The sequence below is a fragment of the Micromonospora sp. NPDC049497 genome (assembly GCF_044465805.1).
In the GTDB taxonomy this organism is placed as follows: Bacteria; Actinomycetota; Actinomycetes; order Mycobacteriales; family Micromonosporaceae; genus Micromonospora.
In genome coordinates, this window is the sequence record NZ_JBITMC010000022.1 from 1 (window position 1) to 90,732 (window position 90,732).

The 90,732-nt window shown below is 70.3% G+C and carries 82 protein-coding genes and 1 pseudogene; 44 read left to right on the top strand and 39 right to left on the bottom strand.

The window, feature by feature from the left end; genetic code table 11:
• Nucleotides 1-137: 137 nt before the first annotated feature.
• Nucleotides 138-2,411: a WD40/YVTN/BNR-like repeat-containing protein gene (locus tag ACIBR0_RS24520; protein ID WP_396719403.1), complete on the bottom strand. Its 2,274-nt coding sequence runs from the start codon at nt 2,409-2,411 to the stop codon at nt 138-140.
• Nucleotides 2,412-2,606: 195 nt separating this feature from the next.
• Here ACIBR0_RS24520 and ACIBR0_RS24525 point away from each other — a divergent pair, with 195 nt between their 5' ends.
• Nucleotides 2,607-2,891, top strand: a complete 285-nt coding sequence (locus tag ACIBR0_RS24525; protein WP_396719405.1) for a putative quinol monooxygenase — start codon at nt 2,607-2,609, stop codon at nt 2,889-2,891.
• A 17-nt stretch (nt 2,892-2,908) separates the two neighbouring features.
• On the opposite strand, the gene ACIBR0_RS24530 is transcribed toward ACIBR0_RS24525, so the two are convergent.
• Nucleotides 2,909-4,456 (bottom strand): gluconokinase, encoded by a 1,548-nt coding sequence (locus ACIBR0_RS24530; protein WP_396719407.1) that lies wholly within the window; start codon nt 4,454-4,456, stop codon nt 2,909-2,911.
• 255 nt (nt 4,457-4,711) lie between these two features.
• Here ACIBR0_RS24530 and ACIBR0_RS24535 point away from each other — a divergent pair, with 255 nt between their 5' ends.
• From ACIBR0_RS24535 to ACIBR0_RS24560, 6 genes are all read left to right on the top strand, one after another.
• Entirely contained in the window at nt 4,712-5,836 is a 1,125-nt protein-coding gene (locus ACIBR0_RS24535) for a hypothetical protein (protein ID WP_396719409.1), read from the top strand.
• Nucleotides 5,837-5,924: 88 nt separating this feature from the next.
• Nucleotides 5,925-6,371 carry a deaminase gene (locus ACIBR0_RS24540; protein WP_396719411.1) on the top strand — a complete coding sequence of 149 codons (447 nt, stop codon included), beginning with the start codon at nt 5,925-5,927 and terminating at the stop codon, nt 6,369-6,371.
• Between the two features lie 60 nt (nt 6,372-6,431).
• Nucleotides 6,432-7,706 (top strand): RNA polymerase sigma factor, encoded by a 1,275-nt coding sequence (locus tag ACIBR0_RS24545; RefSeq protein WP_396719413.1) that lies wholly within the window; start codon nt 6,432-6,434, stop codon nt 7,704-7,706.
• Between the two features lie 110 nt (nt 7,707-7,816).
• Nucleotides 7,817-8,494 (top strand): DUF998 domain-containing protein, encoded by a 678-nt coding sequence (locus tag ACIBR0_RS24550; protein WP_396719415.1) that lies wholly within the window; start codon nt 7,817-7,819, stop codon nt 8,492-8,494.
• Between the two features lie 25 nt (nt 8,495-8,519).
• Nucleotides 8,520-8,903: a YciI family protein gene (locus ACIBR0_RS24555; RefSeq protein ID WP_357038202.1), complete on the top strand. Its 384-nt coding sequence runs from the start codon at nt 8,520-8,522 to the stop codon at nt 8,901-8,903.
• Between the two features lie 380 nt (nt 8,904-9,283).
• Nucleotides 9,284-11,431, top strand: coding sequence for an MMPL family transporter (locus ACIBR0_RS24560; RefSeq protein ID WP_396719417.1), 2,148 nt, complete (start codon nt 9,284-9,286; stop codon nt 11,429-11,431).
• A 211-nt stretch (nt 11,432-11,642) separates the two neighbouring features.
• Here ACIBR0_RS24560 and ACIBR0_RS24565 read toward each other — a convergent pair whose 3' ends face one another.
• Together ACIBR0_RS24565 and ACIBR0_RS24570 are read right to left on the bottom strand one after the other, a co-directional pair.
• Nucleotides 11,643-12,263: a hypothetical protein gene (locus ACIBR0_RS24565; protein ID WP_396719419.1), complete on the bottom strand. Its 621-nt coding sequence runs from the start codon at nt 12,261-12,263 to the stop codon at nt 11,643-11,645.
• A gap of 265 nt (nt 12,264-12,528) precedes the next feature.
• Complete coding sequence (locus ACIBR0_RS24570) at nt 12,529-13,245, bottom strand: DivIVA domain-containing protein (RefSeq protein ID WP_396719421.1); 717 nt, start codon at nt 13,243-13,245, stop codon at nt 12,529-12,531.
• Nucleotides 13,246-13,429: 184 nt separating this feature from the next.
• Here ACIBR0_RS24570 and ACIBR0_RS24575 point away from each other — a divergent pair, with 184 nt between their 5' ends.
• The 3 genes from ACIBR0_RS24575 to ACIBR0_RS24585 all read left to right on the top strand — a co-directional run bounded on the left by ACIBR0_RS24575 (nt 13,430) and on the right by ACIBR0_RS24585 (nt 17,835).
• Nucleotides 13,430-14,785 (top strand): hypothetical protein, encoded by a 1,356-nt coding sequence (locus ACIBR0_RS24575; protein WP_396719422.1) that lies wholly within the window; start codon nt 13,430-13,432, stop codon nt 14,783-14,785.
• 99 nt (nt 14,786-14,884) lie between these two features.
• Nucleotides 14,885-15,388, top strand: coding sequence for a hypothetical protein (locus ACIBR0_RS24580; protein WP_396719424.1), 504 nt, complete (start codon nt 14,885-14,887; stop codon nt 15,386-15,388).
• 107 nt (nt 15,389-15,495) lie between these two features.
• Nucleotides 15,496-17,835 carry an acylase gene (locus ACIBR0_RS24585; RefSeq protein ID WP_396719426.1) on the top strand — a complete coding sequence of 780 codons (2,340 nt, stop codon included), beginning with the start codon at nt 15,496-15,498 and terminating at the stop codon, nt 17,833-17,835.
• A 49-nt stretch (nt 17,836-17,884) separates the two neighbouring features.
• On the opposite strand, the gene ACIBR0_RS24590 is transcribed toward ACIBR0_RS24585, so the two are convergent.
• The gene (locus ACIBR0_RS24590; protein ID WP_396719428.1) at nt 17,885-18,316 is read right to left on the bottom strand and encodes a VOC family protein; all 432 of its coding nucleotides are present in this window, start codon (nt 18,314-18,316) and stop codon (nt 17,885-17,887) included.
• 4 nt (nt 18,317-18,320) lie between these two features.
• Entirely contained in the window at nt 18,321-18,689 is a 369-nt protein-coding gene (locus tag ACIBR0_RS24595; protein WP_396719430.1) for a VOC family protein, read from the bottom strand.
• A 164-nt stretch (nt 18,690-18,853) separates the two neighbouring features.
• Between ACIBR0_RS24595 and ACIBR0_RS24600 the strand changes: the two genes are divergently transcribed.
• Nucleotides 18,854-19,225, top strand: a complete 372-nt coding sequence (locus ACIBR0_RS24600) for a YciI family protein (RefSeq protein ID WP_396719432.1) — start codon at nt 18,854-18,856, stop codon at nt 19,223-19,225.
• A 132-nt stretch (nt 19,226-19,357) separates the two neighbouring features.
• Nucleotides 19,358-20,716 (top strand): hypothetical protein, encoded by a 1,359-nt coding sequence (locus ACIBR0_RS24605; protein WP_396719434.1) that lies wholly within the window; start codon nt 19,358-19,360, stop codon nt 20,714-20,716.
• A 21-nt stretch (nt 20,717-20,737) separates the two neighbouring features.
• On the opposite strand, the gene ACIBR0_RS24610 is transcribed toward ACIBR0_RS24605, so the two are convergent.
• Together ACIBR0_RS24610 and ACIBR0_RS24615 are read right to left on the bottom strand one after the other, a co-directional pair.
• Complete coding sequence (locus tag ACIBR0_RS24610; RefSeq protein ID WP_357041800.1) at nt 20,738-21,040, bottom strand: GYD domain-containing protein; 303 nt, start codon at nt 21,038-21,040, stop codon at nt 20,738-20,740.
• A gap of 68 nt (nt 21,041-21,108) precedes the next feature.
• Entirely contained in the window at nt 21,109-21,429 is a 321-nt protein-coding gene (locus ACIBR0_RS24615) for a GYD domain-containing protein (RefSeq protein ID WP_396719435.1), read from the bottom strand.
• 107 nt (nt 21,430-21,536) lie between these two features.
• Here ACIBR0_RS24615 and ACIBR0_RS24620 point away from each other — a divergent pair, with 107 nt between their 5' ends.
• Nucleotides 21,537-22,862 (top strand): AAA domain-containing protein, encoded by a 1,326-nt coding sequence (locus ACIBR0_RS24620; RefSeq protein ID WP_396719546.1) that lies wholly within the window; start codon nt 21,537-21,539, stop codon nt 22,860-22,862.
• A 90-nt stretch (nt 22,863-22,952) separates the two neighbouring features.
• On the opposite strand, the gene ACIBR0_RS24625 is transcribed toward ACIBR0_RS24620, so the two are convergent.
• Nucleotides 22,953-24,401 carry a hypothetical protein gene (locus ACIBR0_RS24625; RefSeq protein ID WP_396719437.1) on the bottom strand — a complete coding sequence of 483 codons (1,449 nt, stop codon included), beginning with the start codon at nt 24,399-24,401 and terminating at the stop codon, nt 22,953-22,955.
• 575 nt (nt 24,402-24,976) lie between these two features.
• Here ACIBR0_RS24625 and ACIBR0_RS24630 point away from each other — a divergent pair.
• From ACIBR0_RS24630 to ACIBR0_RS24675, 10 genes and pseudogenes are all read left to right on the top strand, one after another.
• Nucleotides 24,977-25,208 (top strand): annotated as a pseudogene (locus tag ACIBR0_RS24630) (helicase); the annotation flags it as partial.
• Between the two features lie 231 nt (nt 25,209-25,439).
• Nucleotides 25,440-28,688 carry a protein DpdE gene (dpdE, locus tag ACIBR0_RS24635; RefSeq protein ID WP_396719548.1) on the top strand — a complete coding sequence of 1,083 codons (3,249 nt, stop codon included), beginning with the start codon at nt 25,440-25,442 and terminating at the stop codon, nt 28,686-28,688.
• The gene (gene dpdF, locus ACIBR0_RS24640) at nt 28,678-31,263 is read left to right on the top strand and encodes a protein DpdF (RefSeq protein WP_396719439.1); all 2,586 of its coding nucleotides are present in this window, start codon (nt 28,678-28,680) and stop codon (nt 31,261-31,263) included. The genes dpdE and dpdF overlap by 11 nt, the downstream gene beginning before the upstream one ends.
• A 1-nt stretch (nt 31,264) precedes the next feature.
• Entirely contained in the window at nt 31,265-32,164 is a 900-nt protein-coding gene (gene dpdG / locus ACIBR0_RS24645) for a protein DpdG (RefSeq protein ID WP_396719441.1), read from the top strand.
• Entirely contained in the window at nt 32,157-35,189 is a 3,033-nt protein-coding gene (gene dpdH / locus ACIBR0_RS24650; RefSeq protein WP_396719443.1) for a protein DpdH, read from the top strand. The genes dpdG and dpdH overlap by 8 nt, the downstream gene beginning before the upstream one ends.
• A gap of 11 nt (nt 35,190-35,200) precedes the next feature.
• A complete protein-coding gene (locus tag ACIBR0_RS24655; RefSeq protein WP_396719445.1) occupies nt 35,201-35,860 on the top strand; it encodes a hypothetical protein in 660 nt (219 codons plus the stop codon).
• Nucleotides 35,857-40,323, top strand: a complete 4,467-nt coding sequence (dpdJ, locus tag ACIBR0_RS24660; RefSeq protein WP_396719447.1) for a protein DpdJ — start codon at nt 35,857-35,859, stop codon at nt 40,321-40,323. The genes ACIBR0_RS24655 and dpdJ overlap by 4 nt, the downstream gene beginning before the upstream one ends.
• Entirely contained in the window at nt 40,320-40,838 is a 519-nt protein-coding gene (gene dpdK, locus ACIBR0_RS24665; RefSeq protein ID WP_396719449.1) for a phospholipase D-like domain-containing protein DpdK, read from the top strand. Before dpdJ ends, dpdK begins: the two co-directional genes overlap by 4 nt.
• Nucleotides 40,835-42,835, top strand: coding sequence for a protein DpdD (dpdD, locus tag ACIBR0_RS24670; RefSeq protein WP_396719451.1), 2,001 nt, complete (start codon nt 40,835-40,837; stop codon nt 42,833-42,835). The genes dpdK and dpdD overlap by 4 nt, the downstream gene beginning before the upstream one ends.
• Nucleotides 42,828-45,713: an NACHT domain-containing protein gene (locus ACIBR0_RS24675; RefSeq protein ID WP_396719453.1), complete on the top strand. Its 2,886-nt coding sequence runs from the start codon at nt 42,828-42,830 to the stop codon at nt 45,711-45,713. The genes dpdD and ACIBR0_RS24675 overlap by 8 nt, the downstream gene beginning before the upstream one ends.
• Before the next feature lie 152 nt (nt 45,714-45,865).
• On the opposite strand, the gene dbpB (ACIBR0_RS24680) is transcribed toward ACIBR0_RS24675, so the two are convergent.
• The 9 genes from dbpB (ACIBR0_RS24680) to ACIBR0_RS24720 all read right to left on the bottom strand — a co-directional run bounded on the left by dbpB (ACIBR0_RS24680) (nt 45,866) and on the right by ACIBR0_RS24720 (nt 54,117).
• Nucleotides 45,866-47,062, bottom strand: a complete 1,197-nt coding sequence (gene dbpB, locus ACIBR0_RS24680) for a DGQHR domain-containing protein DpdB (protein ID WP_396719455.1) — start codon at nt 47,060-47,062, stop codon at nt 45,866-45,868.
• The gene (dpdA, locus tag ACIBR0_RS24685; protein ID WP_396719457.1) at nt 47,055-48,296 is read right to left on the bottom strand and encodes a tRNA-guanine transglycosylase DpdA; all 1,242 of its coding nucleotides are present in this window, start codon (nt 48,294-48,296) and stop codon (nt 47,055-47,057) included. The genes dbpB (ACIBR0_RS24680) and dpdA overlap by 8 nt, the downstream gene beginning before the upstream one ends.
• Nucleotides 48,293-49,435 carry a DGQHR domain-containing protein DpdB gene (dbpB, locus tag ACIBR0_RS24690; protein ID WP_396719459.1) on the bottom strand — a complete coding sequence of 381 codons (1,143 nt, stop codon included), beginning with the start codon at nt 49,433-49,435 and terminating at the stop codon, nt 48,293-48,295. Before dbpB (ACIBR0_RS24690) ends, dpdA begins: the two co-directional genes overlap by 4 nt.
• Nucleotides 49,435-50,319, bottom strand: a complete 885-nt coding sequence (locus ACIBR0_RS24695; RefSeq protein WP_396719461.1) for a hypothetical protein — start codon at nt 50,317-50,319, stop codon at nt 49,435-49,437. The genes dbpB (ACIBR0_RS24690) and ACIBR0_RS24695 overlap by 1 nt, the downstream gene beginning before the upstream one ends.
• Before the next feature lie 113 nt (nt 50,320-50,432).
• Entirely contained in the window at nt 50,433-50,792 is a 360-nt protein-coding gene (gene queD, locus ACIBR0_RS24700; RefSeq protein WP_396719463.1) for a 6-carboxytetrahydropterin synthase QueD, read from the bottom strand.
• The gene (gene queE / locus ACIBR0_RS24705) at nt 50,792-51,439 is read right to left on the bottom strand and encodes a 7-carboxy-7-deazaguanine synthase (protein WP_396719465.1); all 648 of its coding nucleotides are present in this window, start codon (nt 51,437-51,439) and stop codon (nt 50,792-50,794) included. Before queE ends, queD begins: the two co-directional genes overlap by 1 nt.
• Nucleotides 51,436-52,137: a 7-cyano-7-deazaguanine synthase QueC gene (gene queC, locus ACIBR0_RS24710; protein ID WP_396719467.1), complete on the bottom strand. Its 702-nt coding sequence runs from the start codon at nt 52,135-52,137 to the stop codon at nt 51,436-51,438. The genes queE and queC overlap by 4 nt, the downstream gene beginning before the upstream one ends.
• 241 nt (nt 52,138-52,378) lie before the next feature.
• Nucleotides 52,379-52,858, bottom strand: coding sequence for a flavoprotein (locus ACIBR0_RS24715; protein WP_396719469.1), 480 nt, complete (start codon nt 52,856-52,858; stop codon nt 52,379-52,381).
• Between the two features lie 11 nt (nt 52,859-52,869).
• Nucleotides 52,870-54,117: a helix-turn-helix transcriptional regulator gene (locus tag ACIBR0_RS24720; RefSeq protein WP_396719471.1), complete on the bottom strand. Its 1,248-nt coding sequence runs from the start codon at nt 54,115-54,117 to the stop codon at nt 52,870-52,872.
• A gap of 291 nt (nt 54,118-54,408) precedes the next feature.
• Here ACIBR0_RS24720 and ACIBR0_RS24725 point away from each other — a divergent pair, with 291 nt between their 5' ends.
• From ACIBR0_RS24725 to ACIBR0_RS24740, 4 genes are read left to right on the top strand one after another with little or no spacing between them, the layout of a single operon-like run.
• Nucleotides 54,409-54,636: a hypothetical protein gene (locus ACIBR0_RS24725; protein ID WP_396719473.1), complete on the top strand. Its 228-nt coding sequence runs from the start codon at nt 54,409-54,411 to the stop codon at nt 54,634-54,636.
• Nucleotides 54,633-54,926 carry a hypothetical protein gene (locus ACIBR0_RS24730; protein WP_396719475.1) on the top strand — a complete coding sequence of 98 codons (294 nt, stop codon included), beginning with the start codon at nt 54,633-54,635 and terminating at the stop codon, nt 54,924-54,926. Before ACIBR0_RS24725 ends, ACIBR0_RS24730 begins: the two co-directional genes overlap by 4 nt.
• Nucleotides 54,923-55,990: an FAD-binding oxidoreductase gene (locus ACIBR0_RS24735; protein ID WP_396719477.1), complete on the top strand. Its 1,068-nt coding sequence runs from the start codon at nt 54,923-54,925 to the stop codon at nt 55,988-55,990. Before ACIBR0_RS24730 ends, ACIBR0_RS24735 begins: the two co-directional genes overlap by 4 nt.
• The gene (locus tag ACIBR0_RS24740; RefSeq protein ID WP_396719479.1) at nt 55,990-56,256 is read left to right on the top strand and encodes a DivIVA domain-containing protein; all 267 of its coding nucleotides are present in this window, start codon (nt 55,990-55,992) and stop codon (nt 56,254-56,256) included. The genes ACIBR0_RS24735 and ACIBR0_RS24740 overlap by 1 nt, the downstream gene beginning before the upstream one ends.
• 5 nt (nt 56,257-56,261) lie before the next feature.
• On the opposite strand, the gene ACIBR0_RS24745 is transcribed toward ACIBR0_RS24740, so the two are convergent.
• A complete protein-coding gene (locus ACIBR0_RS24745) occupies nt 56,262-57,167 on the bottom strand; it encodes a fibronectin type III domain-containing protein (protein ID WP_396719481.1) in 906 nt (301 codons plus the stop codon).
• A 177-nt stretch (nt 57,168-57,344) separates the two neighbouring features.
• On the opposite strand from ACIBR0_RS24745, the gene ACIBR0_RS24750 reads away from it, so the two are divergent.
• Nucleotides 57,345-58,064 (top strand): hypothetical protein, encoded by a 720-nt coding sequence (locus tag ACIBR0_RS24750; RefSeq protein WP_396719483.1) that lies wholly within the window; start codon nt 57,345-57,347, stop codon nt 58,062-58,064.
• A gap of 105 nt (nt 58,065-58,169) precedes the next feature.
• On the opposite strand, the gene ACIBR0_RS24755 is transcribed toward ACIBR0_RS24750, so the two are convergent.
• Genes ACIBR0_RS24755 through ACIBR0_RS24770 form a run of 4 tightly spaced genes read right to left on the bottom strand, consistent with a single transcriptional unit; the run spans nt 58,170 to nt 60,093 of the window.
• Nucleotides 58,170-58,388, bottom strand: a complete 219-nt coding sequence (locus ACIBR0_RS24755; protein WP_396719484.1) for a hypothetical protein — start codon at nt 58,386-58,388, stop codon at nt 58,170-58,172.
• A gap of 42 nt (nt 58,389-58,430) precedes the next feature.
• The gene (locus ACIBR0_RS24760; RefSeq protein ID WP_396719486.1) at nt 58,431-58,799 is read right to left on the bottom strand and encodes a DUF4180 domain-containing protein; all 369 of its coding nucleotides are present in this window, start codon (nt 58,797-58,799) and stop codon (nt 58,431-58,433) included.
• Nucleotides 58,792-59,226 (bottom strand): helix-turn-helix domain-containing protein, encoded by a 435-nt coding sequence (locus tag ACIBR0_RS24765; RefSeq protein WP_396719488.1) that lies wholly within the window; start codon nt 59,224-59,226, stop codon nt 58,792-58,794. The genes ACIBR0_RS24760 and ACIBR0_RS24765 overlap by 8 nt, the downstream gene beginning before the upstream one ends.
• Before the next feature lie 6 nt (nt 59,227-59,232).
• Nucleotides 59,233-60,093: a sigma-70 family RNA polymerase sigma factor gene (locus ACIBR0_RS24770; protein ID WP_396719490.1), complete on the bottom strand. Its 861-nt coding sequence runs from the start codon at nt 60,091-60,093 to the stop codon at nt 59,233-59,235.
• Nucleotides 60,094-60,169: 76 nt separating this feature from the next.
• Here ACIBR0_RS24770 and ACIBR0_RS24775 point away from each other — a divergent pair, with 76 nt between their 5' ends.
• Both ACIBR0_RS24775 and ACIBR0_RS24780 read left to right on the top strand, forming a co-directional pair.
• Nucleotides 60,170-60,502: a VOC family protein gene (locus ACIBR0_RS24775; protein WP_396719492.1), complete on the top strand. Its 333-nt coding sequence runs from the start codon at nt 60,170-60,172 to the stop codon at nt 60,500-60,502.
• Nucleotides 60,503-60,619: 117 nt separating this feature from the next.
• Entirely contained in the window at nt 60,620-63,814 is a 3,195-nt protein-coding gene (locus ACIBR0_RS24780; RefSeq protein WP_396719494.1) for an ATP-binding protein, read from the top strand.
• A gap of 40 nt (nt 63,815-63,854) precedes the next feature.
• Here ACIBR0_RS24780 and ACIBR0_RS24785 read toward each other — a convergent pair whose 3' ends face one another.
• Together ACIBR0_RS24785 and ACIBR0_RS24790 are read right to left on the bottom strand one after the other, a co-directional pair.
• A complete protein-coding gene (locus ACIBR0_RS24785) occupies nt 63,855-64,709 on the bottom strand; it encodes an ABC transporter permease (protein WP_396719495.1) in 855 nt (284 codons plus the stop codon).
• Nucleotides 64,706-65,722 (bottom strand): ATP-binding cassette domain-containing protein, encoded by a 1,017-nt coding sequence (locus ACIBR0_RS24790; protein WP_396719497.1) that lies wholly within the window; start codon nt 65,720-65,722, stop codon nt 64,706-64,708. Before ACIBR0_RS24790 ends, ACIBR0_RS24785 begins: the two co-directional genes overlap by 4 nt.
• 186 nt (nt 65,723-65,908) lie before the next feature.
• Between ACIBR0_RS24790 and ACIBR0_RS24795 the strand changes: the two genes are divergently transcribed.
• The gene (locus ACIBR0_RS24795; protein ID WP_396719499.1) at nt 65,909-66,415 is read left to right on the top strand and encodes a GNAT family N-acetyltransferase; all 507 of its coding nucleotides are present in this window, start codon (nt 65,909-65,911) and stop codon (nt 66,413-66,415) included.
• A 6-nt stretch (nt 66,416-66,421) separates the two neighbouring features.
• On the opposite strand, the gene ACIBR0_RS24800 is transcribed toward ACIBR0_RS24795, so the two are convergent.
• The 6 genes from ACIBR0_RS24800 to ACIBR0_RS24825 all read right to left on the bottom strand — a co-directional run bounded on the left by ACIBR0_RS24800 (nt 66,422) and on the right by ACIBR0_RS24825 (nt 72,209).
• A complete protein-coding gene (locus ACIBR0_RS24800; RefSeq protein WP_396719501.1) occupies nt 66,422-67,408 on the bottom strand; it encodes an aldo/keto reductase in 987 nt (328 codons plus the stop codon).
• Between the two features lie 115 nt (nt 67,409-67,523).
• Complete coding sequence (locus tag ACIBR0_RS24805) at nt 67,524-68,375, bottom strand: aldo/keto reductase (RefSeq protein ID WP_396719503.1); 852 nt, start codon at nt 68,373-68,375, stop codon at nt 67,524-67,526.
• A 136-nt stretch (nt 68,376-68,511) separates the two neighbouring features.
• A complete protein-coding gene (locus tag ACIBR0_RS24810; RefSeq protein ID WP_396719505.1) occupies nt 68,512-69,378 on the bottom strand; it encodes a hypothetical protein in 867 nt (288 codons plus the stop codon).
• An 83-nt stretch (nt 69,379-69,461) separates the two neighbouring features.
• On the bottom strand, nt 69,462-70,001 hold the full coding sequence (locus ACIBR0_RS24815) for a DUF1697 domain-containing protein (protein WP_396719507.1): 540 nt from the start codon (nt 69,999-70,001) through the stop codon (nt 69,462-69,464).
• A gap of 144 nt (nt 70,002-70,145) precedes the next feature.
• Nucleotides 70,146-71,618 carry an amino acid permease gene (locus tag ACIBR0_RS24820; RefSeq protein WP_396719509.1) on the bottom strand — a complete coding sequence of 491 codons (1,473 nt, stop codon included), beginning with the start codon at nt 71,616-71,618 and terminating at the stop codon, nt 70,146-70,148.
• A gap of 30 nt (nt 71,619-71,648) precedes the next feature.
• A complete protein-coding gene (locus ACIBR0_RS24825) occupies nt 71,649-72,209 on the bottom strand; it encodes an SOUL family heme-binding protein (protein WP_396719511.1) in 561 nt (186 codons plus the stop codon).
• A 150-nt stretch (nt 72,210-72,359) separates the two neighbouring features.
• Here ACIBR0_RS24825 and ACIBR0_RS24830 point away from each other — a divergent pair, with 150 nt between their 5' ends.
• Together ACIBR0_RS24830 and ACIBR0_RS24835 are read left to right on the top strand one after the other, a co-directional pair.
• A complete protein-coding gene (locus ACIBR0_RS24830; protein ID WP_396719513.1) occupies nt 72,360-73,784 on the top strand; it encodes an ATP-binding protein in 1,425 nt (474 codons plus the stop codon).
• 88 nt (nt 73,785-73,872) lie between these two features.
• A complete protein-coding gene (locus tag ACIBR0_RS24835) occupies nt 73,873-74,352 on the top strand; it encodes a hypothetical protein (RefSeq protein WP_396719515.1) in 480 nt (159 codons plus the stop codon).
• Nucleotides 74,353-74,453: 101 nt separating this feature from the next.
• On the opposite strand, the gene ACIBR0_RS24840 is transcribed toward ACIBR0_RS24835, so the two are convergent.
• Nucleotides 74,454-75,230, bottom strand: coding sequence for a D-Ala-D-Ala carboxypeptidase family metallohydrolase (locus ACIBR0_RS24840; RefSeq protein ID WP_396719517.1), 777 nt, complete (start codon nt 75,228-75,230; stop codon nt 74,454-74,456).
• Between the two features lie 303 nt (nt 75,231-75,533).
• Here ACIBR0_RS24840 and ACIBR0_RS24845 point away from each other — a divergent pair, with 303 nt between their 5' ends.
• Nucleotides 75,534-76,175: a DUF6642 family protein gene (locus tag ACIBR0_RS24845; protein WP_357030735.1), complete on the top strand. Its 642-nt coding sequence runs from the start codon at nt 75,534-75,536 to the stop codon at nt 76,173-76,175.
• Between the two features lie 111 nt (nt 76,176-76,286).
• Here the strand turns inward: ACIBR0_RS24845 and ACIBR0_RS24850 are convergent, their stop codons facing one another.
• Both ACIBR0_RS24850 and ACIBR0_RS24855 read right to left on the bottom strand, forming a co-directional pair.
• Nucleotides 76,287-76,928 carry an NAD(P)-dependent oxidoreductase gene (locus ACIBR0_RS24850; RefSeq protein WP_396719519.1) on the bottom strand — a complete coding sequence of 214 codons (642 nt, stop codon included), beginning with the start codon at nt 76,926-76,928 and terminating at the stop codon, nt 76,287-76,289.
• A 60-nt stretch (nt 76,929-76,988) separates the two neighbouring features.
• A complete protein-coding gene (locus ACIBR0_RS24855) occupies nt 76,989-78,221 on the bottom strand; it encodes a serine hydrolase domain-containing protein (RefSeq protein ID WP_396719521.1) in 1,233 nt (410 codons plus the stop codon).
• Nucleotides 78,222-78,293: 72 nt separating this feature from the next.
• On the opposite strand from ACIBR0_RS24855, the gene ACIBR0_RS24860 reads away from it, so the two are divergent.
• The 3 genes from ACIBR0_RS24860 to ACIBR0_RS24870 all read left to right on the top strand — a co-directional run bounded on the left by ACIBR0_RS24860 (nt 78,294) and on the right by ACIBR0_RS24870 (nt 80,531).
• Entirely contained in the window at nt 78,294-78,887 is a 594-nt protein-coding gene (locus ACIBR0_RS24860) for a pentapeptide repeat-containing protein (RefSeq protein ID WP_396719523.1), read from the top strand.
• 142 nt (nt 78,888-79,029) lie between these two features.
• Nucleotides 79,030-79,989, top strand: a complete 960-nt coding sequence (locus ACIBR0_RS24865) for a hypothetical protein (protein ID WP_396719525.1) — start codon at nt 79,030-79,032, stop codon at nt 79,987-79,989.
• Between the two features lie 104 nt (nt 79,990-80,093).
• Nucleotides 80,094-80,531, top strand: a complete 438-nt coding sequence (locus tag ACIBR0_RS24870) for a nitroreductase family deazaflavin-dependent oxidoreductase (RefSeq protein ID WP_357030716.1) — start codon at nt 80,094-80,096, stop codon at nt 80,529-80,531.
• A gap of 51 nt (nt 80,532-80,582) precedes the next feature.
• Here ACIBR0_RS24870 and ACIBR0_RS24875 read toward each other — a convergent pair whose 3' ends face one another.
• Complete coding sequence (locus tag ACIBR0_RS24875) at nt 80,583-80,735, bottom strand: hypothetical protein (RefSeq protein ID WP_396719527.1); 153 nt, start codon at nt 80,733-80,735, stop codon at nt 80,583-80,585.
• A gap of 297 nt (nt 80,736-81,032) precedes the next feature.
• Between ACIBR0_RS24875 and ACIBR0_RS24880 the strand changes: the two genes are divergently transcribed.
• Complete coding sequence (locus ACIBR0_RS24880) at nt 81,033-81,314, top strand: adhesin (RefSeq protein ID WP_396719529.1); 282 nt, start codon at nt 81,033-81,035, stop codon at nt 81,312-81,314.
• Nucleotides 81,315-81,321: 7 nt separating this feature from the next.
• Here the strand turns inward: ACIBR0_RS24880 and ACIBR0_RS24885 are convergent, their stop codons facing one another.
• Nucleotides 81,322-82,416: a hypothetical protein gene (locus ACIBR0_RS24885; RefSeq protein WP_396719531.1), complete on the bottom strand. Its 1,095-nt coding sequence runs from the start codon at nt 82,414-82,416 to the stop codon at nt 81,322-81,324.
• A 248-nt stretch (nt 82,417-82,664) separates the two neighbouring features.
• Here ACIBR0_RS24885 and ACIBR0_RS24890 point away from each other — a divergent pair, with 248 nt between their 5' ends.
• The 3 genes from ACIBR0_RS24890 to ACIBR0_RS24900 all read left to right on the top strand — a co-directional run bounded on the left by ACIBR0_RS24890 (nt 82,665) and on the right by ACIBR0_RS24900 (nt 85,600).
• A complete protein-coding gene (locus ACIBR0_RS24890) occupies nt 82,665-83,072 on the top strand; it encodes a hypothetical protein (RefSeq protein WP_357030703.1) in 408 nt (135 codons plus the stop codon).
• A gap of 253 nt (nt 83,073-83,325) precedes the next feature.
• Nucleotides 83,326-83,718 (top strand): cupin domain-containing protein, encoded by a 393-nt coding sequence (locus tag ACIBR0_RS24895; RefSeq protein WP_396719533.1) that lies wholly within the window; start codon nt 83,326-83,328, stop codon nt 83,716-83,718.
• An 85-nt stretch (nt 83,719-83,803) separates the two neighbouring features.
• The gene (locus tag ACIBR0_RS24900; RefSeq protein WP_396719535.1) at nt 83,804-85,600 is read left to right on the top strand and encodes a glycoside hydrolase family 15 protein; all 1,797 of its coding nucleotides are present in this window, start codon (nt 83,804-83,806) and stop codon (nt 85,598-85,600) included.
• Nucleotides 85,601-85,604: 4 nt separating this feature from the next.
• Here ACIBR0_RS24900 and ACIBR0_RS24905 read toward each other — a convergent pair whose 3' ends face one another.
• Together ACIBR0_RS24905 and ACIBR0_RS24910 are read right to left on the bottom strand one after the other, a co-directional pair.
• On the bottom strand, nt 85,605-86,798 hold the full coding sequence (locus ACIBR0_RS24905) for a threonine synthase (protein WP_396719537.1): 1,194 nt from the start codon (nt 86,796-86,798) through the stop codon (nt 85,605-85,607).
• Between the two features lie 32 nt (nt 86,799-86,830).
• Entirely contained in the window at nt 86,831-87,874 is a 1,044-nt protein-coding gene (locus ACIBR0_RS24910) for a DNA polymerase ligase N-terminal domain-containing protein (RefSeq protein ID WP_357030691.1), read from the bottom strand.
• Between the two features lie 49 nt (nt 87,875-87,923).
• Between ACIBR0_RS24910 and ACIBR0_RS24915 the strand changes: the two genes are divergently transcribed.
• Complete coding sequence (locus tag ACIBR0_RS24915) at nt 87,924-88,712, top strand: aldo/keto reductase (RefSeq protein ID WP_396719540.1); 789 nt, start codon at nt 87,924-87,926, stop codon at nt 88,710-88,712.
• Nucleotides 88,713-88,716: 4 nt separating this feature from the next.
• Here the strand turns inward: ACIBR0_RS24915 and ACIBR0_RS24920 are convergent, their stop codons facing one another.
• Complete coding sequence (locus ACIBR0_RS24920; protein WP_396719542.1) at nt 88,717-89,238, bottom strand: GNAT family N-acetyltransferase; 522 nt, start codon at nt 89,236-89,238, stop codon at nt 88,717-88,719.
• Between the two features lie 240 nt (nt 89,239-89,478).
• On the opposite strand from ACIBR0_RS24920, the gene ACIBR0_RS24925 reads away from it, so the two are divergent.
• Together ACIBR0_RS24925 and ACIBR0_RS24930 are read left to right on the top strand one after the other, a co-directional pair.
• The gene (locus tag ACIBR0_RS24925; RefSeq protein ID WP_357030681.1) at nt 89,479-89,631 is read left to right on the top strand and encodes a hypothetical protein; all 153 of its coding nucleotides are present in this window, start codon (nt 89,479-89,481) and stop codon (nt 89,629-89,631) included.
• Nucleotides 89,631-90,596: an N-acetylmuramoyl-L-alanine amidase gene (locus tag ACIBR0_RS24930; RefSeq protein WP_396719544.1), complete on the top strand. Its 966-nt coding sequence runs from the start codon at nt 89,631-89,633 to the stop codon at nt 90,594-90,596. The genes ACIBR0_RS24925 and ACIBR0_RS24930 overlap by 1 nt, the downstream gene beginning before the upstream one ends.
• Nucleotides 90,597-90,732: the final 136 nt, after the last annotated feature.

Genomic DNA, 90,732 nt, shown 5'->3' on the forward strand with positions numbered 1-90,732 from the left:
TCCCCCGCAACCAACTATACGCGCCGCCGGGGCTGGCCCGCGCCCAGCCCGTGGCCATCCCCCCCCACCCCTACCCCCGGCGCCCCGGGGGGGGGGCCCCCCGGCGCCCCCCCCCCGGGCCCCACGACGCGTGCGGGTCAGTCGACGATCGTGGCGTGCAGGATGCCCCGCCCGAACGTCGCCGCGAACAGCGTGCTCGTCGCCGCGTGGAAGTGCACGTCCATGACCGGTACGGCCGGGAAGCTCGCCCCCACCTTCAGCCAGGTGCGGCCCAGGTTGGGGCTGAAGAAGACGCCCATGTCCGTGCCGATGTAGAGCCAGCCCTGCTTCTTCGGGTGGCGGATCACGTCGTTGACCGGGGACTGCGGCAGGTTGCCGGAGATGTCCGTCCAGGTCGCCCCGCCGTCATTGGTCATCAGCACGTGCGGCTGCGTCTCGCTCTCCCAACGGAACCCGGAGTACGTCGCCCAGGCCATGTCGGGGTTCTGCGGGTCCACCGTGACGCGGGTGATCCACCGGTCCGGCAGGTCCGGGTCGGTGGCCTTCGTCCAGGTCGCGCCGCCGTCCCGGGTCACCGACAGGTGGCCGTCGTCGGTGCCCACGTACACGGTGTCCTCGTCGGTCGGGGCGATGCCGATGGTCGTGATCGTCGCGTACGACGTGGCGTTGCGCGGCGTGGGTCCGCCGGTGAGGTCCGGGCTGACCGCCCGCCAGGTCCGGCCCCGGTCGTCGGAGCGGTTGAGCACGTTGGACCCGAAGTAGACGGTGTCCGGAGCGCCCGGAGCGATCTCCAGCGGTGACACCCAGTTGAACCGGGTGCCCGCGAACCGCGCCCGGATCGACGTCATCGAGTCGCCGCCGTTGTCGGAGCGGGCACACCCGCCGTTCTGCGAGCAGGCGAACACGTTCAACTGGTCGACCGGGTTGATGCGGTTCATCATCCCGTCGCCGCCCCGGTACAGGTTCCAGTCGCTGCCGCCCCAGGACCGCAGCGACCCGTTGTCCTGCGTGCCACCGGAGACGCGGGAGCGGTCGGTCGTGCTGACGTCCATCGCGTAGAACTGCATGTACGGCTGCACGGACGCCGCCGCCCAGGTGCCGATGACGTTGCCGCCCTGGTCGTTCCAGTAGAGGCCGCCGTCGTTGCCGATGTACACCCGGCCGGGGTTGTGCGGGTCCCAGGCCATGGCGTGCTGGTCGGCGTGGATGCCGCGGCCGGTCACCCACGTGCGGCCACCGTCGTGCGACTCCATCATCGGTACGCCGGCGGAGAAGACGTGGTCGGCGTCGGCCGGGTCGACCCAGAGCCGGCCGAACCACCAGGCGAACCCACCGTCGGCGGCGTCCAGCGCGGGCTCCCCGGTCAGCGGGCGGGTCCAGGTGGCGCCCGCGTCGTCGGAGACGAAGAAGCCGGTCAGGTTGCCGATCCTGTCGTTGGTGATCGCGTACGCCCGGCTGGGGTCGCTCGCCGCGAACGCCACGCCGATGCGGCCGGGCTCGGTGTCCGGAGCCGCCAGCGGCGCGCCAATCCGTGTCCACGTCGCGCCGCCGTCGGTGGAGCGGTGGAGGCCGGAGCCGGGACCGCCGTACTCGCGGCCGTCGGGGTAGCGCAGCTTGTCCCACATGGCCGCCAGGAGGACGTCCGGGTCGGCGGGGTTGATCGCCACGTCGATCGCGCCGGTGGAGTCGTTCAGCCCGTCGAGCACCTGCTTCCAGGTCTCGCCGCCGTCGGTCGACAGGTAGACGCCCCGGTCGCCGCCGGTGTCAAACAGCCGGCCCTGGGCGGCGACGACGATCCGGCGCGGGTCGGTCGGGTCGATCCGGATCCGGCCGATCGCCCCGGTCTCGGTCAGGCCGATGCTCTCCCAGGTCGCCCCGCCGTCGGTCGAGCGGTAGACGCCGGTGCCGTAGTAGGAGCCACCGCCGCCGTGGTCCGGTTCGCCGGTGCCCGCGTACAGGGTGCCGTCGGGGGTGATCGCCAGCGCACCCATCGACTGCGGCAGGTCGTCGGACCAGGTGCTGGTCATCGTCGCGCCGCCGTCGGTGCTCTTCCACACGCCACCGGTGCCGGCCGCCACGTAGAGCGTGCCGGGCGTGTCCGGGTCGATCACCACGTCGATGAGCCGGCCGCCGACGTTGGTCGGGCCGAGCTGCTGCCACCGCACATCGGTCAGCTGGGGCGCGCCCCGACGGGTCGCACCCTCCAGCGCCCGGGTCTGCGCGAGGGCCTCCTCGTACGCGGTCGCCGGGATCGACCCGTCGGCGTTGGCCCGCTGCGCCCACATCCACTCGGAGGGCTCCGCCGGGTTCTCCTTCTCCTCCACCGCGACCGGCACCGGCGGGTTGCCCGCCAGATGCACCAGCGTGGTCGCGGCGGTCAGGGCGGCGACCGCCGTGACCGCACCGACCAACCGGAACCGTGTCCGTCTCGACAGCTTCGACCGCACAGGTCACCCCCGGCCCCGGCGGCATCGCCGCCGCTCGATTTCGGGTCAGCGTACGCAACAATCGACCGGCGTGGAAGCCGGTGACCGGCGAAAACAAGCCTCCCGAATGTCGCACCGTCGGGAGAGGATGACGGACAGCCGTCACACTGGAGGTCCACTGTGCTCATCGTCGCCGGAAGTCTGCACGTCGACCCGGAGGGTCGGGACGACTACCTCGCCGGGTGCGTCGAGGTCGTCCGGGCGGCCCGGTCCACGCCGGGCTGCCTCGACTTCGCCCTCAGCGTCGACCTGGTGGAGCCGGGCCGGATCAACGTCTACGAGCGGTGGGACTCCGAGGAGCAGCTGCTCGACTTCCGGGGCTCCGGGCCGAGCGGGGAGCAGGTGGTGGCGATCCGGGGCGCCGAGGTGCACCGCTACCTGATCTCCGGCGTCCAGGCCCCCTGACGCGGTCATCGCCGTCCTCAGGACGGTGGCGGGGTCGGCGGGGGCTCCGGCGGCAGGCCGGGGGCGAGGCGGCGCAGCGAGGTGAACGCCGGCACCAGCGCGTCGTACAGCTCGGCGTACACCGGCAGCAGGGACGCGTACGTGGCGGCGGCGGCCGGCTCGGGGCGTGCGGTCTCGGTGATCTCCACCAGGTCGGCGGCCACGTCGATGGAGGCGACCAGCCCGAGCGCCTGCATGCCGAGCAGGGCCGCACCGTAACTGGACCCCTCGTGCCCGGCGGGGAAGCGCACCGGCATGCCCAGCACGTCGGCGAGCATCTGCCGCCACAGCGGGCTGCGGGCGAACCCGCCGCTGGCCCGGATCTCCCGCACCTCGTTGCCGGCCGCCCGTACCGAGGCCATGACCAGCGCCAACTGCTGGCAGACCCCCTCCAGGGCGGCCCGCACGAGGTGGGTGCGGCGGTGCCCGTGGGTCAACCCCACGTACGCCCCGCGCGGCAGCGCACTCCAGTGCGGGGCGCGCTCGCTGAGCAGGTACGGCAGCATGATCAGCCCGCCGGAACCGACCGGGGCCTTCGCGGCCTCCGCGAGCAGTTCCGCCTCGGCGTGCTCGCCCAGCTCGGGAGCGAGCGCGTCGCCGGCCCAGCCGAGCACGAGGCCGCCGTTGTTGATCGCACCGCCGACCACCCACCGGTTCTCGGTCAGGGCGTAGCAGAAGACACCGCCGAGCGGGTCGACACCGGGGTGCTCCACCATCACCCGCATCGCGCCGCTGGTGCCGATCGAGCAGGCCATCACGCCCGGGGCGACCGCGCCGAGCCCGAGGTTGGCGAGCGGGCCGTCACCGGCGCCGACCACGACCCTCGTGTCCGGCGGCAGCCCGGTCGCGGCGGCGGCCTCGGCGGTCACGCCCCGCAGCACCCTGGTGGTGGGGACCAGCTCGGGCAGCTGCTCCTCGGTGATGCCGGCGATCCCCAGGGCCTCCTCGTCCCAGGTGAGCTGGTGGATGTCCATCAACCCGGTGGCCGAGGCGATCGAGTGGTCCGTCATCAGGGCGTCGCAGAACCGCAGCAGGACCCAGTCCTTGATGCCCACCCAGTACGCGACCCTGCCGAACGTCGTCGGCTCCTGCTCGGCGTACCAGAGCAGCTTGGGCAGCGGTGCCATCGGGTGGACGGGGGTGCCGGTGCGGCGGTGCAGGGCCAGCCCGGAGGGGACCGCCCGCAGTCGTTCGGCCTGCCGGGCGGCCCGGGAGTCGGCCCAGGTGACCGACGGGGTGAGGGGGTTGCCGTTCGGGTCCAGCCCGATCAGGCTGTGCATCACGCTGCTGAACGCCAGGCCGGCGATCGGCCGGCCCACCTCCGCCACCACCGTGCGGATTGACTCGATGGCGGCGGCGTAGATGGCGTGCGGGTCCTGTTCGGCGTACCCGGGTTGCGGTTCGTCCAGCGGGTAGCCGACCGAGTGGTGTGCCAGCTGGTCGCCGTTGACGTCGAACGCGACGGCCTTGGTGCTGGTGGTCCCGAGATCGACGCCGATCACGATGCCGGGGGTGGTGTCGCCCACCGACTCACCCCCTCGCCGTACCTGCCGGGACGCTGCGCCTGACGCTACCGACGCCTCCGCCGGGCCGTACGGCGAACGGGACAGCCGGCGCGCGACACGCCCGAACGGGGTGAATCGACGCAGCGAAACCGCCCTATCGTCCGGGTTGCTCCACCGATCGGGCAATTTGCACATAGCAGCCCGTCCCCGTTGACGTCCACCGGAGTTAATCCGAATGACACCCCGGTTGGTGGCCTGCGCGGCGGAGGAGTCGGCATGGCAAGGACTGATTCGACGGGTTCGACCTGGCGGTACCGGTGGGCACACCGGCAGAACGATCGGCGGCAGCGGGTCTTCCGCAGCGCCGACGAGGCATGGCGAAGGCGGGACGAGGAACTGCGGCGCCTGCGTACGCTCGCCGGGACCTTCACGGGCTCGGCCGCCGCGGGCGCCGGGCTTCCGCTGGAGCTGGGCCCCGACGAGGTGGTGTTCTGGGCGCTGCCGGCCGCGCAGCTGGTCGAGGTACGGCACACGGCGGTGCTCCCGGCACCGGACCTGACGGTCGCCCCGCAGGCCACGCCGATCCGGTCCCGCCGTCCGGACGGGATCCGGGTCGCCGACGCCGGAATGGCGGTCATCACCAGCCGGCGGCTGGTGCTGCTCGGCGGTCGCGGCCGGCGCGACTGGGCGTACGGGAAGATGACCGGCCTGTCCCACGACCCGGCGGCGCCGGTCACCCTGATCCAGGTACTCGACCGGCGGCGGGCCTCCGGGGTGCTGCTCCCCGCCGACGTGGCGGCCGACTTCCGGTTCAAGCTGACGCTGGCGTTCGCCGACGCGATCGAGCAGCGGCACGCGGTGATCGCCCAACTCGACGAGGCGATCGCCGAGCACGCGCAGCTCAAGCCGTTCCGGCCGACGATCGCCACCCCGGCGCAGGCCCGGTTGAGCGGCTTCGTGCCCGGCGGCCGGCGCACGGTGGCGGTCGCCGCCGGCATCGCCCTGCTGGTACCCGCCGTGCTCCTGGAGTCCGACCCGTCCGACCCGACGTCGGAGGTGGCGATCGCCGCGACACCCGCGCCGGGTCCGTCGGTGACCCCGTCGCTCCCGGCCGCGCCGGCCGTCGCGGCTCCCCGACCGAAGCGCGCCGCGCCGTCTCCGTCGCCGGCCCGGGACCGGTTCTGCGGCGCGCCGGAGAACCCGCTGGGGTACGGCTTCTGCGACGGCACGCGGATCCGCAGGCCCGCCGCCGAGGTGTGCGACCACTTCGACTGCGTGCCGGAGTTCTGGTCCGGCCGGGGGTACCTGGTGGAGTGCGGCGACGGCTCGGTCAGCCTGGCCGGGGGCAGTCCCCGTGCGTGCGGCGAACACGGCGGCGTCCGCCACACGTTCCGGAGTTGACGCTCCTCCGGCCGGTCGCCGGGCACGGGGCAGCCGGCCGTCCTCGAAGGATGTGATGCTGACCGGCGTCGGCGGTCCGAGGAGGCGTATGCGCGGCGACGACCATCGCTGGCTCCGCGAGGCCGTGGAGCTGGCCAGACGCTGCCCGCCGACCGTCACCGCGTACGCGGTCGGGGCGATCGTGGTCGCGGCCGACGGCACGGAACTGGCCCGTGGCCACTCCCGGGAGACCGACCCGCGCGTCCACGCGGAGGAGGTGGCCCTGGCCCGGCTCGCCGGCCGGTCGCTCGACCTCGGCGCCGCGACCCTCTACTCGTCGCTGGAACCGTGCAGCAGCCGGCGCTCCCGACCCCGCACCTGCACCGAACTCGTCATCTCCGCCGGGATCGGTCGGGTCGTCTTCGCCCTCCGGGAACCGCCGCTGCTCGCCCACTGCGAGGGTGCCGAGCTGTTGCGCGACGCCGGGATCGAGGTCGTCGAGATCCCCGCCCTGGGCCCGGGAGTCCGGGAGGCCAACCACCACCTCACCGGGTGAGCCGGACCCGCGCGGCCCGGACGTTGCCTGACCGGGCCTGGCCTGCTGTGATGGGCGGTCATGGGGGTCGCGGAGGTGCACCGCACGGTCGAGGCGGTCTGGCGGATCGAGTCCGGGCGGGTGGTCGCCGCGCTGGCGGGCATGGTGCGGGACGTCGGGTGGGCCGAGGAGCTGGCGCAGGACGCCCTGGTCAGCGCGTTGGAGAGCTGGCCGCGCGACGGCGTGCCGACCAACCCGGGGGCGTGGCTCACGGCGGTCGGGAAGCGGAAGGCGATCGACGGGTTGCGCCGCCGCGCACTGCTCGACCGCAAGGTCACCGAGCTCGGCCACGAGCTGGGCGACGACGCGTTCACCCCGGACTTCGACGCCGCGCTGGACGAGCCGATCACCGACGACCTGCTGCGGCTGGTCTTCACCGCCTGCCACCCGGTGCTGACCCCACCGGCGCGGGCCGCCCTGACCCTGCGGGTGATCGGCGGGTTGAAGGTCGAGGAGATCGCCCGCGCCTTCCTGGTGCCGGAGACCACGATCGGGCAGCGGATCACCCGGGCGAAGAAGACCCTCGCCGACGCGAAGGTGCCGTTCGAGGTGCCCGGCCCGACCGAGCGCGCCGAGCGGCTCGGCAGCGTGCTGGAGGTCGTCTACCTGATCTTCAACGAGGGGTACTCGGCCACCCGGGGCGACGACTGGATGCGCCCGCAACTCTGCGCGGACGCGCTGCGACTGGCCCGCATCCTCCAGGGCCTCATGCCGGACGAGCCCGAGGTGCACGGCCTGGCCGCGCTGCTGGAGATCCAGGCGTCCCGGACCGCCGCCCGCACCGACGCCCACGGCGAGCCGGTCCTCCTGCTGGAGCAGGACCGCAGCCGCTGGGACCGCCTGCTCATCCGGCGGGGCCTGACCGCGCTGGACCGGGCCCGCGCCCGCACCGACCAACCCGGCCCGTACGTCCTCCAGGCGGAGATCGCGGCGTGCCACGCGCGGGCGCGTACGCCGGCCGAGACGGACTGGGCGCGGATCGCCGCCGGCTACGCGGAACTGGCCCGCGTCGCCCCGTCGCCGGTCGTGGAGCTGAACCGGGCCGTCGCGGTGTCCTTCGCCGACGGCCCGGCCGCCGGTTTGTCGGTGGCGCGGGCGCTGGTGGACGAGCCGGCCCTGGCCGGGTATCACCTGCTGCCCAGCGTGATCGGCGACCTGCTGGCGAAGCTGGGGCGCTACGACGAGGCGCGCGCCGAGTTCGAGCGGGCGGCCACGATGACCGGCAACGAGCGGGAGATCGCCCTGCTGCGCGACCGGGCCGCCGACTGCGCGCGGGGGGTCGCGCCGACCCGCTGAAAAACCTCGGCGGCGGTGTCGGATCCGCGTCCGGTCGTTCGACGCGTCAGTGAGAGCCGGACCTGCCGGCACCGCGACCGGCGACCGGCCGGACAGACGAGGAGATCCCCATGACGACGACGGCGAACGCGATCCCCGCCCGGTCCGCGGTGGCGGGCGTTGCCTCCGACCGTACGACCAACCGGGCCCTGCTGGCCGCCGGAGCGGCCGCCGGACCGGTGTTCACCCTGGTGGCCAGCGCGCAGGTCCTGCTCCGCGACGGCTTCGACCTGGGCCGCCAGCCGCTCAGCCTGCTCGCGCTCGGCGACCTCGGCTGGATCCAGATCGCCGCCTTCGTCGGCGCCGGGCTGCTCGCCCTGGCCGGCGCGGTCGGCATGCGACGCACGCTGCCCGGCGGACCCGCCCGCAGGTGGGGAGCGGCGCTGGTCGCCGCCTACGGCACGGGCCTGATCGTCGCCGGCGTGCTGGTGGCCGATCCGAGCATGGGCTGGCCGGCCGGGGCGCCCGAGGGACCGGCGGCGACGATGAGCTGGCACGGGATCGGCCACGGCGTCGGCGCGATGCTCGCCTTCGGGTCGGTCACGCTCGCCTGTCTGGTGTTCGCCCGGCACGACGCCCGGTCCGGGCGGCGGGCCTGGGCCGTGTTCTCGCTGGCCTGCGCCCTCACCTTCGCCCTGCTGCTGGCCTGGCCGGACCAGGACAGCATCAGCGTCCGGATGGCGCTGGGCTCGACCGTCGTCTTCGCCTGGCTCACCGCCGTCTGCGTCGACCTGCTCCCCTCCCGCTGACCCTGTTACGGAAAGGACCTGACCGATGCGCTTCATGATCATGCACAAGCTGGACCAGGACATCCCCGGCGCGTACTCGCCGGACGCCGCCTTCGTCGCCACGATGGGCGCGTTCGTCCAGGAGATGGTCGACGCCGGGGTGCTGCTGGCCGGCGACGGCCTGCGGCCCACCAGCAAGGACGACGCCGCCCGCATCACCGTCACCAACGGGAGGTCCACCCTGACCGACGGGCCGTTCGCCGAGACGAAGGAGCTGATCGCCGGGTTCCTGATGGTCGAGGTGCGGGACAAGGCCGAGGCCGTGGAGTGGGCCAAGCGCTACGCCGACCTCTTCGCCCGGAGCATCGGCGAGGTCGAGATCGACATCCGGCGGGTGACCGAGATGGCGGATCTCGAGGCGCTCACCTGATCTTCGGCCGGCCGTGCGGTGGGCCTGGCCATGGGTGCCGGCTGGTTGCGGACGGCCCTGTCGAGCTGAGTCACTGGTGACATCACGGGTCGCGGGCGAAGTTGTTTCGTCTCACGACAGGGTGCCGCGCGCCCGTGAGTCGTTCGCGACATCAGTTCGACAGGGCCGCCGCGCCAATACCCCGGCACGACGGCCCAGATCTCGTGCCGGCCTGCACCTGCCCGGCTTCGTGCGGGCGCTGAACGGCCGCGACGTCCGAAATGGATTGCCTCACACGGGTAGGCTGCCCGAGGGTGGCCGGGGCCGCCCGCAGAGTGACGGGTGGGGGCGCCGGGGCGCTCAGGTCACACACCGTCGGTTGAATCGCACACGGGGGAACCATGTTCGAGCGGCTGGGCAGATTCGTCGTCAACCGGGCCTGGTGGGTGATCGCCGGATGGGTGGTCGCGGCGGCCGCCATCATCGCCACCACACCGTCGCTGGGCGACATCACCTCCGCCGACCAGGAGAGCTTCCTGCCCGGCTCCTACGAGTCGGTGCAGGCCACCGAGCTGGGGCAGAAAGCGTTCCCGCAGGCGGCCACCGCGACGGCGATCATCGTGGTCAAACGCGCCGACGGGCAGCCGCTCACGCCGGCCGACCAGGCGAAGGTGGGTCAGCTCGCCCAGTCGCTACAGGCCGAGAACATCCCGCGGACGTCCGGCTATGTCACCGGTCCGCAGGCGGTCGCGCCGGACAGGTCGGTGCAGGTGGTGAACGTCGGGCTCGACGCTCCGACCCCGGACGATCCGGCGCTGCTCGACGCCGTACGCGACATGCGGGCGGCCATCGGCCCGGAGCTCGCGGGCAGCGGGCTGACCGCTGGCGTGGCCGGCGACGTGGCGAGCTTCGTCGACAACGAGGACACCTTCAATGACGCCTTCTCCGTGGTTGGCATCGCGACGATCATCCTGATCATCGGACTGATTCTGCTCATCTTCCGCAGCCCCATCGCGGCGCTCCTTCCCATCGTGGTCATCAGCGTCGTCATGAGCGTCACGACAGGGCTGGTCGCCGCCGCGGGTAAGGCCTTCGGCCTCAGCGTCAGCCAGGATCTGCAGACGATCCTGCTGATCGTGCTGTTCGGCATCGGCACCGACTACATCCTGTTCCTGCTCTTCCGCTACCGCGAGCGGCTGCGTGCCGGCGACGACAAGCGCACGGCGATGGTCGTCTCCGTCCAGCGGGTCGGCGAGGTCATCACGTCGGCCGCGGGAGCGGTCATCGTCGCGTTCCTCGTGCTGCTCCTCGCCTCTCTGGGCTTCTTCGGCTCACTCGGCCCGGCGCTCGCGATCGCCGTCGGCGTCATGCTGGTCACCTCGCTCACACTCATCCCGGCGGTCGTCTCGTTGCTGGGCCGGTACGTCTTCTGGCCGTCCAAGGCGTGGCAGCGCGCACCCAAGGCGACCGTGTCGCACCGGCTCGGGACCGTCATCGGGCGCCGGCCGGCGCTCGTCGCGGCGGCATCCGGCGTCCTGCTGGTCGCGCTCGCCGCGGGCGTGCTCGGCTACAAGGCCGACTACGACTTCAGCGCCGGATTCCCGCAGGACACCGAGTCGGCGAGGGCCGCGACGGACCTGCAGCGCGGGTTCGCCGCCGGCGCACTGGCCCCCACCGAGGTCTACCTGACGACCGGCGACGGGACGCCGCTCACCGACCAGCAGGTCACCGACTTCGCGGCGGCCGCAGCGAGAGCCCCGGGTGTGGGTCAGGCACAGCCGCCGGAGCGCGGCAGCGACCCGAGCGTGGCCCGGATCAACCTGCTGCTCAACGAGAACCCGGTCTCCAACGAGGCGATCACGCTCGTCCGTGACGACCTGCGGGACGTCCTGCACGCGGCCGCTCCGCCCGGCACCCGGGCGCTGGTCGGCGGGACCACGGCGATCTTCGCGGACATCAACTCGGCCAACAACCGGGACCTGTCGGTGATCCTGCCGGTGGCGGCCGGCCTGATCGCGCTCATCCTCGCGTTGCTGCTGCGCAGCCTCGTCGCGCCGATCTACCTGGTGATCGCGGTGCTGCTCAACTTCGCCGCCACGCTGGGCGCCACGGTCTACGTCTTCCAGGGGCTGCAGGGCCAGCCCGGCGTCACCTTCCAGCTGCCGATCATCCTCTACCTCTTCGTGGTGGCGATCGGGACGGACTACAACATCCTCATGATCGCCCGACTGCGGGAGGAGGCCCGGGAGGGTAACGATCCGCGCCGCGCCGCCGCCATCGGCGTGGAGCACGCCGGTCCCACCGTCGCCGCGGCGGGGCTGATCCTGGCCGGCACGTTCGCGGTGCTGATGCTCGCGCCGATCTCGTTCCTACAGCAGATGGGTTTTGCGGTGGCGATCGGCATCGTGCTGTCGGCGTTCGTCATGTCGATGTTCTTCGTGCCGGCGCTGACCGCGCTGATCGGGCACAGGGCGTGGTGGCCGGGGCATGGGGACGAGCGGCCGGCGCCGCGCACCTCGTCGGAGCCGGCGAATGTGACGCACGGGTAACGGCCGGCGTAGTCATCGGGGATGACGGCCGCCGGACCGGGATGCCAGCGCCTAGCGGCCGACCGCGCGGCAGACCGGCGGCGTCGCGGCACCATCCGGCGAGGTCGAGATCGACATCCGGCGGGTCACCGAGATGGCTGCTGGGGCCGGAGTTGTCTCCGGCCCCAGCAGCGATCTTCACGATCAGGTCAGCCGCTCACCGCGGATCAGCTCAGCCACGAGCCTCGCCGTCCCGGCGCCGGTGGAGGACGACCAGCATGCTCCCGAGCAGGAGCAGGCCACCGCCGAGCGCGACCGGGATGACGAACGACGGACCGCTGAGCGAGTCACCGGTGATCGGCAGCTTCGACTTCGTGGGCGTCACGGTCGGCGTCACGGTGGGCGTCACCGTGGGCGTCGCGGTCGGTGTTCCCGTGGGCTGCGTCTCGAAGCCGCACACGAACCAGAAGCTGATGCCGAACGGCTGGTTGTTCTCGGGGTTGATCGGCGCCGTCATGTCCTCCACTTCGATCGGTCCGACGAATGGACCGTCGTACACATTGGCGTTCGGGCCGCCCTTGACCACGATGCCGGTGGCGACGAAGTTGTCGTTGATCGTGACGTCCAGTTCCAGGCCGGTGACGGTCCCGGTGCCGGCCTCGTCGCTGTCGTTGGCCGGCGAGTTCGGGCTACCGAGGATGATCTCGCCGGCCAGGCCGGCACCCTCGCAGGTCGTGACGTTGCCCTGGACCAGTCGCGGCTCGGGTGCCTCGATCGCACCAGCCGCGCGACCCCCGGCGAAGGTCTCTTGTGTTTGGGCCAGTGCCGGTGTGGCGACCGACAGGCCGATCATGGACGCCAGGAGCGCCCTCCGGCGAAACGAGCAAGCGAATGCAGCCGCAATGGAACCACCTTGGTCTGTAGGACGTTAGCCGGGCAGGAGCCGGAACGGACATACCTGCATTGCTAACACCTATAGGCTTAAGCGGACCTATACCCGCACAAGCGTCGCACTAACCCCGAAAGAGTGACATCCCGCACTCTGTGGCCGCGCGCCCGTGAGTCGTTCGCGACATCAGCTCGACAGGGCCGCCGCGCCGGTCTCGCGGCACGTCGGCCTATTCGGGCTCGGTGTCCTCGTGAGGCCACCGAGCCAGCTCGGCGGAGAGCTCTTCCAGGAAGTCGTCGACCTGTCCCGTGGAGTATCCGCGCATGGCGATGGGCAGTGCCTCGCGGGCGGCGTCGAGTTCGGCCCGAGTCCCCTGGCGCTGCAACGCGTTGCCCGAAACCAGCGCGTCCTGGGCCTGCCGGATCAGGTCATCCACCCGGGCCGGCTCGTATCCGCGCAACCCGACGGCGAAGTCCGGCGACGAGAACCGCCCCCCGCGGAGCTGCCGCATGTTCGTGAAACGACCTCCGGCGAAGCGGGTCAGGGCTTCTGCCACCTCATCCACCGATTCCCGGATGTGGACGAGCTCGAGGAGGACCAGACCCGGCCGGCCATCGAGAGGGCTCTTCCCGTCGAGTGGACGGTCGATGGTCGAACCGGCCGGTACCAGCAACAACGTCGGGGACACCGTCCTGTTGTCGACGGTCGGCACCGGCTCGTCGAGGACGATCGCGTCGATCTCGGCCCAGGACACCAGCCGGTTGAGCCCGGCGGCCCGCAGGGTCAGCCCGTCCCCTCCGATGTGGAACCGGAATGGCTTGAACTCACTAACGACGAACGCACCAGCCATCACCAGCCCGAGGCCGCCGACGATCCACGCTCCGACGGAACCGCCGCCGCACAGCACCACGAGCACGCTGACTACCGCGATCAGGATGCCGATCACCAGGAAACGCCGGCTTCTGTGCAGCTCCACGCGCGTACCTCGATCCTCTTTGGGGTGCCGAGGAGAGAATCGCACGCTGTGGCAAGGAGTCCGGTGCCCGGTGAGGTGCAGCGCCAGCAGCGGTCCCGGTACTAGGATCTCGCCTGGCCGTCGGTTCTGCGGCCGGCCGACACGGGGAGGTGTCATGCGGCGTCGTCAACTGCTGGTGTCTGGGATGACGGCGGCGATCGGGCTCAGCGCCGGCGAGCTGTTGAGGGCAGCGCCGGCCGCCGCCGCGACAGCCCCGCTGAAGAGCGTCGGCGTGCAGCTGCCGGTGGAAGACCTGCGGGCGATCGAGCTCGACGAGGCGCGCGGCCGCCTGTACATCGCCCAGGGGGTCGGTGGCGGGCTGCCGCTGGTGGTGACCGACCTCGACGGCCGGCTGTTGTCTCGCCTCACCGCCGTTGCTGACATCTCCGACCTCGTCCTCAGCGACGACGGGCGCATCCTGTACGCGGCCCAGGGCTTCAACCGGATCATCGCGTTGGACGCTGCCACGCTCGCCGTCGTCGCCAGCTACCCCGCACCCGTCGGCGCCCACGTGTACACGGTCGAACCCACCGGTGCGAAGGTCGTCGGCGGCTTCATCGACGCGGGTATCGGCTCCGGCGGTCTGCTGATCTGGTCCGCGCCCGGAATCCCGCCGGTGGTCTACACCGGGGGCCCCAACTACCACCCGATCATCGACGCCAGCCCCGGCGCGCCCGGTCTCCTCGTCGCCGGCGACACCGGGTATTCGCCCGTCACCACGTACGTCGTCGACGTCTCCGGCGATAGCCCGACGATCGTCGCGCGGCGGGACAACACCGGCAGCAACCTCATCGACTACGCCGTGAGCCCGGACGGCACCGAGGTGGTGGAGACGGTCGGCCACCCGTACGAGCACCACTCGTACCGGCTGCCGGATCTCGCCGCCGCCACCGTCTATCCGAGCGGCGTCTACCCGCAGGACGCCGCCTGGTCCGGGGACGGCTCCACCGTCGCCATCGGCCGCGCCTCGACCTCCACCGGTGACGCCGACGTCTACCTCTACGGCAAGGGCAGCACTGTCCCGACGTACGCCGTCGACTTCCGCAGCGGCGACAGCCTCTGGGAGGGCACGCTGCTCGTCAACCGGGACGGCACCCGGGCCTGGGCAGTCACCTCGACCGACCCGTACCAGGAGACTCAGCTACTGCACTCCTTCGGGCCGGCGCACCCGCCGAGGCCGCCGGTCACCGACCTGGCCGTCACCGCCCAGGTCGGGGCCGGCAAGGACAAGCAGACCGCGCAGCTCACCGTGACCTGGAGCTCGCCGATCGGCGACGACAACTACTGGTGGATCACCGCGTCGACCAACGGCGGGGCCGAGCGGGAGTTCTGGCGCGGCAAGATGGACGCCAGCGGCAGGTACACGCTCACGTACTCGCTGCCCCGCGGCACCACCACCTTCACGGTCCGGTACCGCGACTACTACGAGTTCTACCCGGACGGCTACGCGACAGCGACGCTGCAGCGATGAGCGCCTCGGTGCGGCTGTCCCCGGCGGAGGTCGCACCGGCGTAGGGTCGGTGCCATGGAAGGGGCAGGCCGTCGATACCGGTACGTCGGCCCGGCGGACGTGCGGGCGTCGGTCGCCGATGCTTCCGAGGGCTGGCCCATCCGGTCACCGGCCGATCTCGACACCTACCTGGCGGCCGCAGATCCACGCGACCGTGACGAACCGTTCACCTACGTCATCGACACCGGCGGTACGTTGCGGCTCGCGCAGAGACGCAGCGAGCACGTCGCCTGCGCCGGCGGTGGAGAGGTCCTCGGCGCCGGAGAGATCGCCTTCGCCGGCGACCGGGACGGCTGGGTCGTGACCGAGGTGACCAACCAGTCCACCGGCTACTGCCCCGATCCCAGGTCATGGGTGGCGGTGGCGGGCGCCCTCGACCGCGCAGGTATCGACCGCCCGGAAGGCTTCACCGTGCTTGTCATCTTCCGGCGCTGCCTTGACTGCGGCGAGCGTAACGTCGTCCGCGACGACGACTACATCTGCGCGCTCTGTGGCGCTGAGCTGCCGGAGGATGTGGAACCTCGGCTGACGGCCAGGCCGTCGACCAGCGACCGTCTCCGCTGACAACCGGCCGATGGATGACGTGAGCAACTTTCACCGCTAGCGTCGGTCCGACCTGGACAGTCAACCCGGGGAGGACCTGCCATGAGCCACCACCACAGAGCCGCCCGATGAAACCCCGCCCACTCGCCGCCGCAGCCACCACCGTCGCGCTCGTCGCCGCCGGCCTCACCGTCACCACCGGCACCGCCGTCGCCCACGGCCACGGCTACTCCGCCCTGATCCAGCGCGCCTCGTACGGCGTCCCGCACATCACCGCCCGCGACTTCGCGAGCCTCGGCTACGGCGTCGGCTACGCGCAGGCCGAGGACAACATCTGCCTGATCGCCGAGCAGATGGTCACCGTCAACGCCCAGCGGTCGCGCTGGTTCGGCGCGGACGCCCGCAACGTCAGCAGCGACCTCTTCCATCAGAAGGCCATCGACGACCGGTCCGCCGAGCGCTGGCTCGTCGGCCGCCGCGACGGCGTCCGCGCCCCCTCCGACGAGGTACGCGACCAGGTCCGCGGCTTCGCCGCCGGCTACAACGCGTACCTGCGCCGCGCCGGCAATGAGATCACCGACCCGGCCTGCGCCGGGAAGGAGTGGGTACGCCCGATCACCGAGCTGGACATGTGGCGGGCGAACTGGGCCCGGATGGTCCGCGCCAGCTCCGGCGCGCTCGCCGACGGCATCGTCGCCGCCGCCCCGCCCACCGCCGGTGGGACCAGCGCGCCGGCGAGCGCCCCGCAGGCCGAGGCCGTGGTCGCCGCCGCTGACGGCGCGCCGGCCGGGGTGGGCAGCAACGCGTACGGTCTGGGGCGCGACGCCACCGCCAGCGGCGCCGGCATGCTCCTCGCGAACCCGCACTTCCCGTGGGACGGCGGCGAGCGCTTCTACCGGATGCACCTCACCGTGCCCGGCCGGTACGACGTGGAGGGCGCGGCCCTGGTCGGCGACCCGATCGTCGAGATCGGCCACAACGGCCGGGTTGCCTGGTCGCACACCGTCTCGACCGCCCGCCGCTTCGTCTGGCACCGGCTGGCGCTGGTGCCCGGGGACCCGACGAGCTACCTCTACGACGGCCAGCCCCGGAAGATGACCTCCCGCACGGTCACCGTGCAGACCTCGGCCGGGCCGGTCAGCCGTACCCTCTTCGACACCCACTTCGGTCCGGTCGTCGTGGTGCCGGGCACGTTCGACTGGACGGCGCAGGCCGCGTACGCGATCACCGACGCCAACGCCGCCAACAACCGCGCGCTCGACGGCTGGCTCGCCATGGGGCGCGCCACGTCGGTGGGTGAGCTGCGGGCGGTGCTGGACCGGCGGCAGTTCCTGCCCTGGGTCAACGTCGTCGCCGCCGACCGCGACGGCAGGGCCCTCTACGCCGACCACTCGGTCGTGCCCCGGGTCACCGGCCCGCTCGCGGCCGCGTGCATCCCGGCCCCCTTCCAGCCCCTGTACGCCAGCAGCGGCCAGGCCGTCCTCGACGGCTCCCGCTCCTCGTGCGAGCTGGGTCGGGACCCGGACGCCGCCGTTCCCGGCATCCTCGGGCCGGCGAACCTGCCCGCGCTGGTCCGCACGGACTACGTGACGAACTCCAACGACAGCTACTGGCTGGCCAACCCGGCCCGTCCGCTGGAGGGCTACCCGCGCATCATCGGCGACGAGCGGACCCAACGGAGCCTGCGCACCCGGCTCGGCGTGCTGCAGGTGCAGCAACGCCTCGCCGGCACCGACGGGCTGCGCGGCACGCGGTTCACCACCGGCAAACTGTGGGACGTGACGCTCGGCAACCGGGCGTACGGCGGCGAGCTGGTCCGCGATGACCTGGTCCGCGTCTGCGAAGCCCAGCCGGCGGCCACGGCCTCCGACGGCACCACCGTGGACCTGGCCGCCGCCTGCCCCGCCCTGCGCGGGTGGGATCTGAAGGTGGACCTGGACAGCCGGGGGGCGCACCTGTTCACCGAATTCGCCCTGGCCGGCGGGCTGCGCTTCGCCGACGCGTACGACCCGGCGGCCCCGCTCACCACGCCGAGCCGGCTCGCCGTGGAGGACCCGAGGGTCCGCACCGCCCTCGCCGACGCCGTCCGCAAGCTGGCCGGGATCCCGCTCGACGCCCGCCTCGGCGACGTCCAGACGGAGCCGCGCGGCACCGCGCGCATCCCGATCCACGGCGGGCGCGCCGAGGCCGGTGTTTTCAACATGATCATCGGCGTGTTCCAACCCGGCGTCGGCTACCCGAAGATCCGGCACGGCACGTCGTTCCTGATGGCCGTCGAGCTGGGCCGCGACGGGCCGTCGGGCCGGCAGATCCTCACGTACTCGCAGTCGGCCAACCCGAACTCACCCTGGTACGCCGACCAGACCCGGCTGTACTCGGCCAAGAGCTGGGACACCGTCAAGTTCACCCAGAAGCAGCTGCGGGCCGACCCGAACCTGGTCACGTACCGGGTGGGGGAGCGCCGCTGACCGACAGGGGGCCCGGTGGTCAGCCCACCGGGCCCTCCGGCTCGTCCCGTCAGGGCGTGCCGAAGTCGGGGAGGGTGAGTGTGCCGTCGTCGGCGAGGGGGAAGCCCGGGTTCCAGGCGATCTCCCAGACGTGGCCGTCGGGGTCGGTGAAGCAGCCCGCGTAGCCGCCGTAGAAGGTCGCCCGCGCGGGCCGGGTCACCTCCGCACCGGCGTCCGCCGCGACCGCGAGCACCTCGTCGACCTCGGCCTGGGAGCGGACGTTCTGGGCCAGGGCGACGCCGCCGAAACCACCGCCGCCATCCGCCACGCCCGCGTCCTCGGCCAGCTTGTCGCGCCCCCACAGCACCAGTGCCAGACCGCCGGCCTGGAAGAAGACGGTCTCCTCGACCTCCTGGCCGCGCCAGCCGAGCCGCTCGTAGAAGGCCCGCGCCCGGGACACGTCGGCCACCCCGAGGGTGACCAGGCTGATCCGCTGCTCCATCAGGTCACTCCGGGGCGTGGCAGACGGCCTCGACGTTGTTGCCGTCCGGGTCGCGGACGAACGCGCCGAAGTAGGTCGGGTGGTACTCCGGCCAGACTTTCGGCGCGTGCAGCACCTCCGCACCGGCGGCCACGGCCGCGTCGTGGAACGCCCGCACCGCCGCCCGGTCCGGGGCGGCGAACGCGATGTGCGCCTCCTGGCCCGCGCCTTCGCCCGGGACGGCACTGATCCAGAAGTCGGGCTTCGTCGCGCCGTAGCCGATGTGCTCGCCGTAGTCGAGCATCCGCTTGGCGCCGACCGTGGCCAGCACGGTGTCGTAGAAGGCGGTGCTGGCGGCCAGGTCACGGACCTGTATGCCGAGATGGTCGATCATGTGGGCCCTCCGGGCGTCCGGCGTCGAGTCGTGGTCAACGTAACCGCACCCTCCGACAGTGACGCGCGAAAATTCCTGGGCGACCATGTCGTATCCGCGTCGGCCCGTTCGACGCGTCAGTGAGAGCCCCACCGAGCGGGCCACAGCCGAAGGGAACCACCGCGATGCGCTACATGGTCATGCACAAGCTGGACGAGAACCAGCCCGGCGCCTTCGACCCGAACCCGGAGTTCATCGAGCGGATGGGCGCCTACATCGAGGAGGCCGCCAAGGCCGGCGTCCTGCTCGTGGGTGAGGGGCTGGAGAAGAGCAGCACGGAGTCCGGGCGCATCACCGCCACCAAGGGCACCACCACCATCACCGACGGCCCGTTCGCCGAGACGAAGGAACTCATTGCCGGGTTCGCCATCCTCGACGTCCGGTCGAAGGGCGAGGCGATGGAGTGGGCGAAGCGGTTCGTGGACCTGTTCGTCCAGAGCGGGGTCGACGTGGAGGTCGACGTACGCCGGGTCTTCGAAGTGCCCGAGGGCGCCTGAGCGGAGCCCGGCACTGCGGGGCAGGCTCCCCGACGATCTGGGCGTCGTCCGTGTCCTCCGCCGGTCTGAGCGGTTGTACCCCACACGATGTCGAATCATCTTCGGGGGAGGGCTCCGGTGACGGAGCGGAGCATGGCCGGGTCACGATGGCGGGGCCGCTGGGCGAGACGCGAGAACATCCGGCGGCGGCGTGCCTACGAGGACACGCTGGCCTCCTGGTACGTGTGGGGAATCCGGCTGCTCCGCCTGCGGGCCGCGGCCGAGGACGTCCCGGTCGGGCCGGCGCGGGACCTGCCGGTGCGGCTGGCCGACGGCGAGGTCGTCGTCGCCGTACAGCCCCGAGCGGAACTCGTGCGGGTGGAGGCCCACCGGCACGCCGACCTTCCCGCAACGGAACTCGCCGTCGTCCCGGTCCGAGGACGCAAGCGGGCACGCCGGTTGCCGCACGGCCTCCGGCCGGTCGACGCCGGCGCCGCCGTGATCACCGACCGGCGGGTGGTCCTGCTCGGCCGGAAGGCCGACCACGAGTGGACGTTTCCACTGCTGGGCGGCCTGGCGCACTATCCGACGGCACCGATCACGCTGCTGCACACCGTGGACGGCCGGCGGCCGGCGGGCATCCGGGTACCCCTGGACGACGCGGCCCACTTCCGGCTCCGGCTGACCCTGGCGTACGCCGATGCCGTCGGCCAGCGCCGCCTGGTGCTCGCCCGGCTCGACGAGGCGGTGGCCGCCACCCGGCGGTCCCGGCCGCCGCTGCCGCCGGTGGCGACCGCCGACCAGGCACCGGCGATGGCCCGCCTCGCCCGCCCGGCGGCCGTCGCGGCCGCCGTCGCGGTCCTGGCCCTGCCGGCGTACGCCATGATGGCCGGCCCGTTCGCGCCGGACCGACCGCCGCGCACCGTCGGCGGCGCGCCGCCCGGCACGCCGCCCGTCCCCACCGCCCTTCCGGAGGCGCCGTCGTCGCCCGGCAGCGACCCCGGCACCGCTTCGGCGTCGCCCGCAACGACGACTCCCGGCCGCCCGGCGGGCGCGACGATCGCGCCGGCCCGGGCCGTCGGCGTGCCGAGCAGTGGTTCCGCCGGGGCGGTCGCCGCCCGACGGTCCACGCCCCGGCCGCGCCCGGTGCCCCAGGTGACGCCACCGCCGGCGGCCCGCCCGGGCCCGGTTCGTCCGTCCCCGGTCCGGCCGACCGTCTCCCCGGTCCGCCCGACCGTGTCGCCGAGCCGGCCGCCGGTGCTGCCGCAGGACCAGTGCGGGGCACCGGTGAACCCGTTCGGCTACACCTACTGCGGTGGGGCCCTCATCCACGCCCCGGATGTCGGCGTGTGCCGCTGGTTCGTCTGCGTCGACGACTTCTGGATGGGTGCCGGGTACCTCGCCAAGTGCGAGGACGGCTCGATCGGCATGGTGGGCGGCCCGGCCGGCCGGTGCCCGGAGCGGGCGGGCCGGAAGGAGCCGGTGTACGTGTACCGGCCCGCCAGCAAATGACCGCCCACTGCGGGGTTCCTCTCACCTGCCCGGCGGCTCGTACGCGACGTTGATCTGCGTGGTGTCGTCCACCTCGGCCGGAGTCAGCACCGGAACGACCCGCGTGTCCAGTCCACCGGCCGCCCGGATGGCGATCGCCAGGGCGGCGGCGGTCTTGTGGTCCGGCAGCTCGCACAGCACGTACGTGTCGTCCTCGCCGAACCCGAAGTGCAGCGACTCCATCCGCCCGCCGGCATTCTCGACCAACGCCCGAACGACGTCGGCGCGCTTGGTCCCGCCGTCCGCGCTCAGCCCTTTGAGCCCTTCGACGGTGTAGGTCGACATGAGCAGGAACTTCGCCACGCCCGGATCACCTCCGCATGGTTGCTGGATGGGCGGTGTCGCCCGGCCGGTCAGCGGCCCGGCGGCTGGTACGCCACCTGGACTCCGGCCGCCGCGTCGATCTCCGCCGGTGTCAGCAGCGAAACCACGCTCGCCTCCACCCCGCCCGCCGCCCGGACCTGGAGGCCGAGGGCGGCGGCGGACACCGGATCGGGAAGCTCGCAGACGATGTACAGGTCGTGTTCGCCGAACGCGAAGTACAGCGCCTCCACACGTCCGCCGGCGTTCTCGATCAACGCCTGGACGACCTCGGCGCGCGTCGTCCCGCCGTCCTTGCCCAGCCCTTTGATCCCCTCGGCGGTGTAGGTCGCTGTGAACAGGTACCTGGCCATCCGACATCGCCTCCCCGTTGGTCCCGCCGCGGGTACCCACTGCCGGCCCGGCTACTCGTCCGCCCGGTAGGGTCCGGAAGCGCCGGGAAGGGAAGGTGACACGGATGATGCTCGCGGGGCTGACGCTGCCGCCCTCCGTCGAGGCGGAGCGGGTCATCACGGCCGTGCTCGCCGATTTGCGCTCCGGCGACCACCGCGGCGTCGTCGTCGACTCGCCGCCCGGTGCCGGCAAGTCGACCCTCGTCGTACGCGCCGCCGTCGAACTGGCCGCCGCCGGCGAGCCGTTGATCATCATCGCGCAGACCAACGAGCAGGTCGACGACCTCGTCGACCGCCTCGCCCGCAAGGCGCCCGACCTGCGGATCGGTCGGCTGTCCGCCGCCGACTACCGGCCGTCCGAGCGGGTGAAGGGCCACGAGCAGGTCCGGGTCGCCGCGAAGGTCGCCGACCTCGGTGGTCCGGCCGTCATCATCGGTACGGCAGCCAAGTGGGCCACGGTCACCGAGGGCTCCTGGCCGTGGGCGATCGTCGACGAGGCGTACCAGATGCGCTCGGACGCCCTGTTGCGCGTGGCCGGCAGGTTCGAACGGGCGCTGTTCGTCGGTGATCCGGGGCAGCTGGACCCGTTCTCCACGGTCGAGACCGTGCGCTGGACGGGCCTGAGCTGGGATCCGATGCAGTCCGCCGTCGCAGTGCTGCTGCGGCACAACCCGGACCTGCCGGTGCACCGGCTGCCGGTGTCGTGGCGGCTGCCCGCGTCCGCCGCGCCGGTGGTGGCGGAGGCGTTCTACCCGTTCACCGGGTTCCGCGCGGGCACCGGCGTTCTCGACCGGACGTTGTCGTTCACCGAGGCCGGGCCGGGGGACGCGTTGGACGCGGCGGTGGACCTGGCGGCCTCCTCTGGCTGGGCGCTGTACCAGCTGCCGGAGCGGTACACCCCGCGTACCGACACCGAGGCCACCGCCGCCTGCGCGGCCCTGGCGCTGCGCGTGCTGGCGCGCGGCGCGGTCGCGGTCTCCGAGAACGCGCCGGCCGGCGCGCCCGTCACCGCGGACCGGATCGCCGTCGGGGCCGCGCACCGCGACCAGGTCGCGGCCATCCGCGCGCGGCTCGGCGAGGCCGGAGCGGGCATCACCGTCGACACCGCCAACCGGCTCCAGGGCCGCGAGTACGACGTGACGATCGTGCTGCACCCGCTGTCGGGACGGCGGGACGCTACCGCGTTCCACCTGGAGTCGGGGCGGCTGTGCGTGCTGACGTCGCGGCACCGGCACGCTTGTGTGGTGGTGGCGCGGGCGGGGATCGCGGAGCTGCTGGATGCGCACCCGTCTACGGAGGTGGTGCACCTTGATGTGCCGGTGAAGTTTCCGGACGGGTGGCAGGCCAACCAGGCGATGCTCGCGCGCCTGACCAGCTCGGGTCCCGCCACATGAGCTGACGGCGTGGCATATCTGCTGGTTGTCCGAGCCGCGACCCTGCTGCTGGATCTGGTGACCGTCGTCGTCGGCGTGTGGGCAGCCGTCTCAGTTCGGTGCTGCTGCCGCCGGGCGCTGCGGCAGGTACACCTCATAGCCGGAGGTGGTGAGGTCCGGCACCGGGAGCCGGTGCCAGTCCTTGGCCCACTCAGGCCGGGCGGAGTTCTTGACCAGCAGGGCGAAGCGTCCGGTCGCCGCTGCCTGCCGCAGCTGCGCAGTGCTCGCGTTGCGGTTGTATCCCCGGTCCTCCAGCGCCCGGCACCCCGCGTAGTAGGCGATCGGGATGGCCTCGTGGCCGGAGATCACGCACGGCGGTCGCACCCCGTGCGATCGCAGGGTCTGGACGAGGCGGGTCCAGTCGCCGCGGCTGCGGACCTGCTCCGCCACGACGTGGTGCAGGATCCCGGCCTGGATGGCGAGGTGGCCGGCGAAGCCCACCGCAACCACGGCGGCGACGACCCGCCGCCGCTGACCGACGGCCGTGGAAAACAACGCGGCGAGCCCCGGGATGGCGCAGGCCAGAGCAACGGCGTAGGTCGGCAGCAGGAACCGCGGTGCGGAGTATCCGATCAGGAACAGGTAGGGGAACGCCATGGCGGCGGCGATCACCAATGGCAGCCAGGCCGCCCGTGCCATGCCCGCCCGGTGGGCCGCCCGGACAGCCAGTGGCACCAGCACCGCCAGCGCCAGCCACCACAGCACCGCCGGCCACCGCACGGGGCTGGCGCACGGGCGGCACAGGATCGGCCCGTCCAGGGTGCTGATCACGTGCCCGAGGGAGAACTGCAGCTTCGTGCCGCCCTGCACGTGACCGGCCTGACGGATGCGCTCCAGGAGCCCGCCGTAGCGCAGCTCGGCCTCGACCACCCACGGCGCGCCGCCGAGCACGAGGCCTGCGACCACCGCCGCGGTCAGCCGCCACCGCCGGAACGCGGGCACAACGACGGTGGCGGCGAGCAGCGGGAGCCCGAGCCAGAAGGCGTCGGCCGGACGCATCAGGGCGGCCACGGCGAGGGCGGCGACGAGCCCGAGGTACGCCCCGGGCCGGGCTGGCTCGGCCACAGCCAGCAGGAAACACCCGACCGCCGCCACCGCCGCCATCGCCGTGTAGTGGTTGGGCATGGCGGCATTCGCGTAGAACAGGGCGGTCCAGAGGCTCGCGTACAGCCCGGCGGCGATAGCGGCGGTGCCGGGCCGCCGGGACACCCGCGACCACACCCAGAACGCCAGCCCGAGCGACGCCGCCGCGGTGGCGGTGAGGAACAGCCGGAGGGCGACGGTGGAATCGAGCCAGGACGCTACGGGCCACACCAACAGGGTCACGCCCCGGGCACGGGGTGCGCTCATGAACGCCGGCGGCGCATGGCTGCCGTGCTGGCTCACATAGACGACCTCGTCCCAGCCGAGGTCGAGACTGGCCGGCACCGCGACCAGCGAGGCGGCGGCGAAGATCACGCACACCGCGACCAGGGGTCGCGCGCCGGACCGGGATGTCACGGATGTGCACCTCGCTCGATGAGTCATGCCAGGCCGCGCCCAGCGAGGAGGGGTGGGGATTGTGTGAGCAGTCCTCACTTTAGTGGGAAATGGAACCTACTGGGTCTTATCCACGAATCTTGGGTCTTCCTCGCGGACCGACCATCGGTCAGCCGCCGCGGACTCGGATGTGGCCGCGGTCGACGAGCAGTGGTAGGCGCAGCGCACCGGCGGCACGTTCGGTGATCTGGTGACGGCCGTGCGTCCGTACGGCACGCGGGTCTTCCTCGGCAACCGTCAGGCGGTCGAGTGTCATGGATATCGCCGGCAAGGGTGAGGGCGGGCAGCACGGACCGCTCTGGCCCCGCTACCCAGCGCCAACACTTGCTCTGCTGGCAAGTAGTTGCCCCGAGCAATATCAGCTTTGAAGGTTATTGACAGCGCAGCTAAGCCAGGCCACACCGGCTGAACGGGTGAATACTCGGGGGTCCCGCTGGTAGGACTGCTGGCTGTAGTGTCCGGGGACGCCTTGTGGGGAGGTGGGGTCGATGCTTGCTGGGCTGGAAGTACCGCCCGCGGTCGAAGCGGAGCGAGTGATCCATCCGTTGTCCACGGTCGACACCGCGTGCTGGAGCCTGGCCTGGAATCCGATGCAGTCCGAGGTGGCGGTCCTGCTGCGGCACAACCCCGAGTTGCCGGTACACCGGCTGCCGATCTCGTGGCGGCTGCCCGCGTCCGCGGCGCCGATGGTGGCAGCGGCTGTCTACCCCCTTCACCGGCTTCCGCGCCGGCACTCGCCCCGAGAACTGGGCGCTTTCGTTCGCCGAGGCTCGACCGAGCCAGACCTCAACCTCCCGGTCAAGTTCCCCCAAGGCTGGGAAGCAAGTCAGACGGTTATGGGCTGTCTAGTACGCCGCGCTGATCTGAAGTTGACCGCTCAGCACTCCGGCTGTGGCGCCGACCAGAGGAGTGACAACCATTTTTGAGCCGCGAACCGGGCGGGCCGAGGAACGACAGCCCGTCAAGCAACGTCGGCCGCCCGCTGCCGCCGCTTCGATCATGCTGCCTACCGGCCAATTCGTCGAGCACCCACGCATCCCCGGAGTTGGACGCGTCGCCGAACATCGCAATAACGAGGTACGGGTCGATGCTTTCGAATCCGTAGCGACACCGACCGTGATGTCCACTTGGGTGGCCGCTCCTGAGTGTCGGGCAGTGAAGTTGCTGCCGCAGACCAGGGTGTACTGGCAGAATCCCGACACAGGACGGTGGCGGGCGGGACGGATAGTTGGCGGTGGGCCAGACATCTACTTCGTGCGCTTTCCTAACGACGAAGTCGACCGCCAAATTGGTCAGGAGCACCTCCGGGTGCGTTGGGACAGGCCGATCATGTCTCCGGTCGAGGTACTCGCGGCCGGCGCCAACGAGTCGCCGTACTTTCGTGATGCTCGCCTGCCCATGCTGCGAAGCCTGGTGGCGCAGCGGGCTGCGTGTGCCAATTTTCCCGCATTGCTATCGGCTGCAATCGAGATCTATCCGCATCAAGTGCAAGCAGCACTGACCGTGCTCAGTGACCCCGTTCAACGTTACCTACTGGCTGACGAGGTTGGCCTTGGGAAGACCATCGAGGCGGGCCTTATCATCCGGCAACGTCTCCTCGATCAGCCCGCCAGTCGCATCGTCGTTCTCGCTCCCGACATGTTGCGGGAGCAGTGGAATCGGGAATTGCGTGACAAGTTCTTCACCGACGACTTCTCAGCTGCAACGCTGCGAATCACTCGCCACGAGACACCTGACCGGTGGAAGGAATACGAAGGCTTCGACCTGGTCGTAGTCGACGAGGCGCATCGCCTGACGGATGCAGCGGAGCCGTTCCAGACGCCTTATCGCGAATTGGCCGAGTTGGCGCACTCGACGGAGCGACTAGTGCTCCTATCGGCCACGCCAACAATATCTCGCCCGCGGGCGCACCTGGGTACGTTGCACCTGCTCGACCCGGTTCTCTACCGCTGGGAAGATCTGCCTGATTTTACGCAGCGATTTGAAGCGCGTCGCGTGTTAGCCAATGCCGTCTTCGCACTGGACGCGGACTTCGAGCCCCTGCTTCCCAGTGCTATCGCCGAGATTTCGGGTCTCGTGCCCGAAGATGCCGCATTTCGTGACCTTGCCGCGAACGTCTTGTGTCTTCTCGCCTCTGACGGGGACCTGATCGACGAGGCTCAGCGCCCGATGCTACGGTCACGCGTGGATGGACTGCGCGCCCACATTAGCGAAACATATCGTCTGCACCGGCGTATCATCCGGCACCGTAGGCACAACGTTCTCGCCGCAGTGGGCGGCGACGACACCGATGCTTTGCCCTTTGAGGTTACCGGCCGGCAGCGACCGATCGTGCTGAACGTCGGGGGGAACAGTGCCGAGCGGGTGAGCGACATACTCCTGACCTGGCAGCAGCAAGTCGCCTATTGGCTTGTCGACCATGACACGGAGGAGCAAGCCAGCGCCTATGGACGGGTCCTCGCCGTTTTGTCCTCCAGAAGCGACGGCCTGTCTGATGACTTTTACGACGCTGTTCGATGGCGGGTGCACCGTGACGCCGCAGCCGCCCAGCGCGCGGGATTGAGCGAGCAGGAACGCGACATGCTCGCCCGGCCCGCTGTTCTGTCTGCAGACGAGGCAATCTTGAGCAATATTGGCGATACGGATGGCCAAGACGTCGAGGTCCGGCCTCTGGCTAGGGCGCTAACGAGGCATAAGCGAGCGGTCGTCTTCTGCGGGGCAGGAAGCCTGGCTGGCCAGCTTTTCGATGCCCTTTCACTGCTTGGGCGAGGACACGTGGTGGAGCACACCCATCGTCGCGGGGCAGAGGCGAGTGCTGCGGCCGTCGAACGCTGGCGAACGCAAGGCGGCACCTTGATCGCAGACGATAGTGCCGAGGATGGCGTCAACCTGCAGGAGGCCGATGCTGTCATACACGTGCGGCTACCGTGGTCACCCAATCGGTGTGAGCAGCGGCTGGGCCGAGTCGACCGGTTCGCTGGGGCGTTCGGCGCCAGGGGACGAGCCGCAGCGCAGTACGTCACCGACACCGGCCATGCCGATCAGTCCTTCGCGACGGCCTGGGCATGCCTCCTCACGGATGCAGTCAAGATGTTCGACGACTCAGTGTCGGCTCTGCAGGATGCTCTTGATCAGCTGACAACAAGGGTTTGGGAGGTCGCCCTACGAGACGGGCCGGCGGCGATGCTGGCGACGGCTGACACCGTGGCAGACGCGCTACGGCAGGAGCGTCGCGAGATCGACGGGATGGACACGCTGGAGGCAGTCCACGAAGGATCTCTTGGCCGAACGGTGGCCGAGGCGATGGCCGCGACGGAGACCCGCTGGGCTGCGCACGAGAAGGCGATGCGGCTCTACGCCAGCGCCGAGGCAGGTGGGCTGCGGTTCGCGGTGACCACCGGAGGTAGCCGACACATCATGCGCTTCGAACGTGGCCGAGCCGATCCTCTTGTGTCACCGCGGCTTCTCGCCCTGTCGGGACGCGCCATCCCGCCTGCCGCCATGCAGGGCACGTTTAACCGGAACACGGCACTTCGCACGCCCGGCACCCGGCTCTTTCGAGCAGGCAATCCTTTCGTCGACATGCTCGCAAATGTAGTCGCGATCGACGACCGGGGGCAGGCCGCCGTGCTCTGGCGCCCGGGCGTCCGCAGCCGAGACCTGGTCGCCTACTTCGGCTTCGATTTCCTCGTCGAGGCAGACATCGAATCTGCGCTGCAACTCGTCGAAGCGGCGCCGGACGCCCGACGCGCACTTCGACGTCAGGCCGACATCATTCTTCCGCCGCTCATGCAGCGGATCTGGCTGCCATCAGAAGACGAGCGGGCCGTCAAGGACGACGCTATTTTGCGGTGGCTCGAAGCCCCGTATTCGCCGGATCGCGGGGACATCAATTTGAACGATAAACGCATTGCCGGCCTCTGGAACTACTTCGGGGATATCGAGGGGTTGGCCGGAGCCGCCCGTCGCACCGAGTCCAACGCGCGCGATGAATTGACTCGCTCGGCGCACCTGGTGCAGCGGGCGGAACAGGCGCAGCAGGAGGCCAGCCGCGCGTTGGCCGTCCGCCGCGCCCAAGCAGAGGCACGGCGGAACGCCGGGCGGCTGCTGTCCGACACCGACAGCTACCTCACCGACGTGCGTGTCGCAGCTGCCCTGATCGACGCCCTCGGACAACCAAATGTGCGGCTCATGGCAGTGACTTGTCTTACGGGCGGCGAACTGGGGGAGTCGCCGCGTGGCAACTGACGGTTGGGCGTGCGCCCAAGAACTCTGGAGGACCTGGCCTCAGGTTCCGGCAGACTTTCCCGCCTCGGGCACCTGTGCCCGGTTGCGTGATGCGCTCGCGGGCCTAAACGCGGGGATCGCCGGCTGGCGGGATGTGGCCGCCTTGACCCGGCAGGTTCTCCTCGAGAACGAAGCGCGCCACGGCGGCAACTGGCCGCTCACGATCCCCAGCGGGCCGGCCCTTCCCGACCGCCAGCAGTGGGAACAGGTCGGCTGTGAAGCGTTGTCCACGGCCGACGGCTTTTCGGTCACGGCACAGATCTGGCACCCCGCCACTGGACTCGACGCATCGGACGATGCCGCCTCCGCCGAGGTGCGCGAGGTGTACGGCGGCCGCCCGGGCCGCACGACGACCCACCCTGCGGATCCCTTTTGGAGCCAAGCACTCGGCCGCGGCTTTCAGCAGTACACGTCGCTGGGGCAGCGGCAGGCCGCTCGTACTGTCATCACCGCTCCACCTGGTAGTACCGCCATCGTGTGCCTGCCCACCGGCCAGGGCAAGACGGAGGTGGCTTGGGCTGCCGCGCTGCCCGCCACCCGGCAACGCGGTGTCGCTGTCGTTGTGGTGCCTACGGTCGTGCTGGCCATGGACATGGAGCGCAGGCTGCGTGGCTTGCTGACAGCGCTCGGCGAGGAGCCCAGTCCCAGCGGACACTACGCCTACACGGGTGGAACGCCGGACGAGATCAAGCAGGCCATTCGACGAGACATTCGGGATGGCGTACAACGTGTAGTCATCGCCGCTCCGGAAGCCGTCCTCACGGGGCTCAGCCAGGCGCTGGATGACGCCGCCCGCCAGGGTCACCTCACCCACCTCATCCTCGACGAGGCGCACTTGGTCGAGCAGTGGGGCAACGAGTTCCGGCCCGAGTTCCAGGCGATGAGCGGGCAGCGCCAATCATGGCTTGCCATCGCACCGCCCGGCCGGCAAGTCATCACGTTGGCGATGAGTGCGACCCTCACCGAACAGCAGATCCAGACACTGGACGAACTGTTCGGTGCGCCCGGCCGGGTCGAACTGGTCTGGGCGTCCCACACCCGTCGCGAACCGTCGTACTTTGTCGACCGCTTCGGGACCGAGCAGGACCGGAGCGCCGCCGTGCTTCAGGCGGTCAGCAACCTCCCTCGGCCGCTGATCCTCTACACCTCGTTGAAGAAGGACGCTAGGCGGTGGGCTCGGCAGTTGAGGCAAGCTGGCTTCCTTCGCGTTGTGGAGGTCACCGGCGACCTGGACGATACCCAGCGTCGCGCGGCCGTGATGGGGTGGCGCGGTGAAGACGCCGACGGTAGGGCGGCTCCGACGAAATACGATGTCGTCATCGGCACCTCGGCCTTCGGTTTGGGTCTGGACATGGCAAACGTTCGTAGCGTCGTTCACGCCTGCCTGCCGGAGACGCTCGACCGCTACTACCAGGAAGTAGGACGCAGCGGGCGGGACCGCCGCCCCTCGGTGGTCTACCTGACCGTCGCAACGGGCGACGATGACACCGCAAGGAGACTCAACCGCGACATCGTCATCAGCGCCGACAAAGGGTGGGATCGGTGGCGAACCATGTATCGGGCCGCCACCGATCTCGGCGACGGACGTCACGAGACAAACCTTGACACCTTCCCGCCACACCTGCTCGACGAGTCGCGACAGAACCGCCAGTGGAACGTGCGCACCCTCAATCTCATGTCGCGCGCAGGGCTCATCAACCGCGAGGAACCCCAGCCGCCGAACCGGCTGTCGGACGAGCCCGATGACGAGTGGCAAGTACGCCTCGACCAGTACTTCACCGGACTGGATGCCCGCATCGTCTTTCAACTGCGCGATGGCCGGGCCAATGACCGATCGTATTGGAGCCGAGCCTTCGAGGTACAACGGACACTGGTGGCAAAGCAGCAGATCGGCGCGCTGGACCGACTGTATGCATTGATCCGCGGCGACCGCTGCATCGGTGAAGTCCTCAGCGGCTACTACCGCGTACCCTGGCGTGGTGGCCTGCTGGGCACGGCCCTGAACTGCCGCGCCTGCCCGCATTGCCGCCGACTACCAGAGGACCGCGGCGATGGCGGTTTCTACCGTGACGGCGGTGAACCCCATCCCGCGGTAGCTCATTGGCAGGAGGCCAGCGACCCGCTTATGGGCGTGCGCGGTGACTGCCCCTGGCTGAGCATCTGGTGGCGTACCCCTGCCGTTCGCAACGATCTCCTGCCCGAGTTGCTCGCCCAGTTGGCCCGGCGCGGTCTCAGTGTATTCGCCGGACCCGGAGTAACCGTTGCGGTCGCCCGCCGAGTTCAGCGTGAGGCGTGGCCCAAGCCGGTAATCGTGGACCACGACAACACCCTCATTGAATCCTTCTCCGGACCCCTCGTCTGGGTCGCGGACGACCAATCCGATTTACCGGTTGCGGTGCGTTCAAGACTGCAGGACCACGTTCCGACGTATTTGATCCATTCGCGCAACTTGCCCGACCCGGAGCGACCACACGTCGAACTGCGACAGGTATGCGACGTTTCGCTGTCGCTCGAAACCGCCCTTGGAGCCCTGTGACATGACGCTGTTGAATGAGCCGGCCTCCTTTCCGACGGCGATGTGGGTGGTGGTTAGGTACCTGGCGGCCTCGCCTGGTCAACGTCAATCCCGGGGCGTCGCTCGGGCTGCGTTGCGGCCGGCGAGCCTGTTGCCGGCCGACAAGGCCGACGGCGATAAGACCTTCGACAACGCGGTGCGAACACTGCTGGACCTGGACATGGTCGCGCAGGACGGTGACGACATCGTGCTGCGCGATGAGGGCCGCATCGAGTCCACTGACGACTATGAAGGCTTCACCGACCTTTTACGTAGCCGAGTATTAGAGTCGCATCGCAGTGAAGGAGTCGCCCAGCCAGGCGACCAAGGGCCTAAGGATCTAGTTCGAGCGTTGGCCTGCTTCCTTACTCTTGATGCGTTCGGCGCATTCGATGAGAATGCGTTGGAAAACCTGTTGCGTGAGGCATTGCCGAAGCACATTGGCGATCCAAACTTCAATGACGTGCGGCGCAATCGATTCGGCTATTGGTCTCGTGCGCTGGGGTTCGCGGCCGGCCCACTGCTGCAGACGCCTAGTAAGTTGACGCTCCAGCCCGATTGCACCGTTGCCGTCCGGCGTGCCGCTCGCGCGCTATGGCCGAGCGGTGCCCGGCTGGCAGCGCGGGATGCCATCGCGGGCCTGCTCGAGGCGCTTCCTGTACTGCCCGGCGGCCGTTACAGCCTGGCCCTCGATCTGAGAATCACCTCGCCGGACGTCTCGTCGGCCTTATCCTTCGCCCTTTTCTGCGGCGAGGAGCAGGGTTGGTTGAAGTTTGACCGCCGGTCTGACGCCGACGACGAGGTCCTACTCGTCGACCCCGACCGGGCTGCCGGCACAAATCGCATCACCCACCTGGAAATCATGGAGCCCACCGATGGCTGAGTTCCGTCAATTCGTCTGCTGGTCACCGGTTACCGCCGCGACGACGATCAGCACGGAAGCTGTCAGCCCTTCGCCTTCCGTCTTCTTCGCCACGCATGCGCCGCTGCGGATCCGACGACGACACCCAGAAGCCAAGGCAGACGACCTCGGTGTGGCCGTGACGGAGGAGGAAGTCCGACGCGACTTCCTGCAGCGGCCCACGGCCAACGGGGTGCTTTTGATGCCGGTGACCGGTGAATCAGGAACGGGGAAGTCGCACCTGGTCCGCTGGGTACACGAGTTGACGCGGTCGACCGAGAAACGTGTGGTCATCTATCTGCCGAAGACCAGCACAAGCCTCCGGGCCGTCGTTCGGACTCTGCTCGACCAGCCGGGAGTGGACAGCCCGGAATTAGCGCAGCTGCGTGCCGACGTTGATCGGATGAGCTCGGAACTGGACCCCGACAGTCTGCAACGACGCCTGATTAACGAACTCTCCGAGGCCGTGGCGGTGGCAGAGCCCAAACCCGGCCCCGCGCGGGTGCTCGCGGGGCCAGACAAGCTGGCCTCGCTTCTGCTCGATCCTCATGTCCGCGACCATTTGCTGCAGCAGGGCAAGCTCATTCCCCGGCTTGCCGCCAGTCTTCTCTCGGACCGACACGAACGTGAGGACGACCGGCCGACCAGCTTCTCGCTCACGGATTTGCCCCTAGACATCGCGGACGTCAACAAGGCGTCCGACAAGGCCAAGCGCTTGCTAAGTTTGATCACGAGCCGACCCGAACTGCAGACCGCGGCGGTCGACATCCTCACCGAGCAACTGCCGGTTGCCGTCACATCGGCCTGGAACATGGGCGGCGGGCGGCTGCAGCAGGCGATGCTGGAGATCCGTCGCCGATATGCCGAGCAGGGCAAAGAAATCGTTCTGTTGATCGAGGACTTTGTGGTCCTTCAGGGTGTGCAGCGTGATTTGCTCGATGCCTTGATTGAGGCGGGTGTACGTGGTGGTAGGACCGAACTTGCCCCCGTCCGCACGCTCATGGCGGTGACCACCGGTTACTTCGCGCGGCTAGCCGAGACCGTCCTAACTCGCGCGAAGGCGGCCACGCCTTACCTCTACGATCTCGACGTCCCGTTCGAGACGGACGAGCAGGGCCGAACGGACGTCACCGCCTTCGTCGGTCGGTATCTCAACGCAGCACGCGTCGGCCGAGAGGAACTGGACCATGCGAACGTTGCGCAAGGTGCGGATGTGCCCAACCGGTGCACTACGTGCCAGTTTCAGGAGACGTGTCACTCCACCTTCGGCGCTTCGGCGGAAGGCCACGGTCTTTACCCGTTTAACTGGCCGGCCCTACGGCGAACCATCAGGGCACGTCCGGCCCATAATAGTCCCGACTCGTTCAATCCGCGGGCGGTCATCGGGGAGGTCCTCCGGCCTGTGCTGGTCGATCATGCGCAGGCCCTGCGCGAAGGCTCCTTCCCGGACCAGCAGTTCCGCGAGGATTACCCGACCCCCGCAGGCGAGCGGTTCATGCTCGGCGCAGTGCAACGGGAGATCGAAGAGCGGGATTCAGTTGACGCAAGTCGCCGTAAGACGTTTCTCGAATTCTGGGGCGATTCCCCCGACAACGTCACCAATCTGGAACCGGAACTGCATAACGCGTTCGGCATTAGCCTCTTATCACTAGACGATCTCGCAACCGGTCGAGACCGCACAACGACGCGCCTCATAGGAGGGTCCCCGTCCGTGAAGAGGACAGGGGGTCGCGAGTCGGCGGGTGAACTTCCTCGCGCCATCGCCATGATGATCGAGCACGTCGAAGAATGGCAGGGCCGCCAAAGCCAACTTCCGCAAACCACCGCCGCCTACCTCCGGGGCGTGATTCGGCAAGCAGTTATCAACAGGTGCTTATGGACCGATCCGGTCATGGCGGAGCCGGCGGCAGCGGATCTTGACAGGGCATGGCCGTCGAACTCGACTGTCGTATCCATTGAAGGTGCTGCGGGCGAACGGCTTCCGGGAACAGCAGAGGCGCCTATCCGATTCAAGCGCAACGCAACTAATGCCACCTTCTTTCGACAGTTGCTGCTGGCTAGCGTTGACGTGACGGGCAATGCCGCGGCCGTGCGACACCTGCACAAGATCGCCGAAGGGCGCCAGCAGGATCTACAGAGGGCGGTGCAACGCCATCGCGGGTTCTCTGACGAGGAACTCATTCTCGGCATGCAGGCGTCCCTGCTGGGTGCCGCACTTGCCGGCCATGCCTGGCCGGGCATGGCGGACGCCGAACTGCTAGACGCTGCGCTCGCTGACGGTAGCGGGTGGAAACGGGCGGACGGTGGTGGCCGCACCCCGCATTGGACCCGGCTCTGGGAGGCTCACCGAGTCGGCCGCGGCGAACTGGTCGCGAGGCTCAGGGACGGTGTCGGCTTCACCCGAGGCGTCCGGGGCGGCGTGCGAATCATTGATGCCGCGCGAGCACTGCCCTTGGTGCGGAAGGCGGCACAGGAGTGGGCGTGGCAGCGACCCAACAAACTTCCTCGGTGGGCTGAGAAGGCTGTACCAGGGCTCAATCAGTTTGCCGCCGTAGCAGACGCGCAACTGGCCGTGCTGCAGGAGCAATTCACGAAGATCCGGGCGTTCCTGCCACCAGGCGTCGGCGGCAGCGAGACCGTAACCGCCGTCGAACAGGCCCTCCGCACCGCCGTCGGGGAGGGCTTGGGCCCGGCAGATCTGGCGACTTTCCGATTGGTGCTGGACGACGTCCGGCAACGCGACTGGCGATGCATTGAGCGGCTGGAGCGAGATCTAGCCCGAGTCGACACCGCCCAGGACGGGGAGAACCGGTACCGCGCCATGATCACGGCGTGCGCGGTGGACCGGGGCGCCGACCCCGCGACTATCGAGCGTTTCCTCACAGCAGGTGACGCCTGGTTGAGCGAGAAGCTCAGCCAGGCCCGGTTGCGGGGCGGAGGAGGGGGCGAGTCGGCCGCTCTCCGAGTGCAGGAGTTACTGCAACAGTGGGCGGAGGTCGACCAGTGACCGTAATGTCTGTGCTGGACAAGGCAAGGGCGCTCACCGCAGAGGCGAATCGGCTGCGGGAAGGATCCGAGGCGGAGGACAACGCCAAGCGCGTCCTCACTCAAGCCGAGGATCTAGGCGGCGCGCTGGAGCGGCTTCGCCGACTGGTGGAAGCGGCTCGCGCACTACATGAGCAGGGCGTCGACGTCGATGTCAGCAGGGTGGACGACGGCCGAGAGAGGTTCTCGCGGCTGGCCGCGGGAGGGTTGCCGTCGGTTCAAGCCATCGTGGCCGCTCGCCGTAGCGTCGACGCTGTCCTACAACGCGTCCGCGCCACGCTAGCGCAAGCATGGCTGCAGTGGACTAGTGAGCGGCTGGCCGAACTGCCGGTACAGCGGTTGGCGGTCCTGTCCGCAGCCGACCAGCGCGCCGAGCAGACCATACTCGGCGAACTGAAGAGGCTTAACAAGATCGACGTGCCGCACGCGCGGGAGGTTTCCTCCTTTGTAGCGGCCCATGCCGGCTTGAAGGAGGCGCTCGATAATCTGCGTGAACCTGATCCGGAGCTTGAGCAGTTACTGTCACGACTGAGCCGACGCGTCACGCTTGACCAGGTCTCCAATGCAGATATCGCTCTCCTACGGGAGTACGGCCTCGCCGATCAGATCGAACTACATCGGAGGGGTTTGTGACACAGGGACTCGATGAACGCTTCCTGTCAGGCGTCCTCGACGATCTGGAGGACCTCGAACTTCCTCTACTGGCGTGGGGCGTGACCACCGGGAGCCTCGCTCATGAGGAGGTGCTCGAGGCAATCGCCGGGCAACTCCTCGAAGGCCAGACGTTGCTAGACGTCGCCGAAGACGAGGTCCTCGCAGTCCTGCTGGACGCCGCCCTACTGTTCCGGATCCCGGCCACCTCACCGCCCCGCTACCGCACGAGGATGGCCGAAACCGTCCGACTGACCACCCGTCTGCGACAGCTGTTCGGGCCCCGGGACCTCGCGTCGCCTCCGGCACGCTGGTGGGAGCAGGGCCGAACGCTGGTAGCGGATTATCGACTGCACACCGCTCGCCGTCGTTATCCGCGACGCAACATCCCCGTCGACGACGCGCTGCAGGAACTCGCCCGCTCTGACGCCTGGACGGCCTGGCACACCCAAACTGCCCGTGCCCAGCTGAGCCATCCCACCGTGGCCCGGTTCCAGGTAGACGCTACGTGGGCGATCACGAACGCTCTGCACGCGGGCCAGAGCACCGGCGTGATCGTCGGCGCCGGCACAGGTAGCGGCAAGACGCTGGGTTTCTACCTCCCCGCCTTCGCGGCGATGGCAGAGCACGCTCGCAAGGGCGGAGGTGGGGTCCACACGCTGGCGCTCTATCCGCGCATCGAACTGCTGCGCGACCAGTTACGGGAAGCAGTCGCCACCGCCCTTCGTGTAAACGGCGGTTTGGAGTCGGGAACGGGACGACGGCTGCGGATCGGTGTGCTCTACGGGGACACGCCGCAGAATGCCCAGCAGTTGCAAGCGCGAACATCGCATTTGGCCCGCTCGTGGACCGGTCGCAGCGGGGATGCCGTATGCCCCTACCTGGCATGCCCCCGCTGCCGGCACAACCTCGTCTGGTCTAGGAAGGACCAAGCCGAGAACCGAGACCGGCTGCGGTGCTTCCACGCATCCTGTGGCCTCGTCATCGACGACGTCGTGTTGACTCGCGAAAATCTGCGCGGCAATCCACCGGACCTGCTGTTCACCACCACGGAGATGCTCAACCGCAACGCGACCGATCCCGGGCTCGGTCAACTTCTCGGTTGGCGCGGCCCACGCCGGCCATCGCTGGTACTGCTGGACGAGGTACATACCTACACCGGCATGCACGGTGCCCAGGTCGGCCTGCTACTACGGCGATGGCGACATGCGGTGCGAAGCACCGTGACATTCGTGGGTCTCAGCGCCACACTTCGCGACGCCGCAGCGTTCTTCGCGCAGCTCACCGGGCTGCCGGATGTTTCGGTCGACTACGTCACGCCGCAGGCCGAGGATCTGGAGGAAGAGGGCCGAGAATACGCGATCGCTGTGCGCGCGGACCCGGTCTCCGGCGCGAGCCAACTGTCGACGTCCATTCAGACGGCAATGCTCTACGGCCGGGTGCTGGACCTTCGTGGTCGGGAGATGCTCTATGGATCACGTGGCTTCCTGTTCACCGATGACCTCGACGTCACCAACCGGTTCTACGACGACCTGCGTGACGCAGAGGGAGGAGGTACCCGGCGCGGGCAGCGCCGTGCGGGGCGAGTCCTAGCCGGGTTGCGCTCGCCGGATGCACCGTTTCGAGCCGAACGATTCACCGACGGCCAATCGTGGGACTTAGTGCGGCAAGTCGGGCGCGACCTGGACCCGGACGCCGTTGTCGGGGAGTTGCGGGTGGGCCGCACGTCCTCGCAGGACGTCGGAGTGGACTACGATGCCGATCTTGTCGTTGCCACCGCCTCGCTCGAGGTGGGCTACGACGACGACCGGGTCGGGCTTGTGCTTCAGCACAAAGCGCCGCATGACGCTGCCGCCTTTATTCAGCGACGCGGTCGTGCCGGACGCCGCCGCGGAACGCGTCCGTGGACCGTCATCACCCTGTCGGACTATGGGCGGGACAGGTTGGCCTACCAGGCATACGACGCCCTGTTCTCACCCGAACTGACGGCGCGCCGCCTGCCCGTCCGCAACCGCTTCGTCCTCAAGATCCAAGGCGCCCAGGCGCTACTGGACTGGCTCGCCGCGACGCTACCTCAGGCCCGTATCGATCCACGCCGACTACTGACAGCTCCGCGGCCGGACGCAAGGCCAGCAGATTCAGGACAGGAGCAGGCGCTGGCCGACCTGCTCGAACGGCTCATCACGGATCAAGCGTTGCAGGACAGCCTGATGGTTCATCTGCGCCGGGCCCTCGGCATCAGCGCTGACGAGGCCCAAGCGCTGCTGTGGGAGCAGCCTCGTGCCCTCCTGCTCAGTGTGGCACCCACCGCACTGCGGCGGCTACGTTGCCGATGGCGGCCCGTGGATCCGGACCCGGGGGCTCACCCCGGCAGCCTGCTTCCCGAGTTTCTGACCACCGCCCTGTACCAGCCGCTCAACGTTCCGGAGGTCAATTTCCGGCTGCCGTTCACCGAAGAAGCGGAAGCCCTTCCGATCGAACGAGCGCTGCGCGAAGCCGTGCCCGGGCGAGTCAGCCGACGCTACGGCCACCGACGCAGCAACGACCGCACCTGGTTGCCGCTACCGGCCGGTGGAGCCAACGGCACGCTTGAGATCACGAGCTTCGTCGAGACCCACAGCCCGCAGGGCGCATGGACACCGGCGGGGCATCAACCCGTGCAGGTGTTCCGTCCCTATGTCATGGCGCTGCAGCAACCACCCGGCGAGATAGCCGATCGCTCGCAGGGTGTGCCGGTGTGGGGGTCAGAAATTCTCGAACCCGCCAGTGGCCTTTATGCGGCGAACATCCCGAAGCCTTCCGCCTGGACCGACCGCATTACCGCAGTCGGTTTCGCCACAAGCGCCGCCGGCAACCCGGCAGAGGTCCGGCGGATGACGCTCGGCGCCGAGTGCGAAACGACCTACGAACGCGGGACCACGCGCACGATCACCAGCAGCGTCCGGTACAGCATGGACGGGCAATCCGCCGCACTGGGCTTCCGGTTGAACGTCGATGCGGTCCGGTTTGACCTCGCTCCGCTCGACGTCACTCGCAAGGCTGTGGCGGAGCACTTGAGATCGCCGGAGTGGCGGCTGCTGGCGCTCACCAGCGCCATGGCACAGGACCCAGCCCTCGACGGAATCGCGAACTCGTTCCAACGAAACTGGCTCACCACGGTGTACATGGCCGCGTACGCCCTGGCAGCCACCGAGCCGGGCATGGCGGGCAGTTCAGGCGAACGCGTCCATGCTTCGCTGCACGGCGGTGCCTGGCGCAATAACATTCAGCAGATCCTGCGCGCGCTCTACCGCGACGCCGGCGCGGGCGCGGCTGCGGCACCCGACCGCCTTGTCGCCGGACTGACCGACCTCAGTACCGATGCCCGACTGACGGACCGTCTCGACCGGCATGCTCGGCTGCTATGGGCCGACGACGTTGGGCACCTCACCACGGACCTGGCGCAACGCGTCTACCGCGACACCGTGGCCGCCGCGATACTGGCGGCCACCCAACGGGCTTGTCCTGACGCGCAAGACCGCGACCTCATCGTCGACGTCGTACCGTCAGCCGAGGGGGACGGCCGTGCCGCCATTTGGCTCACCGAGACCTCGCTCGGCGGGGTGGGCATCATCGAACAATTGGTGCGCTACTATGCCGAGAATCCCCGCCGGTTCTGGGGCTTGGTCGATAGCGCCCTGGGGCCAAGCGACCACGACTACGTGCACAGCACCGTCGTGCAATTGCTCGATCACGTCGTATCACAACCGTCAGGAACGGCCGCCCAGGCCATGTCGGCGCTTCGCGAAGCTCCCTCGGCGCATGCGGCCGATGCCGCGCTGCAGCAGCTGCGTTCGGCGTGGGCAGCCCTGGCCGGACATCCGCGCCACCAAGCGATCGCGGCTCTGTCAACTCGACTGCTGAGGCCGGGCACGACCAGCGCTACAGACGCCACCGTGCTTGGCCTCATTCGCGCCTGGGACGGGCTGCAGCAGCGGCTTGGCTTCGAGGTGGAAGGCGCCGTATTCGCATACATGGTAGGCACCGGGCGGTTAGCCGTTCCCGGCGCCGACGGTACAAGCCTGACCGCGGACCAGGTGTTCAGTTTGCTGTGGCCGCGGGGAAGCAAGGCGCGAGTGCAGCACTTGCAGCACTACCAGCCTTACGCAGGAACGCAGATCATCGATCGACTTCTGGCGCAGGCCGCACACGACGAGCGTCTCCCGGTTGTCAACGTGGACTACCCGGACTGGCTGGCCGCATATACGGCGGCAATACGCGACCGCGGCGCCGTCGTGCTCGTCGCGCCGGTACAGCAGACGCAGACCTTCGGCGCCGCACTGCGTACCGTGCCCGCAGTGACAATCGACCGGGACGTTCTGCGGCTGTACGGCGACGTACGAGCCGTCGCCCGCGACGGCGGCTACCTGAGAGCAACGATTGAGATCCGCGAGGCGGCACAGTGACGTGGGAACGAATTATCCGCACCGGCCGTGCGACCGGCGTGCGCATCGATGCGGTGTTGGCGACCGTCCTGACCGCCGAACTGGTTGCCCCGAGCCGCCACCTTTGGCTGGTATCGCCATGGATCAGCGACGTGCCCGCCATCGATAACACCAGCGGCAGTTACGACAGCGTGTTAATTGACCCGTCGAACCGAATATACACGTTATCGGAAGTCCTCTCACTGCTCACCGATAACGGTGCCCGAGTAGCGGTCGTCGTGCGCCCCGACCCACACAACAACACCTTCCTGAACCGTCTCCGCCGCAATGCCAATGGCGAGAACCTGCGACTTCTGGAACACGAGGACGTACACGAGAAAACCTTTTGCGGCGATCAATGGCTCCTCACGGGTTCAATGAACCTGACTCTGCGGGGAATGCAGATCAACGACGAGGCAACGACCTACAAGGTCGGCACGGAAGCCGCTGCAACCGCCCGCCTCGACTTCCGGCACCGATTCAGAGGATTGGAATGACGGGCCGTCGCACTGGAAATGATTACGCCGCCAGGGCCGATGAACTCATCGAGACGTTCTTCGGGCCAGGGAACCCGGTCTGGCCAAACCGCGATCCGGACTCGATCATCGGCCGACGGCTCGTACCCTACCTGCAGGTGCTTCACGAGGGCTCGGACGTACCCATTGTCCTACCGCGCCAGGATCCGGAAACCCGGCAATGGGTGGCGTACGTCATCCCTCTGGACGAACGCCATGGGGCGGCCATGGGAGAACTCCTCCAAGCCTTCATCGGAACGAGCTTCGCACGATTCCACGGCCAACCTGCCCGGCTCAACCCCGAGGATCCAATAGACCGAGCCGTGCTGAGGTTCGCGGGCCACTCCTCCGTCTTCGTAATCTCCAGCCCACGCTCGGCCGAGAAACACATGTGGGATGCCGTGAAGCTGCTCCAGCAGGCGGTCCGGATCCGCCCGCGACGTTCCTGGCATGCGCCCACGCCCGTCGGCCGGCTCTTGAGCCAATTCGATATCGCCATGGCGGCCGGCGACAACGCCGCGTCCGCATCGCTCCTCGAACAGTTGTCGGCGACGGGCGGTTTGAGCGCGACGAATGTCGCTTATCTGCGCATTAAGCGCCTTGCCCGCCTCGGCCGAAATGCCGAACTGCTGCGGCTGGCGGAACTGCCGGACGTCGCCACGACGCGGCCACCGACTCCCGTACGCGACGCCATCCTGGCAGCCATCTTCGTCACCGCGTTGGCCGAACCCCTCGCAGCCGGGGAACTGGAGACCGCACGGGCACGCCTCATCGAGGCCGGGACACTGGTACCCGCGCTGATGGACGGCCCCCTGGCAGAGTTGAGCCCCGAAGCGCTCACCGTGCTGGCCCTTGCAGCGCCCGTCATGGACAACACGCCCATCACGGAACTGCTGCGAAATCAACCCGGCGTCCTCGCCGCATTGGAGCCTCTGGCGCCTGACCTGGCCGCTCAGTATCTGCATGCGCGCCCATCGGAGGCAACCAACGAAGTTGCAGGTGAAGCGAACGGCGAAGGTGCGGGCACCACCATTGCTGCCCCCACGTCATGGCTTGAGTTGGCACGTGCAGTAGCAGCCGACTCCGATATCGGCGAAGTCCTCGCCGACGAGCGCTGGCGGCTGTGGCCACCGGCCGCCGAGACCGACGACGAGGTTGCGTCCGTACTGGGCCGACTCGACGACGCAGCAGCCGACAGAGTCTGGGCCTTGGTGGGCCCGTTCGTTGACGCGGATCGTTACCTACGCCCAGCCGCCAGGTCAGCGCGCGAGTTCCTCACCAACGCGCTCACGCATGACCGATTCACCCCTGGAGACTTGGCCGGCATTGTCGCCCTCGCCGAAATCGTGCTTCGGTCGGCTCCCGATTCGGCTACCTATGCACAACTCCTAGACGACCTAGCCGCTGAGGCTTCTCGATGGGCCGGCCCAGACCGAGCCCCTGTCGTGCTCGACCTCGTCGACCTCGTGGCACGATCCGCATGCCCCGATGCGGATGCCAGGCTACGTGTCGGCTACCGCCTGCTTCGACCCCTCAGTGACCACAGCACCCGACTCGACCACGATCAGGCGGGATTCGCGGCTCAACTAAGCATTGAAGTCGGCGTTGAACTACCGTGGCCGCCCACTGATGAAGAGGTGGCCTCGCCATGGTCAGACGTGCCGGCGCAGGACTTGCTCCTGTACTCGCTCGATGAGAGCGTCCTCGATCGCGTAACCACCGCCTTGGCTGCGCTCGTACCGCAGGTGAACATCATCACCAGCCACGACCATGTCGGCAGCCGCCAACTGAAGCAGTGGGTACGGCGGGCCGATGTCGTCGTCATGGCGACGCGCTGTGCGACTCACGCCGCCACCGGATTCATTCGCTCGAACAGCAGGCCTATGACCCTCATCCGAGAAGCCGACGGCAGTGGCTCGGCCTCGCTGCTGCGCGCAGCCACGGCAGCACTGAACCGAGGAGACTATAGCCGTGGGTGACTATCGCCTGACTCAACTCGGTACCTCCGAGTTCGAGCACATGAGCCAATCGCTTCTCGCCGCCCTCATTGGGGCGTCCAATGTAAAGGTTTACGGCGTTGGGCGTGACGGTGGCCGCGAGCTGACCACGGATGCAGTGTTCGAAATAGAGGAGGGCCTGCAGTGGAGCGGCTACACGGTCGCACAGGCAAAATTTCGCGCCCGGCCCGGGAGTGCCGACGCCAACGCGACATGGCTGCGAAGCCAGATCCGTGCCGAGTTGCAGGACTGGATTAGTCCTATCGCGAACCGTCATCCCAAACCGGACAACTTGCTGTTCATCAGCAACGTGCCTTTGTCAGCTGTGCCGGGCCACGGCCTGGACGCCGTCGAGGACGTCTTCGGCGATTTCGCCGACCGCTTGCCGCTGAAGGCTTACGCAGTCTGGCACTACGATCATGTGTGCCGGCTCCTCGACAGTTACCCCGGGGTCCGCGCCGCCTACGCCGGGCTGCTCACCTCCGGGGACGTACTGACCGAGTTGCGCCAGGTACTGCTCGGCGAAGTGATCAACATCGGTGAGGTTCTGCATCGACATGCCGCTAAGGAACTCGTTGCCGAGCAATGGGTGCGCCTCGGCGAGTCGGGGTCTCGCGCACATGAGAAGCTGCAAATCGGTCAGGTTGGTGTAGATTTGCAAGCGTTGGCCGCAGTCGGAGACACTGATCCTGCTTCCAGGCCTATTCAGGTCCTCGAACATATGATCATCGCGGGTAATGGGGTACTGCGACCTAGCATTTACGAAGGACCGGAGCCACATCGTGTCCTGGTGGGCGGACCGGGCCAGGGCAAGACCACGGTGGGTCAGTTACTGTGCCAAATCTACCGTGCAAACCTAGTCAGCGACCTTGACTCGATCGGGCCGCAGGCCGCTGGTGTCGTAACCACCCTTCGCCAGCACCTCGCCGCCAGTGGGCTACCAATTCCAATCAACAAACGATGGCCGTTGCGCCTCGATCTCAGCGGGTACGCTGACGTCCTCGGCGGAAACCCCGCCACTTCCGTCCTGAGGCACCTCGCAAGCCAGATAAGCGACCGCGGGGCCGACACCATCACTGCCGGGCAGCTCAAGACCTGGCTCAGCTCGTGGCCGTGGCTACTCGTCCTCGACGGCTTCGACGAGGTCGTCGCCCCGCAGGTCCGCGAAGCGATGATCGACCGGATCGCCGATTTCTTTATCGACGCGGCGAGCGTCGACGCCGATTTGATGGTCATCGCCACGACCCGGCCGCAGGGCTATAGCGCTGAGTTCAGCCCGGACCAGTACCAACACCTGCACCTGATGCCGCTGACTAGCGGGCAGGCTGAGGCGTTCGCCCGGAAGCTCGCCGACGTCCGTCTCGGGGACGACCCAGACGCGCATGCTAACGTGCTCGCCCGAATTGGCGAGGCAGCCAGGGATCCACTCACCGCTCGCCTGATGGTCACCCCGTTGCAGGTGACGATCATGTCGCTTCTGCTAGAAGGTCGGGCCCGGGTACCGCAGGACCGCTATACCCTGTTCGCCGACTACTATCGCACGATTTATGGCCGGGAGGTTGCCAAGAACACCGCCACCGCCCGGCTGCTCGAACGGCACCGCCGCACCGTTGACCAACTACACGAGAAGGTCGGACTGCGGCTGCAGATTCAGGCCGAGTCCAGCGGCAAAGCGGACGCCGCGCTTCCAAATCGCGAGGTGCAGACTCTGGCCCGACAGATCCTCGACAAGGAGGACCACCCAGTCGAGGAGGCGCAACGGTTGGCCGAACAGATCGCCGCCGCGGCCACCACCCGGCTCGTGCTGCTTGTCGCCAAACACGCCGACGACGTCGGCTTCGATGTACGCAGCTTGCAGGAGTTAATGGCCGCCCGCGCGTTAACCACCGGCCCTGACGGCGGGATTATGGAGAGGCTGCGAGCGATCGCGCTATCGGCACATTGGCGTAACACGTTCCTACTCGCAGCGGGAAGACTCGCCACCGACCGAAGGCATCTCGTCGACGCAATTCTGGTTCTGCTCGAAGACCTCGACACAAGCAGTTATCTGACGATGTACTTGCACCCGGCCGCCGGACTGGCGCTGGACCTCCTCGACGACAAGTTCGCCGCGCCTTCGCCCAGGGTCGAGATGAAGCTTGTGCGGAAGGCAGTCGAGGTCCTGCAAAGCCCGCCCATTGTCGGTTTCTTGGATGCCTCCGACATCCTGCAGCGGGCCGCGCTTACGGGCTCGGCTCTGCTTGGCCCGTTCATCGCTGACGTGGCCAAGACCAGTCTTGCTGCCGACCCGCCCCAGCGCATAACCGCAGCCATCATGATGCGCCGATGGGCCCGCGGCACCGGTGCGCTGGCTGCTCTTGGCCGACAGCGCACAGCGGGTGACTTCGCCGAGTTCGGGTCGGACCAGGCCGCGGTCATCAGGGCGCATTACCTTACTCGCTCGGTCGCTCCGAGGGTCAAGGGCATGCCGGGACAACCCCGACGGGGAGGCGCTGCCGCCAACACCGGAGCAAACCGATGCCATCAGACAGTCGCCGGCTACTTCAGGACTGGTAGCGAAGACGTGGCAGTTTCTGCCATCTTTGACCTTGAAGACGGCAGGGCGTGGGACGACATCTTGCAAACGTTTGACGGAATAGCGGTAACCTCTGTCGGCAGCAAACCAATGCCGGCAATCAAGCAGCCGCGCTATCACCGTGCGACTCTCGCACGAGCCCTCAACCGGCCGGCGGTGGCAAATCATCTTGCCCAACGGTTGCTCGCCCTCGACCCCGACGACTGGGCTGTGGCCTCCACGGTAGCCGACATTATCAAAAACGTGTTGCAGAGCCGCCCGGCCGGTGGTGCGCTCGGTTCTTAGTATTAACCTGGGCGCGCCGAAACGTCGTCTCTGACGTTATTTGGCATTCAGTCCTGTCTCGACAGGGGAGGAACTGGCAGGCCGACGAAAGGTGGCCCCGGGTCCATAGGGCCACCTTTCGCTCCGCGACGAATCGCCTGCGGATGGCATCGCTAGAAGAGTCGGCTCGACCGATCGTGCCGCTTTCCCTGCTTGGAATAGTATGTGGAGACGAGGAAGTCGGTGATTCGCTGAATATCCCGAGGGGTGTTCTGAACATCGTTCCAGCGGCGGGGAATCCCGTCCCCCAGATCCCACGTGCCCTCGGTCCAGCGACAGTAGTCGTTGACGGTCTTCAGTCCCGTCGCAAATACCTGAGTGTCCGGCACGTCCTGGCCACTGCCATTCGTGTCGGCGATGGCGTCCATCAGATAGCCCATGCTGATGATCCCAGCGCCATGCATCAGCCGCGACTTGCGAGGGGGCTTACCCCACGCATCCTCACCGAACACCTCCCGCACTGCGGTCCAGAAGTCGCTCAGTACAGTCACCATCAGTCCGATGTTGGGCAATGTGCTGTCGCTGCCACGGAAGCGATACAGGACGCCATCCGAGATGCTGTTCTCGAGCATGCGCAGCATGGAGTTGTCTTTGATGACGCCGGCAGGATTCGTCGGGGTTTGAATCATGTGACGCAGCGGTGAACGTTCGTCGAAGTTAAGGCGCTCGAGAACCGTTGCGGGGAGCTGCCGTACGCGAAGCTGGTTCGGCAGCGGGCCAGAGGCGGCCGGGAGCAGCTCGTGAATGAGGCCCTTTGGAAGCGGCTTGGTCGAGTTAACGAGGATGAACTGCGAACGGTGGTCAGCCTGGTCGGCGGTGATGAAGGCAGTGACGCAGATCGGGAAGGCCGCGACGTCTGCATCCCGGATGGCCGCGGAACGCTGCTGGCCGTCCACGATGAAGCCTGGCTTGTCGGCGTCCTCCCAGTCGTCGCTGACAGGTACCAGGAGAGTTCCTGAGCGCACGTAGCGAGGGCCGTCAGTAGGGGTGTCAGCCGGAACGAAGCGAACTCGGTCGTCGAAGGCCACCACGATCGCGTTAGGCAGCAGGGGGCTGTCGTCGGACTCCACATAGCGCCGGATCGCGGCCACGTGCGCGAGGACCTCTGGCCGTTGGTAGCCATGTAAGCGTTGCTCGTTGTCGCGCCGAACCCGCGAAACGGCGGCGAACGACGGGACTTGCTTCCCGTCCACTGCGAAGGTGTAGAGACGGCGATTTGGGCCCTGCCTGATCTCGAGAGCGGGGAGGTGTAGCACGTTCTTTTGGTTCTCCGCCTCGATCATTCCGCTCTTTCGGCCCTGCTTAGTCACGATCGTCTTCTCCAAGCTGCCGGCGCACTCGCTGGCCGAACACGTGTAGGTTGTGGAAGCCCCGACGCTTGTTACGCTCGGCGCCGCGGAAGATGATGACTTCAATTCCTACTGATGCACAGATCGTGCAGTCGCAGGCCCGCCACGGCCGGTTCTCAAGAGTCTCGCGGTATTGGCTGGTCCGATCAGCCTTGCGATCCCACACGGCGCTATAGGCCGCTAGGGCATCTAGGGCGGCGTCCACGTCGACCTCGTCCTTATCGAACTGGCGAAGGCGAGTCAGTGCCATGCGTTCCAATTGCATGGCGTGCCCTTGGCTGATCTCGCCGGAGCGAATTCTTGCTTTAAGTTTCGCGTTCCCGTCAACCTGGGGGACGCGGAGTGCCACGAAGGTCCGATCGGGAGCGTAGTAATTGTCTCGGTCATCCTTGAACGCCTGCCGGAAGGGTGAGGTGCTGTCGAAACTCCTCACGCCATGGTCAGCGAAAGTTGGGATCTTTTCGCAACGGCTGATTCCCAGGAGATGCAACTCTGTATCGGACTCTCGTACGTCATCGATCATCTGCAGGCAGGCTAGGATCTCATTCGTCTTGAGAGGCACCATGCCCCCGAGGGCGATGCGGCGATATCCGATCCGTTGCAGTTCCTTCACAGCGTAGGCGTAGGACTCCGGGCTCCAACCCTGAGCGACCCCAAGCGGAGTGAAGTGGACATCGCTTGCGCTACACCGCCTCCAAAAATCGGCGGCCAAGTCGAGAGTGATCTGTTGTCTGCGCACCCATTCTTCGGCGGCATTATCAGTACGAACGATCTTCGGATCGTACTGAAAGATTACATGATCGACTGAGATGCCGTAATCGAATCCGCACCCCTCGTAGAAGCCCACCACCTCCTCAACGCTGTACGGCGGGTACTCTTCTGCGGCGTACGAGAAGGCACCGCAATCGCCCATGATCTTCAAGGGTGCACTCCCGTTGTTGAGACGAAAGAACTCCCTTGCCCCTTGCCGGTACAGGCGGTGGCGCTGGGGTCCGGTGTACTTGCCAGTGCTGGAACTGGCGGTCCCGTCCACGATGGCCTTGGACACCAGGAGGCCGTTGAACGGTGGTGGCTTCAGCACTTCGTGCGCGTACAGATCGTCGCGTTGGCGCACCCGGAACGGGTCGCGTTCCTCACTGAGGAAGTCGAACGTGGGGTCTACCTGGTCCTGACTGTCAGGAAAGAAGAACTTCATCGAATTCCCGCCCGTTCGTTCAGGTAGACGCGGATGAGATAGTTGGACAACTCCTGCACATGGCGGGACAGGTTTTCAATCTCGTTCCACCGAAGGTTGAGCTCGTCCCACTTTCCCCCTGTCCACTGACAATGCGGCGCAATCACCGCGAGGTGTTTGCTGACCAGTTCCGGTGCCTCGGGGAGACGGGCATCCACCGTGCCCAACACCCGATCCATCAGTCGTCCCATGGCCCGTATGCCTGCTCCGTGCATGAGCCGGCTCTTGCTCGGTGGCTTGGCCCATGCGTCAGGAAAGGTGTCACGGACCGCTGACCAATAGGTGCAGAGCGCCTGGAGGATTCCGTCGAAGTCGGTCTCGTTGCGGGTGACGTCGCGGTACGGGAAGAGGCACCCAGCCGGCGAGGTGAGGCTCTCCTGGATCATCTCGACGACGACGGTGTCGGTGATCACCGCGTTCGGTGCCTGCTGCCGGTTGGTCGACGCCCGTTTGATCAGCCCGTAGAAGGGCGATGCCTTGTCGCCGTTCAGGACGTCGCACAGAGCTGAGGGTGCCTTCCGTATGGCGAGTCGGGGAGGTAGCGGGCTGTCGACCTCCGGCAGGAGTTCGGTCACCAGGCCACGCGGTAGCGGGCGGGTGTTGTTGATGCGCAGGAACTGGTCGCGCTGGAAACTGACGCTGTCCGCCACGAAGGCGGTCACCGGCACCGGAAACTGCTGCCGCTGGGTACGGGACAGCGCGAGGGCCCGTTGCTGCCCGTCTACGATCCATGCGGGCTTGGGCTTGCCGGGTTGCGTCAAGGGAATGTTCAGTAGCCCGGAGGTGGCGAGTCCGTCCGCGGCACCCGGTCCTCTGCTCGACTGGAACCGTACGTTGGAGGACAGGGCCAGGATGATGGGATTGGGAAAGAGGGCAGCTTCGCTGTCGAGGTAGTCGACGATCTCTTGTATGTGTTTCCGCACCTGCGGGCGTTGGTAGCCGATCAGCTTCCCGGCGTCGTCCCGACTCACGCGGGAGATGTCCGCGATCTGGAGGACCTCTTCCGCTTGTAGCGTGAAGAGATAGAGGGCCGGGGTGCCGGGCTGCGCGATTCGCAGGGCACGGCGCGCGATGGTCTTGGGATCGTGTGCGGGCGGCATCAGCAGCGCACATCCAACGAGATCTCGTCGAACAGTTGCCTGAAACGTGCCTGCTCGCATGACTTGCCGGAGTCTCGTAGCTGTCGAAGCAGGCGCGTTGCCGAGGTTCGCCCGGCGCCTGCGAGCGGCCGGATGAAGGCCTTGACCTCGTCGTCGGTCATGCGCTCGCGATGAGCCCGAGGCGTCGGCTCGGGTGCTGTGGCTGCCAGTTCGTAGGCCAGGGCGCGGAGGTGGGAGCGGCGGTGGGTGCCGGAGTCCGTGGTAATAGCGCCGACGAGGCGTTGCGCGACCCGGACGTTGAGGGCGAGCAGGCTGCCGCCGACCGCCGGCCTCATCCGAGCGGTCACCCCAACGACCAGTTTGTTCAGGTCGGGATCCGGCTGGGTCGGTCCGATGATCGTCAGCCGTTGTGGGTCGCGTAGTTGCCCTGCCGCCCTTCGGAGATCATCACTGCACGGCCGGAGGTAGGTGTCCGATAGGACGGCGATGATCGTGTCGTCTGGGTTCTTTCGGGCGAGGTCGTAGAACGACCGGGGGGACCCGGGCTCCGGGCCCACCCACTCGCTCAGCCCGCGCCACCAGTCGCGGTTTTCGGTCGAGCTCCGCCCGACCGAGTCTTCAGCTCGCAATGCGAAAGTCGCGGCGTAGGGGCGGACGTGAGCGGTGGTAGGAATCAATCCGTACCCGGCCGAGCAAACCCAGAGTTGCGCCTCCACGCGTGCAGAGGTGGCCAATCGACGCGCTGCCGCCCAGTGCTCACCGGCATAGAGTGACGTGGCGGCAGTGGAAGGTTGGCCGGGTTCGGAGAGTCGTCGTATCCACTCCGTGAGCCTCTGCCTCGGCAGGTAGTCCGACAGGGCTCCGACGCGCAGGGCGGCGGGCACCGTAAGATTCTTACGGTTTGCGCAGGTCACGACGATGTGAACGCGCGCCGGCGCTTCCGCCGGCCTACTATCCACGGACGCGCCCGACCGATGATCGTCGCTCGCCGCTTCCGTCACGGGGCATCGCCCCGGTAGATGGCGCCCGAGGTGCAGGTTTCCCTGACCATGATGGCCGACAGCGGCAGCTGGTCGATAAGCCTCACCCAAATCCACCGCGCCAGCACCTCGCTGGTCGGGTTCTCGAGCCCCGGCACCTCGTTCAGGTAGTAGTGGTCCAGTTGGTCCAGGAGGGGCCGGAACGCCGCCTTGATGTCACCGAAGTCCATCACCCATCCGGACGACGCTCCGACCTCGCCACGCACGTGCAGTTCAACGCGGTAGGAGTGGCCGTGGAGGCGAGCGCACTTGTGACCCTCGGGCACGTGCGGCAAGCGATGCGCGGCTTCGAAGGTGAACTCACGGAAGACTTCCATTAGGCGATCCCGATGTATTTGTGTGTCTGAAGGCTCAGCGACCATTGAGGATGGGCAAGGCAGTAGTTGATGGCGGCCTGCGTGTTCGCCGCCTGGTCCGGTCCGTCCATGGGCTGAAGGAGAAAGTGGGCGAAGTCCAGACCTTCGAAACGTTCAGGCTCCGCGCCGGGTTGGGGGTAAACGAGCTTGAGATCGTTACCCTCGGTGAGGACCAGTTCGGCGCCGGCCTTCGGACTGACGCAGATCCAGTCGATGCCGGCGGGCGCGAGCCGCGTCCCGTTCGTCTCGATAGCCACCTCGAACCCTTCTTCGTGAAGTGCCTCGACGGCAGCAGCATCGAGTTGCAGTAGTGGCTCTCCGCCAGTACAGACGACGTACGGCCTGCTCTTCGGGTGGGCTGCACCGGCCCACGCCTTGGCCACGGCTGCAGCCAGGTCTTGGGCGGACCTGAAGCGGCCACCGCCCGGCCCGTCAGTACCTACGAAGTCTGTGTCGCAGAACTGACATATGGCTCGGTGGCGGTCTGTCTCGCGGCCAGTCCAGAGGTTGCAACTCGTGAACCGGCAGAAGACCGCGGGTCGCCCGGCATGGGTACCTTCGCCCTGCAGCGTGTAGAAGATCTCTTTGATGCGGTACGCGGATCTCATGACACGCTGTTGACGGCGGGGTCTGACATGCCGAGTTCAGCGAAGCCGCGGGTACGCAGGAGGCAGGAGTCGCAGGTGCCACACGGCCGGCCGTCGACGGGGTCGTAGCAGCTGTGGGTGAGCGAGTAATCGACACCGAGGCTGAGGCCCAGCCGAATGGTGTCTGCCTTCGTCAGGGCGATGAGGGGAGTATGGACCTTCAACCGCTGACTGCCCTCGACGCCAGCCTTGGTGGCGAGGTTCGCCATCCGTTCGTATGCCTCGATGTACTCCGGCCGGCAGTCCGGGTAGCCGCTGTAGTCGAGAGCGCTTACCCCAATGAAGACATCGGAGGCCCCAAGGGTCTCCGCCCAGGCAAGCGCGAACGAGAGGAAGATGGTGTTCCGAGCTGGCACGTAGGTGATCGGGATCTCGCTGCCGAGTTCCTCGGCGCTTCCGTGGTGAGGCACAGCGAGGTTGTCGTCGGTCAGTGCGGAACCGCCAAAGATCCTTAGATCGATGTCCGCGACCACGTGGCGGGTCGCTCCGAGAGCCTTCGCGACCCGTCCGGCGGCTTCGAGTTCTACGGTATGCCGTTGCCCGTAGCGGAAGCTGAGGGCGTTAACCTCGAACCCCTCTTTGGCGGCCACAGCAAGGGCTGTGGCCGAGTCCAGGCCGCCGCTTAGCAGTACTACCGCTTGGGGCTTGGATGCCGACATCTGAGGCTCCTCGCTTCGTCGTTGGTCGAGAAACTGCAGTAGCTTGCTCCGCCGGTGATGCGTAGTTACTGCTCGCAGGTTGCGTCACGTTACCCGAGTACTGCGCGTTGTCGAAAGGTGGCCAGGGCGTGTCCATCGCGCTCGGCTAGACAGGCTCCGCGGCCATCGGCCGCGAACCGACCGGCCGGCTGGCTGAGTCGGTTGGAGTTCGCGAGCAGGGCAGCCGAGAGGTCGGAGCGGGTCACACGGGCACTCGGAGTTTGTCTGCGACCATCCACCAGTTGAGCTCGGGAGGCAGCGGAGTCACGATGACGCCCGCCTCCCGGAGGAGCCGTAGGTGCTGGTCGTAGCTCGGGTGCGCGGCAAGCTGCGCCTTAACGTTCGGGAACGCGTAGACCGGGATGTTAGCGCCGAGCGCTTCATTCAGGATGCCGAGCGCGAGGGTGTCGTTGATCCCCTGAGCCCACTTGTTGATGACGTTGAAGGTGACCGGTACGACGGCAACGGCGGTCCCCGGAGGGTGCGGCTCCGGGTCGCCGGGCATCCGCCACTCGACCCGGACCGGATGGCCGGTCTGTCGCCCTATCGCGTCCCGGTCGATCCAGTTGGCAGCGGTCGGCGTAGCGGTGAGGCAGACGATCCATCCGTCTTCCTGCAACAACTCAATGAGCTCCGTGATGCGCAGCACGGGAGGAGCGGCGCAGGCGACCAGGTACAGCACGCCCCTTTGAGTCACGCGAGCAGCCCGGCCCGTTCTGCCAGCGGCCGCAGCCCTGGTGTCGCCCCTCGTCGCTCCTTCGTCAGCAGGTCGAGCAGGAGCGTGCGGGCCTGAACGTTGGCGTGGACCACCTCCCCGGCTATCCGCTCGGCTTCGAGCAGGTGCAACACGGAGATGGTCATGTCGCCAGACGACATCATCGCCGCTGCCGCCAGGTCGACGTGTACCTGTGCCCTTCGGCCAACCAGCACCGCGGGCAGCCGAGAGGTGTCGAGCCGCGCTCCGATCTCCAGCGCTCGGCCCGCGTTTCCCGCCCGCACCGCGGCGGAGACCGCGTGGATGACGACGTTGGTCGGGCCGAAGCCTGTCCACAACCGGTTGCGGTCAGAGCCCAGCCTCGTTGCCAGTCCTTCGGCCTGCGCCAGGAACTGACCTGTTTCCTTCGGTTTGTCCTGTCCGGTTGTCATTACGGCGGCAAGAAGCAGCAATGCCCCCTGAGCGGAGAGTAGGTCGGGATCGCTCACAGGGGCAGCAGTGGTCAGCCGAGCAATACTGGCCCGCACGACCTGCTCGGCTTCGGTTGCCCGTCCGGGTAGCCGCATGAGACCGCACGCCGCCTGGTACGCCGCAATGGCTGCGAGCGCCTGGTCGTCCGCGAGTCGCGCTGCGGTGGAAGCCCGATCGGCGGTCAACAGGGCGGTGTCACCGTCGCCCACCTTGGCCGCCAGCTTTGACGCCCCGATGTAGGCGGCGGCTAGCAGCCGGAAGGCGTTGCTGCGATGCATCCCGGTGGACCTGCTGGCCACGTCCGTCGCCTGGCTGAGCACCTCTGGCAGCAAGCGGGCGACGGATGTGTAGCTCGCCCGCTGGTAGAGGTTGTGCACTCGGCCGACGCTCCGCCGCACCTCGACGAGCGACTGAAGTGGCCCAGCGGGGGCGGCCAGGTAGCTGGTGAGTAACGCTCGGAGGTCGTTTAGCATGTCCCGCCGGTCAGCGCCGGAAGCGGGATTACGAGTCTGATCTTGCATGGCCTGCCCTCGATGCGCTGCCATCGACACGTCGACGAACATGCCGTCGAGTTGTTCGAGCGTAACTCCCAACGCGGACGCGATACGGGTTCGATGCCAAGGCTGAGGATCCGTCTCGGCGTTCTCCCAGCGCACCACGGTTGACCGCTCCACGCCGAGAATCTCGGCCAGGCGCTCCTGGCTGTACCCCAGGGCTCTGCGCCGCTGGCAGAGCCGGTGTCGCTTAAGGGACACGGCCGACCTCCCTCCGCATGCCGCCACTCTAGTAACAGTCCGTCGATTAGGCGGGTGCGGAGACGCCTCATTTCTGCGTCACCGAAGCCCCTCGGACGCTGTAGTTCCTGGTCAGCTTTTTGTTGAAGCTGGGCGCATGGCCCGGGGCGGGTGCCGGGCTCCGGAACTGCGTCGACCCGAACGACACGGCTCCGTCTCCGCCCGCCCCGGCGCCAATCCACCTGCCAACAGGGGGCCCTTCCGCTACCGGATCCGACAACAAGGTGCCCCTCCCTAAATCTCGGAGCCGGCATGCCCACCCTGCTCGACGACTTCCCGGTCCTCACCCCCCTCACCGACGAGGACCTGACCTACGCTCTGCGCGCGGTCACCACCCACGCCCCTGAGAGTTGGCCGCAGGGCGAGCTGTGTCGCAGCGAGCGCGTCCCGTACCCCTGCCGCCTCGCCCGCTGGGGCCGCGCCACCCTCCAAGCCGCCGGCCTCACCGAAACCGAGCTCACCGAGGGTGCAGCGGCATGACCCCAAGGGAAGCCGTCACCCAGTGGCTGCGCCTCGTCGTGGCGGACGCCGAGCTGTCCCCGTACCTCGTCGGGGTCGAGCTGGACCGGCTCGCCGCGCACCTGACGGCGAGCCTCGCCGCGGCGCTGCGCGGCGAGCCGGCGGAGGATGCCTGGCGCGGCCTGGGCCTGTCGGAGGCCCAGCACCGGCGGATCGTCGACTACCTGGCCGGGGTGCTCTGGGCGCTCGACCTGCCCGACGACCGGATCGCCCGCGCCCGGCGGGCCTTCGCCGGCGAGGTGGACGCGTGAACCTCACCGACGCCTGGGAGGCGACCGTCGACACCGGAGACGACAACTTCTGGTGCACCCTGGAAGACCGCCGCCCCGGGCTGCTCCCCGAGCAGGACGCGCCGCTGCTCTTCGCCGCGCTCGGCCGCCTGACCAGCGGCGGCGACGGCCCGGCCGGGCGGGCGGCGCTGCTGACGGTGCTCGGCTGCGCGTACCGCCGACACGACCTGCTGCCGCACGCCGCCACGATCGGCGACGCGCTGCTCGCCGCCGTCGCCCGCCACGCCCGCCCACTGTGGACGCCGTCGCTCACCGAGGTCTGGGAGCGCGCCGGCCGCCGCGCCGCCGAGGCCGTGCGCCGCGCCGCCGGCCGCGTGGGCGACGGCCCGGCCTGGTGGCCCGCCCAGGTCATCGGCCACGACCGGCCGTGCGACACCATCGCCATCCTGACCGTACGCCCGTGGCGGCGCCTGCCGCATCGACCCGGCCAGGCGGTCCCGGTGTGCACGCCGCGCCGGCCCGGCCGCTGGCGCTGGCTCTCCCCGGCCAACGCCCCGCGCCCCGACGGCACCGTCGAGCTGCACGTCCGCGCCGTCCCCGCCGGCACCGTCTCCCACAGCCTCGTCCACGAAGTACGCCCCGGCGAGCTGCTCTGGCTCGGCCCGCCCCGCGACACCGGGCTGTCTCTGGACCCGCTCTCGCGCCGCGACCTGCTGCTCGTGGCCGGTGGCACGGGGCTGGCGCCGCTGCGCGCCCTGGTCGAGCAGGTCGCTGCACCCGACGGTCGGCGGGTGACCCTGGTCGTCGGTGCGCGCACCTTCGTCGAGCTCTACGACGCGATCACCCTCGACAAGCTCCAGCGCGCCCACGACTGGCTGACCGTGGTGCCCGCCTTCAGTCACGACCCGTGCGCCGAGCCGGCCGAGCAGGGCGACGCCCTCACCATCGCCCTCGACCACCACCACCCCGGCCAGGACGTCCACCTCTGCGGACCGCCGGCCATGCTGGCCGGTGCCCGACTGCGGCTGCTCGCCGTCGGTATCCCCCGCGACCGCATCCACCTGCCCGGCATCCCTGGTCACTGATGGCCGTCTACCGCAGCCGGCACGCCCTCGCCGGGCTGCTGACCCCCGACCGGATCGCCGCCGTCGAGCTGCCCCGCACCCGGCTCGGCCGTCGCGGCTACGAACCGGACGCCGTCCACGCGCTGCTGGATCGCCTCGTCCACGAACTGGAGCACCGGGCCCACCAGCTCGACCTCGCCCGTGACGAGAACTGCCGCGTCAAACAGGCCCTCCGCACCTGGCAGAGCGAGCGGGTCGGCGCCGCGGGCGGGGAAGGCCGCGGCTGAGGCGGTCAGGCGTAGGTGTCGCCGAACTCGCGGACGCCGTCGACCTCCAGCGTGACCCGGCTGTTGTCGGTCCACTGACCGGTCGCCTCCCGCCAGCTCGGGTCGTCACGCTCGTTGATGTCGGTCCAGCTGTGCCGGTGGTGGCGCAGGTAGATCGGCCCGGACGACTCGCCAGCAGCGAGCACCCCGCCGGTGAAGGTCAGCTCCACCCAGCCGGGGACCGGCGTGCCCGGCAGCGGGTACCGGGTCGGCGTCGGGGTGGGCGTGGGCGTGCTGCCCGGCGGCGGTGGTGGCGGCGCCGGCGGTGGGAAGAACGCCAGGGCGCGCCGGATGCGGTCGCAGCCCAGCGCCGCCCAGTCGCAGTTCAGCACCAGCGAGGTGTTGCCACCCTCGAACACCAGGTGGTAGCGCACCCGCACGCTGGCCAGGTCGAGTGGTCCGGTGCCGGTGTTGGTCACCTGGAGGACGTGCTGGATCTGGTTGTTCGTGGGCGACCAGTCGAGGTTGAGGTAGCTGACCTTCGCTCGCCCGTACGCGGTGCGGACCAGCGTGACCGGCGAGGGGTCGGAGTAGCCGCCGATCGTGTACGCGCTGATCGCGATGCGGTACTCGCTGCCCGGGGCCAGGTTCGTGAGCGTGATGGTGGTGGAGGTGGTGCTGCCGAGTCCGCGGTAGACGTTGGTGCCCAGCTGCGCCCGCACCTCGTACGTGATCGGCTCCTCGCCGGCCGGTTCGCTGACCCAGGTGGAGCCGGCCCAGGACAGGGTGAGCCGGTGAGGTTCATTGACCGCGACGACCGGGGTGCCGGGGGTGGTGAGCGCCGGGGCGTCGTCCGCGTGGGCGGCGCTGACGGCGAGCTGACCCAGCAGCGCGGCGAGGACTACTGCGACAGTGGTGCGGCGGGCACGCATGGTGAGCAGCGTAGGGGCATCCAATGATGCTTATCAATCGTTAGGGTGTGCGCTGCTCGCTTGATACCCCGGTTTCCCATCACAGGGCATCGGCGAAGACGGGCCGTCGATAGCTTCCGGGATACCTGACATCCCGACCGGTCCTGGGATGTCCAGAACCCGCGAGGGGGTCTACCCGTGTCGCTGCACGACGGTCCCGCCCTGCCCGGCGAACCCGCCCCGATCACCGTCCACACCGAGCGGTGGCGGGCGACGTTGCCCCCGGACGCCTGGCCGACCGGATTCCCGGAGACCGGCGCCGTCTGGCGTCGGAACGTGTTCGCGGTCGCCGACGCCTGGCGCGAGGAAGCGGCGAGCCCGCGCCAGCTCCTCGCCGCCGTCCTGATGTGGGGGTACGGGCCGATCGGCTACGGCCCGTGGCGCGCTGCCCGCTCCCTGAGGGGCGACCCGGACGGCAGCCGCCTGACACGCGCCCTCCACGGCATCGCGGCGGCGCCGCCCGACGAGGAGACGCTGCGTACGGCGTACCAGCGGTTCCGCGATCCGAAGGAGTCCCGCCTGCCATGGCTCGGGCCGGCGTTCTTCACGAAGCTGCTCTACTTCGCCGCTTACCGGCGCGACGCAGAAGGCCGGCACGATGCCAAAAGCCGCCGCGACGCCGAGGGCCTGCGACCGCTGATCCTCGACCGGGTCGTGGCCGGTCGGCTGCCCGCGGAGGCCGGCGTGCGGCGGCGGTCCGGCTGGCTCTCCGAGGAGTGGCTCGCCTACCTGCGCTGGGCCGCCGCGCAGGCGGAGGTCCGGGGAGTCGAGCCGGACGAGGTGGAGATGGCGCTGTTCCACGACCGATGGCCGCCCTCGGACGCCGGCCCGGCCGGCGTCCGACCGGCAGCCGAATGATCGGCAGCCGAATGAGCGGACCGCGCCGAACGCCGCGCCGCGGCTCAGATCCGCACCGGACATTGCGCCCCGGCACCGAACCCGCCGCGGCGCAATGTCCGACGATCAGCTTCCCTGGCGTTGGACCCGCTCGCTGCCCTCGACCTTGGCCCGGCCGTGATCGCGTTCGGTGCTCGACGTGCCGGTCGCGGCCCGCAGGTGCCGGCGCTCCGGCGAGCGTTCGACCTCGGAGCCTTGGCGGCCTCGCGCGCCGCTGCCCGGATGCCGGCTCGCGCGCGCCGACTCGCCGCCAGGATCATGCTTGTTCGGCTTGTGGCTACCCATGGGGCCCGCGTACCCGGCCAGGTGGCGGCTAGTCGTCGCCGCTCAGGCCGGGGCGGCCAGCCGGGCGTCGAGGGCGTCGAGGTCCGGTACGAACCAGACATGGCCACCCCGGTTCGACTCCTGCACCAGCGCCCGCAGCGCCGACGACGCCGCCAGGTGCGCGGAGATGTCGCCCACGACGACCAGGCGCAGCCGGTAGTTGACGAACTTCTGCATCACGTCACCGGCGAACCGGGTCCCCAGGGAGAAGAAGCGTGGGTCCAGGCGGCTCGCCGGCACGGCCACCACCTCGACGCCGAGGAACGCCGCGCCGACCAGGTCCAGCGCGTCCTGTTCGGTGACGATCGGCGGCCCGTCCGGGTCGCACACCAGCACCTGTACGCCGGCCAGCTCCCGGATGTCGTCAGCCACGGCGCACCAGCCCGTTGTCGCCGTCCAGCACCCCGTCGAGCAGCCGCAGCAGCTCGGCGGTGGCGGTGGCGCCGCCCAGGATCATGATCGTCATGCGCTGTCGCTCCTCGTCGTACACGGTCTGCACCCGCAACGGGTCCGCCGGGTCGTGGTTTGTGTTCGCCCCGGCGAGGACGAGCGTGCCGAGCCGGTCGGCCGCGGCTCGGTCGACACCCTCGATCCGGACGACGCTGGACACCTCGACCGAGGAGATGGCGGCCGATCGAGGCGTGCCGGTCAGCGCGTCGAGGTCGGCGCGGGCGATCCGGTACTGCTTGCCGATCCGCACCGCCCGCAGCCGCCCGGAACGGATGTAGCCGCGCACGGTCCGCACGTGCAGGCACAGCCGCTCCGCCACCTGCTCGACGGAGTACATGTCATTACTCATCGCTCCCTATGGTAGCTCGTCAGGGAACGTTAGGGACAGAAGGGTAATCGTCTCCGGGTCGGCGACCAGGTCGACGGCCACGATCCGGTCGCCCTCCAGCGCGAACCGGAACACCACCCGGGGCTCGCCGCCGACCAGCCACACCGCCCCCGGCGCCCCGTCCACGAGCGCCATGCGGGCCGCCCGCGCCCGACCGGAGAACGTCTCGGCGACGGCGTGCGCTCCGCGTACCTCCGGGGTCGCCCCGGAGGCGACGGCGGCGGCGTCCGCGCGGAGGACGACCTCGGGATCCAGCACCGCGAGCAGCGCCGCGAAGTCGCCGCCGCGCGACGCGGCGAGGAACGCGGCGACCACCTCGCGCTGGCGTGCCGGATCGGGCGCGGCCGAACCCCCACGGACCCGGCGGCGCGCGCGGCTGGCCAGCTGCCGCGCGGCCTCCGGCGTCCGGTTCACGATGGGCGCGATCTCGTCGTACGGGAGGGCGAAGAGATCGTGCAGCACGAACGCGAGCCGTTCGGCGGGGGTCAGCGTCTCCAGCACGACGAGCAGCGCCACCCCGACCGAGTCGGCCAGTTCGACCTCCTGCTCCGGACCGTCGATCGTCCCCGCCCTGACGACCAGGTCCGAGGGCTCCTCCCGACGGGCCCTGCGGGACTGGAGCATGTTCAGGCTGACCCGGGCGACGATCGTGGTGAGCCAGCCGCCCAGGTTCTCGATCCCGTCGGTGCCGGCGCGGCTGGCCCGGATCCACGCCTCCTGGACGGCGTCGTCGGCGTCGCCGGCCGAGCCGAGCAACCGGTACGCCACCGACCGCAGGTGCGCCCGGTGCTCCTCGAACCGCTCGGCCAGCAGATCGGTCCCGTCCATCCCGTCACGTCCCTCCGTCGCGCCCTGTCAGAGAAGATGACCGGCGCGCGGGCGCCGGCGTGACGAGAGGCGAGAAATGAAGACCATCATCATCCCCGTCCGCGACCTGACCAGCGCCAAGGCGCTCTACCGGGAGCTGCTCGGCGTGGCGCCGCACATGGACGAGCCCTGGTACGTGGGCTTCACCGTCGACGGGCAGGAGATCGGTCTCGACCCGCACGGCCACGACAAGGGGATGACCGGCCCGGTCGTGTACCGGCACGTCGACGACATCCACACGATGCGCAAGCTGCTGCTCGACGTCGGCGCCGAGTCGGTGCAGGACGTCACCGACGTCGGCGGCGGCAAGCTGGTCGCCACCGTGCGGGACGCCGACGGCAACCCGATCGGGCTGCTGCAGCCGGCGTGAGGCGACCCGGCCGGGAGGTCGCGCCAGCGGGGCCGGCGTGCTCGGGGGCGCCGGTCCCGGCTGGTCGGGCCTCTGCTCGGCCGAGTCTGTCGGTGTTCTCCGTTACCGTGTGGATCCATGGACCCGCGGCGCGGCGCGACCCTCATCGGGCGCGAACATCCGGCCGCCCTCCTGCGTGCCGAGGTCGACCGCGTGATGGACAGCCACGGTGGGCTCGTCCTGGTCACCGGTGAGCCGGGCATCGGCAAGACGACGCTGGTGACGGCGGCGGCCGAGGAGGCCCGCCGGCGCGGCGCGCTGGTGCTCGGTGCCGCCTGCTGGGACTCCGACAACGCGCCCGGCTACTGGCCCTGGGTGCAGACCGTCCGCGGGCTGCGGCGCTCCGCCGACGACTGGGCGGTGGCCCGGGAGGTCGCCGAACCGGCCCTGGCGATGCTGCTCGGCGAGGCGACCGGCCCGGCCGGCGAGTCCGACGACGACGCCGCGCGCGACGCGTTCGCCCTGTACGACGCGGTGACCACCGCTCTGGTCGCGGTCTCGCAGCGCCGGCCGGTCGTGGTGGTCCTCGACGACCTGCACTGGGCCGACCCGGCGTCGGTGCGGTTGCTGCGGTTCGCCGCCCAGCACACCTGGTTCGAGCGGCTGCTGCTGCTGGGCGCCTACCGCGACGCCGAGGTCGAGATGGCCGACCATCCTCTCGCGCCGCTGCTGGTGCCGCTCACCGCGAAGGCGACCACGGTGACCCTCACCGGGATGTCCCGCGACGAGGTGAGCGCGCTGGTGGTCCGCACGGCGGGACGCGAGGCCGACGCACAGGTGGTCGACGAGATGCACCGCCGCACCGGCGGCAACCCGTTCTTCGTCGAGCAGGCCGCCCGGCTGTGGCGTACCGGCGGGTCGGTCGACCAGGTCGCTCCCGGCGTGCGGGAGGTGATCCGGCAGCGGCTGGCGCAGCTTCCGGCATCGGTGGTCGACACGCTCACCGCCGCGGCGGTGCTCGGCCGGGAGTTTCACCGGGGGCTGCTGGCGGCCGGCGTCGGGCGGCCCGCGGCGCAGGTCGACCGGGACCTGGACCGGGCGGTCACGGCCCGGCTGGTGCTCGACCGGGGCGCCGGCCGTTCCGCGTTCGTGCACGACCTGGTGCGGGAGACCCTGTACGACGAACTGCCGGTGGCCGACCGCCGGGCCCGGCACGCGGCGGTGGTGCGGGCGGTGGACGGCGCGGCGGCGCTCGCCGAGCACCTGGTCCCCGCCGACCTGGCCCGGCACGCCTGGCTCGGCGTGCCCGATCTCCCGCCGGAGCGCGCCGCCGACCTGCTGGTGGCCGCCGGCCGGGAGGCCGGCCGCCGGATGGCCCTGGAGGAGTCGGCGGAGCACCTGCGCCGGGCGCACACGGTCGCGGTGGATCCGGCCCAGCGAGTGCGAATCATGGTGGAGTTGGCCGGGCTGTTGCACCACGCCGGTCGCCGGGACGAGGCGGGTCCGCTGCTCGCCGAGGCCGAACCCCTCGCGCTGACGCTCGACGATCCGGCGGTGCTGGCCCGGGTGGCGCTGACGGTCCACCGCCACCACTGGACGCCGGCCGGGCCGTCGGACCGGGCCGAAGCGATGCTGCGCGAGGCGCACCGACGGCTGGTCGGCGTCTCCGACGAGGAGCCGTCCCTGCCCGCCGTGGTGACCGACCTGGTCACCGTCACCGAGCGGCTCGCCCGGCGGGGCGCCGACGACGAGGCGCTCACCTTCAGCCTGTGGACCCTCCACGACACCACCTGGGGGATGGGCACGGCCGGCGAACGGGCGTCCATCACCGCCGAGATCCGCGACGTGGCCCGCCGGGCGGGCGACGAGGAGACCGTGCTGTGGGCCACCTCGCTGCGCTGGGTCGCGCTCCTCGAACTCGGCGACCCGGGCTACCGGGCGGAGTGGACCGCCTTCGTCCGGGGAGCCGGGGAGAGCGACGCGGTCCGGCACCGGATGGTCGGGGCGATCGACGGCGGCATCGTCGCCGCCTTCCGGGGTGACTTCGCCGCGGCCGGCACGGCCTTCGACGAGCTGGGCGACATGGACGAGTGGCCGGAGGGGGAGCACGGCTTCCTCGGCAAGCACGTGCGGTGGTCGTGGCTGCTGCTCCAGGGCCGGTTCGCCGAGGTCGACGCCCTGCTCGACGGGTTGGCCCCGGCCGACTACCCGTACCTCGCCCTGCTGCGCGGCATCACCGCCGTGGAACGGGGCGACCACGCCGAGGCCGCCCGGCTGGTCGGTGAGATCGAGGCGGCCGGTGTGGCGTACCCGCGTCCGGTGTCGCCGCTGTGGCTGCGCCTGGCCGCCCAGGTCGCCGCCGCCACCGGCGACCCGGGGCGTGGCGACCGGGTGCGGGAGGAGCTGGCACCGTACCGGGGGCAGTGGCTGGTGGCGTTGTTCGGCTGCGACCTGAGCGGCCCGGTCGACCACTGGCTCGCGGCGGTCGACGCGGCGGGCCGACGGTGGGACGAGGCGGTCGTTGGGTTCTCCGCCGCCCGCGACGCCGCCGACCGGATGGGGTCCCGACCGTGGTCGGTGCTCGCCCGCGCCGGCCTGGTCGAGGCGCTGGCCGGTCGGGACGGCCCGGACGACCGGGCCCAGGCTTCCGTGATCCGCGCCGGGGTCCTGCGGGACGCCCGCGAGCTGGGCATGGCCCAGGTGCGTGCCCGGTTCGGCGACACCGGCCCGGCACCCGCCGCCGGCGACGCTCCGCCGCCCGCCGCCGTCGCGCCGGCCTCCCCACCGGCGTACGCGTTCCGCCGCGACGGCCCGGTCTGGGAACTCGCCTGGGACGGCACGGTGGTGCACCTGCCGGACGCGAAGGGCCTGCACGACCTGCGCCTGCTGCTGAGGCGTCCGGGCGTCGACGTGCCGACGGTGGAGCTGCTCGACCCGGCCGCCGGGCCGGAACTGGTGGCCGCCCGCCGCCTCGGCGGCGACCCGGTGCTGGACGACGAGGCGAAGGCCCGCTACCGGCGGCACCTGGACCGGCTCGACGACGAGATCGACCGGGCCGCCGAGCGGGGCGACCGGCGGCGGGTGGACGCCCTCGACGCCGAGCGTGCCGCTCTGCTGCACGAGCTGCGGGCCGCGGCCGGGCTGGCCGGCCGCACCCGCCGCCTGGGCGACGAGTCCGAGCGGGCCCGCAAGGCGGTGACCGGCCGGATCCGGGACACCCTGCGTCGCATCGACGACCGGCACCCCGCGCTCGCCGCCCACCTGCGCGACAGCGTGTCCACCGGCAGCTCCTGCCGGTACCAGCCGGCCACACCGGTGCCCTGGCGGCTGTGACACCCGGGCGCCGCCGACGGGGACGGCGCCCGGGAGCCGGTCAGCGGCGGTTGTAGCGGCGCATCGTCAGGGTGCCGAAGACGACCAGGAACCCCACGCTCCACAGCAGCATCCACATGGTGCTCGTCGGGTCCGACGTGCCGGCCATCGCCGCGCGGACCGCCGACACCAGCTGGGTGACCGGGTTGGCCTCGACGAACGCCTGGAGCCAGCCGGGCATCGTTCTCGGGTCGACGAAGACGTTGCTGAGGAAGGTCAGCGGGAAGAGCACCATCATGCTGACGCCCATCACGGACTTCTCACTGCGCAGCACCAGCCCGAAGAACGTCCACACCCACGAGAACGCGAACGAGAAGACCACCAGCAGGCCGATCCCGGCCACCACGCCCAGCGGCCCGCCCGCGGGCCGGAACCCCAGCGCCAGCCCGACCGCCAGCATGACGGTGGCGGCGAGGACGTACCGCAGCACGTCGCCGAAGATCATGCCGACCAGGGCGGCGGGCCGCCAGACGGGCAGCGTACGGATCCGGTCGAAGACACCCTTTTCGATGTCGGCGTTCAGCCCGACCCCGGTGTACATGGTGATCATGACGACGCTACTGACCATGATGCCCGGCAGGAAGAACTGCAGGTAGTCACGCGGGCTGTCGGCGAGGGCGCCACCGAACAGGTAGGTGAACATCAGCACCATGATGATCGGGAACGCCGTGACGTCGAACAGCTGCTCCGGCACGTGCTTGATCTTCAGCATGGCCCGCCACCCGAAGGTCAGCGACGCCGACAGCGCGCTGGGCCGGGGCGGCCGGGCACCGGGTGCCAGGACGGTCGACAGCGCCTCCGTCGAGGGCACGTAGACCGAGGGCGCGCGGCCGGTCGTGGTCGTCGTGTCGCTCATCGGGCTGCCTCCAGCTGCGCGTCCCGCCCCGAGTCGTCCGACGTGGCGGGGTGGTCGGTCAGGGCCAGGAACACCTCGTCCAGGCTGGGCTGGCCGAGGGAGAAGTCGTCGACGACGATGCCGGCGCGGGCCAGTTCCCCGAGGGCGCGGGCGGCCTGCTCGCTCGCCTCCAGGTCGGTGCCGTCGCTGCCGACTCGGGCGGTCAGCGCCACCGGGTCCGGTTCGAGCTGCACCGGGACGCCGAGCGCCGCCCTCAGGACCGCTTCGGCCTCGGTGCGCCGGGCCGGGTCGCGCAGTCGCAGGTGGACAGTGCCCGCCCCGACCGACGACTTCAACTCACCCGGGGTGCCCTCCGCGATCACCCGGCCGTGGTCGACGACGGCGATGCGCCCGGCGAGCTGGTCGGCCTCGTCCAGGTACTGCGTGGTCAGCAGCACGGTCGTGCCGTGCGCCACGACCGCCCGGACGATTTCCCACACCTGGTTGCGGCTGCGCGGGTCCAGGCCGGTGGTCGGCTCGTCGAGGAAGAGCAGGTCCGGGGTGTTCAGGATGCTCGCGGCGATGTCGACGCGGCGGCGCATCCCACCCGAGTACTTCTTCACCTGCCGGCCGGCGGCCTCGGTCAGGCCGAACGCCGCGAGGAGTGCGTCGGCCCGCTGCCGGGCGGCGGGCTTGCGCAGCCCGAGCAGCCGGCCGAGGAGCACCAGGTTCTCCGCGCCGGTCAGGTCCTCGTCGACGGAGGCGTACTGGCCGGTCAGGCTGACCCGGCCGCGAACCGCGTCGGCCTCGTCGAGCACGTCGTGCCCGAAGACCCGCGCCCGGCCCCCGTCGGGCCGCAGCAGTGTCGCCAGCACCCGGACGGCGGTGGTCTTGCCGGCCCCGTTCGGCCCGAGCAACCCGTACACGGTGCCGGCGGGGACCCGCAGGTCGATCCCGTCGAGCGCCCGGGTCTTCCCGAACGCCCGGGTCAGGCCCTCCGCCTCGACGGCGAGGCCGGTGGTGCGTCTGCTCATGATCTCCGCCCCTGTTCCGTTGTCCCGCAGGACGTGCGGGGCCGGTCGCCCCACACCCGGTCGGCGCCAGACGCCCCGCCAGATCGGATCTGGCGGACCCCGCGGGCCGGTCGGCGGCCGGAAATCCGCCGCGCGGTGTCGGAGGTGGCTGTTTGAATTCGCGGCGACGGCGACGAAGGGGCGGGGATGGACGACGTGCGGATCGTACCGTGGAGCACGGCCGACCTGGACCTGTTGCGGCAGCTCAACGCGCCGGAGGTCCGGGACCACACCGGCGGGCCGGAGACCGACGAGCAGGTCGTCGCCCGCAACGACCGCTACGCGCGGATGAGCGACACCGGCCCGAGCCGCATGTACGTGGTCGTGCTGCCGGACGGGTCGCGGGTGGGCAGCGTCGGCCACTGGGAACGGGAGTGGCACGGCGCACAGGTGTGGGAGATGGGGTGGGCGGTGCTGCCCGCGTACCAGGGGAGGGGCCTGGCCACCGCCGCGGTGCTGGCGGCGGTGGACGCCGCCCGCGCCCGGCGGACGCACCGGTGGGTGCACGCCTACCCGTCGGTGGACAACGCGGCGTCCAACGCGGTCTGCCGCAAGGCCGGGTTCACGCTGCTCGGCCCGACGGAGTTCGAGTACCCGCCCGGCCGGATCATGCATTCCAACGACTGGCGGCTCGACCTCACCGGGGGCCACTGACAGCCCTCACCAGGTGCCGTCGAGGCGCGCACGTTGCTCCGGGGTGAGGTCGAGGTCGACTGCCGCCAGACTCTCCTCCAGTTGCGCCACCGACGAGGCGCCGACCAGCGGGATCGCCGGCAGTTCGGCGCCGATCAGCCAGGCCAGCACCACCTGGTTGACCGTCGCGCCGGTCTCCGCCGCCACCTCCCGCAGTGCGGCCAGCCGTCGGGGAGCGCTCGGCAGGTCGTATGCGGGATCCAGCGGCTTGTCCGGCCGGGTGTAGGAGCCCTTGAGCAGCGGCGAGTACGCGACCAGCGCCAGGTCCGGCTCGGCCCGCAGGTAGCTGAGCAGGTCGGCGCCCGCCGATCCGGGGTCGCCGTCCGGGTCCAGCGCGCTGGGCAGGTCGGGCCGGCGGTGCAGGTAGCTGTGGTGGTACTGGAGCACCTCGTACCCGGGCAGGCCGGCCGCCGCGGCCAGCGCGCGGGCCCGCTCCACCCGCCAGGCCCGGTGGTTGCTGGCTCCCAGCAGGCCCACCGTGCCCTCCGCGACCAGCTCCCCGAAGGCGCCGACGGTCTCCTCCAGCGGCACCGTGCGATCCTCGATGTGCGCGTAGAGCAGGTCCAGCCGGTCCACGCCCAACCGCTCCCGACTGCGCTCCGCCGACTCGCGGATCACCTTCGCCGACAGCCCCTCGGCGTTGTCGGTGTAGCTGGTGCCGGGGGCGAGCGGACGGGCGCCGAGCTTGGTGGCGACGACGATCTCCGTGCCGACCCCCCGGCTGCGTCGCCACCGGCCGAGCAGTTCCTCGCTCTGCCCGCCCTGGCTCCCGTCGACCCAGAACGCGTAGTTGTCCGACGTGTCGACGAACGTGCCGCCATCCTCGACGTACCGGTCGAGGATGGCGTACGAGGTGGCCTCGTCGGTGGCGCTGCCGAAGAGCATCGCGCCGAGGCTGAGCACGCTGACCTCGCGCCGGGTCGCCGGGTCCGTGCCGATCGTGCGGTACCGCATCAGTTTTCTCCTCTCGTGCGGGCCTCCACCCTGGACCTTGGAGTGCACTCGAGGTCAAGCACGCCACCGCCCCCGGATCGACGGTTCGACCCGGGGGCGGTGCTTCACGCGGTGGTCAGCTCGGAACGTAGTCGAAGGTGTCCGGGTTCGGGCCCTGCCGGCCAGCCTCGCCCCTGCCCAGCCCGGTGATCCGCTCCATCGTCGCGTCGTCCAGCTCGAAGTCGAAGATGCCGAGGTTCTCCTCGATCCGCTCCGGCGTGATCGACTTGGGGAAGACGATGTCACCGCGCTGCACGTGCCAGCGCAGCACCACCTGGGCCACCGTCCGGCCGGTCTGCTCGGCGATCTCGACCAGCGTCGGGTCGTCGAGCACCTTGCCCTGCGCGATCGGCGACCACGCCTCGGTGGCGATGCCGTTGGCCCTCCCGTACTCGCGGACCTCCTCGTTGCCGAAGTACGGGTGCACCTCGATCTGGTTCACCGCCGGCACCGTGTCCGTCTGGACGGCCAGCCGCTCCAGGTGCGCCACCTGGAAGTTGGACACGCCGATGGACCGGGCCCGGCCGTCGTGCCGGAACTCCTCCAGGGTCTTCCAGGTGGACACGAAGTCGCCGTCGTACAGGGTCGGCAGCGGCCAGTGGATGAGGAAGAGGTCGATGTAGTCCATCTTCAACGCCGACAGCGTCGACTCGAACGCCTTGCGGGCGTCGTCGGGGCGGTGGAAGCCGTTGTTCAGCTTGCTCGTGATGTAGACGTCGCGTCGGTCCAGACCGGACTCGCGCACGGCCTGTCCGACCTCCGCCTCGTTGCCGTACATCTGGGCGGTGTCGATGTGCCGGTAGCCGAGGTCCAGGGCGGTGCGCACGGCCCGGACGGTGTCCTTGGGCTCGATCTGGAACACCCCGAAGCCGAGCTGGGGGATGGTGTTGCCGTCGTTCAGGGTGATGTCGGGGATCCTGGTCGTCACTGTGGCTCCTCACCGTCGTCCGGAGCGGCCGGGGCGCGGTAGCGTTCCCACGCCGCCACCCGCCGTTCCATCGCCGAGTGCGTACCCGCCCCGACGGGTCCTCTCACTGTCCCGGCAGGGTGATCCCCGATACGGCTCAGTCGGCCAGGTCGGCCGGCACGAGGTGCCGGACCAGGTCCTCGTCCGGCCGGTAGCCCGTGGCGCTGTGGATCCACTCGGAGGGGATGCCGGGCCGGTAGAAGCGCACGTAGTCGACGTCGGCCTTCAGGTCCGGGCTGGGTGCGGCGGAGGTCCAGCTCGTGTAGGCGTTGATCCCCCACTGGAGGCGGGCCGGCAGGTCGGTGCGGTCGTAGCGGGCACCCACCCGCCACTGCCCGCCGGGCAGCCGGTAGAGGCTGACCACCGCGCCGCCGACCCGGGCCAGGGCCAGGTCGACCCAGCCGGGCGCGCCGCCCAGCAGTCGCAGCCGGGACTGCCCCTTCCGGGTCGTCTTGACCTCCAGTTGCGGTCGGCCCCCGACGCCGGTGCCGGTGGTGATGAAGACCCAGTCGTCGACGTCCGCGCCGGGGACCCGCAGCATCAGGCCCGCCAGCGAGTACGGCTTGCCCGGCACCTCGGCGTTGCGCCCGGCGGCCCGGACCCGGGCCACCATCAGCACGTCGCCCTCGCGTTCCTGGAACAGGTACGGCGCCCGCAGCCGCTCGAACCAGGCGCTCACCTTCGGCTCGACGTGCAGGGCGCCGGTCTCGGTTCGCCCGACGTCGTGCGCCAGCAGGTCGTTGCGACCGCCCTCGACCTCGTGCAACCACCGCCAGCCGGACAGGCCGCCCGCGTCGAACTCGGTGCCGTCCAGCTTCACCGGAGGGCTGGCGGCGACACCGGCCGGTGCGGCGCTGCCGGTAGCCGATGGTCCGCCGGTGCCCGGCTCCGGAACGGTGGTGGTGGTTCCGCAGGCGCTGAGCAGCAGCACCACGGCGGCCGTCCGCACGATCAGTCGTGGCACGGGTGGCTCCCTTCGTCGGTCGACGAGGGAACGCGGTGGCCCGCCGGTCCGGTGGGCGACCGCCGCGAGCCGTGGCCGAACCGTTACGGCGCCGCCAGGTCCGCCAGCGCGCGCACCGACCGCCAGTTCCGGGTGGTCGCCACGACGCCGAGCTTCTTCTCCAGGTACGCGTTGGTGAACCGCGACCGGCCGTAGCCCCCGTCGGGATAGTGCAGGAAGACCTCCCGGCCGCTGACCGTGAACGCGACGTTCTCACCGCCCGGGACGGCGAGGGCGTCCACCGTGGACTTCTTCGGTGCGGTGGCCAGGAACGCCACCAGCAGCCGGGTCGGGTCCTCCTCCCGGTCGGCGTACGGGTTGCCGCCGGCCACCGCCGCCATCTCCCGGCCGCTGCGCACCAGCACCGGCACGGTCAGCCCCAACTCGCCGGCGATCGCCCGCTCGATGCCCCCGGCCAGCGCCTCCGCGTCGCGCACGCTGCTGCCGAAGACCACGTTGCCGCTCTGCAGGTACGTCTTCACGTCGTCGTGGCCCAGGTTCGTGACCAGCCGCCGCAGGTCGGCCATGCCGACCTTGGCGCCACCGACGTTGACCCCCCGCAGCAGGGCGACGTACCTGTCCATCCTTGACCTCCCGGCTCCGACCGCCATCCTCGCGCATCCGGGCGTTCACCGGGAGTCGGCCGTCCGGCGCGCGGCGGGCTCGGGTTCATTGATGTCGGGGTGTCCTGGTCACCCGATAACCCGATATCAATGATGTCGAGTGGATCAAGACCCGCCGCCGGACGGCCCGCCCGCTCCGTCGACGCCCGATCGGCCGCCGGGGCCTCGCCCGGCCAGTGCCGAGCGTCGGTAGCCGTAGAAGGCGTAGACCAGCGCGCCGACGAGGAACCAGACCGCGAACCGCAGCCACGTCTCCGGGGCGAGGAACGTGATCAGCCAGACCGAGAAGACCGCACCGAGGGCCGGCACCACCGGCATCCCGGGCAGCCGGAACGTGCGCGGGGCGTCCGGGCGGCGGTAGCGCAGCACGATCACCGCGATGCAGACCACCACGAAGGCCAGCAGGATGCCGATGTTGGTCAGCTCGGCGGCCTCCCGGATCGGCAGGAAGCCGGCGATCAGCGCCGAGCCGACGCCGACGATCCAGGTCACCCGGCTGGGCACCCGACGCACCGGGTGCAGCTTGGCGAACCAGGCCGGCAGGAGGCCGTCCCGGCTCATCGAGAACCACACCCGGGTCACGCCGAGCATGAAGGTGAACATCACCGTCAGGATGCCGATGATCGCTCCGACGGCGATCACGCTCGCCAGGCCGGACAGCCCCACCGAGGCGAAGGCCGAGGAGAAGCCGCTCTCCGGGTCGATCTCCGTGTAGTTCTGCATGCCGGTCAGCACGAGCGTGGCCAGCACGTACAGGACCATCGAGATGACCAGCGAGTAGATGATCGCCTTCGGCATGTGCCGGCGGGCGTCCTTGGACTCCTCGGCGGCGGTGCTCATCGCGTCGTAGCCGAAGACGGCGAAGAACACGGTCGCCGCTCCGGTGAACGCGCCGCTCAGCCCGTAGGGGAAGAACGGCGAGTAGTTCTCCGTCCGTACGTAGAAGAAGCCGACCACGATGACCAGCAGCACCACGGCGACCTTGAGCCCGACGACGAACGTCTCGAACCGGGCCGCGGACTTGATGCCCTGGTTGAGCAGGAACGCGATGAACAGGCAGAGGATCACCGCGAACAGGTCCACCACGTGCCCGTCGCCGGTGCCCGGCGCACCCAGCATCCAGGCCGGCAGGTCCACGCCGATCTCGCCGACGAGGAAGGCGAAGTAGCCGGAGATGCCGATGGCGACCACCGCGACGATGGCGGTGTACTCCAGCAGCAGGTCCCAGCCGATGAACCAGCCGACCGCCTCACCGAGCACCGCGTCCCCGTAGGTGTAGGCCGAGCCGGCCTTCGGGATCATGCCGGCGAACTCGGCGTACGACAGGGCGGCTGCCGCGCTGGCCAGCCCGGCGACCAGGAACGAGATCAGTACGGCCGGGCCGGCGGTCTCGTTCGCCACCGCACCGGCCAGCGCGAAGATGCCGGCGCCGATGATGCCGCCGACACCGATCGCGGTGAGCTGCCAGAGCCCGAGGGACCGGGACAGACCCTCCTCGGTCGCGTCCCCGATCTCCTCGACCGGCTTGCGGCGGAAGATGCCGCCGCCGTTGCCCGTCGGGCGTCCCGTGGGGATCATCGTCGTCCCTTCTCGTGCGCGGTCGCGAGGTCACTCGGCGACCGGCAGCACCACCTCGTTGCGCCGCAGGAACCACGGCTTCCACGGCAGGTCGAAACGTGCGTACCGGATGGCGCCCGCCGGCCGTAGCCCGGCACCGGTGACCGCGCGGCCCAGGGCGGTGGCCCGCCGGTCGAACGCCGCTGCCGTGCCCCGGCCGGAGAACCGCATGGCCGCCACGAGCTGCTCCGGCACCTCCCGGGTCCGTACCCGGGGGTCGGTCGGCTCGGGCAGGGTCTCCGCGGTGAAGCCGGCCGGCATCACGACACGCATCATCCAGCAGCCCGGCCGGTCGCCCTCCTCCTGCACGACCGGCGCGGTCACCGCGATCGTCTCCGGCGCCGCCTCCTGCAGGAGGGGCGCGGTCATGGCGATGCTCCGCCGGGGTCGGTTGGCTCCCTTCAGGTACGCGGCGAGCGGCCGGAACGCCTCGTTGGCCGCCGTGTCGAACGTCCCCTCGACCCGCATCTCGGCCACCAGGTGCGGGGGATACCGGCGCAGCTCGAAGCCGGGCTGCCGGGAAACCACCCGGTACGGCTGCTGCTCGGTCATGGCGCGCTCCCCGTGCCCAGGGCCGGTTCCTCGCATCCGACGCTACCGCCCGCCGCCCTCCGGCTCAGGAGAAGTGCGGTGTCGGCATCGCCTCTCAAGCGCGATACACTCAACCATGAGTGTTTCATCGCTGAGTGTATGAGGTGGCGGGTGGACGGATTCGTCGGACGCGGACGGGAGCTGGCGCAGCTCGACGCCATGCTGGCGCGCGTCCGCCGGGGCGGCCGGGCCGGTCGGCCCGGACGCGCTCTGCTCATGCGCGGCCGGCGGCGCGTCGGCAAGTCGCGCCTGGTCGAGGAGTTCGTGGAACGGGCGGACGTGCCGCACGTGTTCTTCACCGCCTCCGCGCAGCCGTCCGTGGCGGCCGACCTCGCCCTCTTCGTCGAGGCGGTCGCCGCCTCCACCCTGCCCGGGGCCGCCCTGTTCGCCGCCCAGCAGCCCCGGACGTGGGACGCCGCCCTCACCCTTCTCGCCTCCGCGCTCCCGACGGACCGGCCGAGCGTCGTCGTCCTCGACGAGATGCCCTACCTGATCGCCACCGACCCGGGATTCGAGGGGACCCTGCAGAAGGTCTTCGACCGGGAACTGTCGCGGCGGCCGGTCCTCCTGCTGTGCATCGGGTCCGACCTGGCGATGATGGAGGCGCTGAACGCGTACGGTCGCCCCTTCCACCAGCGGGCCACGGAGATGGTAGTTCCACCGCTCAGCCCGGCCGACGTGGGCGGGATGCTGGACCTGCCGGCGGCCGAGGCGTTCGACGCCCATCTCGTCTCCGGTGGACTCCCGCTGATCCTGGACGAATGGCCGACCGGAGCCTCGTTGCATGACTACCTCGCCGACGCGGTCGCCGACCCGACCTCGGCCCTGATCGTCAGCGGGGAACGGGCGTTGGCCGCCGAGTTCCCCACCGCCTCCCAGGCGGGCCTGGTGCTGCGGGCGATCGGGTCGGGCGAGCGCACCTTCTCGCTGATCGCCCGGGCGGCCGGCGACCTGCCTCAGGCGTCCCTGACCCGAGCCCTGCGGCTCCTGGTGGACAAGCGGGTCGTGGAGGTCACCGTGCCGCTGTCGACGAGGCCGTCGCGGGAGACCCGGTACGCCGTCGCCGACCCGTACCTCCGCTTCTGGCTGTCCTTCCTGGGCCCGTATCTGCCGGAGATCGAGCGGGGGCGGGGCGACCTGACGCTGGCCCGGATCACCTCGTCCTGGACGAGCTGGCGTGGACGGGCGATCGAGCCGCTGGTACGGGAAGCCCTGCGTCGGCTGCCCGGTGGGCTCCTTCCTGCGGGCAGCGACGTGGTCGGTGGCTACTGGACGCGGACCAACGACCCGGAGATCGACCTGGTGGGCGCCGATCGGGGGCCGGTCGCGAAGCGGATCACCTTCGTCGGCTCGATCAAGTGGCTGGAGCAACGCCCCTTCGACGCGCACGATCTCGGACGTCTCCTGATGCACCGTGCCCAGCTGCCCGGGGCCGACGAGTCGGTGCCCCTGGTGGCGGTGTCTCGCAGTGGGGTGACCACCGACGGGGTGCGGGCCTTGGCGCCGGAGGACCTGCTGACCGCGTACCGGGATTGAACCTTCCTCGGGCGGGAGCCGTACCACTGACCGAGGATGCGGTGCGGCGCATCAGTCGCACCGCTACCGGAGCTGCGGGAGGCCTGCCGTGCGAGTTGGTGAGCAGTCGACGGATCCCATCGATCAGATCCTGGGTGAGGTGCCGGTGCCGGTGCCCCTGACCCCCGAGGACGTCCGGCTCGCGGTCCGGGCGGTCGTCGTGCACGGGGCGGAGGAGTGGCCGTCGGGGCCACTGTGCCGCAACGACGGCGCGACGTACCCGTGCCGGCTGCACCGCTGGGGCCGGCGCGTGCTCAGCGAGCACGGGCTCAACGAGCGTCAGATCGACGCCCTGGTGCGGCACGGCAACCCGTTCGTGCACGTGCCCTTCCCGTTCACGGTCAACGGGCCCGCGCCGGCCCGGACACCGGCCGGCTACCCACCGCGTACCGCAGCCGGGCACGCGGTGCGCGCGCAGCCGGCGCCGCGGGTCGTCGCCTCCGGCGCGCGGCCCCCGGTCCGGCCCGCACACCCCGGCCGGCCGGTGGCTCCCCCCGTCACCGCGCCGCGCTGGCCCCGGGCCAGCTGAGCGGAGGTACGCCGCTCGTGGCGCCCGGCGCGGAACGGCGCCGGCCCGGACGTGGAAGGTTCCCCCCACCGGAGTCCGGGCCGGCGCCGCCGTGCTGCCGGTCAGCGCACGCCGCAGTCCGGCGCGGACCAACTGGTCGTGTTGGAGGTGCGGTCCCGGTCGTTCTCCCGCCGGGAGTCCACGTGCACGTGGTCGTCGTGGTCCGGCGCGCCCGGGCCGTAGATGCCGCTGAACCCGCGGTTGCGCGCGTCCCGGGCGACATCGCACAGGGACCGGCTGCGGGAGACCACGTCGGCGGCGTTGCCGTAGAGGTGCTGGCTGTCGGACGCGCCCCCGACCTGGCTGTTGCAGGCCCGGCTGCGGAAGCCGCTGGTCACGTAGAGGGGCCGGTCGCCGAGGCCCTTGCGCATCGCCTCCAGTTTCCACATGGTGCGCAGGGCGTTCTGCCGGGTCTGCGCGGCCGACAGCGGCCCGCCGGTCCAACCGCCCCGCCCGCAGCCGTCGTCCAGCTCGGTCCAGCTGAAGTGCCGGGGCGTGCAGTCGTTGTCCTGGAGCTCGTACAGCTTGGCGTAGGTCTGCGGCCCGGCGACACCGTCGACCCGGATCCCGTACGCGGACTGGAACCGCCGGATCGCGGCGGCGGTCTTCGGGCCGTAGATGCCGTCGTTCTCCACGATGTCGCGGTAGCCGGCCCATCCGGCGACCCGGATCTGGAGCTGTCGGACGTCACTGCCGGAGCGCCCCTGGTAGAGGTTGCGGGTCCACGTGTAGCAGCCGTCGGCATGTGCCGCTGGCGCGGCGACCACGGTGGCGATCGCGGCTCCCGGCAGGGCCAGGGCCAATGCGACAACCGCCCGTTTCAAGGTGTGTACGCGCACAGAAGTCCTCCCGGTTGGAGAGCGAATGGGGTGGCCTTCGGGACATCGACCGGGACGTCCCGCCTTTTCCACCTTGACACCCGGACGTGCGGTTGGCGGCAATTAACGAGAATTGTCCTCACGAACTGCGGTTCCTGAGCCGTGCCTGTGAATTACCCCCATTTGCGAAACACCCATTCATCGCCGAACGGCACCAGAAAAGCGTCAACGACACCGAACGTCGCAGCGGGTCGCACCGAGGGTCATGTTCCCGGGACCGGGACAGCCGGTAACGTCAGCGCCGGCGGACGGGGAGGGGGCGGCGTGGCGCGCGGTGGGGTCTTCTGCGTCGAGGGTCAGTGGCACCGCGACCTGAACGAGCGTGGGTCCGTCCTGCCGACGCTGGAACTCCTCGAACGGCTGGGGAAGATCCGCTTCATCCACAAGGACGCGGCCACCCGCGACGAGTTGTTCTATTTCCTCGACCGCTGGCTGCTCAAGCAGTACGCCGACTACCGGGTGGGCTTCTTCGCCATGCACGGCGAGCCCAGCCGTCTCTGCCTGACCGACTGGGAATCGGTGGAGATCGCCGAGGTCGCCGAGTTGATGGCCGGCCGGTGCGAGGGCCGGCGGCTCTATTTCGGCAGCTGCTCGGTGCTGCGCGCCTCCGACGCCGTGCTCCGGGACTTCCTCGACGCCACCGGAGCGGCGCTGATCTGCGGTTTCACCCGCGAGGTCGACTGGGTCGAGTCGGCCGCGTTCGAGACCGTGCTGCTCGACGTGCTGGCCAACGGGCAGCGGCACAACGCCGCGGAGCTGCGGATGGGCTCGGCGCACTGGGCGCCGCTGGCGTCGTACCTCGGCTTTCGGGTGATCTACGCCAACGGCCGCGCGTGGCGGCCGCCCGCCCGCCCGCGGGTCCCCGCCCAGCCCACCGCCGCGCGGCCCGTCGCCCGCCCGCGCTGACCCCGCGAGGTCCCCGGTCCGTCGTGCCGGCCGCGGCGTCTCCCGCCCGCCTCGCCGACTGACGGGCCCGCGAGCGCTGACGGCCCGCCGGGTCGACTGCGGGCGGGCGGCTCAGTACGCGACGGTGAAGCGCGTGTTCCGGTGCTGCGGGTTCTCGATCTCGTCGACGACCGCCACCGCCAGGTCCTCGTACGTCAGCACCGAGCGGCCCTCGTGGTCGGTGACCGGCTCGTCGCCGCCCACGCGGTACTGCCCGGTCCGCTCGCCGGGATGGAACTCCACCGGCGGCGGGGTGAGGTACGTCCAGCTCACCCCGTCGGAGGAGGAGCGGTAGAAGTTGAGGGCGTCGGCCTGGCCCAGCGCCGCGTCGCGGTACTCGTCGGGGAAGTCCGGCTCGTCGAGGAACCGGGTCCCCTTCCGCGTCAGCAGGGTCGCCCCGCCGCCCACGTGGATGATCCGGGGCGCGGCCGGCATGTCGCGCAGCGCCCCGACCAGGGCCCGCGCGGCGTCGAGCCACAGGCTGCGCCCGCCGCCGCCGATGGCGACCACGAGGGCGTCCGCGTCCGGCGCCACCTCCCGCACCCTCTGCTCACTGGTGGCGTCCCCGGTGACCACGTGGACCCCCGCCGGCAGGTACGAGGTGGCCTCGGGCCGGCGGACCGCCGCGGTCACCCGGTGACCCCGGTCGAACGCCTCGGTGGTGATCCGCGAGCCGGCCGTTCCGCCCGCCCCGAACACGACGATGTTGCTCACGACCCCAGGCTAGGGACCGGGTCCGCCGCGCGCGGTGGGAACCGGCGATCCCGGACCGGTCTACTCGACCAGGGCCGAGTAGACCAGCTGGCGCAGCTGCGACCGGATCGGCCAGGTGCTCGACGGCAGCAACTGGGTGAAGAAGAGCGCGGTGATCTCCTCGGCCGGGTCCACCCAGAACGCGGTGCTCGCCACCCCGCCCCAGTAGTACTCGCCGACGCTGCTCGGCACCCGGCTGGGGATCGGGTCGTCCACCACCGCGAAGCCGAGCCCGAACCCGATGCCCTCCAGGGTGGTCTCGGCGAACCCCCCGGTGGAGAGGGTGTCCAGGTCCTGCCCGCCGGGCAGGTGGTTGCGGGTCATGAAACGCACCGTGCGGGGCCCGAGCAGGCGTGCGCCGTCCAGCTCACCGCCGCGCAGCAGCATCTGTGTGAACCGGTGGTAGTCGGCGGCGGAGGAGACCAGGCCGCCGCCGCCGGAGAGCAGGGCCGGCTTCTCGTACGCCAGGGCGCCGAGCTTGTCGTAGCGCATCGCGCGTCCGGTGCGGGGATCCGGGGCGTAGAGCGCGCCCAGCCGGTCGGCGTCGTCGCCCTGCACCCACCAGTGCGTGTCGGTCATGCCCAGCGGGCGGAGGATCCGGTCGGTGAAGAACGCGTCCAGGCTCTGCCCGGAGACCACCTCGACGAGCCGGCCGAGCACGTCGGTGGCGACCGAGTAGCCCCACGCGGTGCCCGGCTGGAACAGCAGCGGCAGCTCACCGAAGGCCGCGCAGGCGGTGGCCAGGTCGACGTCCGACGGCGGGTAGAGGTCGTAGCCGGCGGCCCGGTACAGGCCGTCGACCACCGAGGTCTGCATGAAGCCGTACGTCAGCCCGGCGGTGTGGGTGAGCAGGTGCCACACCCGGATCGGCTCGAGCGCCGGCACCGTGTACGGCTTCAGCGTCGAACCCTTGGAGTAGACCCGCAGGTCGGCGAACTCCGGCAGCCAGCGGCTGATCGGGTCGGTCAGCTCGAACCGGCCCTCCTCCCAGAGCAGCATCGCGGCGACCGACGTGACCGGCTTGGTCATCGAGTAGATCCGCCAGAGCGTGTCCGCCTCGACCGGCAGGTCCTTCTCCGCGTCGCGCCGCCCGTACGTGCCGGAGTGGGCGACCTCGCCCCGTCGGGTGACCACCACCTGGAAGCCGGGGAGCCGGCCGTCGTCGACGTAGCGGCCGAAGTGCTCGTCGATCCGCGCGAGCCGCGCGGGGTCGAAGCCGATCTGGTCCGGGTCGATGGTGCGTGCCACGCTCACATCCGCGAACCTACCGGCCGGTACGCCGGTACGGGAAGAGCGTGTGTCACAGCCGGGCCCTAGCCTGGACCGATGCCGGAGCTGACCGAGGATGCCACCTTCCGCCACGAGGACTGGTACGCCGAGGAACTGGCCGACCGGCACTTCGTCGACTGCGAGTTCTTCGAGGTGGACCTGACGGAGGCGGTCACCCGGGGCGCGAGCTTCACCGGATGCACCTTCGGCAACGTCCGGTTCAACGCCTCTCGGCACGTCGACTCGGCCTTCACGCGGTGCGTGTTCCGGCGCTGCAACTTCTTCGAGGCGGAGTTCACCGGCTGCAAGCTGGTGGGCAGCACGTTCGACCAGTGCGACATGCGTCCGCTGGCCGTCGACGGCGGCGACTGGTCGTTCGTGGCGTTGCCCGGGGCCGACCTGCGCGGGGTCCGCTTCACCGGGGTCCGGATGCGCGAGGTCGACCTGACCGGGGCCAACCTGACCGGTGCCACGGTCACCGGCGTGGACCTGTCCGCCGCGCAACTGCACCAGGCGAAGCTCGGCGACGCCGACCTGCGCGGCAGCGACCTGACGGCGCTCGACCCGACGGCGGTGGAGCGGGCCGGTGCGCTCATCGACGCCGAGCAGGCGGTGGTGATCGCCCAGGCGCTCGGCTTCCGGCTCGGCTGAGCCCGCACTGTCGTTTGGTAACGAACAGGACACGCCGTCCTGTCCTCGTCTGGCGGGAAAGTCCATTCCGTGCCAACGTGAAACCCCTCACATCGGACGCCAAGGTCGCGGTCGGACAGTCGGCGGGGAGAGTGGAGAGTCGGTGGCGGAGGATGACGTCACGCGTGCGGCCGCCGGCGGGGCGCACCGGCAGCGGCCGGTGGTTGCCCCGGCGGGTCCCCGGTACGGCGCCGACGCGGCGCAGCCGCCGCCGAGTCGCAGTGACCTCCGGCGATCCGCCCGCGCCCGCCAGCGCCGCCGCTGGGCGGTCGAGGGGCTGATCGTGCTCGTCTGCGCGGCGGCCCTCGTCGCGTACGTCACCGCCGAGTCCGAGCCGGCCCCGGACGACGAAGCCGCCCGCGGTGGCGTCCCGGCCGGTGTCGCCCGGCCCAGTGGTCTTCCCGGCGTCGACGGCCGTGACCCGGGCACCGCCCAGGTCTCACCCGGCCTGCGCCCCCGGGAACGCCCGCCGAGCCCCACGCCCGCCTCGCCGTCGCCCTCGCCGTCCCCGGCGGCACCCCCGGTGCTCTCCGTGGCCCGCACCGACGTGCCCGACGAGGTCGACCTGTCCGCGGTCGGTTCCCGGGACTGGGTCCACTGGGGCCTGCGCGGCGGCGACTCCTCGGTCCGCAAGCGCGACGGCTCCGGCGAGATCCGCGACGAGGGCGGCGCCGGTGACCGCGACGACTGGGACGTCAATCAGGAGATGTTCCGGTGGCGTGGCGGCACCCCCGTCGAGTCGTCCGACGGCACACCGGTCGGCGTCCACACCTGTGGCGCCGGCAGCGGATTCGCGCTCGCCGTGGCGGGCGACGGGGAACTGCGCACGGTCCACCTCTACGCCGGGATCTGGATGGCGAAGGGCCGGCTGGACGCCCGGCTCTCCACCGGCGGCCCGACCCGCTCCCTGTGGATGGAGGACCCGCACACCAGCCAGTCCGCCGACTTCACCATCCGGTTCCAGGCCCCGCCCGGTGCCCGGCTGATTCTCCGGTGGACGGCCGAGGAGGTCTTCACCGACGACTGCGGCAGCGTCGGCATCCAGGCGCTCGCGCTGGGTTGACCGACGGCGGTGGGGCGGCGACGGCGGTCGTCGTTCCGGCGGTGGGTGGGCGCGGCCGAGAGTAGCGTGGGGCCGACGTGACAGGTGACGATCCGGGAGGACCCGTGACGGCGAGCGAGCAGGTGGTGGACAGCCCGCAGGGTTGGGTGGCCGACCACATTCGACGGTACGTCGAAACCGACGGCGCCGAGGGACACGAGTGGCGGCCGGGCGTCTTCACGCTCCTGCTGACGACCCGGGGCCGACGCAGCGGCGCCCTGCGGCGCACCGCGCTCATCTACGGCCGCGACGGTGACGCCTACCTGGTGGTCGCCTCCCAGGGCGGCGATCCGAAGCACCCCGCCTGGTACCTCAACCTCGTCGACGAGCCGCAGGTCGAGGTGCAGGTGGGCGCGGAGCGGTTCACCGCGCGGGCGCGTACCGCCACCGCCGAGGAGAAGCCGCGGATGTGGGCCGAGATGACCGGCATCTGGCCGGCGTACGACGACTACCAGGCGAAGACCGATCGGGAGATCCCGGTGGTGGTGCTGGAACGCGCCTGACGACACCGACACGGCCGGCCACGCGGAACCGCGCGGCCGGCCGCCGGCGTCTCAGCAGGCGACGGGCTTCACCCAGGAGCACTCCCGGTCCTCCGGGGCCGGAGGTGCCTCGGCCACCGTCGGGGGCGCGACCCGCGCCGCACTCACGCTCTTCTCGGTGTACGCGGACAGCGCCACCGCGATCTGGTCCTCCAGCCCTCGCACCGACGAGGCGAGGTGGTTGTTGAGCAGGACCGAGAACGCCAGCAGGCGGTGCCGCTACCACACCGGACGAGCGTCCGGTGGCGCCTTGAGGCGGCGTCACCCGATCGGGTCCGCACTGACGGCGGTCTATTTGACGGATGTCCCGGCAGCGGGCAACGTGGGTCGTGACGGGCCCTGTGTGTGCCCCTCCCCGCGGCGGCGGTGCCCGCTCGCCCCTCCCATCGCCTCCGACGTGCAGTCGTCGGCGGGCCGGTCCCGGTCCGCGTCGCGAACCCGAGAATCCACGAGGAGTTCCGCATGCTCACCATGACCGACAACGCCGTGCTGGTCATCCGTGACCTCGCCAACCAGCAGGACGTCGCCACCGAGGGCGGGGTCCGCATCGCCGCCGACACGGAAGCCGGCTCGCTCACCGTTGAGCTGGTCGAGGAGCCGGTGGAGGGCGACCACGTGGTGGACAACCAGGGCGCCCGGATCTTCCTCGACTCCGACGCCGCCGAACTGCTCGGGGACGCCTCGGTGGACGCGACCGTCGACGACGAGGGCGTGGTCCAGTTCGGTTTCACCGAGAAGCAGTAACGTCGGGTCAACCCGCCCGGCGGGCCGTACCGCCCCGGTGCGGCCGGCCGGCGCGGCCCGCTGCCTGATCATCCCGCCACGCTCCCGGGTCGGCGTCCGGGGCGGCACCCCGGAGGGTGCTGAGCACGTGCGCCAGGTGGTGCGACGTGCTCCACGCGACCCAGTTGGCGGGTGAGCCGGCACCGGCCGAGCGCCGGGCCCGCCGGAGGATCTCGTGGTCGCCCCAGGAGTAGGCCGCTCCAGTCGCCGGCCACTCGGGCGCGGACACCAGCGTGCGGCACAGGTCGGCGAACCGGTCGTCACCCCGGCCGCCCCGCCGGGACCAGCGGTACACCCACCAGGCCCCGTCGGCGGTGTAGCAGATCGTGGGTAGCCGGTCGTTCGGCTGGTCGTCGCCGCGCAGGGCCGGACCGACGCCGTAGTCGCCGTAGCCGACGCCCAGACCGGCCAGTTCCCGCCAGAGCAGCCAGTCCCAGCGGTCGAGGCGTACCGGCTCGTCGGTGGGGAGGCGGGACAGGTTCGTGGGCATCCCGCCCGCCGCCACGCTGACCGAGCGCCACGCGTGCCGGCGGGCCCAGTCCAGCAACCGCCGGACCCGGGGGCCGGTGGTACGCACGTCGGCCGGGCAGCACACATCACCGGCGTCGACCAGCAGGTCGCACTGCTCGGGCAGGAGTCGGGTGAGCCGCCAGATCCGCTCCGCGGCGGTCGTGGCGGCGTCCGGCCCCGACCGGTCGACCGCGAGTCGCAGCCGGACCACCGCCCGGTGGGCGTGGGCCCGGGCCGCCGCGCCGTGCGTCACGAGGCGCCGGTCGCTGTCCGTGAAACCGATGACCGGCACCAGCGGTACGTCCCAGCGGACCAGTTCCGTCTCCGGCCCGTCGGGCAGGGCGGTGACCTCGACCGCCGGCACCAGACCGCCGGGCAGGCGTCCGAGGACGTCCAGGGTGTGTGAGTCGAGGACGGACAGGTCGATGACCGGGGCGAGCAACGGCGCGAGCGAGCCGTCGAGGTGGCTGAGAGCCTCCAGCTCGCCGCGCCGGTTGGCGAGAATGGGGCGGTAGACCGGTTCCGCCACCCGGCCCCCGTGGGCGGGCACCATACCTCAGCCTAGCGACGTATCGGTGTCCGTCGTGGGGCCGTTGCCGACAGAGAGAATCCCGGCCCAGGTCAGCGGGGGTGCATGACGCTGCCACTGTCCTTGATCGGACAGTTCGCCGGGTGGTTGTCCGGTCGGTCCGCGACATACGTTCGATCACAAAGGGGTGCTGATCGCCGCTGATCCCCCTGAGCCCCCACAAACGACCTCATCGCCGCCGCGTACGGATGGCCACGAGGGGAAGGATCGCCATGCCCAGCACCAGATCCCGGCGGCGGTCGACGGCCCAACCCGATCCAGGACCCGAGGCCACCGCCCGCGCCGACGCGGAGGTCACCACCTGCCCGTCCACCGGCCTGCCCCCCACCGCCCGGGTCCTGTTCGCGGTGGTCAACGCCGACGGCGCCCTGGTCCGGGGCCTCGGCGCGGCCGTCGCCGACCGGCTCGCCACCGGGATGTACCAGGTCGTCTTCGACCAGGACGTGACGGCGGCCGGATACGTCGGCACGCTCGGCCTGCCCGGCAGCGCCGGTGTCGCGCCGTGCGGCGAGGTCACCGTCGCCGGACGCACCGGCATCCCCAACGCGGTCTTCGTCTGCACGTACGCCGTCGACGGGACACCCACCGACCGGCCGTTCCACCTGGCGGTGCTGACCTGAGCACCGCGGCGCCGGCCCGGACACGAGCGCACGGCGCCGCCCGACCGGTGGGTCGGAACGTCGCCGCGCTCTGGCCGTCTCCCACCACCGCAGCCGTACGGCGGTACGCCAGCGGGGACCTGGCTCGACCGGGCATTGCCCCGTCGCACTACTCGATCCCCCTTCCCGGGGGCTGCAAACCCTGTCGCGGTGGGGAATTCCACCATTCGCTACTCCCGGCGTGGCGGACGGTGGCAGCGGGTAAGGGAATGGCATGGAGCATTACACGATCGCGACCGTCGCCGAGAAGAGCCCGGACTTCCGTCGTGTGCTGTGGACGGGCCAGAACACCCAGCTGGTGATCATGACCATCCCGCCGGGGGGCGAGATCGGCGAGGAGGTCCACGAGGACATCGACCAGATCCTCACCTTCGTCAGCGGCACCGGCGAGGCCCGGGTCGCGGGGGAGAAGCGTGAGGTCGTGCAGGGTGACCTGGTGGTGGTGCCCGCCGGGACGAAGCACAACTTCGTCAACACCGGCCCGAACCCCCTGGTCCTCTACACCGTCTACGGCCCGCCCGAGCACGCCGACCAGGTGGTGCACCGCACCAAGGAGGAGGCGGAGGCGGCCGAGGCAGCCGGCAAGGACGAGCCACCCACCTCCTGACGGGCACGCTGCGGGCGCCGGCCGAAGGCTGGGCGGTCTCCGGGTCGCCCGGCCTGAGCCGGCCGGATCCGGGTATCCGCCACGCGTGGACCAGCCGGCGATCTCCGACTACGGATTTCTCTCCGACTGCCGCTCGGGAGCGCTGGTCGGCCGGGACGGTTCGATCGACTGGTGGTGCCCGGACCGCTTCGACGCGCCATCGGTGTTCGCGCGCCTCCTCGACCCCGACGCCGGCCACTGGCGGCTGGCACCGGTCGGGGCGGGCGTTCCCGGGCACCGGGTCGAGCGGTCGTACCTGCCGGACACGCTGGTGCTGCGCACCGTGCACCACACCCCGGAGGGCAGCGTCGCGGTGACCGACGCTCTCGCCGCCGAGATCGGCGCACGGGGGCACGAACTCGGGATGAACTCCCCGGCGGTGCTGCTGCGCCGCGTCGAGGGGCTGACCGGGCGGGTCCGGATGGCGCTGGACGTCGCGCCCCGGCCCGACCACGGCCTGCTCAGGCCGTACCTGCACCACCAGCCGGACGGCGCGGTGCTGTTCGCCGCCGGCGCGGTGCTGCTGGAGCTGCGGGCCGAGGGTGTGCCGTTGCGCGCCGGCCGGGACCGGGTGGAGGCGGAGTTCGAGGTCGCCGCCGGGGACGACGTCAGCTTCGCCGTCGCGTACGGGCGGACCTACGGCGACCGGCCGGTACGGCTGGACCCGGCCACCGGGCTCGCCGAGACCGTGCAGGCGTGGCAGGCGTACCGGGAGACCCACCGGTACGACGGGCGCTACGCCGACGTGGTCCGGCGCAGCGCGGTGGTGCTGACCGGACTCACGTACACCCGCAGCGGCGCGGTGGCCGCGGCGCCGACCACCTCGCTGCCCGAGCGGACCGGCGGGGACCGCAACTACGACTACCGCTACTCCTGGCTGCGCGACTTCTCGATGACCCTGCGAGCCTTCTGGGTGGCCGCCTGCCCCTCGGAGGCGTCCCGCCTGTTCTCCTGGGCGGCGCGGTCCATCGGACGGGTCGGTGACGATCCGGTCCCGGTGCTGTTCGGCCTGGAGGGGGAGCGGGACGTCTCCGAGCACGAGAGCCCGCACCTGCGCGGGTATGCCGGCAGCCGCCCCGTCCGCGTCGGCAACGACGCCTGGCGGCAACGGCAGCTGGACGTGCCGGGCGAGGTCGTCTCGGCGGTCTGGCGGCTGCACGACTACCTGGGCGACACGCTCGACGAGGAGCTGCGCGAGATGGTGGTCGGTCTCGCCGAGCAGGTCGCCGGCACGTGGCACCTGCCGGACCGGGGGATGTGGGAGACCCGGGACGCCGAGCGGCACTACCTGTCGTCGAAGGTGCTCTGCTGGGTGGCGCTGGACCGCGCGGTACGCCTCGCGCCCCAGCTCGGCGGGCGGGGCGATCCGCGACGCTGGGCGGCGATCCGCGACGAGATCCGGGCCGCCGTGCTGCGCGAGGGCTGGAACGACCAGGTCGGCGCCTTCACCGGGGCGTTCGGGTCACCCGAGCTGGACGCCTCGGCGCTCTTCCTGCCGATCGTGCGGTTCCTGCCCGCGTCGGACCCCCGGATGCGGGCCACCATCGCGGTCGTCGAGCGGGAACTGGGCACCGAGGGTGGGCTGGTCCGCCGCTGGAACACCGACCCGGCGGGCTTTCTGCTCTGCTCCTTCTGGCTGGTGGAGTGCCTGGTGATGGCGGGCGAACGGGAGCGGGCCGAGGCGCTCTTCGAGCGGTTGGCCGGGTACGCCAACGACGTCGGCCTGTTCAGCGAGCAGATCGACCTGCGCACCGGCGCCCAGCTCGGCAACACGCCCCAGGCGCTGTCCCACATCGGTCTGATCAACGCCGCGTGGCGCCTCACCGACCCGACCACGGAGTGACCGGTCAGGCCGACAGCACCGGTACGCCGGTCACGTCGATTGTCTCCGGGTACTTGACGCCGGCACCGGTGTTGAGCACCACCACCCGCTCGCCGGCCCGGATCCAGCCGCCGGCCCGCAGGTGGCGGGCGGCGGTCAGGCAGGCCGCACCCTCCGGGCAGAGGAGCAGCCCCTCCCGGGCGGCGAAGCCCCGCAGGTCGGCCAGGATCTCCGCGTCGTCCACGGCCAGCGCGGTGCCGGCGGTGGCCCGCAGCGCGGCCAGGATCAGCTCGTCGCCGAGCGGGGCCGGCACGGTGATGCCGAACGCCACGGTGTGCGCGTCCGCCCAGGGCTCGGCGCGGGGCTCCCCGGCGGCGAAGGCGCGGACGATCGGCGCGCACCCGGTGGACTGCACCGCCACCAGCCGGGGCAGCCGGTCGGAGATCCAGCCCAGTTCCTGCAGCTCCTGGAGTGCCTTGTGGATGCCGATCAGGCCCACCCCGCCGCCCGTCGGGTAGATGATCACGTCGGGTACCTGCCAGCCGAGCTGTTCGACGATCTCGTACCCCATCGTCTTCTTGCCCTCCAGCCGGTAGGGCTCGCGCAGCGTGCCGGCGTCGAAGATCTTCCCGCCGGACTCGGCGACCAGCTGCTGCACATGGCGGCCCGCGTCGCTGATCAGCCCGTCGACCAGGCGCAGGTCCGCGCCCGCGGCCACGCACTCGCGCCGGCAGATCGTCGGCGCGTCGAGCGGCATGACCACGGTCGCGCCCATCCCGGCCCGCGCCGCGTACGTGGCCCACGCCGCACCCGCGTTGCCGTTGGTGGGCATGGCGATCCGCTCGACGCCCAGCTCTCGGGCCCGGCTGACGCCGACGGCCGCGCCGCGGGCCTTGAACGACCCGGTCGGGGTGAGCCCCTCGTCCTTGACGATCAGGTCCGGGATGCCGATCTCCGCCCCGTACGCGGGCGCGCGCAGCATCGGGGTCCAGCCCTCGCCCAGCGTGGCCACCAGCCCGGGATCGGCCACCGGCAGCAGTTCCCGGTAGCGCCACAGGTCGGCCGGGCGCAGCGGGAACCGCTCCGGGGTGACCACGCCCGCCACGGCGTCCAGGTCGTACCGGGCCAGCAGCGGGGAACCGCACGTGCAGAGGTTCTGCGGTCGTCCGGCATCGTGCTTCCGGGCGCAGCGCGGGCATTCCAGGTGGGTCAGGTACACGATGCTCCTCGCCGTCCCTCGGGTCGCGTCCGTCAGCTCCCGTCGACGCTCAGCCAGCGCCGGCTGCGCCGGCCCGGCTCGTAGACCGAGTCCAGCCGCTTCGCCACGACGCCGGGCAGCCCCTGTTCCCGTGCGGTGCGCAGGGCCTCGGCGCCGGTGCCGGGGAACCACGGCGGAGTCTGCCAGTGCGGTCCGGCCAGCGCCAGACCGTCGAGCAGCTCCCGGCGTTGCGCGTACGGCAGGTCGACGCTGGTCACTCCTTCCAGCCAGAGCAGGTCGACGAGCAGGAACTGGGCGTCGGCGGTGGCCCGTCCGCCCCGTGCGGGCCGCACCCGCCCGGATCGGTCGATGCGGACCAGGACGCCGTCGAGCACCGCCTCCGTCGGGGCCATCGCCTCGGCCATGTCGCGCAGCCACGGGTACGTCCCGGTGATCTCCTCGCCGGTCTCCGACAGCAGCCGCAGCCGACCGCCCGAGACGTACGCGACCGCGCGGACGCCGTCCCAGCGCAGCTCGTACCCCCACTGGTCCTGGTCCTTCGGAAGCCTCGCGGCGGGCGTGGGGTGCATCGGGCGGACCTGCTCCGGCATGGCGGTCCAGCCCTCCGGCGGCGGGTCGGTGCGCCGGACCATCCAGTCCCGGCCGTCCCGGCCGCCGGTGGCGAAGAGGACGTACCGCCCGGACGTCCGTTCCCCGTCCAGGACGACGATCACCTCGTCGTCGCGCCACTTCTCACACCGGTAGGTGCCCCGGTCGTGGATGACCATGGCGCCCCCGCCGTACTCCCCGGCGGGGATCTCCCCGTGGAAGTCGAGGTACTCCATCGGGTGGTCCTCGGTGTGGACGGCGAGGTGGTTGCGGGTGCTGTCGCGGGGCAGGCCGCGCGGCACCGCCCAGGAGGCCAGCACGCCGTCGTGCTCCAGCCGGAGGTCCCAGTGCAGGCTCCGGGCGTGGTGCTGCTGGATGACGAAGCGACCGCCGTCGGCGCCGCCGGCCTCCGGGGTGCGTTCCGGCACCGGTTCGGGCGTACGCGCGGCGTCCCGTTTACGCCGGTACTCCTCCAGGCGGTCGGCCATCCTCGCATTCTCCGGTGTGTCGACGGGGATCACGGGTAGAACCTCCGCCATGGACCACGGAGACCAGCCCACCGTCGCGCTGCCCGGCGAGGTGCGGATGCCCCTGCTCGGCTTCGGCACCTGGCAGGTCACCGGCCAGGCTGGCTACGACGCCGTGCTGGCCGCCCTCGACGCCGGTTACCGGCACGTCGACACCGCCACGATGTACGGCAACGAGGAGGAGGTGGGCCGCGCCGTCGCCGAGAGCGGGCTGCGCCGGGAAGACCTCTTCGTCACGACGAAGCTGCCCCCGGACCGGGTCGGCCGTGAGCGGGAGACGATCGAGGCGAGCCTGCGGGCGCTCGGTGTCGACCAGGTCGACCTGTGGCTTGTGCACTGGCCGCCGTCGAACCGGGCGGACAGCATCCCGGTCTGGCGGGAGATGCTCGCCGCCCGGGACGAGGGCCTGACGCGGGCGGTGGGGGTGAGCAACTACGGCACCGCCCAGATCGACGAGCTGATCCAGGCCACCGAGGAGAATCCGGCGGTCAACCAGATCCGCTGGAGCCCCTCGCTGTACGACCGGAAGCGGCACCGGGAGCACCGGGACCGGGGCGTCGTGCTGGAGGGTTACAGCCCGTTCAAGACCAGCGACCTCGCACACCCGGTGCTGGCCCGGATCGCCGCCGCGCACGGCGTGTCGCCGGCCCAGGTGGTGCTGCGCTGGCACGTCGACCACGAGATCGTCGTGATCCCGAAGAGCGTGACGCCGGAGCGGATCCGGGTGAACGCCGACATCTTCCAGTTCTCGCTCACCGCCGAGGAGATGCGCGACATCGACGCCCTCGGCAGCGGATGACGCCTCAGGCGAGGCTTGCGTCGGGCCGGTCGTGCACCCAGGGGAGCAGCGGGTACCGCCGTCCCTTGTCCTCGACCACCATCGGCTCCGCGTCGCCCGGCCGGTAGCCGGCCGCGCGGGCGACCCCGGCGCTGCCGGCGTTGTCCGCCTCGATCCAGAGGTGCAGGCGCGGCCGGTCGAGCACCTCGTGGGCGTACGTGGTGAGCAGCCGCACGGCCCGGGCGGCGAGCCCCCGACCCCGGTACGCGGGGCCCACGGCGTAGCCGACGGAGTCGTCGCGGAAGCTGAGCATGACCTCGCCGCGGGGCAGGTCGTCCTCGGCGGCGGTGATCGTCAGGCAGAGTCGGTCGCCGGCCTCCTGCGCACGGCGGAGCGTCTCCAGGTGGGTCCGTGCGGCCCGCGCGTCGAACGGCGTGGTGACGGGGGTCCGGAACGCGATCTCCGGATCGTCGAAGAGGCGGACCATCTGGGGCAGGTCGTCCTCGGTCCACGGGCGCAGCACGACGAGGTCGTCCGTCAGTCGCACGTTCTGAGCCTTCATCCGCCCGCGCCTCCCCGTCCGCTCCGCCCGGCCGGTTGGAGCAACCGAGTGTCCGGGACCGCACCGCGACGGCGCAACCCGCCCTGTCCACGTGCCGTGCGCGCGAGAGCGTGGCGGTGGAAACCTTCAACAGCTCAAATCAAGCCGAAGACTATCGACATAGACGAACGTGAGGATGTAGCGTCACGGCCATCTATCGATCCTCGTCTTTGCTGGAGGACCGCCATGGCCCCTGCCCGCCCCGCCCGTCTGCGCCGTCGAAGTCTGCTCGGCGTACCGGCCCTGGTGGCCGCCGCCCTCACCGTCGTCGCCCGGCCCACCCCGGCGACCGCCGCACCGAAGGCCGAATGTCTCGCCGACCTGCTCGGGGGGTCCTGATGGCCACCATTCCCTGGTTGGTCGACGTGCTGCGGGGGGCGGGCGTCCAGGTCGTCGTCGAGGGCGACTGGCTCAACCGGATGCGCCCCGGCGACTTCAACCCGATCGGCGTCCTCTGGCATCACACGGCCGCCACCTCCAGCGCCACCAACCCGCACCCGGCGCTGAACATCTGCATCAACGGGCGGTCGGACCTGCCCGGCCCGCTCTGCCAGGCCCTGGTCGACTACCACGGCGTCTTCCACGTCATCTCCGCCGGCCGGTGCAACCACGCCGGCGTCAGCGGCGGCAGCGGGCCCATCCCGGCCGGCGACGGCAACACCCTGATGATCGGCTGGGAGATCGACTACAACGGGGTCAGCCAGGAGATGACGGCGGCGCAGTACAACGCGTCCGTCGCCGCCACCGCCGCCGTGCTCACCCGGCTGGGCCGGGACGCCAGTCACGCCCGGGGCCACCGGGAGACCAGCACGACCGGGAAGATCGACCCGTCCTTCATCGACCTGAACGTCATGCGTGCCGACGTGGCCGCCAGGATGGCCGGTGGCGGTACGGCGTGGACCTCGGTGGTGGACAACACGACCGCCGGCCGGTTCACCGCCAGCGCCAACTGGGGTGTCTCGTCGTACTCCGGCCAGCGCTACGGCGGCGACTACCGGTACGCCAATCCGGTCGCCGCCAGCGACGCCGCCTGGTACCGGTTCAACGTCCCGGCGACCGCGAGCTACCGCGTCGAGGCGTGGTGGCCGGCGAACGCCGGCTACAACGGCTCCACGCCCTACATCGTGGCGACGACGACCGGCAACCGGACCGTGTACGTCGACCAGCGGGCGAACGGCGGGCAGTGGCGCAACCTCGGCACGTTTACCCTCCCGGCGGGTGACGCCAACCGGGTGGGCGTCAGCCGGTGGAGCTCCGCCGCCGGCCTGGTCGTCGCCGACGCCGTACGACTGACGCGGGTGTGACGGGGTGGGGGGGGGGGGGCCACCCCCCCCCCCCCCCCCCCGCACCCCACGTCCCAGCGCCCGCCACCCCCCTTGGGGTGGGGCAGCTACGCCGGGCGTGAACCCCCCCCCGCGGGCCCGCGGAGCCCCCAAAGTG

What these genes read in the sequence shown, in the direction of transcription:
- ACIBR0_RS24565 (WP_396719419.1), bottom strand. Translation starts at nt 12,263, where the DNA reads ATGATCGGCCTGTCGGTCGCCACACCGGCACTGGCCCAAACACAAGAG.
- ACIBR0_RS24550 (WP_396719415.1), top strand. Translation starts at nt 7,817, where the DNA reads ATGACGACGACGGCGAACGCGATCCCCGCCCGGTCCGCGGTGGCGGGC.
- dbpB (WP_396719459.1), bottom strand. Translation starts at nt 49,435, where the DNA reads ATGCCGCCCGCACACGATCCCAAGACCATCGCGCGCCGTGCCCTGCGA.
- dpdH (WP_396719443.1), top strand. Translation starts at nt 32,157, where the DNA reads ATGGCTGAGTTCCGTCAATTCGTCTGCTGGTCACCGGTTACCGCCGCG.
- queD (WP_396719463.1), bottom strand. Translation starts at nt 50,792, where the DNA reads ATGGAAGTCTTCCGTGAGTTCACCTTCGAAGCCGCGCATCGCTTGCCG.
- ACIBR0_RS24775 (WP_396719492.1), top strand. Translation starts at nt 60,170, where the DNA reads ATGAAGACCATCATCATCCCCGTCCGCGACCTGACCAGCGCCAAGGCG.
- ACIBR0_RS24755 (WP_396719484.1), bottom strand. Translation starts at nt 58,388, where the DNA reads ATGGGTAGCCACAAGCCGAACAAGCATGATCCTGGCGGCGAGTCGGCG.
- ACIBR0_RS24610 (WP_357041800.1), bottom strand. Translation starts at nt 21,040, where the DNA reads ATGTCGACCTACACCGTCGAAGGGCTCAAAGGGCTGAGCGCGGACGGC.
- ACIBR0_RS24820 (WP_396719509.1), bottom strand. Translation starts at nt 71,618, where the DNA reads ATGATCCCCACGGGACGCCCGACGGGCAACGGCGGCGGCATCTTCCGC.
- ACIBR0_RS24615 (WP_396719435.1), bottom strand. Translation starts at nt 21,429, where the DNA reads ATGGCCAGGTACCTGTTCACAGCGACCTACACCGCCGAGGGGATCAAA.
- ACIBR0_RS24535 (WP_396719409.1), top strand. Translation starts at nt 4,712, where the DNA reads ATGGCAAGGACTGATTCGACGGGTTCGACCTGGCGGTACCGGTGGGCA.
- ACIBR0_RS24595 (WP_396719430.1), bottom strand. Translation starts at nt 18,689, where the DNA reads ATGATCGACCATCTCGGCATACAGGTCCGTGACCTGGCCGCCAGCACC.
- dpdD (WP_396719451.1), top strand. Translation starts at nt 40,835, where the DNA reads ATGACGGGCCGTCGCACTGGAAATGATTACGCCGCCAGGGCCGATGAA.
- ACIBR0_RS24765 (WP_396719488.1), bottom strand. Translation starts at nt 59,226, where the DNA reads ATGAGTAATGACATGTACTCCGTCGAGCAGGTGGCGGAGCGGCTGTGC.
- ACIBR0_RS24770 (WP_396719490.1), bottom strand. Translation starts at nt 60,093, where the DNA reads ATGGACGGGACCGATCTGCTGGCCGAGCGGTTCGAGGAGCACCGGGCG.
- ACIBR0_RS24815 (WP_396719507.1), bottom strand. Translation starts at nt 70,001, where the DNA reads ATGGACAGGTACGTCGCCCTGCTGCGGGGGGTCAACGTCGGTGGCGCC.
- ACIBR0_RS24540 (WP_396719411.1), top strand. Translation starts at nt 5,925, where the DNA reads ATGCGCGGCGACGACCATCGCTGGCTCCGCGAGGCCGTGGAGCTGGCC.
- ACIBR0_RS24930 (WP_396719544.1), top strand. Translation starts at nt 89,631, where the DNA reads ATGGCCACCATTCCCTGGTTGGTCGACGTGCTGCGGGGGGCGGGCGTC.
- dpdG (WP_396719441.1), top strand. Translation starts at nt 31,265, where the DNA reads ATGACGCTGTTGAATGAGCCGGCCTCCTTTCCGACGGCGATGTGGGTG.
- ACIBR0_RS24575 (WP_396719422.1), top strand. Translation starts at nt 13,430, where the DNA reads ATGCGGCGTCGTCAACTGCTGGTGTCTGGGATGACGGCGGCGATCGGG.
- ACIBR0_RS24925 (WP_357030681.1), top strand. Translation starts at nt 89,479, where the DNA reads ATGGCCCCTGCCCGCCCCGCCCGTCTGCGCCGTCGAAGTCTGCTCGGC.
- ACIBR0_RS24795 (WP_396719499.1), top strand. Translation starts at nt 65,909, where the DNA reads ATGGACGACGTGCGGATCGTACCGTGGAGCACGGCCGACCTGGACCTG.
- ACIBR0_RS24825 (WP_396719511.1), bottom strand. Translation starts at nt 72,209, where the DNA reads ATGACCGAGCAGCAGCCGTACCGGGTGGTTTCCCGGCAGCCCGGCTTC.
- ACIBR0_RS24890 (WP_357030703.1), top strand. Translation starts at nt 82,665, where the DNA reads ATGCCCAGCACCAGATCCCGGCGGCGGTCGACGGCCCAACCCGATCCA.
- ACIBR0_RS24560 (WP_396719417.1), top strand. Translation starts at nt 9,284, where the DNA reads ATGTTCGAGCGGCTGGGCAGATTCGTCGTCAACCGGGCCTGGTGGGTG.
- ACIBR0_RS24730 (WP_396719475.1), top strand. Translation starts at nt 54,633, where the DNA reads ATGACCCCAAGGGAAGCCGTCACCCAGTGGCTGCGCCTCGTCGTGGCG.
- ACIBR0_RS24910 (WP_357030691.1), bottom strand. Translation starts at nt 87,874, where the DNA reads ATGGCCGACCGCCTGGAGGAGTACCGGCGTAAACGGGACGCCGCGCGT.
- ACIBR0_RS24880 (WP_396719529.1), top strand. Translation starts at nt 81,033, where the DNA reads ATGCTCACCATGACCGACAACGCCGTGCTGGTCATCCGTGACCTCGCC.
- ACIBR0_RS24725 (WP_396719473.1), top strand. Translation starts at nt 54,409, where the DNA reads ATGCCCACCCTGCTCGACGACTTCCCGGTCCTCACCCCCCTCACCGAC.
- dpdE (WP_396719548.1), top strand. Translation starts at nt 25,440, where the DNA reads ATGCTGCCTACCGGCCAATTCGTCGAGCACCCACGCATCCCCGGAGTT.
- ACIBR0_RS24915 (WP_396719540.1), top strand. Translation starts at nt 87,924, where the DNA reads ATGGACCACGGAGACCAGCCCACCGTCGCGCTGCCCGGCGAGGTGCGG.
- ACIBR0_RS24785 (WP_396719495.1), bottom strand. Translation starts at nt 64,709, where the DNA reads ATGAGCGACACGACGACCACGACCGGCCGCGCGCCCTCGGTCTACGTG.
- dpdA (WP_396719457.1), bottom strand. Translation starts at nt 48,296, where the DNA reads ATGAAGTTCTTCTTTCCTGACAGTCAGGACCAGGTAGACCCCACGTTC.
- ACIBR0_RS24800 (WP_396719501.1), bottom strand. Translation starts at nt 67,408, where the DNA reads ATGCGGTACCGCACGATCGGCACGGACCCGGCGACCCGGCGCGAGGTC.
- ACIBR0_RS24605 (WP_396719434.1), top strand. Translation starts at nt 19,358, where the DNA reads ATGGCCGGGTCACGATGGCGGGGCCGCTGGGCGAGACGCGAGAACATC.
- ACIBR0_RS24545 (WP_396719413.1), top strand. Translation starts at nt 6,432, where the DNA reads ATGGGGGTCGCGGAGGTGCACCGCACGGTCGAGGCGGTCTGGCGGATC.
- ACIBR0_RS24555 (WP_357038202.1), top strand. Translation starts at nt 8,520, where the DNA reads ATGCGCTTCATGATCATGCACAAGCTGGACCAGGACATCCCCGGCGCG.
- ACIBR0_RS24740 (WP_396719479.1), top strand. Translation starts at nt 55,990, where the DNA reads ATGGCCGTCTACCGCAGCCGGCACGCCCTCGCCGGGCTGCTGACCCCC.
- ACIBR0_RS24620 (WP_396719546.1), top strand. Translation starts at nt 21,537, where the DNA reads ATGCTCGCGGGGCTGACGCTGCCGCCCTCCGTCGAGGCGGAGCGGGTC.
- ACIBR0_RS24780 (WP_396719494.1), top strand. Translation starts at nt 60,620, where the DNA reads ATGGACCCGCGGCGCGGCGCGACCCTCATCGGGCGCGAACATCCGGCC.
- ACIBR0_RS24745 (WP_396719481.1), bottom strand. Translation starts at nt 57,167, where the DNA reads ATGCGTGCCCGCCGCACCACTGTCGCAGTAGTCCTCGCCGCGCTGCTG.
- queC (WP_396719467.1), bottom strand. Translation starts at nt 52,137, where the DNA reads ATGTCGGCATCCAAGCCCCAAGCGGTAGTACTGCTAAGCGGCGGCCTG.
- ACIBR0_RS24600 (WP_396719432.1), top strand. Translation starts at nt 18,854, where the DNA reads ATGCGCTACATGGTCATGCACAAGCTGGACGAGAACCAGCCCGGCGCC.
- ACIBR0_RS24585 (WP_396719426.1), top strand. Translation starts at nt 15,496, where the DNA reads ATGAAACCCCGCCCACTCGCCGCCGCAGCCACCACCGTCGCGCTCGTC.
- ACIBR0_RS24590 (WP_396719428.1), bottom strand. Translation starts at nt 18,316, where the DNA reads ATGGAGCAGCGGATCAGCCTGGTCACCCTCGGGGTGGCCGACGTGTCC.
- ACIBR0_RS24895 (WP_396719533.1), top strand. Translation starts at nt 83,326, where the DNA reads ATGGAGCATTACACGATCGCGACCGTCGCCGAGAAGAGCCCGGACTTC.
- ACIBR0_RS24790 (WP_396719497.1), bottom strand. Translation starts at nt 65,722, where the DNA reads ATGAGCAGACGCACCACCGGCCTCGCCGTCGAGGCGGAGGGCCTGACC.
- ACIBR0_RS24860 (WP_396719523.1), top strand. Translation starts at nt 78,294, where the DNA reads ATGCCGGAGCTGACCGAGGATGCCACCTTCCGCCACGAGGACTGGTAC.
- ACIBR0_RS24885 (WP_396719531.1), bottom strand. Translation starts at nt 82,416, where the DNA reads ATGGTGCCCGCCCACGGGGGCCGGGTGGCGGAACCGGTCTACCGCCCC.
- queE (WP_396719465.1), bottom strand. Translation starts at nt 51,439, where the DNA reads ATGAGATCCGCGTACCGCATCAAAGAGATCTTCTACACGCTGCAGGGC.